106 protein-coding genes and 6 tRNA genes (1 of these 112 running past the window's edge) are annotated in these 114,303 nt (G+C 69.0%); 63 read left to right on the forward strand and 49 right to left on the reverse strand.

Annotated elements, in window-relative coordinates; translation table 11 throughout:
* The first annotated feature begins 198 nt into the window (after window positions 1-198).
* Window positions 199-468: a LysM peptidoglycan-binding domain-containing protein gene (locus tag C6Y44_RS10775; protein ID WP_120282336.1), complete on the forward strand. Its 270-nt coding sequence runs from the start codon at window positions 199-201 to the stop codon at window positions 466-468.
* Between the two features lie 193 nt (window positions 469-661).
* Entirely contained in the window at window positions 662-1,132 is a 471-nt protein-coding gene (gene nrdR, locus C6Y44_RS10780; protein WP_059381265.1) for a transcriptional regulator NrdR, read from the forward strand.
* 12 nt (window positions 1,133-1,144) lie between these two features.
* Here nrdR and hrpA read toward each other — a convergent pair whose 3' ends face one another.
* Together hrpA and C6Y44_RS10790 are read right to left on the reverse strand one after the other, a co-directional pair.
* Window positions 1,145-5,038, reverse strand: coding sequence for an ATP-dependent RNA helicase HrpA (hrpA, locus tag C6Y44_RS10785; protein WP_159418527.1), 3,894 nt, complete (start codon window positions 5,036-5,038; stop codon window positions 1,145-1,147).
* Between the two features lie 67 nt (window positions 5,039-5,105).
* A complete protein-coding gene (locus C6Y44_RS10790) occupies window positions 5,106-6,056 on the reverse strand; it encodes a TIGR03621 family F420-dependent LLM class oxidoreductase (RefSeq protein WP_159418526.1) in 951 nt (316 codons plus the stop codon).
* Window positions 6,057-6,180: 124 nt separating this feature from the next.
* Here C6Y44_RS10790 and C6Y44_RS10795 point away from each other — a divergent pair, with 124 nt between their 5' ends.
* Window positions 6,181-7,374 (forward strand): aminotransferase family protein, encoded by a 1,194-nt coding sequence (locus C6Y44_RS10795; protein WP_159419252.1) that lies wholly within the window; start codon window positions 6,181-6,183, stop codon window positions 7,372-7,374.
* On the opposite strand, the gene C6Y44_RS10800 is transcribed toward C6Y44_RS10795, so the two are convergent.
* Window positions 7,334-7,600, reverse strand: a complete 267-nt coding sequence (locus tag C6Y44_RS10800; RefSeq protein WP_088898209.1) for a hypothetical protein — start codon at window positions 7,598-7,600, stop codon at window positions 7,334-7,336. The two genes, C6Y44_RS10795 and C6Y44_RS10800, sit on opposite strands and share 41 nt — an antisense overlap.
* 132 nt (window positions 7,601-7,732) lie before the next feature.
* Between C6Y44_RS10800 and C6Y44_RS10805 the strand changes: the two genes are divergently transcribed.
* The gene (locus tag C6Y44_RS10805) at window positions 7,733-8,443 is read left to right on the forward strand and encodes a hypothetical protein (RefSeq protein WP_159418525.1); all 711 of its coding nucleotides are present in this window, start codon (window positions 7,733-7,735) and stop codon (window positions 8,441-8,443) included.
* A gap of 67 nt (window positions 8,444-8,510) precedes the next feature.
* The gene (locus C6Y44_RS10810) at window positions 8,511-9,443 is read left to right on the forward strand and encodes a hydrogen peroxide-inducible genes activator (protein WP_120282339.1); all 933 of its coding nucleotides are present in this window, start codon (window positions 8,511-8,513) and stop codon (window positions 9,441-9,443) included.
* A gap of 11 nt (window positions 9,444-9,454) precedes the next feature.
* Here the strand turns inward: C6Y44_RS10810 and C6Y44_RS10815 are convergent, their stop codons facing one another.
* The 4 genes from C6Y44_RS10815 to C6Y44_RS10830 all read right to left on the reverse strand — a co-directional run bounded on the left by C6Y44_RS10815 (window position 9,455) and on the right by C6Y44_RS10830 (window position 15,141).
* A complete protein-coding gene (locus tag C6Y44_RS10815; RefSeq protein WP_120282340.1) occupies window positions 9,455-10,222 on the reverse strand; it encodes a LysR family substrate-binding domain-containing protein in 768 nt (255 codons plus the stop codon).
* Window positions 10,223-10,263: 41 nt separating this feature from the next.
* Window positions 10,264-12,768 (reverse strand): DEAD/DEAH box helicase, encoded by a 2,505-nt coding sequence (locus C6Y44_RS10820; protein WP_159418524.1) that lies wholly within the window; start codon window positions 12,766-12,768, stop codon window positions 10,264-10,266.
* A gap of 139 nt (window positions 12,769-12,907) precedes the next feature.
* Complete coding sequence (locus tag C6Y44_RS10825; protein ID WP_159418523.1) at window positions 12,908-13,945, reverse strand: alpha/beta fold hydrolase; 1,038 nt, start codon at window positions 13,943-13,945, stop codon at window positions 12,908-12,910.
* Window positions 13,946-14,118: 173 nt separating this feature from the next.
* Complete coding sequence (locus tag C6Y44_RS10830; protein WP_120282342.1) at window positions 14,119-15,141, reverse strand: proteasome assembly chaperone family protein; 1,023 nt, start codon at window positions 15,139-15,141, stop codon at window positions 14,119-14,121.
* A gap of 219 nt (window positions 15,142-15,360) precedes the next feature.
* Here C6Y44_RS10830 and C6Y44_RS10835 point away from each other — a divergent pair, with 219 nt between their 5' ends.
* Both C6Y44_RS10835 and C6Y44_RS10840 read left to right on the forward strand, forming a co-directional pair.
* Entirely contained in the window at window positions 15,361-16,035 is a 675-nt protein-coding gene (locus C6Y44_RS10835; RefSeq protein WP_120284199.1) for a DUF5642 family protein, read from the forward strand.
* A 171-nt stretch (window positions 16,036-16,206) separates the two neighbouring features.
* The gene (locus C6Y44_RS10840) at window positions 16,207-17,343 is read left to right on the forward strand and encodes a DUF4192 domain-containing protein (protein WP_159418522.1); all 1,137 of its coding nucleotides are present in this window, start codon (window positions 16,207-16,209) and stop codon (window positions 17,341-17,343) included.
* Window positions 17,344-17,379: 36 nt separating this feature from the next.
* On the opposite strand, the gene galE is transcribed toward C6Y44_RS10840, so the two are convergent.
* Window positions 17,380-18,372: a UDP-glucose 4-epimerase GalE gene (galE, locus tag C6Y44_RS10845; protein WP_174247047.1), complete on the reverse strand. Its 993-nt coding sequence runs from the start codon at window positions 18,370-18,372 to the stop codon at window positions 17,380-17,382.
* A gap of 45 nt (window positions 18,373-18,417) precedes the next feature.
* Entirely contained in the window at window positions 18,418-19,104 is a 687-nt protein-coding gene (locus C6Y44_RS10850) for a metal-dependent transcriptional regulator (protein ID WP_016692727.1), read from the reverse strand.
* A gap of 104 nt (window positions 19,105-19,208) precedes the next feature.
* Here C6Y44_RS10850 and C6Y44_RS10855 point away from each other — a divergent pair, with 104 nt between their 5' ends.
* A complete protein-coding gene (locus C6Y44_RS10855; protein WP_159418520.1) occupies window positions 19,209-20,480 on the forward strand; it encodes an acetoin utilization protein AcuC in 1,272 nt (423 codons plus the stop codon).
* A gap of 106 nt (window positions 20,481-20,586) precedes the next feature.
* A complete protein-coding gene (locus C6Y44_RS10860) occupies window positions 20,587-23,241 on the forward strand; it encodes a bifunctional acetate--CoA ligase family protein/GNAT family N-acetyltransferase (RefSeq protein ID WP_159419251.1) in 2,655 nt (884 codons plus the stop codon).
* A gap of 102 nt (window positions 23,242-23,343) precedes the next feature.
* Here C6Y44_RS10860 and C6Y44_RS10865 read toward each other — a convergent pair whose 3' ends face one another.
* From C6Y44_RS10865 to C6Y44_RS10875, 3 genes are all read right to left on the reverse strand, one after another.
* Complete coding sequence (locus tag C6Y44_RS10865) at window positions 23,344-24,306, reverse strand: sigma-70 family RNA polymerase sigma factor (RefSeq protein ID WP_016692730.1); 963 nt, start codon at window positions 24,304-24,306, stop codon at window positions 23,344-23,346.
* Window positions 24,307-24,474: 168 nt separating this feature from the next.
* Entirely contained in the window at window positions 24,475-25,953 is a 1,479-nt protein-coding gene (locus C6Y44_RS10870; protein WP_085468052.1) for a DUF7782 domain-containing protein, read from the reverse strand.
* 37 nt (window positions 25,954-25,990) lie between these two features.
* Window positions 25,991-26,350, reverse strand: coding sequence for a DUF3099 domain-containing protein (locus tag C6Y44_RS10875; protein WP_006551334.1), 360 nt, complete (start codon window positions 26,348-26,350; stop codon window positions 25,991-25,993).
* Between the two features lie 73 nt (window positions 26,351-26,423).
* On the opposite strand from C6Y44_RS10875, the gene C6Y44_RS10880 reads away from it, so the two are divergent.
* Window positions 26,424-26,660: a DUF3039 domain-containing protein gene (locus tag C6Y44_RS10880; RefSeq protein WP_192378838.1), complete on the forward strand. Its 237-nt coding sequence runs from the start codon at window positions 26,424-26,426 to the stop codon at window positions 26,658-26,660.
* Here C6Y44_RS10880 and C6Y44_RS10885 read toward each other — a convergent pair.
* Complete coding sequence (locus tag C6Y44_RS10885; protein ID WP_159418519.1) at window positions 26,633-27,967, reverse strand: YihY/virulence factor BrkB family protein; 1,335 nt, start codon at window positions 27,965-27,967, stop codon at window positions 26,633-26,635. The genes C6Y44_RS10880 and C6Y44_RS10885 overlap by 28 nt on opposite strands.
* Before the next feature lie 211 nt (window positions 27,968-28,178).
* On the opposite strand from C6Y44_RS10885, the gene C6Y44_RS10890 reads away from it, so the two are divergent.
* A complete protein-coding gene (locus tag C6Y44_RS10890; RefSeq protein ID WP_225623776.1) occupies window positions 28,179-29,906 on the forward strand; it encodes a DEAD/DEAH box helicase in 1,728 nt (575 codons plus the stop codon).
* A 75-nt stretch (window positions 29,907-29,981) separates the two neighbouring features.
* Here the strand turns inward: C6Y44_RS10890 and C6Y44_RS10895 are convergent, their stop codons facing one another.
* Entirely contained in the window at window positions 29,982-30,176 is a 195-nt protein-coding gene (locus tag C6Y44_RS10895) for a DUF7455 domain-containing protein (protein ID WP_006551338.1), read from the reverse strand.
* Window positions 30,177-30,434: 258 nt separating this feature from the next.
* Between C6Y44_RS10895 and C6Y44_RS10900 the strand changes: the two genes are divergently transcribed.
* Genes C6Y44_RS10900 through C6Y44_RS10910 form a run of 3 tightly spaced genes read left to right on the forward strand, consistent with a single transcriptional unit; the run spans window position 30,435 to window position 32,532 of the window.
* Window positions 30,435-30,815: a DUF952 domain-containing protein gene (locus tag C6Y44_RS10900; RefSeq protein WP_159418518.1), complete on the forward strand. Its 381-nt coding sequence runs from the start codon at window positions 30,435-30,437 to the stop codon at window positions 30,813-30,815.
* Window positions 30,816-30,825: 10 nt separating this feature from the next.
* Window positions 30,826-31,308 carry a cation:proton antiporter regulatory subunit gene (locus tag C6Y44_RS10905; RefSeq protein ID WP_159418517.1) on the forward strand — a complete coding sequence of 161 codons (483 nt, stop codon included), beginning with the start codon at window positions 30,826-30,828 and terminating at the stop codon, window positions 31,306-31,308.
* A gap of 9 nt (window positions 31,309-31,317) precedes the next feature.
* Entirely contained in the window at window positions 31,318-32,532 is a 1,215-nt protein-coding gene (locus tag C6Y44_RS10910) for a cation:proton antiporter (RefSeq protein WP_159418516.1), read from the forward strand.
* Between the two features lie 98 nt (window positions 32,533-32,630).
* Here the strand turns inward: C6Y44_RS10910 and C6Y44_RS10915 are convergent, their stop codons facing one another.
* Window positions 32,631-34,004, reverse strand: coding sequence for an RNA polymerase sigma factor (locus tag C6Y44_RS10915; RefSeq protein ID WP_060650907.1), 1,374 nt, complete (start codon window positions 34,002-34,004; stop codon window positions 32,631-32,633).
* A gap of 134 nt (window positions 34,005-34,138) precedes the next feature.
* On the reverse strand, window positions 34,139-34,924 hold the full coding sequence (gene ppgK, locus C6Y44_RS10920) for a polyphosphate--glucose phosphotransferase (protein WP_060650906.1): 786 nt from the start codon (window positions 34,922-34,924) through the stop codon (window positions 34,139-34,141).
* A gap of 101 nt (window positions 34,925-35,025) precedes the next feature.
* Between ppgK and C6Y44_RS10925 the strand changes: the two genes are divergently transcribed.
* Window positions 35,026-35,919, forward strand: a complete 894-nt coding sequence (locus C6Y44_RS10925; RefSeq protein WP_159419249.1) for an inositol monophosphatase family protein — start codon at window positions 35,026-35,028, stop codon at window positions 35,917-35,919.
* 85 nt (window positions 35,920-36,004) lie between these two features.
* Here the strand turns inward: C6Y44_RS10925 and cei are convergent, their stop codons facing one another.
* On the reverse strand, window positions 36,005-36,688 hold the full coding sequence (cei, locus tag C6Y44_RS10930; protein ID WP_159418515.1) for an envelope integrity protein Cei: 684 nt from the start codon (window positions 36,686-36,688) through the stop codon (window positions 36,005-36,007).
* 361 nt (window positions 36,689-37,049) lie between these two features.
* On the opposite strand from cei, the gene C6Y44_RS10935 reads away from it, so the two are divergent.
* Window positions 37,050-37,352 carry a DUF4193 domain-containing protein gene (locus C6Y44_RS10935; protein WP_006551346.1) on the forward strand — a complete coding sequence of 101 codons (303 nt, stop codon included), beginning with the start codon at window positions 37,050-37,052 and terminating at the stop codon, window positions 37,350-37,352.
* A 184-nt stretch (window positions 37,353-37,536) separates the two neighbouring features.
* On the opposite strand, the gene C6Y44_RS10940 is transcribed toward C6Y44_RS10935, so the two are convergent.
* Window positions 37,537-37,989 (reverse strand): DUF3093 domain-containing protein, encoded by a 453-nt coding sequence (locus C6Y44_RS10940; protein ID WP_159419248.1) that lies wholly within the window; start codon window positions 37,987-37,989, stop codon window positions 37,537-37,539.
* Between the two features lie 126 nt (window positions 37,990-38,115).
* Here C6Y44_RS10940 and dut point away from each other — a divergent pair, with 126 nt between their 5' ends.
* Together dut and C6Y44_RS10950 are read left to right on the forward strand one after the other, a co-directional pair.
* Window positions 38,116-38,586, forward strand: coding sequence for a dUTP diphosphatase (dut, locus tag C6Y44_RS10945; RefSeq protein ID WP_159418514.1), 471 nt, complete (start codon window positions 38,116-38,118; stop codon window positions 38,584-38,586).
* A gap of 1 nt (window position 38,587) precedes the next feature.
* A complete protein-coding gene (locus tag C6Y44_RS10950; RefSeq protein ID WP_159418513.1) occupies window positions 38,588-39,460 on the forward strand; it encodes a DUF3710 domain-containing protein in 873 nt (290 codons plus the stop codon).
* A gap of 12 nt (window positions 39,461-39,472) precedes the next feature.
* Here C6Y44_RS10950 and C6Y44_RS10955 read toward each other — a convergent pair whose 3' ends face one another.
* Window positions 39,473-40,204: an alpha/beta fold hydrolase gene (locus C6Y44_RS10955; RefSeq protein WP_192378839.1), complete on the reverse strand. Its 732-nt coding sequence runs from the start codon at window positions 40,202-40,204 to the stop codon at window positions 39,473-39,475.
* Window positions 40,205-40,388: 184 nt separating this feature from the next.
* On the opposite strand from C6Y44_RS10955, the gene C6Y44_RS10960 reads away from it, so the two are divergent.
* The gene (locus tag C6Y44_RS10960; protein WP_016694463.1) at window positions 40,389-40,763 is read left to right on the forward strand and encodes an OB-fold nucleic acid binding domain-containing protein; all 375 of its coding nucleotides are present in this window, start codon (window positions 40,389-40,391) and stop codon (window positions 40,761-40,763) included.
* A 74-nt stretch (window positions 40,764-40,837) separates the two neighbouring features.
* Window positions 40,838-41,578, forward strand: a complete 741-nt coding sequence (locus C6Y44_RS10965) for a DUF3159 domain-containing protein (RefSeq protein WP_159418511.1) — start codon at window positions 40,838-40,840, stop codon at window positions 41,576-41,578.
* A gap of 40 nt (window positions 41,579-41,618) precedes the next feature.
* Here the strand turns inward: C6Y44_RS10965 and C6Y44_RS10970 are convergent, their stop codons facing one another.
* Window positions 41,619-42,272 (reverse strand): potassium channel family protein, encoded by a 654-nt coding sequence (locus tag C6Y44_RS10970; RefSeq protein WP_019289215.1) that lies wholly within the window; start codon window positions 42,270-42,272, stop codon window positions 41,619-41,621.
* A gap of 25 nt (window positions 42,273-42,297) precedes the next feature.
* Window positions 42,298-42,963 carry a potassium channel family protein gene (locus C6Y44_RS10975; protein WP_060650900.1) on the reverse strand — a complete coding sequence of 222 codons (666 nt, stop codon included), beginning with the start codon at window positions 42,961-42,963 and terminating at the stop codon, window positions 42,298-42,300.
* 141 nt (window positions 42,964-43,104) lie between these two features.
* Here C6Y44_RS10975 and C6Y44_RS10980 point away from each other — a divergent pair, with 141 nt between their 5' ends.
* From C6Y44_RS10980 to dxs, 5 genes are all read left to right on the forward strand, one after another.
* Window positions 43,105-45,102, forward strand: coding sequence for an APC family permease (locus C6Y44_RS10980; protein ID WP_159418510.1), 1,998 nt, complete (start codon window positions 43,105-43,107; stop codon window positions 45,100-45,102).
* Entirely contained in the window at window positions 45,099-46,382 is a 1,284-nt protein-coding gene (locus C6Y44_RS10985) for a class I SAM-dependent RNA methyltransferase (RefSeq protein WP_159418509.1), read from the forward strand. The genes C6Y44_RS10980 and C6Y44_RS10985 overlap by 4 nt, the downstream gene beginning before the upstream one ends.
* Before the next feature lie 174 nt (window positions 46,383-46,556).
* Entirely contained in the window at window positions 46,557-47,015 is a 459-nt protein-coding gene (locus C6Y44_RS10990; protein ID WP_159418508.1) for a MarR family winged helix-turn-helix transcriptional regulator, read from the forward strand.
* Window positions 47,012-48,607 (forward strand): MDR family MFS transporter, encoded by a 1,596-nt coding sequence (locus C6Y44_RS10995; protein ID WP_159418507.1) that lies wholly within the window; start codon window positions 47,012-47,014, stop codon window positions 48,605-48,607. Before C6Y44_RS10990 ends, C6Y44_RS10995 begins: the two co-directional genes overlap by 4 nt.
* A 159-nt stretch (window positions 48,608-48,766) precedes the next feature.
* The gene (gene dxs, locus C6Y44_RS11000) at window positions 48,767-50,710 is read left to right on the forward strand and encodes a 1-deoxy-D-xylulose-5-phosphate synthase (protein WP_159418506.1); all 1,944 of its coding nucleotides are present in this window, start codon (window positions 48,767-48,769) and stop codon (window positions 50,708-50,710) included.
* 76 nt (window positions 50,711-50,786) lie between these two features.
* Here the strand turns inward: dxs and C6Y44_RS11005 are convergent, their stop codons facing one another.
* Entirely contained in the window at window positions 50,787-52,184 is a 1,398-nt protein-coding gene (locus C6Y44_RS11005) for a sugar porter family MFS transporter (RefSeq protein WP_159418505.1), read from the reverse strand.
* Window positions 52,185-52,471: 287 nt separating this feature from the next.
* Here C6Y44_RS11005 and C6Y44_RS11010 point away from each other — a divergent pair, with 287 nt between their 5' ends.
* Window positions 52,472-53,272, forward strand: a complete 801-nt coding sequence (locus C6Y44_RS11010) for an oxygenase MpaB family protein (protein ID WP_159418504.1) — start codon at window positions 52,472-52,474, stop codon at window positions 53,270-53,272.
* A gap of 48 nt (window positions 53,273-53,320) precedes the next feature.
* Here C6Y44_RS11010 and C6Y44_RS11015 read toward each other — a convergent pair whose 3' ends face one another.
* The 3 genes from C6Y44_RS11015 to C6Y44_RS11025 form a co-directional block, all read right to left on the reverse strand.
* Window positions 53,321-54,574, reverse strand: coding sequence for an HRDC domain-containing protein (locus C6Y44_RS11015; RefSeq protein WP_159418503.1), 1,254 nt, complete (start codon window positions 54,572-54,574; stop codon window positions 53,321-53,323).
* 117 nt (window positions 54,575-54,691) lie between these two features.
* The gene (locus tag C6Y44_RS11020) at window positions 54,692-56,104 is read right to left on the reverse strand and encodes a WS/DGAT/MGAT family O-acyltransferase (protein ID WP_159418502.1); all 1,413 of its coding nucleotides are present in this window, start codon (window positions 56,102-56,104) and stop codon (window positions 54,692-54,694) included.
* 50 nt (window positions 56,105-56,154) lie between these two features.
* Window positions 56,155-56,730: a DUF3000 domain-containing protein gene (locus tag C6Y44_RS11025; RefSeq protein WP_159418501.1), complete on the reverse strand. Its 576-nt coding sequence runs from the start codon at window positions 56,728-56,730 to the stop codon at window positions 56,155-56,157.
* 168 nt (window positions 56,731-56,898) lie between these two features.
* Here C6Y44_RS11025 and hemE point away from each other — a divergent pair, with 168 nt between their 5' ends.
* From hemE to C6Y44_RS11045, 4 genes are read left to right on the forward strand one after another with little or no spacing between them, the layout of a single operon-like run.
* The gene (gene hemE / locus C6Y44_RS11030; RefSeq protein ID WP_039587069.1) at window positions 56,899-57,996 is read left to right on the forward strand and encodes a uroporphyrinogen decarboxylase; all 1,098 of its coding nucleotides are present in this window, start codon (window positions 56,899-56,901) and stop codon (window positions 57,994-57,996) included.
* Complete coding sequence (locus C6Y44_RS11035) at window positions 57,993-59,351, forward strand: protoporphyrinogen oxidase (protein ID WP_159418500.1); 1,359 nt, start codon at window positions 57,993-57,995, stop codon at window positions 59,349-59,351. The genes hemE and C6Y44_RS11035 overlap by 4 nt, the downstream gene beginning before the upstream one ends.
* A gap of 5 nt (window positions 59,352-59,356) precedes the next feature.
* Window positions 59,357-60,052: a hydrogen peroxide-dependent heme synthase gene (gene hemQ, locus C6Y44_RS11040; RefSeq protein WP_159418499.1), complete on the forward strand. Its 696-nt coding sequence runs from the start codon at window positions 59,357-59,359 to the stop codon at window positions 60,050-60,052.
* A 55-nt stretch (window positions 60,053-60,107) separates the two neighbouring features.
* Window positions 60,108-62,393: a molybdopterin-dependent oxidoreductase gene (locus C6Y44_RS11045; RefSeq protein ID WP_159419247.1), complete on the forward strand. Its 2,286-nt coding sequence runs from the start codon at window positions 60,108-60,110 to the stop codon at window positions 62,391-62,393.
* A 32-nt stretch (window positions 62,394-62,425) separates the two neighbouring features.
* Here the strand turns inward: C6Y44_RS11045 and C6Y44_RS11050 are convergent, their stop codons facing one another.
* On the reverse strand, window positions 62,426-63,394 hold the full coding sequence (locus C6Y44_RS11050) for an L-lactate dehydrogenase (RefSeq protein WP_120282366.1): 969 nt from the start codon (window positions 63,392-63,394) through the stop codon (window positions 62,426-62,428).
* A 172-nt stretch (window positions 63,395-63,566) separates the two neighbouring features.
* Between C6Y44_RS11050 and C6Y44_RS11055 the strand changes: the two genes are divergently transcribed.
* Window positions 63,567-64,292: an HAD family hydrolase gene (locus tag C6Y44_RS11055; protein WP_120282367.1), complete on the forward strand. Its 726-nt coding sequence runs from the start codon at window positions 63,567-63,569 to the stop codon at window positions 64,290-64,292.
* Here the strand turns inward: C6Y44_RS11055 and msrB are convergent.
* The 3 genes from msrB to C6Y44_RS11070 all read right to left on the reverse strand — a co-directional run bounded on the left by msrB (window position 64,255) and on the right by C6Y44_RS11070 (window position 67,584).
* Window positions 64,255-64,683 carry a peptide-methionine (R)-S-oxide reductase MsrB gene (gene msrB / locus C6Y44_RS11060; RefSeq protein WP_059381498.1) on the reverse strand — a complete coding sequence of 143 codons (429 nt, stop codon included), beginning with the start codon at window positions 64,681-64,683 and terminating at the stop codon, window positions 64,255-64,257. The two genes, C6Y44_RS11055 and msrB, sit on opposite strands and share 38 nt — an antisense overlap.
* Before the next feature lie 57 nt (window positions 64,684-64,740).
* The gene (locus C6Y44_RS11065; protein ID WP_159418498.1) at window positions 64,741-65,976 is read right to left on the reverse strand and encodes a glycosyltransferase family 87 protein; all 1,236 of its coding nucleotides are present in this window, start codon (window positions 65,974-65,976) and stop codon (window positions 64,741-64,743) included.
* A 63-nt stretch (window positions 65,977-66,039) separates the two neighbouring features.
* Window positions 66,040-67,584 (reverse strand): alpha/beta fold hydrolase, encoded by a 1,545-nt coding sequence (locus C6Y44_RS11070; protein ID WP_120284212.1) that lies wholly within the window; start codon window positions 67,582-67,584, stop codon window positions 66,040-66,042.
* A 180-nt stretch (window positions 67,585-67,764) separates the two neighbouring features.
* On the opposite strand from C6Y44_RS11070, the gene zapE reads away from it, so the two are divergent.
* A complete protein-coding gene (gene zapE / locus C6Y44_RS11075) occupies window positions 67,765-68,778 on the forward strand; it encodes a cell division protein ZapE (RefSeq protein ID WP_120282369.1) in 1,014 nt (337 codons plus the stop codon).
* Between the two features lie 54 nt (window positions 68,779-68,832).
* Here the strand turns inward: zapE and C6Y44_RS11080 are convergent, their stop codons facing one another.
* Window positions 68,833-69,402 carry a GNAT family N-acetyltransferase gene (locus C6Y44_RS11080; RefSeq protein WP_120282370.1) on the reverse strand — a complete coding sequence of 190 codons (570 nt, stop codon included), beginning with the start codon at window positions 69,400-69,402 and terminating at the stop codon, window positions 68,833-68,835.
* 400 nt (window positions 69,403-69,802) lie between these two features.
* Between C6Y44_RS11080 and C6Y44_RS11085 the strand changes: the two genes are divergently transcribed.
* The gene (locus C6Y44_RS11085; protein ID WP_159418497.1) at window positions 69,803-70,297 is read left to right on the forward strand and encodes a 2-isopropylmalate synthase; all 495 of its coding nucleotides are present in this window, start codon (window positions 69,803-69,805) and stop codon (window positions 70,295-70,297) included.
* A 139-nt stretch (window positions 70,298-70,436) separates the two neighbouring features.
* Here C6Y44_RS11085 and C6Y44_RS11090 read toward each other — a convergent pair.
* The 5 genes from C6Y44_RS11090 to C6Y44_RS11110 all read right to left on the reverse strand — a co-directional run bounded on the left by C6Y44_RS11090 (window position 70,437) and on the right by C6Y44_RS11110 (window position 70,899).
* Window positions 70,437-70,508, reverse strand: a tRNA-Val gene (locus tag C6Y44_RS11090).
* A 20-nt stretch (window positions 70,509-70,528) separates the two neighbouring features.
* Window positions 70,529-70,604: transfer RNA gene (locus tag C6Y44_RS11095), tRNA-Gly, on the reverse strand.
* 50 nt (window positions 70,605-70,654) lie between these two features.
* Window positions 70,655-70,729 (reverse strand) — tRNA-Val (locus C6Y44_RS11100).
* Between the two features lies 1 nt (window position 70,730).
* Window positions 70,731-70,801: transfer RNA gene (locus C6Y44_RS11105), tRNA-Cys, on the reverse strand.
* Window positions 70,802-70,826: 25 nt separating this feature from the next.
* Window positions 70,827-70,899, reverse strand: a tRNA-Gly gene (locus C6Y44_RS11110).
* Between the two features lie 432 nt (window positions 70,900-71,331).
* Here C6Y44_RS11110 and C6Y44_RS11115 point away from each other — a divergent pair.
* The 9 genes from C6Y44_RS11115 (at window position 71,332) to pdxS (ending at window position 80,179) form a co-directional block, all read left to right on the forward strand.
* Window positions 71,332-71,403 (forward strand) — tRNA-Val (locus tag C6Y44_RS11115).
* 239 nt (window positions 71,404-71,642) lie between these two features.
* Window positions 71,643-72,275 carry a DUF742 domain-containing protein gene (locus tag C6Y44_RS11120; RefSeq protein WP_159418496.1) on the forward strand — a complete coding sequence of 211 codons (633 nt, stop codon included), beginning with the start codon at window positions 71,643-71,645 and terminating at the stop codon, window positions 72,273-72,275.
* A 139-nt stretch (window positions 72,276-72,414) separates the two neighbouring features.
* On the forward strand, window positions 72,415-74,481 hold the full coding sequence (gene thrS, locus C6Y44_RS11125) for a threonine--tRNA ligase (protein WP_192378840.1): 2,067 nt from the start codon (window positions 72,415-72,417) through the stop codon (window positions 74,479-74,481).
* A 59-nt stretch (window positions 74,482-74,540) separates the two neighbouring features.
* Entirely contained in the window at window positions 74,541-75,062 is a 522-nt protein-coding gene (locus tag C6Y44_RS11130; RefSeq protein ID WP_060653306.1) for an HIT family protein, read from the forward strand.
* A gap of 151 nt (window positions 75,063-75,213) precedes the next feature.
* Complete coding sequence (gene pgsA / locus C6Y44_RS11135; RefSeq protein WP_159418494.1) at window positions 75,214-75,885, forward strand: phosphatidylinositol phosphate synthase; 672 nt, start codon at window positions 75,214-75,216, stop codon at window positions 75,883-75,885.
* Complete coding sequence (locus tag C6Y44_RS11140) at window positions 75,882-76,784, forward strand: phosphatidylinositol mannoside acyltransferase (RefSeq protein WP_120282375.1); 903 nt, start codon at window positions 75,882-75,884, stop codon at window positions 76,782-76,784. The genes pgsA and C6Y44_RS11140 overlap by 4 nt, the downstream gene beginning before the upstream one ends.
* A complete protein-coding gene (locus C6Y44_RS11145) occupies window positions 76,785-77,912 on the forward strand; it encodes a glycosyltransferase family 4 protein (protein WP_120282376.1) in 1,128 nt (375 codons plus the stop codon).
* Window positions 77,909-79,027, forward strand: coding sequence for an NUDIX hydrolase (locus C6Y44_RS11150; RefSeq protein ID WP_192378841.1), 1,119 nt, complete (start codon window positions 77,909-77,911; stop codon window positions 79,025-79,027). The genes C6Y44_RS11145 and C6Y44_RS11150 overlap by 4 nt, the downstream gene beginning before the upstream one ends.
* Window positions 79,028-79,276: 249 nt before the next feature.
* Window positions 79,277-80,179 carry a pyridoxal 5'-phosphate synthase lyase subunit PdxS gene (gene pdxS, locus C6Y44_RS11155; protein ID WP_059381317.1) on the forward strand — a complete coding sequence of 301 codons (903 nt, stop codon included), beginning with the start codon at window positions 79,277-79,279 and terminating at the stop codon, window positions 80,177-80,179.
* Window positions 80,180-80,184: 5 nt separating this feature from the next.
* On the opposite strand, the gene C6Y44_RS11160 is transcribed toward pdxS, so the two are convergent.
* Window positions 80,185-81,381, reverse strand: a complete 1,197-nt coding sequence (locus C6Y44_RS11160) for a SpoIIE family protein phosphatase (RefSeq protein WP_159418492.1) — start codon at window positions 81,379-81,381, stop codon at window positions 80,185-80,187.
* The gene (locus C6Y44_RS11165; RefSeq protein WP_120282381.1) at window positions 81,378-82,199 is read right to left on the reverse strand and encodes an alpha/beta fold hydrolase; all 822 of its coding nucleotides are present in this window, start codon (window positions 82,197-82,199) and stop codon (window positions 81,378-81,380) included. The genes C6Y44_RS11160 and C6Y44_RS11165 overlap by 4 nt, the downstream gene beginning before the upstream one ends.
* A gap of 142 nt (window positions 82,200-82,341) precedes the next feature.
* Here C6Y44_RS11165 and tesB point away from each other — a divergent pair, with 142 nt between their 5' ends.
* The 12 genes from tesB (at window position 82,342) to C6Y44_RS11225 (ending at window position 95,593) form a co-directional block, all read left to right on the forward strand.
* A complete protein-coding gene (gene tesB / locus C6Y44_RS11170; RefSeq protein ID WP_059381320.1) occupies window positions 82,342-83,166 on the forward strand; it encodes an acyl-CoA thioesterase II in 825 nt (274 codons plus the stop codon).
* 82 nt (window positions 83,167-83,248) lie between these two features.
* On the forward strand, window positions 83,249-83,887 hold the full coding sequence (pdxT, locus tag C6Y44_RS11175; RefSeq protein WP_106201536.1) for a pyridoxal 5'-phosphate synthase glutaminase subunit PdxT: 639 nt from the start codon (window positions 83,249-83,251) through the stop codon (window positions 83,885-83,887).
* Between the two features lie 105 nt (window positions 83,888-83,992).
* Window positions 83,993-84,745 (forward strand): YebC/PmpR family DNA-binding transcriptional regulator, encoded by a 753-nt coding sequence (locus C6Y44_RS11180; RefSeq protein ID WP_106199924.1) that lies wholly within the window; start codon window positions 83,993-83,995, stop codon window positions 84,743-84,745.
* A gap of 196 nt (window positions 84,746-84,941) precedes the next feature.
* Entirely contained in the window at window positions 84,942-85,520 is a 579-nt protein-coding gene (gene ruvC / locus C6Y44_RS11185) for a crossover junction endodeoxyribonuclease RuvC (protein ID WP_059381322.1), read from the forward strand.
* Complete coding sequence (gene ruvA, locus C6Y44_RS11190; protein WP_106199921.1) at window positions 85,517-86,113, forward strand: Holliday junction branch migration protein RuvA; 597 nt, start codon at window positions 85,517-85,519, stop codon at window positions 86,111-86,113. The genes ruvC and ruvA overlap by 4 nt, the downstream gene beginning before the upstream one ends.
* On the forward strand, window positions 86,110-87,279 hold the full coding sequence (gene ruvB / locus C6Y44_RS11195; protein WP_120282382.1) for a Holliday junction branch migration DNA helicase RuvB: 1,170 nt from the start codon (window positions 86,110-86,112) through the stop codon (window positions 87,277-87,279). The genes ruvA and ruvB overlap by 4 nt, the downstream gene beginning before the upstream one ends.
* A gap of 147 nt (window positions 87,280-87,426) precedes the next feature.
* A complete protein-coding gene (gene yajC, locus C6Y44_RS11200) occupies window positions 87,427-87,756 on the forward strand; it encodes a preprotein translocase subunit YajC (RefSeq protein ID WP_088898168.1) in 330 nt (109 codons plus the stop codon).
* A gap of 111 nt (window positions 87,757-87,867) precedes the next feature.
* Window positions 87,868-89,664 carry a protein translocase subunit SecD gene (gene secD / locus C6Y44_RS11205; RefSeq protein WP_159418491.1) on the forward strand — a complete coding sequence of 599 codons (1,797 nt, stop codon included), beginning with the start codon at window positions 87,868-87,870 and terminating at the stop codon, window positions 89,662-89,664.
* A gap of 2 nt (window positions 89,665-89,666) precedes the next feature.
* On the forward strand, window positions 89,667-90,869 hold the full coding sequence (gene secF, locus C6Y44_RS11210; protein WP_225623778.1) for a protein translocase subunit SecF: 1,203 nt from the start codon (window positions 89,667-89,669) through the stop codon (window positions 90,867-90,869).
* 1 nt (window position 90,870) lies between these two features.
* Window positions 90,871-92,622 (forward strand): ABC transporter substrate-binding protein, encoded by a 1,752-nt coding sequence (locus tag C6Y44_RS11215; protein ID WP_174247046.1) that lies wholly within the window; start codon window positions 90,871-90,873, stop codon window positions 92,620-92,622.
* Entirely contained in the window at window positions 92,619-93,176 is a 558-nt protein-coding gene (locus tag C6Y44_RS11220; RefSeq protein ID WP_159418489.1) for an adenine phosphoribosyltransferase, read from the forward strand. The genes C6Y44_RS11215 and C6Y44_RS11220 overlap by 4 nt, the downstream gene beginning before the upstream one ends.
* A gap of 104 nt (window positions 93,177-93,280) precedes the next feature.
* Window positions 93,281-95,593, forward strand: coding sequence for a RelA/SpoT family protein (locus C6Y44_RS11225; RefSeq protein WP_016694930.1), 2,313 nt, complete (start codon window positions 93,281-93,283; stop codon window positions 95,591-95,593).
* Window positions 95,594-95,626: 33 nt separating this feature from the next.
* Here the strand turns inward: C6Y44_RS11225 and C6Y44_RS11230 are convergent, their stop codons facing one another.
* From C6Y44_RS11230 to C6Y44_RS11240, 3 genes are all read right to left on the reverse strand, one after another.
* Window positions 95,627-96,424, reverse strand: coding sequence for a peptidylprolyl isomerase (locus C6Y44_RS11230; protein WP_159418488.1), 798 nt, complete (start codon window positions 96,422-96,424; stop codon window positions 95,627-95,629).
* A 210-nt stretch (window positions 96,425-96,634) separates the two neighbouring features.
* Window positions 96,635-97,417 (reverse strand): peptidylprolyl isomerase, encoded by a 783-nt coding sequence (locus tag C6Y44_RS11235; protein ID WP_159418487.1) that lies wholly within the window; start codon window positions 97,415-97,417, stop codon window positions 96,635-96,637.
* Window positions 97,417-98,292, reverse strand: coding sequence for a peptidylprolyl isomerase (locus C6Y44_RS11240; RefSeq protein ID WP_159418486.1), 876 nt, complete (start codon window positions 98,290-98,292; stop codon window positions 97,417-97,419). Before C6Y44_RS11240 ends, C6Y44_RS11235 begins: the two co-directional genes overlap by 1 nt.
* Before the next feature lie 149 nt (window positions 98,293-98,441).
* On the opposite strand from C6Y44_RS11240, the gene C6Y44_RS11245 reads away from it, so the two are divergent.
* The 3 genes from C6Y44_RS11245 (at window position 98,442) to C6Y44_RS11255 (ending at window position 101,136) form a co-directional block, all read left to right on the forward strand.
* Window positions 98,442-99,125 (forward strand): MBL fold metallo-hydrolase, encoded by a 684-nt coding sequence (locus C6Y44_RS11245; RefSeq protein WP_192378875.1) that lies wholly within the window; start codon window positions 98,442-98,444, stop codon window positions 99,123-99,125.
* A gap of 105 nt (window positions 99,126-99,230) precedes the next feature.
* Window positions 99,231-100,505, forward strand: a complete 1,275-nt coding sequence (gene hisS, locus C6Y44_RS11250; RefSeq protein ID WP_060653189.1) for a histidine--tRNA ligase — start codon at window positions 99,231-99,233, stop codon at window positions 100,503-100,505.
* Window positions 100,492-101,136, forward strand: a complete 645-nt coding sequence (locus tag C6Y44_RS11255) for a hypothetical protein (RefSeq protein WP_174247045.1) — start codon at window positions 100,492-100,494, stop codon at window positions 101,134-101,136. Before hisS ends, C6Y44_RS11255 begins: the two co-directional genes overlap by 14 nt.
* 25 nt (window positions 101,137-101,161) lie before the next feature.
* On the opposite strand, the gene C6Y44_RS11260 is transcribed toward C6Y44_RS11255, so the two are convergent.
* Entirely contained in the window at window positions 101,162-102,379 is a 1,218-nt protein-coding gene (locus C6Y44_RS11260; RefSeq protein WP_159418483.1) for a hypothetical protein, read from the reverse strand.
* Entirely contained in the window at window positions 102,379-102,714 is a 336-nt protein-coding gene (locus C6Y44_RS11265; protein WP_159418482.1) for a type VII secretion target, read from the reverse strand. Before C6Y44_RS11265 ends, C6Y44_RS11260 begins: the two co-directional genes overlap by 1 nt.
* A 198-nt stretch (window positions 102,715-102,912) precedes the next feature.
* On the opposite strand from C6Y44_RS11265, the gene C6Y44_RS11270 reads away from it, so the two are divergent.
* Window positions 102,913-103,941: an Rv2578c family radical SAM protein gene (locus C6Y44_RS11270; RefSeq protein ID WP_159418481.1), complete on the forward strand. Its 1,029-nt coding sequence runs from the start codon at window positions 102,913-102,915 to the stop codon at window positions 103,939-103,941.
* A 20-nt stretch (window positions 103,942-103,961) separates the two neighbouring features.
* Here the strand turns inward: C6Y44_RS11270 and C6Y44_RS11275 are convergent, their stop codons facing one another.
* Both C6Y44_RS11275 and C6Y44_RS11280 read right to left on the reverse strand, forming a co-directional pair.
* Window positions 103,962-104,405, reverse strand: a complete 444-nt coding sequence (locus C6Y44_RS11275; RefSeq protein ID WP_159418480.1) for an acyl-CoA thioesterase — start codon at window positions 104,403-104,405, stop codon at window positions 103,962-103,964.
* 108 nt (window positions 104,406-104,513) lie between these two features.
* Window positions 104,514-104,978 carry a MarR family winged helix-turn-helix transcriptional regulator gene (locus C6Y44_RS11280; RefSeq protein ID WP_159418479.1) on the reverse strand — a complete coding sequence of 155 codons (465 nt, stop codon included), beginning with the start codon at window positions 104,976-104,978 and terminating at the stop codon, window positions 104,514-104,516.
* 92 nt (window positions 104,979-105,070) lie between these two features.
* Between C6Y44_RS11280 and C6Y44_RS11285 the strand changes: the two genes are divergently transcribed.
* Entirely contained in the window at window positions 105,071-106,096 is a 1,026-nt protein-coding gene (locus C6Y44_RS11285) for a pirin family protein (RefSeq protein ID WP_159418478.1), read from the forward strand.
* A complete protein-coding gene (locus C6Y44_RS11290; protein ID WP_159418477.1) occupies window positions 106,093-106,872 on the forward strand; it encodes a pirin family protein in 780 nt (259 codons plus the stop codon). Before C6Y44_RS11285 ends, C6Y44_RS11290 begins: the two co-directional genes overlap by 4 nt.
* 87 nt (window positions 106,873-106,959) lie before the next feature.
* On the opposite strand, the gene C6Y44_RS11295 is transcribed toward C6Y44_RS11290, so the two are convergent.
* Window positions 106,960-107,973 (reverse strand): hemolysin family protein, encoded by a 1,014-nt coding sequence (locus C6Y44_RS11295; protein WP_174247044.1) that lies wholly within the window; start codon window positions 107,971-107,973, stop codon window positions 106,960-106,962.
* Window positions 107,966-109,333, reverse strand: coding sequence for a hemolysin family protein (locus C6Y44_RS11300; protein ID WP_159418476.1), 1,368 nt, complete (start codon window positions 109,331-109,333; stop codon window positions 107,966-107,968). Before C6Y44_RS11300 ends, C6Y44_RS11295 begins: the two co-directional genes overlap by 8 nt.
* Before the next feature lie 426 nt (window positions 109,334-109,759).
* Between C6Y44_RS11300 and C6Y44_RS28335 the strand changes: the two genes are divergently transcribed.
* Together C6Y44_RS28335 and C6Y44_RS11305 are read left to right on the forward strand one after the other, a co-directional pair.
* Window positions 109,760-109,882, forward strand: coding sequence for a hypothetical protein (locus tag C6Y44_RS28335; protein WP_016691628.1), 123 nt, complete (start codon window positions 109,760-109,762; stop codon window positions 109,880-109,882).
* A 268-nt stretch (window positions 109,883-110,150) separates the two neighbouring features.
* Window positions 110,151-110,585 (forward strand): DUF4383 domain-containing protein, encoded by a 435-nt coding sequence (locus C6Y44_RS11305; protein ID WP_174247043.1) that lies wholly within the window; start codon window positions 110,151-110,153, stop codon window positions 110,583-110,585.
* A 47-nt stretch (window positions 110,586-110,632) separates the two neighbouring features.
* Here the strand turns inward: C6Y44_RS11305 and C6Y44_RS11310 are convergent, their stop codons facing one another.
* A complete protein-coding gene (locus C6Y44_RS11310; protein WP_159418475.1) occupies window positions 110,633-112,378 on the reverse strand; it encodes a RecQ family ATP-dependent DNA helicase in 1,746 nt (581 codons plus the stop codon).
* A 181-nt stretch (window positions 112,379-112,559) separates the two neighbouring features.
* On the opposite strand from C6Y44_RS11310, the gene C6Y44_RS11315 reads away from it, so the two are divergent.
* The gene (locus tag C6Y44_RS11315) at window positions 112,560-113,351 is read left to right on the forward strand and encodes an SDR family NAD(P)-dependent oxidoreductase (protein ID WP_192378842.1); all 792 of its coding nucleotides are present in this window, start codon (window positions 112,560-112,562) and stop codon (window positions 113,349-113,351) included.
* 20 nt (window positions 113,352-113,371) lie between these two features.
* Here the strand turns inward: C6Y44_RS11315 and C6Y44_RS11320 are convergent, their stop codons facing one another.
* Complete coding sequence (locus C6Y44_RS11320; RefSeq protein WP_159418473.1) at window positions 113,372-114,019, reverse strand: nucleoside/nucleotide kinase family protein; 648 nt, start codon at window positions 114,017-114,019, stop codon at window positions 113,372-113,374.
* Window positions 114,020-114,052: 33 nt separating this feature from the next.
* Window positions 114,053-114,303: the final stretch of a hypothetical protein gene (locus tag C6Y44_RS11325; protein WP_120282400.1), read on the reverse strand. 253 nt of this gene lie beyond the right edge of the window; 251 of the gene's 504 nt are visible here — the last part of the coding sequence; the start codon falls outside the window, past its right edge; the stop codon is at window positions 114,053-114,055.

Genomic DNA, 114,303 nt, shown 5'->3' on the forward strand with positions numbered 1-114,303 from the left:
GGGGCGGCGGTATATCGCATCCGGCCGATCGCGACGTCGACGCTGCACCATCGCACCCGTGTCCCGGCGCGGACGAGACCGCGCGTCGCCGCGCCTTCGCGCGAATGTGGCGCCGCGCCCTCGCGCGAACCCCTGCACCGCCGTTCGGAGATCACACCGCGCAGTCGCCGGCCTGCGGAGGGGACGAGTTGGCGGCAGATGGCCGCGACGGTGCTCCTCACCGCGCTCGCGACCACGATGCTCCTCGTGCTGGCCCACGTGCGCACCGATGAGGTGATCTCGCAGAGCGCCGGCACCACGGTCACGGTCGTGCGAGAGGGGGAGAGCCTGGAGGCCTTGGCCGCTCGCGTGTGGCCCGACGCCCCGGTCGACGTCACGATGGCGAGGATCGCCGACCTCAACTCGCTCGACGGTACGGCCGTGCAGGCCGGAAGCCGCCTCCTCGTGCCGGATTCCACCCGGGGATGAGGGCGTCGTGGCCCTGCCCGACCCGCGATCCGCGCCCGAACCGGACAGGCGGGTATTGTCTAACACTGTCAGTCACACCACTCCGTGTGGTTGCGGCGGTGTCGGCCCACTCGCGGGTGGAGACGGTTCCGGTCGGGAGACATTGCTTCGGCGCCGACGTCGCGACCCGCACGGGCACGACGAAGGAACCGACATGTACTGCCCGTATTGCCGCCATCCCGATTCCCGGGTGGTCGATTCGCGCGAGGCAGACGAGGGTGCCGCGATCCGTCGCCGACGGGCGTGTCCCGAATGCGGGCGCCGCTTCACCACAGTCGAGACGGCCGTTCTGTCCGTCGTCAAGCGCAGCGGCGTGACCGAGCCGTTCAGCCGCGAGAAGGTCGTGCGCGGCGTGGCCCGCGCCTGCCAGGGACGCGATGTCGACAACGACGCACTCAACAAGCTCGCGCAGCAGGTCGAGGACGCGGTGCGGGCGAAGGGCTCACCCGAGGTCCCGAGCCACGAGGTCGGACTGGCGATCCTCGGACCCCTACGCGATCTCGACGAGGTCGCCTATCTGCGATTCGCGTCGGTCTATCGTTCCTTCAGCTCCGCAGAGGATTTCGAACGTGAGATCCAGGAACTGCGCGAGCACAAGAAGTCCCGCTCGGACGCGACCGACTGACCGTCCCGGTCGCTACCGGATCCCGTCGATCGCCTTCAGGACGCGCTTCTCCGACACCGGGATCCGCGTCCCGAGACCCTGCGCGAACAGGCTCACGCGCAGTTCCTCGATCATCCAGTAGATCTCGACCACCTCGGGCGCGGCGCGCCGCTCCTCCGGCAGTCGTGCGAGCAGCTTGTCGTAAGCGCCGTAGACGCGATCGAGCACATCCATTCCCGCCGCGTCGCGATGCGCACTCGCCGGCAACGCCTCCAGGCGCTGCGCAGCCGCGGTGAGATAGCGCGGCAGGTCGGCGATCCGCCGCGACCCCAGATCGGTGACGAAGCCGGGGAACAGCAACGACTGCAGCTGTTCGCGTACGTCGTCGGCAGCCTCGCCGTTCGACCGATCGAGGAGCACACCCACCTCGTGGGCACGGGACAGCACGGGCACAACCGCTTTCAACAGACGGGCCACGCGCCCCGGCAGGTGTGACCGCACCGTGGCCGCGAGCGCCTCGAACTCCTCGGGGGTGCGCACGGGAGCGCCGTGCGCGGCGATGAGTTCATCCACCGCGCAGGCACGACAGTCCTCGATCAGCGCCTCGAACGATCCGTCGGGGTTCCGCCCGAGCGCGAGCCGCTCCATGTTGGTCAGCCCCGAGGTCACGGCCTTCGCCTTCGTCGGTGCCGACGACAGCAACAGGGCGCGCAACCCCTGACGCGTTGCGTTCTGCTGGGCCTGCGGTGTGCTGAGCACGCGCACCGCGACGCCGTCCTTCTCTGCGACCAGGGCGGGGTAACCGGTGACCTTCCGGCCGCCGACCTCGCGGGTGACGGTCTCCGGCAGGTCCCCGAGGGTCTCGGCCGTCCACACCACCGCCGCGGGACGTTCGGTGCCCGCAGCGGCGCGCGAGACCTCCGCTTCGACCCGCGGAGCCAACTTCTTCCGCAGGGCCGCCAGGCTCTTGCTGCGACCGAGCACGGTGCCGCGCTCGTCGACCGCCGCGAAGGTCATCCGCAGATGGTCGGGCAACGCACCGGTATCGAAGTCGGAGGGCTCGATCGTGCACCGGCCGAGCCGCGACAGCTCGCGGGCCATCGCATTGACGAGCGGTTCGGAGCGCGGCGTCACCGAGGCGAGGGCGGCCGCCGCGAAGTCGGGAGCCGGGACGACCTGCCTCCGAAGGTGTTTCGGCAAAGTCTTGATGAGGGCCGTCACCAGCTCGGTCCGCATCCCGGGTACGAGCCAGTCGAAACCGACGGACTTGAGGTTCGCGAGCAGCGCGACGGGGACGCGGGCGGTGACGCCGTCCTCCTCCGTGCCCGGCTCGAACTGGTAGGTGAGGGGGAACTGGATCTCGCCCTGGCGCCACGCATCCGGGTAGTCGCCCTCGAGCACCGACGCGGCGTCCTGGTTCACCACGGTGTCCGGCGTGAACGTCAGCAGGTCGGGTTGCTGCCTGCGGGTCTTCTTCCACCACGTGTCGAAGTGCCGGGCCGAGATCGCCTCCGGGCCGACCCGCTGGTCGTAGAAGTCGAACAGGGTCTCGTCGTCGACGACGATGTCGCGCCGGCGCGCACGGTGTTCGAGTTCCTCGACGTCCTCGAGCAACGCCCGGTTGTCGTGGAAGAACTTGTGCTGTGTGCGCCATTCGCCCTGCACGAGGGCGTGACGGATGAACAGTTCGCGCGAGACCTCCGGATCGATCCGTCCGTACGGCACGGGACGCTGGGCGATCAACGGGATGCCGTAGAGCGTGACGCGTTCGTAGGCCATCGCCGACTCGCGGCGCGTCGACCAGTGCGGCTCCGAATAGGTGCGCTTGACCAGGTGCGGAGCGAGCTTCTCGACCCATTCGGGTTCGATGCGCGCGGCCGTCCGCGCCCACAGCCGGGAGGTCTCCACGAGTTCGGCGGCCATGACCCAGCGCGGAGGCTTCTTGAACAACGACGATCCCGGGAAGACCGCGAACCGTGCGCCGCGGGCACCGAGGAAGTCGCGCTTGTCGCCCTCGCGAAGACCGATGTGCGACAGCAGACCTGCAAGCAGCGACTTGTGGACGTCGTCGGGGTTCACGTCGCGGTGGTGCGTCTGCCAGCCCATGTCGACGGTGATCTGACGGAGCTGCCCCTGCAGGTCCTGCCACTCACGGATCCGCAACCAGTGCAGGAACTCGTCGCGGCACAACCTGCGGAACCTGCTCGACGACAGTTCCCGCCGTTGCTCCTTCAGGTAGTCCCACAGCCGCAGGAAGGCCAGGAAATCCGAGCCCTCGACCGCGAACCGGGCGTGCTTCTCATCGGCGGCCTGCTGGAACTCGGTCGGGCGCTCACGCACGTCCTGGATCGACAGGGCCGCGACGATGATGAGGACCTCGCGCAGGCATCCGTTGCGGTGGCCCTCGACGATCATTCGGGCCATGCGCGGATCGACGGGCAGCCGGGCGACCTCGCGACCCGTCGCGGTCAGGCGCGGCGTCTCGCCCTTCTTCGCGGGTTCGAGCGCGCCGAGCTCCTCGAGCAGAGCGATGCCGTCGCGGATCGCGCGGGGATCCGGTGCCTCCACGAACGGGAACGCCTCGATGTCGCCGAGACCGAGCGCCGTCATCTGCAGCACCACCGACGCGAGGTTGGTGCGCAGGATCTCGGGTTCGGTGAACTCCGGCCGGCCGTCGAAGTCGTCCTCCGAGTACAAGCGGATGCAGATGCCGTCGGCGACGCGACCGCAACGCCCGGCGCGCTGACGCGCCGAGGCCTGCGAGATCGGCTCGATCGGCAGTCGCTGCACCTTCGTCCGCACCGAGTACCGCGAGATACGGGCGGTGCCGGGGTCGACGACGTAGCGGATACCGGGAACCGTCAGGGACGTCTCGGCGACGTTGGTGGACAACACGACCCGTCGACCCGTGTGCGGTGCGAAGACCCGGTGCTGTTCGGCCGCCGACAGACGTCCGTAGAGCGGGAGGATCTCGGTGTTGCGCAGCTTGCGGTCGCGCAGCGCATCGGCGGTGTCGCGGATCTCACGCTCGCCGGAGAGGAAGACCAGGATGTCGCCGTCGCCTTCGCGCTGGAGTTCCTCGACGGCCTCGCACACCGCGTCGACGGGGTCGCGGTCGACGAGCGTGTCGCCCACCTCGACCGTCAGCGGCCGATAACGGACCTCGACGGGATAAGTGCGGCCGGAGACCTCCACGATGGGGGCGGGCGTGCCGTTCGCGTCGGCGAAGTGGCGTGCGAAACGTTCGGGGTCGATCGTCGCCGAGGTGATGATCACCTTCAGATCGGGGCGACGCGGAAGCAGCTGCGCGAGGTACCCGAGCAGGAAGTCGATGTTGAGGCTGCGCTCGTGCGCCTCGTCGATGATGAGCGTGTCGTACCGGCGCAGCAGACGGTCGCGCTGGATCTCGGCGAGGAGGATGCCGTCGGTCATCAGCTTGACGAGTGTCGACTCGGTGACCTGATCGTTGAAACGCACCGTGTATCCGACGGCGTCGCCGAGCTCGGTGTCCAGTTCCTCCGCGAGTCGTTCGGCGACGGCGCGCGCGGCGATACGGCGCGGCTGGGTGTGGCCGATCAGGCCGCGAACCCCGCGCCCGAGTTCGAGGCAGATCTTCGGGATCTGCGTCGTCTTGCCCGAACCGGTCTCGCCGGCGACCACCACGACCTGGTGGTCGCGGATCGCGGCGGCGATGTCGTCCTTGCGCTGCGAGACCGGCAGGTCCTCGGGATAACGGATCTCCGGGACCGACGACGCGCGGGACGCGAGCCGGGTGCGGGCGTTCTCGATCTCGGCGGCGACCTCGGTCAGCGCCTCGCCGCCCCACGCCCGGTCGAGCCTGCGACGGAGGCGGTTCTCGTCGCGGAGGGAGACCTCGGACAGGGCAGCGCGCAGTTCGCGACGATTCGGGGCGGGGGAGATGGACATGCTGATCACACAGCCTAGCGAAACGACCCGGTCGGGGCCGGTCGGGGAGGGCGGGCAGGCCCGGGGGTCAGCCCGCCAGGGCGCGCACCCGGCCGATCACTTCACTGAAGATCTCCCGGTACGGGGCGTGGACCGTGAAGTGGGTGAACCCGTAGCGCTCCCGGCTGCGCAGGATCTGCCCGGCCATCTCGTCGACCGTGCCGATCAGCACGAACGGCGAGTCGAGCAGATCGTCGGCGCCGACGGTGTGCTCGAACCGCTCGGCGAGCGCGGCGGCGGTGCCTGCCCGATCGTCGGTCTCGACGACCGCCTGGAGCAGGGTGTGCCACTCGATGTCCTCGACCCGGTCGCCGGCCCGTGCCCGCGCGAACGTGACACGGTCGTCGGCCTCGGCCGCGGTGGCGATGCGGAACGTCCCCGGTGGCTTCCCCGGCAGTTGGACGGCGCCGGCGACGCTCAGGATGTCGGCGTGGGCGGCGGCGACGGCGAGGATCCGGTCGCCGGTGCCTCCGACGATCAGGGGCGGACCGTAGCCGCCGAATCCGCGCCGTTGCACCGGACGGAGCACGGACAGATCGAACGCTTCGCGCAGCGCTGCCTGCTCGTCGAAACCGGACCCGGTGAACGATCGCTGCAGTTCCTGCACAGTGGCTTCGAGTCTCTCGGCTCGCTCGTCGAAGCGTTCCCACTCGATCCCGGCCGCCTCGAACTCCCATCTCATGTGGCCTGCGCCGAGACCGACCTCGAGCCGGCCGCCGGTGAGCAGATCGGTGGTCGCGATCTCGCGGGCGAGCAGTGCCGGATTCCAGAAACCGGCATTGAGCACCATCGTTCCGACCCGCAGACGCTCGGTGGCGCCGGCGGCGGCGACCAGGACGGGGAACGGCGCGGGGACACCGAGATGGTCGGCCGCGTACACGGCGTCGAAGCCCGCGTCCTCGACGGCCCGGCACCAGCGAGCGAACGCATCGGGGGACCCGACCTCGAAGATGTTGACGGAGAAGCGGAACTCGGTCATGGCACCAGGGTGGCGGGTGCGGGTCTTCGGCGCCAGAGTCGTTTCCTCCGCATACGATGGCGGGTGTCGTGATCGTCGTGGACGGGAGTTGGTCGTGGGTGCGTTGTGGCACGGATTCGCCGATATGGGCGCGATCGAACGGGACGGCGCATTCGTCGTGTCGCGCGGGGAAGGCGCGTACATCTGGGACGACGCCGGCAACCGTTACCTCGATGCCACCGCCGGACTGTGGTTCACCAACGTCGGTCACGGCCGCACCGAGATCGGCGAGGCGATCGCAGCGCAGATCGCCAAGCTCGCCCACTACTCGAACTTCGGCGACCTGACCTCCGAGCCCACGGTCGAACTCGCCGAGCGTCTCGCGGGGATCGCCCCGGTTCCGGGCAGCAAGATCTTCTTCACCTCCGGCGGATCCGACTCGGTCGATTCGGCGGCCAAGCTCGCGCGGCGGTACTGGCAGGAGGTCGGAAAGCCCGGCAAGCGGCTGCTGGTCTCGCGGGAGAAGGCGTACCACGGCATGCACGTCGGTGGTACCTCGCTCGCCGGTATCCCCGTCAACGGTGAGGGCTACGGCCGCCTGTGGGAGGACACCGCGCGGGTTGCGTGGGACGACGCCAAGGCTCTGCTCGAACTCATCGATTCGGTCGGTGCCGACTCCATCGCGGCCTTCTTCTGCGAACCCGTCATCGGTGCGGGCGGGGTGTACCTGCCGCCGGACGGCTATCTCGCCGAGATCCGCGACATCTGCCGCGACCACGACATCCTGTTCGTCGTCGACGAGGTGGTCACCGGTTTCGGTCGTATCGGTGGTTCGTGGTTCGCGTCGTCCCGATTCGATCTGAATCCCGACATGGTCACCACCGCAAAGGGACTCACCTCCGGCTACCTGCCGATGGGCGCTCTGTTCGTCGCTCCGCGGGTCGCCGAACCGTTCTTCGCCGGAGGCGTGTGGTGGCGCCACGGCTACACCTACGGCGGGCACGCTGCCGCCGCAGCGGCCGCTCTCGCCAACCTCGACATCATCGAGCGCGAGGATCTGCTCACCGAGTCGGCGCGTATCGAGCGGACGCTGCACGAGAAGCTCGCTCCGCTGGCGGATCATCCGCGGGTCGCCGAGGTCCGCAGCGGTCTCGGTGCGGTGGCGGCCGTGCAGCTCGCCGATCCGTCCGAGGCGCTCGGCTTCGTCAAGACCCTGCGACAGCACGGGATCTCGGGACGTGCGGCCGGTCAGGGAGCGATGCAGATCTCCCCGTCGTTCGTGATGACCGACGAGCAGATCACCGATCTCGCCGACGGAATCGCCGCAGCACTCGGCTGATCCGTTCCTTCGGCCCGACCGGTACCTCGGCGAGGGGGAGTTCGGCGCTGCCGTCGCGTGCGGCGAGCGAACGCGCGTAACGCTCGTGCAGCACCGACCGCACCTCGTCCGGGCTGTAGTTCCGTCGTTGCCGCTCGTTGCGGGCGGCGACGGCACCGGTCGCCGCGACTCCCACGATCCCGGCGAGTCCGACGAGCTTCCACCACTTGCCACCGCGTAGTGCCATGTGGACGACCCTAGCGGCCGTCGGGACCATGCGGACGACCCCAGCGGCCGTCGGGGCCATGCGGACGACCTCAGCGGCCGTCGGGGCCATGCGGACGACCCCAGCGGCGGTCGGGCATGGCAGGCTGACGGCATGGACACTTCGTCGGCTGATCGGTGTGCCGGTGCGCGTTCGCGTCTCACCCTCGACGAGGCCGTGGCGACGACCCGCACGGGGGACCTGTGGATGTTCCGCGGCGCAACCCCGGCCGACCGAGCGATCCAGACGCTGACCAACGCGCCGGTGAACCACGTGGGGATGACGGTCGCACTCGAGGACCTGCCGCCGCTCATGTGGCACGCCGAGCTGGGCCGCAGCCTCCCGGACATGTGGACGGGACGGCACCAGCGCGGCGTGCAGTTGCACGACCTGCGCAGTGCGGTGCAGGTGTGGGCCGCGCGTTACGGCCAGCGCGGCTGGTTGCGGCAGATCTCGGTGGCGGTCACCCCGGATCAGGAGGATCAGCTGCTGCGCACGATCGCGCGGCTCGACGGCACACCGTTCCCGTCGACGACGACACTCACGGGGCGATGGTTCGCGGGCCGACTCCCACGTCGTCGGCGGGCCGCCGTCCCGTCCGGTGGGCTCGAGAGCGCGTACTGCGCCGAGGTGGTCGGATTGACGCTGGAGGAGATGGGATTGCTGCAGCAACGGCACCGGGGAAGCAACTGGTACGACCCCGGCCGGTTCTGGAGCGGCGATCGGCTGCCGCTCGCTCCCGGGGTGGAGTTCGGCGGCGAGATCGAGGTCGTGCTCGATGAGGACGACCTCGCTGCCGGAAAGGCGGCCGGCTCGGCGTCGTAGAGCCCGGACCGGCGTAGTCCGATAGTTGTGAAAGGTAAAGACGATAGGTCGTTCTACACTGATAGGCGTGACCGATCAGAGCTACCAGCCCACCCTCTCGCAGCTGCGTGCCTTCGTCGCGGTGGCCACCTACCGCCACTTCGGCACGGCCGCAGCGCGACTCGAGGTCAGCCAGCCCACCCTGTCCCAGGGTCTGGCGGCTCTCGAGAACGGCCTCGGCGTCCAGCTCATCGAGCGCAGCACCCGCCGTGTGCTGGTGACACCGGTGGGTGCACGCCTGCTTCCCTACGCAGAGGTGGTGCTCGACGCAGCCGACGGCTTCGTCGACGCGGCGGCAGGAGTGTCCGACGGACTGTCGGGCCCGCTGCGGGTGGGGTTGATCCCCACCGTCGCGCCCTACGTCCTGCCCGAGATCCTGCCCGCACTCGACGAAGCGATGCCGGCCCTGTCGCTGCAGGTCGTCGAGGACCAGACTGCGCGGCTCCTCGACGCACTGCGCGCCGGAACCCTCGACGTCGCCGTCCTCGCACTGCCCGCCGACGTTTCGGGTGTGATCGAAGTTCCGCTGTACGACGAGGAATTCGTCCTCGTCCTGCCGACCGGACACGAACTCGCCGGGCGCACCGATCTCTCGGTCTCCGCACTCGACAATGCGCAACTGCTGCTGCTCGACGAAGGCCACTGCCTGCGCGACCAGACACTCGACCTGTGCCGGTCCGTCGACGCGCGACCGACATTCGGCGACACCCGTGCGACCTCCCTGTCCACCGTGGTGCGCTGCGTCGCAGGACGATTGGGCATCACGCTCGTCCCGGCCTCCGCGGTCGCCGTCGAAACCGCCCGGGGAGACCTCGAGGTCGCGCACTTCGCGGACCCGGCACCCGGCCGCCGGATCGGTCTGGTGTTCCGCTCGTCGTCCCCGCGCGGAGTCGACTACCGCATCCTCGCCGAGACCATCCGCGGCTGCGTCCCGCCGACCTGCCGCCCCGTCGTCTCCTGACGAAGACCCCCTCAGCGCCGACCGCGTCGGGGTTTTCCGGGGCGCTTGCGCGCGGAGGTCCCTGCTCGGCGCGACGTCTTGGGTTCCGGCGCGCGGCGCTTCGGGGCCGAGCCCTTGCGTTCACCACGACGCGAGGTGCCGCCCGACTCGGCTTCCGGTTCGGAGTCGCTGCGGCGGCCACGAGAACTGTTGGCCGTCCGTCCCCGGACGATGCCGACGAACTCGTCGACGAGATCGGTCGTCCGGTCGGTGATCCACACGAGACCCACCTGGGACGCCGGCGCGTCGACGACGGGACGGTAGGTCAGGTCGCGTCGGTGGTGCAGGCGGGCGAGCGACTGCGGCGTGACGAGCACACCCACTTCCGAGGCGACGTGCGAGATCGCGTCCTCGGTGGTCGCGGGCCGCTCGAAGGCCTCCTCGCCGGGAAGGGCGACCCAATCGAGCACGTCGTCGAGCGGATGCAGCACCGTCTCGTCGGCGAGGTCGGACACCGACACCTCGTCGACCGCCGCGAACACGTGCTCCTTGGGCACCACCACGACGGAGACCTCGGTGTAGAGGGGGATGACCGACAGGCCGTCCCGTTGCAGCGGCAGGCGCAGCAGTGCGATGTCGGCGGCGTCCTCGCGCAGCGGATCCGCGCCTGCCGTCGGTTCGACGGGGACCAGTTCGATCGGGACGTCCGGCATCCGCTCGTTCCACACCCGCACCCACTTCGCGGGGGTGACACCCGGGACGTAGGCCAAGCGGAAGGGTTGCACGGTCGGTTCGCTCACCGAGTCAGGCTACCGCTCCCGTGACCCGCCGCCTGCGACGATCAGCCCTCGACGATCTCGAACTCGTCGAACACCACTTCACCGGCCGCATCGGACTCGCCGAGATTCACCTCGCCGATCAACGCCCAGCCGTGATCGCCCTGCGGGTCGTGCAGGGTCTGACGCACCCGCCACAGTTCGGGACCCGTCTCGACGGTGAAGAGCAGCGGTCCACGCGCGTCGGGGCCGGTGCCGATCTCGTCGTACTCGTCGAAGTACAACTCGAGCAGGTCCTCCCAGTCCTCGGCGTCGAGACCGTCGCCGAGGGCCGCGAGTTTGTCCCAGCGCCGACGTGAGGCCAGCTCGACCCGCTTGAACATCGCGTTGCGGACCATGACCTTGAACGCACGGACGTTCGCGGACAACGGGCGAGGAGAGTCGACACCGAACGCGATCTGCTGGTCGTCGGATTCCACCCCGGGATGGGTGAGCGACTCCCACTCGTCGAGCAGGGACGAGTCGACCTGACGGATCAGTTCGCCGAGCCACTCGATGATGTCCTCGAGCTCCTCCGTGCGCGCGGCGTCCGGTACCGTCTGCCGCAGGGCGCGGTAGGCGTCGGCGAGATAGCGCAGGACCAACCCCTCGGAGCGGGCCAGACCGTAGTGCGAGACCAGCTCGGAGAAGGTCATGCTGCGCTCGATCATGTCGCGCACCACCGACTTCGGGGACAGCGGGAACTCCGACACCCAGGGATGGCCACCCCGGTACGTCTCGAAGGCAGGCTCGAGCAGCTCTACGAGCGGCTTGGGCCAGGTGATCTCCTCGAGCAGTTCCATTCGCTCGTCGTACTCGATGCCGTCGGCCTTCATCTGCGCGACGGCCTCACCGCGCGCAGCGTGCTGCTGTGCCATGAGCACCTGACGCGGATCGTCGAGCGTCGATTCGATGACCGACACGACATCGAGAGCGTAGGTGGGGGAGTCGACGTCGAGCAGTTCGATCGCTGCGAGGGCGAACGGCGACAGCGGCTGGTTGAGCGCGAAGTCGCGTTGCAGGTCGACGGTGAGACGGGCCCGGCGCCCGAACTCGTCCGGCTCGTCGAGCTGCTGGACCACGCCCGCCTGCAGCAGCCCCCGATACAGCGAGATCGCCTTGAGGATGTGCTTGCGCTGCGCCGGACGGGGTTCGTGGTTGTCCTCGAGCAGATGCCGCATCGCGTCGAAGCAATTGCCCGGTCGCGCAATGACGTTGAGCAACATCGAGTTGCTCACCGAGAACCGCGACTGCAGCGGTTCGGGCGACGCCGCGATCAGCTTGTCGAAGGTGCCCTCACCCCACGAGACGAAACCTTCGGGTGCCTTCTTGCGCTGCACCTTCCGGCGCTTCTTCGGATCGTCCCCGGCCTTGGCGAGAGCCCGGACGTTCTCGATCTCGTGCTCCGGGGCCTGCACGACGACGGTGCCCATCGTGTCGTATCCGGCGCGACCTGCACGACCGGCGATCTGGTGGAACTCGCGCGCCTTGAGCTGCCGGGTGCGGGTGCCGTCGAACTTCGTCAGGCCCGTGAGCAGCACGGTGCGGATCGGCACGTTGATGCCGACGCCGAGCGTGTCGGTACCGCAGATGACCTTCAGCAGCCCGTCCTGCGCGAGCTTCTCGATCAGGCGCCGGTATTTCGGCAGCATGCCCGCGTGGTGCACGCCGATACCGTGCCGGACGAGACGCGAAAGGGTCTTGCCGAAACCGGTGGAGAACCGGAAGTCGCCCAGAGCGGTGGCGATCGCCTCCTTCTCGGCCTTCGTGCACATGTTCACGCTGGTCAGAGCCTGAGCGCGCTCGAGGGCCGCGGCCTGGGTGAAGTGCACGACGTAGACGGGCGCCTGGTGCGTCGTGACGAGCTCCTCGATCGCTTCCCCGATGGGTGCCTGCGAGTACGAGAAGGTCAGCGGGACCGGACGTTCGGAGCCCGAGACCTCCGCCGTCGGCCGTCCCGTGCGGCGGGTCAGGTCCTTCTGCAGGAAAGTCACGTCGCCGAGCGTCGCGGACATGAGCAGGAACTGCGCGTGCGGCAATTCGATGAGCGGAACCTGCCACGCCCACCCGCGGTCGGGTTCGGAGTAGAAGTGGAACTCGTCCATCACGACCTGGCCGATGTCGGAGTCCGGTCCTTCGCGCAACGCGAGATTCGCGACGATCTCGGCGGTGGCGCAGATGATCGGTGCTCCGGCGTTGACCGACGCGTCGCCGGTCATCATGCCGACCTTGTCGGCACCGAAGACGTCGCACAGGGCGAAGAACTTCTCGCTCACGAGCGCCTTGATCGGGGCGGTGTAGAAGGTGCGCTTGCCCGCGGCGAGCGCGAAGAAGTGCGCACCGAGCGCCACCATCGATTTCCCCGAGCCCGTGGGTGTGGCGAGGATGACGTTGGAGCCGGCGACGAGCTCCATGAGCGCTTCCTCCTGCGCCGGATACAGCGAGATGCCCCGATCCGTCGTCCAGGTGGTGAACGCGTCGAACAACGCGTCGTCATCGACGGGGTCGGGTATCAGATCGGGAAGCAGCACTTCTCCAGGCTAGTCGGAAGGACCCGACCCACCCGAGCGGGTCGCGCGGCTCTGCGGGCAGCGCAGTCGGGTGCCCCTGCGGGCAGTGCAGTCGGTGCCCTGCGGGCAGTGCAGTCGGGTGCCCTGCGGGCAGTGCAGGTCAGGTGGCGCTGCGCTCGTCCGAACCCATCGCGCCGAGCACCGCCATGCGGGTCTCCGGGCCGCCGCTGATCTGCGACTCGCTCACGCCCGACACGAGCAGTCGACGCCAACGGTCGAGGTCGAACTCCAGGGGAGAGGTGGTCTCCAGAAAGTTCTCGACCACCCGCAGGAAGCGCAGCGGGTCGTCGCGGAACGGGAAGTGGCCGGAACCCCGGAAGATCTCGAGACGTGAACCGGGCATGGCCGAGTGCGCGAGATAGGCGTGGGCGACCGGGATGACGCTGTCGTGATCGCCCCAGATGAGCTGGACGGGGAGGTTCTCCGTCAGATAACAGCGATCGAGCATGGTCACGACCTGACCGCGCCAGTCGACCACCGCGCGCAGCGTGCGCAGATACGCCTCGTAGGCCGTGGGGTCGGGGAGGTTCCCCAGCACGCGCACCAGATCCGAGGTGTCGTGCAGCAGGGCACCGGGACGCAGCGGCGATCCGTTGACCCGATTCAGCACGGCACCGGCGGCGCGCAGGACCGGCATCGCCCCGGGCAGCCGCAGGACCCGCAGCGCTTCGCTGACGATCGGCACCGAGATCAGGCGCAGCGCAGGATGAACGTCCTTGGTGACTCCGCCGGACGCGACGAGCACCAGACGCTCGACCATGTGGGGGAACTGGTAGGCGAACTGCATCGCCACCCCGCCGCCGAGGGAATGGCCGATCACCGTGACCGACTCGATCCCCAGGACCGACAGCAGGTCGCGCATGCCGTTCGCGTAGGCGGCCACCGAGTAGTCGGCCCGCGGCTTGTCGGATCGACCGTGCCCGAGCAGGTCGGGGGCGATCACGGTGTACTTCTCCGCCAGGTGCGGGATCACGTCCTGCCAGGTCGAGGAGTCGTCACCGATGCCGTGCACGAGCAACAGAGCGGGACCGCTGCCGGCCATGCGGAACGCGCGTCGGTAACCGTGGATCGTGCGGAACACGATGCGGGGTTCGTTGTCCGGAACCGGGCGAAGCGTCCGGGCGCGCGGTGGAACCATGAGCGTCTCCTGCGACGTCGGTGATCGCGTGGTGGTAGCCGGGCTGCCCGGCCCGTCGCCGGGAACCGGACACAACTACCACTGTGGCATATCGCCGAAGCGTACCGCCTGTATGTGACGCCGACAACGACGATTGTGACGATCATGAAACATCCGGCGGACCCGTCTTGGCGTCAGCGCGGAGCGGAATCGTCCCCGTCGTCCGGGCCGAGCTCGCCGAACCCGCCGTCGCCGGCCCCGCCGTCGCCCGGACCTGGGAGATCGTCGCCGGGATCGGTGCCGCGCCGATCGTATTCGGCGAGGAACCGCTCGAATTCGGCGCCGATCTCCTCACCCGTCGGCAGACTCTCGTCGGTCGGCAGGGGAGAGGTCTGCTGTTCCTGGGCGGCGACGTAGCTGTCGTACTGCCGCTCGAGCGCGTGCACCACCCCGAGGACCTCGGCGTTGTCCTCGATGTGCTCGTCGATCTGCTCCCGCACCCGTGCCGCAGCCTCGCCGAGCGCCTGCAGCGGCAGCTCCAGGCCCCCGACCTCGGCGACGTTCGTCAGCAGCGTCTCGGCGGCAGCCGGATAGTCGGTCTGGGCGAGATAGTGCGGCACGTGCACGGAGAAGCCCACGGACTCGTGCCCGTGCTGCCCCATCCGGTATTCGAGCAGCGACGAGACCCCGGCGGGCACCTGCAGCTCGCCCGACCAGCGGTGGTGCCCCGCGATGAGGTCCTTGTTGGTCGAGTGCGCGGTGACCGCCAACGGCCGGGTGTGCGGGATCGCCATGGGGATCGCATTGAGCCCGATGGTCCGCCGCACCCCGAACTGCTCGGCGAGCAACCGCACCGCGGTGATGAAACGCTCCCACTTCAGATCCGGCTCGGCACCCGCGAGCAGCAGGAACGGGGTGCCGGCCTCGTCGATGAGCGCGTACAGGTTCAGTTCGGGCTCGGCGTAATCCGAGAAGTGGTCGGCCTTGAACGTCATGAGCGGCCGACGCGATCGGTAGTCGATCAGTTCGTCGACGGCGAACGACGCGACGAGTTCGGTCTCCAAGTTCTCGCGCAGGTGCGTGGTCGCCAGGCGCACCGCGTGTCCCGCGTCGGCGAACCCTTCGAGACCGTGCACGAGGACGGGCCCCTCACCGTCCGGGGAGGTGAGCTGCGGAGCCGGGAATTCCAGCTCGTACATGCGGGACTGCTCGTCCATCTGCGAACCACTCCGATCACACTCAGTCTCGGCATCTCCGCCGGGGTCACCCGACGTGGCATGGTGGTGTTCGAGTCTAATTGACGCCACGACGACCGATTCCGGGGCGCACACCCTGCCCGACGTCGACGACCGAGGGAGGTTCGGGTGACCCGACGCGATACTCGTCCGAGGCGCCGCGCATCGGCCGGCCGGAGCGTGGTGGCGGCCGCGTGCCTCATGCTCGCATCCGCCTGCTCCCAGACCGTCTCCGGCGACCCCCGGCCCGAACCGGCAGCCCTGACGGGAACCGCGTCCGCGCCTGCGCCTGCCCCCGCGATCGTCCGGGCACCGGGCGAACTGGTGCTTCCCCCCGAACGGTTTCCCGAACCGTACGTCGCGGTGGTTCTCCCACCTGAGGCCGTGGCGCAGGCGGCGCCCGACCTGACCGGGATCCAGCCCGGCTCGAGGGTCGATCCGGGCGGATGTCTGCCGCCCGCGCAGGATTACGGCCCCGAGAGCACCGCCATGGTGGTCGGTACCGACAACGCCAGTCGCGCGACGATCAGCGTCGAGGTCACCCGGCCTGCTCCGGACCTCGCCGAGTACCGCACCCATCTGACGGAATGCTCGCAGGTGGACGCCACCGTGCGGGGGATCACCTCGACCGTCTCGACCGTCCTCGACGACGATCCTGCTGCGCCCGTCGACGGAGCCGGGACGCTGGCCCTGACCCGGACGGTCGACTCCGGCCGGGGATCGGGCGGCCTGACGCAGTCGATGGCCACGCGCATCGCACAGATCGAGGACGTGCGCGTGACGGTCACGTACATGTCCTTCGACGCGGCATCTCCCGACACCGACAATCTCGACCGCGTGTTCCGGGAGGCCGTCGACTTCGCCGCCCGCCCCTGACGCGGGCCGGGCGCGGCACCCTAACAGCGCCCGCCGACGGGATCGTCCGCTCGGCACCCGATCACGGTGCCGGTCTCGAAGTTGTCCACAGCCGGCCGGTTCATCCCCAGAAGGCCCCGGAACGGCCCCGGGAGCCGCTTTCCGCTCGGACCGATGGGCCACGGTTCGAGCATGACAACTTCCACGCCTTCGTCGTCGCACCCACTCCGTCTCACCGATGTCGGTGACGTGATCGCCGCCCTGCCCGCGCTGATGGGCTTCCCGCCGACGCGTTCGATCGTCGTGATGTGCCTGACTCCGACCGGTGACGTTCCGACCCGCCCGAACGGCAGGGTGGCGAGCATCGGTGCGGTGATGCGACACGACCTCGTCCTGCCCCGGTCCGGGGAACCGGTCCCCGAGCTCATGCGCGCGGCGTTCCGGCGCTTCTGCGCCGTCTGTGCCCGCGAGGGCGCGGAATCGGTGGTGGCCGTGCTCGTGGACGACGATCTCGCCGACCGGCACGATCCGGTGATCGCCGACGTGTGCAGGCTCGTCGACGACTTCGCCGACCATCTCGACGCCGTCGGCATCGACCTGGCGGGGGTGTACGCGCTGCCGGAGATCACCGGTGGAGCGACCTGGTTCGTGCCCGGCCAGGACATCACCGGCAGCGTGGCCGATCCCGGGTCCTCGGTGGTCGCGGCGGCCCGGGTGTTCGAGGGCAGCCCGATCCGCGGCTCCCGCACCGAACTCGCCGCACTGCTCGCGCCGTATCCGCCGGCGGTGCGGCAGGAGGTTGCGCGGTGTATCGACGAGGTCGTCGAGACCCGCGACCGCGAGTACGAACGCTGTGCCCGCGAGGGCGGCGGCGAACGCGCCGACCGTCTCGAACTCGAAACCGTGCTCGCGCACATCGAGACGTACGCCGGCGGAACGGATCCCAGCGCGTCCGACATCGCCGAGCTGGCCGTTCTGCTCGCCAACCGCACGGTGCGCGACGCCGCCATGGGACTCGCGACCGGACCGCTCGCACGGCCGGCGGAGCGTCTGTGGACCGAGCTCGCCCGGGCCCTGCCCGATCCCGAACGGGCCGATGCCGCCGCGCTCGTCGGCTTCGGCGCCTACGTGCGCGGCGACGGTCCGCTCGCCGGGGTCGCGCTCGCAGCGGCCCTCGAATCCGATCCCCGCCACCGGCTTTCGGATCTGCTCGACCAGGCCCTGCAGGCGGGACTGCGTCCCGAGTCGATCCGTGGCCTCGCAGAGACCGGACACGAGATCGCGGCGCGGCTGGGACTCGAACTGCCGCGCGGCGACGAACCGTCCTGAACCGGAGCCGTCTGCTCGATCCGGCCCTGCGCTCGATCAGCGTCGAGCGGCGTGCAGACGGTCGCCGAGGGACCGGGTGAACTCCCACGCATCGGAGACGATCTCGTCGAGATCGGTGTGCTGGGGGTTCCATCCGAGCTCGGAGATCGCGCGGCTGCTCGAGGCGATGAGCACGGCCGGATCACCGGCGCGGCGCGGCGCGTCGACCGCAGCGATCGGCAGGCCCGTGACCCGCTCGCACGCCGAGATGACCTCGCGGACGGTGAAACCCTCTCCGCTGCCGAGGTTGTAGATGCCGTGGCGGCCGGGCTCGGACTTCGTCAGTGCCAGTACGTGGGCGTCGGCGAGATCCTTCACGTGGATGTAGTCGCGCACCGCGGTGCCGTCCTTGGTCGGCCAATCGGTGCCGAAGACCGAGATGTGATCGCGCACACCGAGAGCGACCTGCAGCACGAGTGGGATCAGATGCGTCTCGACGACGCGGTTCTCCCCGGCACCGCCGTAGGCGCCGGCGACGTTGAAGTACCGCAGGCTCGTCGCCGCGAGACCGTGGGCGTGCGCGTACGACGAGATCGCGTGATCGATGGCGAGCTTCGACGCACCGTACGGGTTGGTGGGGCGGGTGGGTGCGTCCTCGGTGATCGGCACGCTCTCGGGTTCGCCGTAGGTCGCGGCGGTGGAGGAGAACACCAACCGCGGGGTACCCGAGCGGCGGACGGCCTCGAGCAGGGCGAGGGTGGTCACCACGTTGCCCTGCCAGTACTTCTCGGGGAACTCCACCGACTCGCCGACCAGCGACTGTGCACCGAAGTGGAGGACGCCGTCGAAACGGGATCCGGAGAGCAGTTCGTCGGCGACGGCCGCGATGTCGCCCTCGACGAACTCGGCACCGGTGGGGACCGCCTCGGCGTTCCCGGTGGACAGGTCGTCGACGACCACGACGTCGTTGCCCTGTTCGAGCAACACGGTCGTGCACACGCTGCCCACATAGCCGGCGCCGCCGGTCACCAGAAGTCTCACGCTGGACATCCCCTTTTCGCACGCCCGTACCGGACATGCGAAAAGGGGTCTGGATCAGACCTGCTTCACCTGCACGGCGTGGGCCATCTCGTCGGAAAGCTCGAAGCTGTCGTGACCGGCCACGGTGATGGACACCGAGCCCGGTCGCGTCTCGACTGTAACCCGCGCGTCGGGGACCACACCGGCCTCACGCAGCCGCGCGATGACCTCGGGGTCGGACTGGACGTACTCCGCGAGCCGGCGCACCACGACCGCGGTCGGTTTGCCGTGCGGGATCTCCGTCAGCCGCACCAGCTTCTCGTCGAGGACCGCCGTGCGGTCGAGGCCGAGCTGAGCCAGTCCTGGAATGGGGTTGCCGTAGGGGGAGGTGGTCGGGTTGTTGAGCACCTCCACGAGACGGCGCTCGACCTCCTCGCTCATCACGTGTTCCCAGCGGCACGCCTCGGCGTGCACGTTCTCCCAGTCGAGACCGATCACGTCCACGAGAAGCCGTTCCGCGAGCCGGTGCTTGCGCATGACCGAGACCGCGAGATCGCGGCCCTTCTCGGTGAGCTGCAGGTGGCGGTCGCCGGCGACCCGGAGCAGGCCGTCGCGTTCCATGCGGGCCACGGTCTGGCTGACCGTCGGTCCGCTCTGTTCGAGGCGCTCGGCGATACGCGCGCGCAACGGCACCACGCCTTCCTCTTCCAAGTCGTAGATGGTCCGGAGATACATCTCCGTTGTATCGACCAGGTCCTTCACTCTCACACCCCTTCGTCTGGGCCGATTCTAACCGTGCGAACAGGACGGTGGGGGCGCCCTCCGAGGCTCGCATGTCCGTGGGTGGACCAGTAGCGTCTGTGTCCATGACCACGAGCTCCACCGCGGCGGGCGGTACGACACAGCTGAGCGGCGATCGGATAGTGGTGTGGAGCCCCGACTACCTCGATTACCGGTGGGGTCCGACACATCCGATGAATCCCACGCGTCTCGATCTCACGATGGCGCTGTCCCGCAGTCTCGGTCTCCTCGAAGGCGTCGAGACGGTCCGCCCGTCCCCTGCGGACGACACCGATCTGCTGCGCATCCACACCTCGTCCTACGTCGACGCGGTCAAGCGCGCGGGCTCCGCCCCCGAGGGAGCGGCACCCCCGGCCGACGCCCCCCACGGTCTCGGCACCGAGGACAACCCGATCTTCCCCCGCATGCACGAGGCCAGCGCGACGCTCGCCGGAGGAACCCTCGCCGCCGCACGCGAGATCGCGAGCGGCCGGGCCCGCCGCGCGGTGAGCATCGGGGGCGGCATGCATCACGCGATGGCCGACTGGGCCGCGGGATTCTGCGTCTACAACGACGCCGCCATCGCGATCTCGTGGCTGCTCGACCACGGCTACGACCGCATCGCCTACATCGACGTCGACGCCCACCACGGCGACGGCGTGCAGCACGCCTTCCTCGGCGATCCCCGCGTCCTGACCATCTCCCTGCACCAGCATCCCGCGACGCTGTGGCCCAACACCGGGTGGTCCAGCGAGGTCGGTTCGGGTCCGGCCGAGGGCACCGCGATCAATCTGCCGGTGCTGCCGGGCACCGTGGACGCGCTGTGGTTGCGCGCCTTCCACGCCGTCGTACCGGGCGCGGTCGCGGCGTTCCGCCCCCAGATCCTCATCAGTCAGTGCGGTGCCGACAGCCACCGTGAAGATCCCTTGGCCGACCTGTCCCTGACCGTCGACGGCCAGCGCGCGTCGTATCTCGCGATGCGCGATCTCGCCGATCGCTACTGTGAGGGCCGTTGGCTCGCCGTGGGCGGCGGCGGCTACGGTCTCGTGCGAGTGGTGCCGCGCGCGTGGACCCACCTGATCGCCGCAGCGCTGGACCGCGAGATCGACCTGAGCACCCCGATCCCGGCGGACTGGAGCGAGCGCGTCGGCGCTCTCGCGCCGAGCGTCGAATTGCCCACCGTCATGGGGGAGGGCTCCGACGTCTCCTACCTGCCGTGGGACGGTCCCGGCGGCACCCCGGAGACGGGAATCGCGTCCCTGGACCGTGCACTGACCCGCATCGATTCGGCGATCATCGCCACGAGGCGGGCGGCCTTCCCGCTGCTCGGCCTGGACCCGGAGGACCCCCGTGACTGACCGGCAGAATCCCGCGGCGGCACCGAACACCGCGTCTGCGGCGGGCGCCGCACCCGCACACGGCGTCGGGACGACGGGGGAGACCGACCCCGCGCGTGAGGCGGCGCTGGCGCGCGCCCGCGACTATCCGCGGCACTGGGTCGCCGACGTGCTGGCCTCGGACGGTGGTGTCGTGCACCTGCGGCCGATCGTCCCCGAGGACGCCGACGGGATCGTCGCCTTCCACGGCAAGCTGTCCGAACGCACCCGCTATCTGCGGTACTTCGGTCCGTACCCGACGATCTCGAAGAAGGACCTGTTCAACTTCACGGTCGTCGACCACAAGTCGCGAGTGGCGTTCGTCGCGGTGCTCGGCGACGAGATCATCGCCGTCGGGCGGTACGAGGGACTCTCGCACGAGGGCGACGGCCTCTCCGCCGAGGTGGCCTTCACCGTCGCCGACGCCCACCAGGGACGCGGTCTCGGTCCGATCCTGCTCGAACATCTCGCCGGCGCGGCCGCCGAGAACGGACTGCACACCTTCGTCGCCGAGGTCCTCGCCGAGAACCGGCACATGATCACGGTCTTCCGGGAGGCCGGCTACCAGGTCAGCCGCAGCTTCGAAGGGGGAGTCGTCCGGCTCGAGTTCGCGATCGACCCCACCGAGGCCCTCGTCTCGGTCCGCAACGCCCGCGAACGCGCCGCCGAGGCGCGCAGCGTGCGCAACATCCTCGGTCCCGGCAGTGTCGCCGTCATCGGTGCCTCCACCGACAGCCGCAAGGTGGGCAACGCCGTGCTGGTGAACATGCTGCGCAGCGGGTTCACCGGGCCGGTCTATCCGGTCAACGCCGAACACCGGTCCGTCCGGGGTGTCCGCGCCTACCCGACCGTCCGCGACATCCCCGACGAGATCGACCTCGCCGTCGCCGCCGTGCCCGCCGAATCGATCGACTCGGTGCTCGACGACTGCCTCGCCAAGGGCGTCAAGGCGCTGCTCGTCGTCTCGTCGGGTTTCGGCGAGACCGGACCGGAGGGCCGCGACGCCGAGCGGCGGCTCACACTGGCCGCTCGGTCGCACGGTATGCGGCTCATCGGGCCGAATGCTCTCGGTGTCGCCAACAACGATCCCGCCATCCGGCTCAACGCGACTCTCGCGCCCGTGCTCCCGGCGTCCGGCAACGTCGGCTTCTTCTGCCAGTCCGGCGCCCTCGGCATCGCGATCCTCGACGAGGCCGCCAAGACGGGTGTCGGACTGTCGTCCTTCGTCTCGGCCGGTAACCGCGCCGACCTGTCCGGCAACGACCTGCTCCAGTACTGGGACACCGATCCTGCCACCGAAGTGGTGCTGCTGTATCTGGAGAGCTTCGGCAACCCGCGCAAGTTCTCACGCATCGCGCGGCGGGTGGCGCGCAGCAAGCCGATCGTCGCCGTCAAGAGCGGCCGCCACGCGGTGCCCCCCGCGCTCGCCGCCCGGACGGGGGAGATGGACGACACCATCGTGCGATACCTGTTCGAGCAGGCCGGCGTCGTCCAGGTCGAGTCCATCGGCCAGCTCTTCGACTCCGCGCTGCTGTTCGGCTACCAGCCGCTGCCCGCCGGTCCCCGCGTCGCCGTGGTCGGCAACTCCACCGCCCTGGGCCTGCTCGCCGTCGACGCCGCCCGCGGACAGGGCCTGCAGGCACCGGACGCGGTGGACCTCGGCGCGCAGGCGTCGCCGGAGGAGTTCGCCGACGCCGTCGCCCGGGCGCTCGACTCACCCGACGTCGACTCGGTGATCGCGGTCTTCGTCCCGCCGGTCGCCGTCGACGTCCAGCCCTACGCCCAGGCCCTGCGCGACGCCGTCGCCGGGTCGGAGAAGCCCGTGGTCACCACCTTCCTGGCGACCGAGGGCATCCCCGACGTGCTGGCCGTACGCGGACCGGACGGCACTCCGATGCGCGGATCAGTGCCGTCCTATCCCGGGCCGGAACGAGCCGCGCTCGCCCTGGGGCGGGCGTGGCGGTACGCGAAGTGGCGCAGTCGTCCACCCTCGCAGGTCGTGCGACCGGCGGGCATCGATCCCGAGCGCGCCCGCGCGCTCGTGGACGGCTGGCTCGAGACGACTCCCGAGGGTCGCTACCTGTCGGACACCGAGGCGGCCCTGCTGCTGTCCTGCTACGGAGTCGAGGTCGCGGACTTCCGCGCCGTCACCACCGAGGAGGAGGCGGTCGCGGCGGCGGACGAGATCGGCTTCCCCGTGGCGGTCAAGGCCACCGGAGCGCAGTGGCGGCACCGGCCCGATCTGAGCGGGGTCCGGCTCGATCTCGTCGACGCCGATTCGGTGCGGATCGCCTATCGCGACCTGGCCGCGGTGTCGGGGGAACCGTTGATGCACGTGCAGCGGATGGCCCACAAGGGCATCGGTTGCGCGATCCGGGTGCAGGACGACCCGTCGTTCGGTTCGCTCATCTCGTTCGGTCTCGCCGGTGTGATCTCCGACCTGCTCGGTGATCGGGCCTACCGTGTTCTTCCGCTCACGGAGGACGAGGCGGTCGAGCTGATCGACGCGCCGAAGGCGGCGCCGCTGCTGTCGGGCTACCGCAACGCCGCGCCGGTGAACAAGCCGGCACTCGTCGACTTCGTCCAGCGGATCTCGGCGCTCGCCGACGACCTGCCCGAGGTGCGCGAACTGGTGTGCGAACCGGTGCTGGCCTCGGTGGTGGGGGCCGAACTCACCGACGCACACGTGCGGATCGGGCCCGAACCGCACCCGCTCGACCTCGGGCCGCGTCGTCTGCGCTGACGGCAGCCCCGGCCGACCGCCCGCCGGAAAAGACCCCGAACGGCAACGATCCCCGAGAACCCAGCCCGGTTCTCGGGGATCGGATACCGCTGACGCGCCCGGTCAGCTGGCGTAGGCGCGAAGGCGCTCGGCGCGGTCTCCTTCGCGGAGCTTGGCCATCACTTCGCGTTCGATCTGGCGGACACGCTCACGGGACAGCCCGAAGAGCTTGCCGATCTGATCGAGTGTGCGGGGCTGGCCGTCGTCGAGTCCGTAGCGCAGACGGATGACCTGCTGTTCGCGCTCGTCGAGCGTCGCGAGGACGCTGCGGACGTCGCTGTGCAGGAGGCCGGCGATGACGGCGGTCTCGGCGGACGTCGCCTCGGCGTCCTCGATGAAGTCGCCCAGCGGGGCCTCCTCGTCGTTGCCGACGGGCATGTCGAGGCTCACCGGGTCGCGGCTGTGGTCGAGCAGGTCGGCGATCTTCTCGACGGGGATACCCGACTCGTTGGCGAGTTCCTCGTCGGTCGCCTCGCGGCCGAGCTGCTGGTGCAGCTCACGCTTGATGCGGGCGAGCTTGTTGACCTGTTCGACGAGGTGGACGGGGAGCCGGATCGTGCGGCTCTGGTCGGCCATGCCGCGGGTGATGGCTTGACGGATCCACCACGTCGCGTAGGTCGAGAACTTGAAGCCCTTCGCGTAGTCGAACTTCTCCATCGCACGGATCAGGCCGAGGTTGCCCTCCTGGATGAGGTCCAGCAGGGGCATACCGCGTCCGGTGTAACGCTTCGCCAGCGAGACGACGAGGCGCAGGTTCGCCTCGAGCAGGTGGCTGCGAGCGGCCTGTCCTTCGCGGACGATGATCGCGAGGTCGCGCTTCTTCGCCGCCGACAGACGCTTCTTCGTCTCGAGCAGGTGCTTGGCATACAGGCCGGCCTCGATCCGCTTGGCCAATTCCACCTCGTCGGCTGCGGTGAGCAGAGCAGTCCGTCCGATACCGTTCAGGTAGACGCGAACGAGATCGGCTGCGGGGCTCTGACCGTCCAGGTCGGAATCGAAGCGAGCGGTGGTTTCGGGGCGTGCCATGACGTGCCTCCTCATCGGTGGTGTCTCACAGGGTTCAACGACCGGCGAAGCGGTGGAGTTCCCGTCCGTCTCCGAGTACCACCGCGCTGACCTGCACTAACCCGATGAGCTCCTGAGAAGTTGCTGAGAGAACCGAATCGTGGAACCTCAGTAACGCCCCGAAGGGGGTCAGACGGGCTCGATCAACCCGTGCCGGACCAAGCCGTGCACGAGGCCCACCGATTGCGTGAGGAGGTCGTCCTCGTCCTCGCCGTGCGCGGCCGCGAGCAGCGACACGAGATCCCCGAGCGGAAGACCGTCGGCGCGCATGCCGCCGAGCAGGGCGGCCGCGAGATCGTCCACCTCGTGCTGCCAGGCCGGACCGCCACCGCGGTGCACCCGCACGACCACCTGGTCCCACCCGTCCTCGCCGGGCAGGTGCACCCGCTCGAGGGCCGTATCGGGCCGCACCGCGAAACGGGCGTCGAGCACCTCGTGCGTACGCAGCCAGTCGAGGCGACGGAAGTAGTCGACCGCCTCGTCACCCAGCGCATCGGTGAACGCGTGCCGCAGATCCTCGGCCATCACGTCGGACGGCAGGTCGGTGCGGCGCAGGTAGACGAACCCGAACCCGACGCCCTCGACGCCGTGCTCCTCGAAGTGGTCGAGCCACTGCTCGGCGCGCACCGCGACCTCCGGCTCCCGCTGATCGGCGTCGCCGTCGCGCAGCCACGTCCCGACGTACAGGGCGGGATCGGCCACATCACGCTGCACGATCCAGGCGTCGACGCCGTGTGACGGCAACCACGATGCGACCCGCGCCCGCCAGTCCTCACCCTCGACGTGCACCCAGGACGCGAGCATCGCGGCGGTGCCGCCGGGATTCAGGTGCTCGGCGGCCTGCGAGATCATGAGCCGGCTGGCGCCGTCGAGGTCGAGACCGGAGTCGCGGTAGCTGTGCTCGACGCGTCCCGCGCTCACCACGAACGGCGGGTTCGCGACGATGCGGTCGAAGGTCCGGCCGGCGACCGGCTCGAACCACGACCCTTCGAGAAGATCGATGTCGATCTCGTTCAGCGCGGCGCTCGCGGCGGCCAGGGTCAGGCAACGGGGATTGATGTCGGTCGCGGTGACCTCGTCCGCGTGGTCCGCGGCGCGGATGGCCTGCACCCCGCAACCGGTGCCGAGGTCGAGCACCGAACCCACCCGATCGGTGGGGGTGGCCTGCAGCAGCGACAGGGAGGCCTGACCGACGCCGAGGACGTGATCTGGCCGGGTCGGGACGGGCCGGATCGAGCCGTCGAGATCGGACAGCACCCAGCGGCTACCGGTCCCGGCGTCGAGGGGTCGCAGGTCGAGAGCGGCCCGCACGCCGTCGCCGTCGCGTTCGACGAGCCCCGCCTGCACGGCCTGCTCCGTCGTCACCGGAGCGAGAGCCTGCGCGACCTCGTCCTCGGGGCAGGTGTCCTGGAGGAGGAACAGTCGCACGAGCACGCCGAGATCGCCCGCACCACGCGCGATGCGCCGGGCGGGGACGGGTTCACTGCGTCCGAGGGCGGCGTGCGCCTCGGGTCCGAGCAGTTCCCGCACGGTGTCGAGGTCGTAGCGGCACCGGATCAGTGCGGTGCGCAGAGCCGGGCAGAGAGACAGGAGAAGGTCGCGGTCCACCACGACATTCTCGCAAGCGCCCCGTCGGGGGTCCCTCTCAGCCGTCGATCACATGGTGTCGGGACGACTCGATCGCCGGGGCGTCGTCGAAGCGGCCGTCCCAGCGGCTCGGTTCGTCCTTGCGGCGCGGCGGCCGGTCGTTGGCGATGAGGACGGCGATCCACGGCAGCGGGATCGACACCCCGATGATCGCCATCGAGATCCAGGGATTGGCCCATACGCCGTACGCGATCGCCGCCAGCAGCAGGGCGGGGATGCGGACCGACATGATGGTGAGGTACTTGCGAACCCGTGCTCGGTGCTGATCCTCGAGCGACGCCTCCGCCGCGGTGATCAGAACCGGGTTGTCGGGCGATCCGTTCTCGGGGGATCCGCCGAAACCGTGAGTTCTCGCCATGTCTTCCACCTTCCCACGCCGGGCCGTCGCACGCACATACACATCCGGCCCTTCCGTGCGGCATCATGGACACGTGAGCACGGATATCAAGGAACGGTCGGATACCACCACCGACGAAACGACCGACGACGACACCCCGAAGTTCTTCCACTACGTGAAGAAGAACAAGATCGCCGAGAGTGCGGTCATGGGTACCCATGTGGTCGCGCTGTGCGGTGAGGTCTTTCCGGTGACCCGGTCGCCGAAGCCCGGCTCGCCGGTGTGCCCCGAATGCAAGAAAGTCTACGACGGTTTGCGCAAGGGCGACTGAGACACCTGGTGGAACACCTCGTCGTCCGCCGCGGCGTCGGGTGATTCCGGCGACGGTCTTGCTGCCGGCGAAGACGGTGATACTGCCTCCACCGGCGGGAGTTCGGTCTGGGCCGGGGGAACTTCGGATCCCCCGGCCTTGTCGTCGTGCGAGGCAGGGTCGTGGGGGGCAGTGTCGTCGTGGGGTGCAGGCCGGTCGTCCGGCGCCGCATCCGACTCGGCGGGTTTCCCGTCGATCGGCCACGACTCGGGTTGGCGATCCCCGGGCCGGATCAGGTCCGACAGTCGGATGGTCGTGGAGCTCGTCAACCGGCGGGTGAGGTTCGTCACCGGCCCGCTGTCGGGCGACGGATCACGGGCCGACTGCTCCGCGAGCCAGATCCGCCACTGCTCCAGACGCGTGGCGCGCGCCGGCCAGAACTGTTGCACCGTGGCGTTGAACTCCGCTCCGAGGACCACGGCGAAACCCAGGAAGAACGTGAACAGCAGGAACGCGATCGGGGCGGCGAGCGCGCCGTAGGTGTAGCCCGTGGCCGCGACCCACGTCAGGTACCACCGCAGGATCACGCTCGACGCGAGGAAGAACACCCCGGCCAGCACTGCGCCACCGAGCAGTCGGTGCCACGGCAGTGACTTCGGCAGCGCCACCTTGTACAGGGTCGTCAGACCGATGAGCAGGAGCAGGCCCACTGCGGGGAAGTAGAAGGTGTCGATGATCCGTGAGCCGACATCGAACCAGGCGTCGGGCAGCAACCGGCCGATCAGGGTGGGTCCGAGCGCGACGAGCGGCATCGTGAACACCGCCAGGATCAGGAAGACCACGTAGAGGAGCAGCCCGAAGATCCGCTGCCACACGGGGTGGCGATGGTCCTGCTGGTGGTGCGCTTCGACGATCGAATCCACGAACGTCGAGATCGCCGACGATCCCGCCCACAGCGACAACACGAAGCCCAACGACATCACGTCGGCGCGACCCCGACGGAGGACGTCCTCGACGGTGGGCTCGATGATCTGGTCGACCACGCTGTCGCTGAAGACCGAGCGGAGGAAGGTGACGGTCTTCGACGTGATGATCTCCACCGTGTCGGGACCGAACCAGCCACCGACGTAACCGAGACTGCCGAGCAGACCGAGCACCAGGGGCGGCAGCGAGAGGGTCTGCCAGAAGGCCGCGGTCGCCGCCTTGCTGAAGATCGAGTGGTCCCAGGCCGACGACAGGGTGTGCGTCACGACTTCCCAGCCCTTTCCGACCGCGCGGCGAACGCGGCCGGAGGGTGCCTGGGCGGGGGATCGTGGTGTGTCGTTCATCTACTTCCAGAATTCCTGAAGACACGCTCGCGTGCGCGCACAGGCAGGTGAGGGCCTCTCGAATTCTGCCACGCAGTCCTCGGAGAACCCGCCGACGCCGCGGCTTCGGCGGGTTCGCGGGCTCCGAGACGATAGGCTGCATGACGGTCGGCGCCCGGACGAGTGCGGTGGCACCGACCCGAGCGAAGCGGACAAGGAGCACGAGAAACCGGTGAGCACCGAAACCGTCGGACAAGCTACGACCTCCGCCCCTGTGGCCCAGCTGCGTGCCTGGCAGCGCCGCGCCCTCACCAAGTACCTCGCGACGAAGCCGCGCGACTTCCTCGCCGTCGCGACCCCCGGTGCCGGTAAGACGACCTTCGCCCTCCGGGTGGCGTCGGAGTTGCTGCGCGACCGGACTGTCGACCAGATCACGGTGGTCGCCCCCACCGAGCACCTCAAGCACCAGTGGGCGGGTGCCGCGGCCCGCATCGGCATCGCGCTCGACTCGAACTTCACGAACTCCACCGGGCAGACGTCGAGCGACTACCAGGGCGTCGTGGTCACCTACGCGCAGGTCGCCTCGCACCCGTTCAAGCACCGTGTGCGCACGGAGGCGCGTCGCACCCTGGTGATCCTCGACGAGATCCACCACGGTGGCGACGCGAAGAGCTGGGGTGAGGGCATTCTCGAGGCGTTCGGGGACGCGACCCGCCGTCTGGCGCTGACCGGTACGCCCTTCCGCAGTGACGACAGTGCGATCCCGTTCGTGAGCTACGAGCCGAACGAGGACGGTCTGCTGCAGTCCAAGGCCGACCACGCCTACGGCTACGCCGACGCACTCGCCGACGGCGTCGTGCGCCCCGTCGTGTTCCTCGCGTACTCGGGCGAGGCGCGCTGGCGCACGAGTGCGGGAGAGGAGTTCACCGCTCGACTGGGAGAGCCCCTCAGCGCCGAGCAGACGGCCCGGGCGTGGCGGACGGCCCTCGACCCCCAGGGCGACTGGATTCCTGCGGTGCTGGGGGCGGCGAACACCCGTCTGCAGCAGCTGCGTGCCGGCGGCATGCCGGACGCCGGTGGGCTCGTCATCGCCACCGACCAGACCACCGCGCGTGCGTACGCGAAGATCCTCGAGACGATCACCGGCGAGATGCCGACCGTCGTGCTCTCGGACGATCCCACCGCGTCCGACCGCATCTCGCAGTTCAGCGAGGGCAACCAGAGGTGGATGGTCGCCGTCCGAATGGTGTCCGAAGGCGTCGACGTCCCGCGACTCGCGGTGGGTGTGTACGCGACCAGCGCCTCGACCCCGTTGTTCTTCGCGCAGGCGATCGGCCGCTTCGTGCGGTCGCGGCGCAAGGGGGAGACCGCCAGCGTCTTCCTGCCGTCCGTGCCGGTGCTGCTCGAACTCGCCAGCCAGCTCGAGGCGCAGCGCGACCACATCCTCGGCAAGCCGCACCGGGTCAAGGAGGGCTTCGACGACGAGCTGCTCGCCGACGCGAACCGGCGCAAGGACGAGCCCGGCGAGGACGAGAAGGCCTACCACTCGCTCGGGGCGGACGCGGAACTCGATCAGGTCATCTACGACGGATCCTCGTTCGGCACCGCGACATTCGCCGGCTCCGACGAGGAGGCCGACTATCTGGGGCTCCCTGGTCTGCTCGACGCGGAACAGATGCGGGCGCTGCTGCGTCAGCGTCAGGAACAGCAGCTGAACAAGCCCAAGGCCGCACCGGCACCCACGCCGCCGCCCCAGGTGACCGAGCGGGTCGAGACCGCCGACACCCTCGCCCAGCTCCGTCGCGAACTCAACTCGCTCGTCGCGGTCGTCCACCACCGGACCAGGAAGCCGCACGGGGTGATCCACGGCGAACTGCGTCGCCAGTGCGGTGGTCCGCCGACGGCGATGGCGACCGCCGAGCAACTGCGCGACCGGATCGCGATCCTGCGCAGCTGGTGAGGACGAGAACGGGCGACCACCTCGAGGTGGTCGCCCGTTCGGTCGGGTCGCGGAACCGTGGTTCCGGACGGCGGATCACACGGTGGCGTCGGACTCGCTCACGATCGTCGCTCCGAGTTCACGGAGGCGGTCGGTGTGCTCGTTCGCGTGGTGCCCGCAGAACAACAGTTCTCCGCCGGTCGGAAGGACGGCGCGGACACGAGCGGCGGCATTGCACCGATCGCAGCGATCTGCAGCGGTCAACTTCGGGCTGGTCAACGTACCGGGCATGACTCCTCCAAACTGGCCACCGCTCATATCGGGTGCCGGGGTCTGGTCCGCCGCACCGGCCGGCGCGGTGGATCTACTCTGACAGACGATTCGTATTCATGTGTTGTTCCCCTGGATGCCCAATGGTGGCGTGTTTCACGCATCGAACAGCGAAAACGCTTCGACATGGCCGTTTTCCGCACGGTGTGTTCGCTCACAGCGCAGAGCTCGAGGGGGCCGGGAACGCCCCGGACGGGCTGTCCGACGCACAATGACGCCATGACCGAGACCCTGCTGCACATCATCTCCCGCGACGATTGGGACCGCTTCCGACCCCTCGGGGCGGTCGTGCCGGACTCCCTCGGGACCCAGGGTTTCGTCCACCTGTCGACCCCGCACCAGGTGCACCTGCCCGCCGACCGGTTGTACGTCGGCCGCACGGACCTCCTCCTGCTGCGCGTCGACCCGACGCGCCTCGTCGACCCGCTCCGTTTCGAACCCGGCGTACCGGAGGACCCGGAGTCGATGCGCTTTCCTCACCTCTACGGGCCCCTGCCCGTCGACGCCGTCGTGGAGGTGACGCCCTACCTGCCGGGACCGGACGGTCGGTTCCCGCCCCTGGACCGGGAGCGAGCGGACGCCGTCGGTCCGGAGGACTAGTCTTTCGACCATGATCGTCGACGTGACGCCGCTTCCCGGGATCGGTGTACGCAAGGACTTCGAACTGGCCTCCGGGCGCCGCATCGGGGTGATCACCCATCGGGACGGTCACAGCGACCTCATCATCTCGAAGGCGGGCGACCCCGACGCGTGTGCGGCTTCCCTGCCTCTCACCGTCGAGGAGGCGGCGACGCTCAGCAATCTGCTCGGTGCCCCACAGCTCGTCGCACAGTTGCGTGAAGACCACCGCGAACTGCCCGGAATCCTCACCCGACAGCTCCATGTCAACGAGGATTCCCGGTTCGACGGAGCGGTACTGGGCGACACCGCGTTGCGCACCCGCACCGGTGTGTCCGTCGTGGCCGTGATGCGTGCCGGTCAGGTCATGCCGTCTCCGACACCCGACTTCGTTCTCACGGGTGGGGACATCCTGGTGGCGGTCGGCACGGCCGACGGTCTCGACGCGGTCGCCAGGATCCTGCGCAACGGCTGATCCCGCAGAATGGACACGACGACACTCGCACTCATCGAACTGGGTGCGGTGTTCTTCGGACTCGGCGTCCTCGGACGGCTCGCGGCGCGGATCGGCATGTCGCCGTTCCCGTTCTATCTGATCGGCGGCCTGTGCTTCGGCAACGGTGGCTTCATCCAGCTCGGCGACATCGGGGCGTTCAGTCACATCGCCAGCGAGATCGGCGTGGTCCTGCTGCTGTTGCTGCTCGGTCTCGAGTACACCGCGAACGAGTTGATCAGCGGCCTGCGACGCTCCCGGATGGCAGGTCTGCTCGACCTCGCCCTGAACGCGGTGCCGGGAGCCGCCGTCGCGCTGATCCTGGGTCTCGGACCCATCGGCGCCTTCGTGCTCGCGGGTGTCACCTACATCTCGTCGTCCGGGATCGTGGCGAAGGTCCTCGCCGATCTGGGGCGCCTCGGCAACCGCGAGACCCCGGTCGTCCTGTCGATCCTCGTCTTCGAGGATCTCGCGATGGCCGTCTACCTCCCGATCCTCACTGCGATCCTGGCGGGCGTGAGTCTGCTCGGCGGCCTCGAAGCCGTCGCGATCTCACTCGGTCTCGTCACCGTGGTGTTGGTGCTGGTGGTGCGATACGGGCGCTACGTCTCGGTCGTGCTCGACAGCCCCGATCGGGAAACGCTGTTGCTCAAGCTGCTCGGCGCGGCATTGTTGGTGGCGGGAATGGCGTCGGCCCTACAGGTGTCCGCGGCCGTGGGTGCCTTCCTGCTGGGCATCGCCATCTCCGGTTCGACGGCACACAACGCGGTCCGGGTCCTCGAACCGCTCCGCGACCTGTTCGCCGCCATCTTCTTCGTCTTCTTCGGACTCAACACCGATCCGACGGCGATACCGCCGGTGCTCGGCTGGGCGATCCTGCTGGCCGTGCTAACCGCGCTGACGAAGCTCGTCACCGGATGGATCGCGGCGGCCCGTCACGGTATCGCTGTGATGGGCCGGGCGCGCGCCGGCGCGGCACTCATCGCCCGGGGAGAGTTCTCCATCGTGATCGCCGGACTGGCCGTGGCCTCCGGTCACGTCGACAGTCGCCTCGCGGCGATCGCCTCGGCATACGTGATGATCACCGCGGTGCTCGGTCCCGTGGCCGCGCGGATCGTCGAACCGGTGATGCGGTTCGCATCCACACGACTCCCCGGAGGCGACGAGCGACAGCGCCTTCCCGGAGACGAACCGGAGCTTCTCTAGCGGCCCCTTCTCTCGCGGCCTTCTTCTGCGGACCCCGGGGTCCGGAACGAAGAACGAGGGCCACCCGATCGGATGGCCCTCGTTCTTCGGGACGGATGTCAGTCGAGGTAGTCGCGCAGCACCTGCGACCGCGACGGGTGGCGCAGCTTCGACATGGTCTTCGACTCGATCTGGCGGATGCGCTCGCGCGTCACGCCGTAGACCTGACCGATCTCGTCGAGGGTGCGCGGCTGGCCGTCGGTGAGGCCGAAGCGCAGACGCACGACGCCCGCTTCGCGCTCGGACAGGGTCTCGAGCACCGACTGCAGCTGATCCTGCAGCAGGGTGAAGGAGACGGCGTCGACGGCCACGACGGCCTCGGAGTCCTCGATGAAGTCGCCGAGCTGGCTGTCGCCCTCGTCGCCGATCGTCTGGTCGAGGGAGATGGGCTCACGCGCGTACTGCTGGATCTCCAGCACCTTCTCCGGCGTGATGTCCATTTCCTTGGCGAGCTCCTCGGGCGTGGGCTCGCGGCCCAGATCCTGGAGCAGCTCGCGCTGGATACGACCGAGCTTGTTGATGACCTCGACCATGTGCACCGGGATACGGATGGTGCGGGCCTGGTCGGCCATGGCACGGGTGATGGCCTGACGGATCCACCAGGTCGCGTAGGTGGAGAACTTGTAACCCTTGGTGTAGTCGAACTTCTCGACCGCGCGGATCAGACCGAGGTTGCCTTCCTGGATCAGGTCCAGGAACGCCATGCCGCGGCCGGTGTAGCGCTTGGCGAGCGAGACGACGAGACGGAGGTTCGCCTCGAGCAGGTGGTTCTTGGCCCGGTTGCCGTCGCGGCAGATCCAGTTCAGGTCGCGGCGCTGGGCGACGGGGAGCTTCTCGCCCTTCTCCGCCAGCTGCTGCAGCATGTGGGTCGCGTACAGACCGGCCTCGATGCGCTTGGCGAGCTCCACCTCCTCCTCGGCGTTGAGGAGGGCGACCTTGCCGATCTGCTTGAGGTAGGCGCGCACGGAGTCGGCCGAGGCGGTGAGCTCGGCGTCCTTGCGTGCCTGACGCAGCGCCTCGGACTCCTCCTCGTCCCAGACGAAGTCGCCCGAGGCCTTGTCCTTCTCGCTGGGCTCGTCGTCCTCGACCACCACATCCTCGGCGCCGGCGAGATCACCCTCCGAGACCTCGAGGTCTGCGAGGTCCGCTTCCTCGGTGGCGTCGAAGTCCTCGTCGCCCGAACCTGCAGCCTTCGTGGCCTTCTTTGCTGCCTTCTTCGCGGTGGTCTTCTTGGCGGCTGCCTTCTTCGCAGGAGCCTTCTTGGCGGCTGCCTTCTTCGCGGGGGCCTTCTTCGCAGCGGTCTTCTTCGCCGGCGGCTTGGCACCGGGAGCGGTACCCTCCGCGGAGTCCGCAGCGCCTGCGACGCTCGAAGCGTCCGCAACGGGTGCCGATTCGTTGGCGGAATCAGCGGTGTGGATGTCGGTGGCTGCCACGTACGCCCTTTCGTGACGAGGTAGTGCGGCGTCGCGCCAGAGTGATTCCGGCGGAGAGGTCTGTCGGGATGAGGGCCGGTTCCGGCCTGCTGGGGACCATTGTAACGATCCCTCGGGCGGCCGATGCGCCGGACTCAGGGAGTGACACCTGTTTTCGCAGCGTAAGCAGCCCCTACGATTCCCGCCGCGTTGCGCAGTTCGGCGGGGACCACCGGGGTGCGGTTGGTCAGGAGCGGGATCCACTTCTCGTGCTTGCGGCTGATGCCGCCGCCCGCGATGAACAGGTCGGGCCAGAGCAGATCCTCGAAGCGGGTGAGGACGCGGGAGACCTCCTTGGCCCACTGCTTGTACGACAGGTCGTTGCGCTCCTTGACCGACGAGGCGGCGCGGTGCTCGGCCTCCTTGCCGTCGACCTCCATGTGCCCGAACTCGGTGTTGGGCAGCAGTACACCGTTGTGCAGCACGGCCGAACCGATCCCGGTGCCGAAGGTCAGGAGGATCACCACGCCGTCGGTGTCCTTGGCGGCACCGAAGCGGTCCTCGGCGATTCCCGCGGCGTCCGCGTCGTTGAGCACCGAGACGTCCCGGCCGCCGAGCACCCGCGAGAAGAGGGATCCGGCGTCGGTGCCGATCCACGACTTGTCGATGTTGGCGGCGGTGCGGGCGACGCCTCCGGTGACCACGCTCGGCAGGGTCACGCCGACGGGACCCGTCCAGCCGGCCTGTTCGACGATCTGCGCCACCGTCTTCGCCACGGCCTCGGGAGTGGACGGTTGCGGAGTGAGGATCTTGATGCGGTCGCCGACCAGGCGGCCCGTGTCGAGATCCACCACGGCACCCTTGACGCCACTTCCCCCGATGTCGACTCCGAATCCGTGGTTGACGGGAGTCGCTCGGTCCGTGGGGACGTCCTGTGCCATTGCGTACTTCCTCTCGCTGGGTGGGGCCGGCTGCTCCGCTCGTGTGGAAACGATAATGCCCGGTGTCACCGGGTGCGGGGTCGGTGGCGAAACCGTCGGCACTGTGTTCGGATCGGTTCGTGCACGCACAGAGAACACTCCCCGAATCCGAGTTGTCCGCGCTGAGGGATGTGGCGGTGACCGTCGCACGTGAGGCCGCGTCCTACGTCCGTTTACGCCGGGTCGAGCTGTTCGGTCCTCCGGGCTCGGGGGAGGCCGTCCGTGTGGGGACGAAATCGACAGTGACCGATCCCGTCACCGCCGCCGACACCGAGAGTGAGGAACTCATCCGGCGCCGGCTCACGGAACTGCGGCCGGGCGACGCCTTCCTCGGCGAGGAGACCGGGGCCGACGGCGGGACGGCGACTGCCGCGAGCGGAGTCGTCTGGGTGGTCGATCCCATCGACGGCACCGTCAACTTCGTCTACGGCCTCCCCGCCTCGGCGGTCTCGGTGGCCGCGCGGGTCGACGGACGCTCGGTGGCCGGTGCCGTCGTCGACATCGCCTCGGGGGAGACGTTCTCGGCGGCAGAGGGTCTCGGTGCCCATCTGGACGTCGACGGCACGCGGGTGCCGTTGCGATGCAATCCCGTGACGGATCCGCGACTGGCGCTCGTGGCGACCGGCTTCTCGTACTCGCCGGCACGACGCGCACGTCAGGGTGAGCTGGTGGCGGCGCTGCTACCGAGGGTGCGCGACATCCGGCGTGTCGGAGCGGCCGCCCTGGACCTGTGCATGGTCGCGGCCGGCAGGGTCGACGCCCACTACGAACACGGACTCGGTCCCTGGGACTGGGCGGCGGGGGCGCTCGTCGCTGCGGAAGCCGGTGCGGTGGTGCGTGTCCCGAGCGGCACCGGGGACGACGGGGAACTCACGGTCGCGGCCGCGCCGGGGATCGCGGCCGATTTCGAAACTCTGCTCGGCGAAATCGGAGCGCTCGACGCAATTCCGAATTGACCGTTTCGTCACATCATGAATTGCGTTCGTCACCTTTTACCGCAACAGTGACGAAAAACAGGATGCACGGTCTGTGAAAAGAGATTCAGCACCGGGCATTGCGTGCGGCCGTGAGCAGATCGAGGTCGAGCGGAGCCGTCTCCTCGCCCACCGGGACCTCGCGTAGTGCCCGCAGGACCTCTTCGGCATCCGCCCCGGGGGAGATGTCCCGGAAGTAGGTTCCCAGCGCGAGGTCGACGGTGTCGTCCTCGCGTGTGTCCTGCACCAACTCGGCGCACGGGGCGAGCAACCACACCGAGGACGCAGCAGCGCGCCCGGCCTCGCCGAAGCGGATCTGCCCCTGGCACTGCATGTTCTGGTCGACGTAGACCGGATCGTTGCCGGCCTGCACGTCGGGCGGGCTCGAGAAACCGTAATCGCTCAGCTGAGCGGCCACGTGCGTGGCCTGGCCGCGTTCGCCGTTGGCGTTGTAGACGCGCACCCGGGTGGCCGTCAGGGGAGCGGGTTCGATCTCGAGCAGCGTCGACCGGTCCACGACCTCGCCGAGCGGAGCCGGTTGCGGGCCTTCGGGGTCGGTGGCCTCGGTCGGGGGAGCGTTGCACGCCACGGTGGTCGTGACGGGCTCGGACGAGGTGAACACGGAGGACCACACGACGATGGTGCCTGCGGCGAGGACGGCACCCGCCACGGCGGCCGGGACCACCCGGCGCCGACGGAACGGGCGGCCGCGGTCATCGGTTGCGCTTCCTTCGGTGATCAGGGAAACCACGCGGCCCTGCCTCTCGTGTCATGCCGTGTTCGTCGCACTCACTGTAGAGGTCGCGGACGTGGTCGGTGGAACCGCCGACCCGAGGAAATGTCACGAGTCGTTGTGTTGTTGATGACGATTGCCAGACAATTCCCGGCGTTTCCACGCATCGATTGCATATTCGTGCGTGAGGTCGGCTATTGTTCGGCGGCCGAACCGTCCAAGAAGGGGCGGTGCGGCGCGAAAACAGAGTGAATTCGGGTATGCCACAGCAATGGCACACCCGTCGGGAACTCCAACGGACGGCCGTGCGTTGCCCTGGCCGGGAGCACCGTCCGTGTCCCGGCCGGCTACCGGTACGAGTACTAGAAGGTAAGAGGAAATGGCGACTGACTACGACGCACCCCGGCGGACCGACAGCGACGATGTGTCGGAGGATTCACTCGAGGAACTGAAGGCCCGGCGCAACGAGGCCCAGTCCGCTGTGGTGGACGTCGACGAATCGGACACCGCCGAGTCCTTCGAGCTGCCCGGGGCGGATCTGTCCGGCGAAGAGCTGTCGGTGCGTGTCGTCCCGAAGCAGGCCGACGAGTTCACCTGCTCGAGCTGTTTCCTGGTGCATCACCGGAGCAGACTCGCGAGCGAGGAGAACGGTGTCATGATCTGCCGGGACTGCGCAGCGTGAGGACATAGGGCAGAGTGAGGACATAGGTGCGGAACGAGGCCGGGTGACGACGGTGCGCCGTGGTCACCCGCGTCTCCCTCCTGCGTGCCCCGGCGCCGCGGCAGCCTCTGCTGTTCCCGGCATCCGGGGCCCTGTCGTATACGGGCCCTGTCGTATACGGGGACCGATGCCCGTTCGAACAGCCCTACTTGTGGGTCGGATCGTCCTTGCGGCCCGACTCGTCGCAGCCCAGCGCCGCGAGCAGTTCGGCAGGCCGCCGCGTGCTCACCAGCCAGTAGGGCGTCGGATCCTCCGGGTCGTCGAGCACGACGAGCGCCATGGTCCGCACCCAGGGACGGTGCTGGACGAACGCCGCCGGATCGAGCTGGCGACCCATCGCGGCACTCTTGGCCGACGCCGGAACCACCACACCCCGCGAGATCACGTCGACGGGCAGATGCGCGCGACCGACGACGAGTTCGCCGCCGACCACCTCGACCCGGCTGCGTGAGAGCCAGGTCAGGACCCAGATCGGGACCGGGAGCAGAAGGACGTAGGGAAGCCACGCGTACATCCCCGGGGCGCCCATGTGCAGCTCGGCCGCGAGCAGGGCGGCCACACCGAGCCCGATCGGCCACCACCACCACGGCACCCACATCCGCTCCGAGAAGGTCGGAGCGTCGGCCGTCGGAGGGGTAGTCGGTGAGGTGCGCGAGGAACGGGACACACCGTAAGGATAGTCGCCTCGGTGGAGCGACCCGGCACGCGAGTAGTCTCGGACGACGTGACCGATCTTCCCTCGATACCGCTGCGCCGGCTCGATCCGGACCTTCCCGTGCCCACTCGTGCCCACCCCGGTGACGCCGGTGTGGACCTGTGCACGTCGGTCGACGTGACCCTCGGCCCGGGGGAGCGGGCGCTCGTCGGCACCGGCATCGCCGTCGCGCTGCCCGTGGGCACCGTCGGCCTGATCCACCCGCGTTCGGGCCTCGCCGCCAAGTTCGGCCTGTCCGTCGTGAACACTCCCGGGACGGTCGACGCGGGCTACCGTGGAGAGATCAAGGTGTGTCTGATCAACCACGACACCGAGCGCGCCGTCGAACTCCGCCGAGGCGACCGCATCGCGCAGCTGCTCGTCCAGCGTGTCGAACTCGTCGATTTCGTCGAAGTGGACGAGCTCGACGACACGGCGCGGGGCAGCGGCGGATACGGATCGAGCGGCGGGCACGCCGGCCTCGTGAAGGAGGGTTCCTGACATGTTCGGACGACGCCGCAAGGACCGCGGGTCGAACGTCGAGGCGACCGACGCCGCATCCGCCGGCGACCTCGGCGCGTACGACGAGCCCGCCGACGAGGAGTACGACGAGTACGCCACCGGAAGTGCGGCCGATTCCGGCCCGTACGACATCGACGAGGTCGACGAGGAGACGGTGACCGCCTCCCGTCTCGACCTCGGATCCGTGCTCGTACCGCTCCCGGCCGGTGGTCAGATCCAGGTCGAGATGGCTCCGAACGGGACGCCGCAGAACGTCCACCTCGTGACCCAGTTCGGGCGCATCACGGTCTCCGCGTACGCCGCACCGAAGTCGCCGGGACAGTGGCGTGAGGTCGCCGCCGAGCTCGCGGAGACGCTGCGCAACGACAAGGCCGAGGTCAGCATCGAATCGGGGCCGTGGGGTCGCGAACTGCACGGCAGGACCGCGAACGCGGATCTCCGGTTCATCGGTGTCGACGGCTTCCGCTGGATGATCCGCTGCGTCGTCGCGGCGCCCTCGGGGAACGCCGGAGCCGACTCCGAACTCGTTCGGATCGCACGGTCGGTGATCTCCGGCACCGTCGTCCGCCGCGGATCCGAGCCCCATCCGGTCCGTACACCGCTGCCGATCGTGCTTCCCGAGGCGCTCACCCGCCAGCTCGTCGCGGCGCAGCAGCAGCAACAGCAGGCGGCCGCGCAGCAGCAACAGCAGGGCACGGCGCAGCAACAACAGGGCGCGGCCCCGGCGCAACCCGCTCCGCGGACGGCCCCGGCGGCACAGCCCACCCAGCAGACGCAGCAGGTCCCGCCCACCCGGCAGACGCCGCCGCGCCGCGGCGAATCCGGTTCGGCGATGCAGCAACTCGGCTTCTGAGGCCGATACCGATCATCGGTTCGGGACGGGGACGATCCTGTCGAGCGCGGCGAGGCACAACCTCCCGAGCACGGAGGGGTCGTCCCCGACCTGTTCGAGTGTCACCGTCGCGAGTTCCGCGTGAGGGATCTCCCGCGCCCATTGCCGCCCCACTGCGAGCGGATGGACCGCGTCGTCCACCGCGGCGGAAATACCGACCGGCACGGCCACGGACCGTAGTTCGTCGACGTCGAGTGCCCGGTAGTGCGCGGCCTCGTCCAGCGCGGACGGGAGATCGGGCCACTGGGCGCTCCAGGAGCGCGTCAACTCCCGGGCGAGCCAGGGCGGACTCGACGCCGCCATCGCAGCGGTGACCGTATCGAGGCCGTGAGCGCGCAGTTCGGAGGCCGTCCACCGCGCGCTCGCGGCGGCCGGCGCCTCCCGCGGATCGCCGGTCCACGCAGGTAGGGCAGCGAGGACGCCGACGACCCGGCCCGGATTGTCGAATGCCCATCTCAACGCGACGGCCGCACCGATCGACACCCCACCGACGAGGATCTGCCCGTTCCCGGCCGCCTCGTCGAGCGCGGCGAGATAGCTCGCCACCACACCGCGCGGATCCGGATCGACGGCGATCGGGGTGATACCCCGCCGTCGGAGTTCGGCGCCGAACGCCTTCTCGGCGAAACATGCATCCGAACCCGTACCGGGAAGCACGACCGCGGTGCCGGCGGTCGGGGGGACCGGGGATTCGCTGTGGGACATGCGGACGATCCTGCACCATCGACCTCCGGAGACCACGCTCACCTGCCCGCACAGCAGGACGAACGACGGCTGCACGCGTGTGTGCACCGTGCAACTTGTATCCGGCGAGAATGGGTCTACAGTGGCGGGCGAAGAAGAGTCCGGTGGCACGAAGATCCGTGCCCCTTCCGTACAGGAGCGTGTTATGGCTTCCCCGGCCGGCTACCTGCGTCGGCTCACACGGCGGCTCACCGAGGACATCGAAGAACTCGATGCCGAGGAGATGGCCGAATCCTCGCACTCCACGGGCGCCCTACCCGTCGTCGAATGCGCCCGCGGTCAGGAAGTGACCATGTACGGACGTCTTCGCAGTGTCGAGTCGTGTTCGCGTGCCGCTGCCGCCGTCGTCGAGGCAGAGTTCTTCGACGGGACCGACTCGATCCAGCTCGTGTGGATCGGTCGTCGGCGCATCCCGGGAATCGAGCCCGGGCGTACGTTGACGGTCCGTGGTCGTGTCGGCGAACGCGACGGACGCAAGGTGATCTACAACCCCTACTACGAGCTGCGCGAGCCCGCCTGAACTGTGTGCGCCGGGGGTGCAACCCCGGTCACGCGGGGTCGTAGCCCTGTCCTGGATGTGGCAGGCTCGTAGGAGTGAGCGACACCAACCAGCAGACGATGCTCGAACAACTCGGTGGGATCAGCGGGTTGATCTATTCGACGCTGCCGGTGCTGGTGTTCGTCCCCGTCAACAGCCTGTGGGGCCTCACCGTCGCCATCTGGTCCGCGCTGGGCGTCGCCCTCGCGGTGCTCGTGTGGCGCCTGATCCAGCGCACCCCGATCCAGCCCGCGATCTCGGGCTTCTTCGGAGTCGCCCTGTGTGCCTTCATCGCTCATCGCACCGGCGACGCGAAGGGATACTTCCTCTTCGGGATCTACGCCAGCCTGGTCTACGGGGGCGCATTCCTGTTATCCGTGCTCGTCCGCAGACCGCTCGTGGGCGTGATCTGGGGGATGCTCAACGGCCAGGGATCGCGGTGGCGTTCGCATCCCACCGCGGTGCGCGCCTACGACGTCGCGACCCTCGCGTGGACCCTGGTCTTCCTCGGTCGTTATCTCGTGCAGAACCACCTCTACGACGAGGACCGCACCGGCTGGCTCGCGGTGGCCCGGATCGGCATGGGCTGGCCGCTGACCGCACTGGCCCTGCTCGTGACCCTCTGGGCGGTCCGGCGTGCCGACCGCATCGTCGAACCCGCGCCCGCGGAGACGGCCGACGACGCGCCGGCCGACGATCCGGCGGCGGACGACGGGCTGTCGAACAAGCCCCGCGACGAGCAAGGGGCGCACGACGGGCAGCCTCAACTCCCCGGTCAGCACCGGCTCCGCGACTAGTCGGCACCGGCTCTGCGACCAGTCAACACAGACTCCGCGACTAGCGGTTCACCGCCTGCCGGAGATCGTCCTCGACGTCCTCCGCCGTGACGAACAGCAGTTCGTCCCCGCCTTCGAGCGGATCGTCCGGCTGCGGGACGATCGCCCGCCCGCCGCGCAGGATCGCCACGAGTGCCGTATCGCGCGGCAGTTCCAGTTTCCGGACCGGTTTCCCGGCGAGGGCGGTGGTGTCGCGCAGGGTGACCTCCACCAGGTTCGCGCCCTTGCGCAGCGTCATCAGCCGCACCAGATCGCCCACGGTGACGGCCTCCTCGACCAGCGCCGCGAGCATGCGCGGTGTGGACACCGCGACGTCCACACCCCACGATTCGTCGAACAGCCACTCGTTGCGCGGATCGTTGACGCGGGCCACGACCCGTGGAACACCGAACTCGGTGGTCGCGAGCAGGCTGAGGACCAGGTTGGCCTTGTCGTCGCCCGTCGCCGCGATCACGACGTCGTACTGCTCGAGTCCGGTGGATTCGAGCGAGCTGAGTTCGCAGGCGTCGGCGTGGACCCACGTCGCGTCCGGCACGGACTCGGGTTCGACGTGGTCGAGCTTGCGTTCGATGAGCATCACCTCGTGGGCGTTGCGCAGCAGTTCCCGCGCTATCGAGCGCCCCACCGCTCCGGCGCCGGCGATCGCCACCTTCATGTGGGCTTCCTCTCGGGTGGACGGGTCAGTTCTCGTCGACCGGCGGGTTCTCGGCGTGTGTGATCGCCTCCGAGACCGAACCCGACACGGCCGCGATGTAGACGGAGTCGTCGGCCTGCAGCACCGTCCTGCGGTCGGGCAGCAACCCGGTGCCGAACCGGATCAGGAACGCGACGCGCGAACCCGTGGCCTCCTCGAGGTCGGTGACGCGTCGTCCGACCCACCCCTCGTGCACGTTCACCTCGGCGATGGCGACGGATCCGGTGGGATCGCGCCAGCGGGCGGTCTCGCTGTCGTGCGTGAGCGCATGCAGGAAACGGTCGGTGGTCCACGGCACGGTCGCCACGGTGGGGATGCCGAGTCGCTCGTACGCTGCGGCCCGCTTGGCGTCGTAAATCCTCGCGACGACGCGTTCGACGCCGAAGGTCTCGCGGGCCACGCGCGTCGAGATGATGTTCGAGTTGTCGCCGGACGAGACCGCTGCGAAGGCGTCGGCACGTTCGATGCCGGCGGAGATCAGGACGTCGCGGTCGAAGCCCATGCCGAGCACGGTGTGCCCGGGGAAGTCCGGGCCGAGTCGTCCGAACGCGCTCGCGTCGCGGTCGATGACCGCGACTTCGTGACCGAGCCGGACGAGTGCGGTGGCCACCGCCGAACCGACCCGACCGCACCCCATCACCACCACGTACACCCGAGTGGACTCCGTTCCGGTCGGTCTTTCCGAGACGGACCGCTGCGGACCGCCGATCCGAACGGTACCGCGTGACGATCTTCGAGAGGTCGTGACCCGGCCGAGGGGTACTTCGGGGCCGGAACCGCATAGGCTTTGCGCGTGTCCAAGCTTTCCACCGCGGCGAAGCGGCTCGTGCTGGGTCGCCCCTTCCGCAGCGACACTCTCGGGCACGAGTTGCTGCCCAAGCGCACCGCACTGCCGGTCTTCGCCTCCGACGCGCTGTCGTCGGTCGCCTACGCACCCGAGGAGATCTTCCTCGTCCTCTCCGTCGCGGGGTTGTCTGCCTACGCCTTCTCGCCGTGGATCGGGCTCGCTGTCGCCTTCGTGCTCGTGATCGTGGTCGCCGGTTACCGCCAGACCGTGCGTGCCTACCCGTCCGGCGGTGGCGACTACGAGGTCGCCACGAAGAATCTCGGCCCCACGGCAGGGCTGACCGTCGGCAGTGCGCTGCTCGTCGACTACGTCCTGACGGTCGCGGTGTCGCTGTCGTCCGCGGCGGCGACGGTCGGATCGGCCGTCCCGTTCGTCGCCCGGCACAAGGTGCTCTTCGTCGTCGTCGCGATCGTGCTGCTGACCGCGGTGAACCTGCGAGGACTCCGGCGCGCCGGCCGGGCGTTCGCCGTCCTCACCTACACCTTCGTGGGCTGCATGCTGGTGATGCTCGGGGCCGGGTTGTTCCGGATCTTCGTCCTGGGCGACGACCTGCGGGCGGAGTCGGCGGACTTCGAACTCGTCGCCGAGCAGACGGACCTGACCGCGCTCGCCTTCGTCCTCCTGCTCGCGCGGGCCTTCTCGTCCGGCTGCGCGGCGCTGACGGGTGTCGAGGCGATCAGCACGGGTGTGCCGGCCTTCGAGAAGCCGAAGGCACGCAACGCCGCGACGACCCTGCTGGTGCTCGGTGGAATCGCCGTCACGCTGTTCCTCGGGGTGGTCTTCCTCGCCGAGCGGCTCGGTGTGGTGGTGGCCGAGCATCCCGACACCCAGCTGCGCGGTGCACCCGAGGGTTACGAGCAGAAGACGTTGCTCTCCCAGCTGGCGCACACCGTCTTCGAGGGGGTGCCGGCCGCGTTCGTCCTGATCACGATCGTCACCGCCGTGATCCTCGTGCTCGCCGCCAATACGGCCTTCAACGGATTCCCGGTGCTCGGTTCGGTTCTCGCGCAGAACCGTTACCTGCCGCGCCAGTTCCACACCCGCGGCGACCGGCTCGCCTTCAGCAACGGCATCCTGTTCCTCGCCGGGATCGCCGTCGTCTTCGTGTGGGTCTTCGAGGCCGAGGTCACCCGGCTCATCCAGCTGTACATCGTGGGTGTGTTCGTCGCGTTCAGCCTGGGGCAGGCCGGCATGGTGCGCCACTGGACGCGGGAACTGAGCACCGAGACGGATCCGTCGGCGCGGGGCCGCATGGCGCGGTCGCGGTTGATCAACGGTGTCGGATGCGTCTCCACGTCGGTGGTGCTGCTGGTCGTGCTGACGGGCAAGTTCGCCGCCGGGGCGTGGATCGCGGTGGTGACCATGGTCGTCGCGTTCGGGCTCATGAAGGCGATCCGGCACCACTACGACACGGTCGCCGCGGAACTCGAGAGGGCGGATTGGGACGGTGTGCTGCCCAGCCGCACCCATTCGATCGTGCTCGTCTCGACCCTGCACCTGCCCACGATGCGCGCTCTCGCCTACGCGCGGGCGACTCACCCCGACACCCTCGAGGCGATCACCGTGAACGTCGACGACGAGAGCACCCGGCGTCTCGTACTCGAATGGGAGAAGAGCGATCTCACCGTGCCGTTGAAGGTCGTCGAGTCGCCCTACCGGGAGATCACGCGGCCCGTCCTCGACTACGTCCGCCGGGTGCGGCGCGATTCTCCCCGCGACGTCGTGACCGTCTTCATCCCCGAGTACGTGGTGGGGCACTGGTGGGAGCAACTGCTTCACAACCAGAGCGCCCTGCGGCTCAAGAGCCGGCTCCTCTTCCAGCCGGGGGTGATGGTGACGAGTGTGCCCTGGCAGCTGCGCTCGTCCGCGGACGCCGGTGCGGTGGGGCGGGCCGCCCCGAACGGGCAGGATCGACAGTTGGACAACGAGGAGGAACCGCGGTGAATCGTCAGGCACACCCGCGCACGGATTGGTCCGGCCGGAGGATCGAGGTGATCCTCGGCAATCCCGCCCACGGTGGTGCGTGTGTCGCGCGGTTCGAGGGGCGCGTCGTGTTCGTGCGGCACGGACTGCCGGGGGAGCGGGTCTTCGCTCGGGTCACCGAGGATCGGGGCGGGTCGTTCTGCTTCGCCGACGTGGAGGACGTGCTCGAGGCGTCCGAGGACCGCGTCGATCGAGTCTGCCCGATCTCCGGTCCGGGAGGGGCGGGTTGCTGCGACCTCGCGCACATGACCGTCGAGGCGCAACGCCGTTTCACGGGCGCGGTGGTGGCCGAGCAGCTGCGCCGGCTCGGTGGGGTGGACCGCGAGGTGACCGTCGAGGAGGTGCCCGGCGGTGCGTCCAACGGCACCCTGTGGCGCACCCGGGTCCGGCTCGCGGTGGACGTGGTGGGGAACCCGGGGTACCGCCGGTACCGCAGCAACGAGGTCGTCCCCGAACTGGCGTGCCCGCAGATCGATCCGCACGCCTACGTCGGCCTCACCGATCGTGTGTGGCAGCCGGGAGCGGAGCTGCAGGTCGTGCTCGACGCGGACGGCCGGCGGCACGTGGTGGAGATCGCACCTCCGGTCCTCTCGGGTGGTGCGCGACGGCAGGGCCGGCGCGGCGCGGCGTCGCGGCGGGCGGCGGTGAACGCGCCCCGTCCGGAGAAGGTGATCGAAGGCTCGGGACGGGTGGTCGAGCGGGTCGGCGAGCGCGAGTGGCGGTTGGCGCCGACCGGTTTCTGGCAGGCTCATCGCGGCGCCGCGTCGACCTATTCGGCTGCGGTGGCCGACTGGGCGCAGGCCTCGGAGGGGGCGACGGCGTGGGATCTGTACGGCGGAGTGGGCGTCTTCGCGGCCGTGCTCGCCGAGCAGGTCGGTCCGTCCGGTCGGGTGGTGTCGGTCGAGTCGTCGAAGACCGCCGTGGACGACGGGGTCGAGGCGCTCGGCGACCTCGGGCAGGTGTCCTTCCGTCACGGGCGCGTGGAGCGGATGATCCCCGATCTGCCGGCCCCAGAGGTGGTCGTCCTCGACCCGCCGCGCGCGGGGGCGGGCAAGGACGTGGTGGCCGCCGTGGCCGCGGCGGGACCGCGCCGGATCGTCCACGTGGGCTGCGATCCCGCGTCCTTCGGTCGGGACGTGGGTCTGTACCGGGACAACGGATTCGAGTTGGCGGACGTCCGGGCCTTCGCGGCGTTCCCCTCCACTCATCACGTGGAGTGCATCGGTCTGTTCACCCGTTGAACCGGGTTCCCGTCGCACCCGCCCGGGGTCCGTGCTGTGTGTGGTGTGGCGAGGTGTGACGGGGACCGCATCCGGGTAGTCGGTGTGACATGAAAAAGAGATTGCTTGTAGTACGCAACTAATCTGTATAGTTGCATGACGTAATCAATTAGTTCATTCCGACGGAGGTTCGCTGTGCCGGAAAAGGCTCAGGCCCACGAACTCGCCGACGCCATCTTCATGTTCGGTCGCACGCTGCGTGGTGCACTCGTGCACCACGACACCGATGTGCTTCCTTCCGCGCTCGTCGCGGTGCTGTTCGTGCTCGCACGGATGGGGGAGTGCCGGCCCAGCGAGCTCGCCGTCGAAATGTGCGTCAGCCAGTCGTCGTTGAGCAGACAGATCGCCGAACTCGTCGAGCGAGGCCTCGTGGATCGACATCCCGATCCCGACGATCGTCGTGCTCACCGGGTGAGTTGTTCGGTCGCGGGTATCGAGATCCTCGACCTCGTGAAGAAGCGCCGGACCGAACGGCTCTCCGCAGAACTCTCGGACTGGCACGAGGACGAGATCGCAGGCGCCATCACGACGCTCGAACGTCTCACCTCGTCCCTGGCTCCGCTCGTCATCGATACTCGAAGGACCAATTCATGACCACAGTCTCCGGACAGGGAGCGCAGCCGGATGCTCCGGCAGCCGAGGAGCAGATGACGCACCGCGAGATCCTCGTCGTGCTGTCGGGCCTCCTCGCCGCTCTCTTCACGGCGTTGCTGAGCAGCACCATCGTCTCGACCGCTCTGCCGACGATCATCGCGGATCTGAACGGTACCCAGACCCAGTACGCCTGGGTCATCACCACGGCGCTGCTCGCGAACGCCGCGTCGACGCCCATCTGGGGCAAGTTCGCCGACCTGTTCAACAAGAAGCTGCTCGTCCAGCTCGGGATCCTGGTCTTCGTGATCGGCTCGGTCCTGGCCGGCATCGCGCACAACGTGCCGGTCCTGCTCGCCGCCCGCGTGATCCAGGGCATCGGCATGGGTGGTCTGACCGCTCTCGTCGTCGCGATCATCGGCAGCATCATCCCGCCCCGCCAGCGCGGCCGGTACTCCGGCTACATGGGCGCCGTCATGGCCGTCGCCATGTCGGGTGGACCCGTGCTCGGTGGTGTCATCGTCGACCTCCTCGGCTGGCGCTGGTGCTTCTACGTCTGCGTGCCGATCGCCGTCGTCGCGCTGATCCTGCTGCAGCGCACGCTGCACGTCACGACCGTCCGCAAGGAGAACGTGAGCATCGACTGGTTCGGCGCCACGCTCATCACCGCCGCCGTGAGTGTCCTGCTCGTCTGGGTGTCCTTCGCCGGTAAGGCCGACTACTACGAGTGGTTCTCGGCCGAGTCCGCCCTCTACGTCGGTGCCGGCATCGTCCTGCTCGTCGCGACGCTGATCGTCGAGTCGAAGGTCGCCGATCCGATCATCCCGCTGAAGATCGTCACCGAACGCACCACCGGTCTCGCGATCATCGCGTCCGTGGCAGTCGGTATCGGCCTGTTCGGCGCCACCACCTTCCTCGGCCAGTACTTCCAGACCTCGCGGGCCTACAGCCCGACGGTCGCCGGTCTGCTCACTATCCCGATGGTCGCCGGCACACTCGTCTCGTCGATGCTTTCCGGTCAGCTCATCACGCGCTTCGGCAAGTGGAAGGGCTTCCTGGTCGGCGGCGCGATTCTGCAGATGGTCGGTTTCGGACTTCTCGGCACGGTCGACCACCTCACCTCGCTCACGCTCATCAGCGTGTACATCGCGATCGTGGGTCTGGGCACCGGCATGCTGATGCAGAACCTCGTCCTCGCCGTGCAGAACACCGTGAGCGTGCGCAACATCGGCGCCGCGAGCAGTTCCGTCGCCTTCTTCCGCACCTTCGGTGGCGCGATCGGTGTGTCGGTGCTCGGTTCGATCCTCGCGTCCCGTGTCGCGACGATCTCCGCCGACGGCCTCGCGAAGCTCGGTGTGGACACCTCCGGTGGCGGATCGGGTGGAACTCTCGACTTCTCCCAGTTGCCCGAGCCGGTGGCCGAAGTCATCCGTGCCGCCTACGGCGACGCGACGGCGACCCTCTTCCTCGTGGCGGCGGCGTTCGCGGTCGTTACCCTGGTGGCAGTGGTGCTGATCCCGAACCAGGCGTTGCGCACCACCATCGACCTCGTCGAGGAGAAGTCGCCGGCCGATCGCGCCGACATCTCCTCGTGAGGGTGACCTCGCTCACCGGCGGACGATCCGCCCGCCGGTGACCAGGAGATCACGCGGAAGCGAGGCGGTGGCGGGAGACGCTCCGTTCCCGCGCTCCGTAGACTGAGGAAATCACTCGCGCGACGAGCGTGAGGCACGAGCCGGAGGGAGCTGTTCCAGTTGGGTGTTCTGTCCCGCATCCAGTCGCCCGACGATCTACGTCGACTCTCCCCTGTGGAGCTCACCGAGCTTGCGGGGGAGATCCGGGAATTCCTGGTCGAGAAGGTCGCGGCGACCGGCGGTCACCTCGGGCCCAATCTCGGCGTCGTCGAGCTGACCATCGCTCTGCACCGGGTGTTCGATTCGCCACGCGATCCGATCCTCTTCGACACCGGTCATCAGGCCTACGTCCACAAGATCCTCACCGGTCGTCGCGACGAGTTCGACAGTCTCCGGCAGAAGGGTGGGTTGTCCGGCTACCCGTGCCGCGCGGAGAGCGAACACGACTGGATCGAGTCGTCGCACGCCTCGGCCGCCCTGTCGTACGCCGACGGACTCGCCAAGGCCTATTCGCTGTCCGGACAGTCCGATCGGACCGTGGTGGCCGTCGTGGGCGACGGCGCGCTGACCGGCGGTATGTGCTGGGAAGCGCTCAACAACATCGCCGCCGGGCAGAACCGCTCGATGGTGATCGTCGTCAACGACAACGGCCGCTCATACGCACCCACGATCGGCGGTCTCGCCGAGCACCTCGCGGCGCTGCGCCTCAAGCCCGGCTACGAGAAGGTGCTCGACAACAGTCGGCGCATCGTCAAGCGGATCCCCTGGATCGGCTCGGCGGCCTACTCGGTGCTGCACGGCATGAAGGCCGGTGTGAAGGACGCGGTCAGCCCGCAGGTGCTCTTCACCGATCTGGGCATCAAGTACCTCGGCCCGGTCGACGGGCACGACGAGCAGGCCATGGAATCGGCGCTGCGTCGCGCGAAGGCGTACGGCGGCCCGGTCCTCGTCCACGCCGTCACCCGCAAGGGAGCCGGCTACGCGCCCGCCGAGAACCACCTCGCCGATCAGATGCATGCCACGGGCGTGATGGATCCGCGCACGGGTCGGGCGAAGTCCACCTCCGCCCCCGACTGGACGTCGGTCTTCTCCGACGAACTCATCGCGCTGGGGGAGAAGCGGGAGGACGTCGTGGCGATCACCGCTGCGATGCCCGGACCGACCGGACTCGCCAAGTTCGGCGAACGGTTCCCCGAGCGCACCTTCGACGTCGGCATCGCCGAACAGCACGCGGTGACGTCGGCGGCGGGGCTCGCGCTCGGTGGGATGCATCCCGTCGTCGCCGTCTACTCGACCTTCCTCAACCGCGCGTTCGACCAGCTGCTCATGGACGTCGCACTGCTTCGGCAGCCGGTCACCGTGGTGCTCGACCGGGCGGGTGTCACGGGTTCCGACGGGGCCAGTCACAACGGCATGTGGGATCTGTCCCTGCTGGGCATCGTTCCCGGCATCCGGGTCGCCGCTCCGCGCGACGGGGCGACGCTGCGCGAGGAACTCGGTGAGGCGCTCGACGTCTCCGACGGCCCGACCGTCCTCCGGTTCCCCAAAGGCTCGGTGGGAGAAGACATTCCGGCGCTTGAGCGTCTCGACGGCACGGTCGACGTGCTGCGGATGCCGCCGTCGCGGCGCGGCGACGCACTGATCGTCGCGGTCGGCGCCTTCGCCGGTCTCGCGCTCGACGTCGCCGATCGTCTCTCCAAGCAGGGCATCGACGCCGCGGTCGTCGACCCGCGGTGGGTCTTCCCCGTGCCCGACGCGGTGGTCGACCTCGCACGCGGCTTCCGGATCGTCGTCACGATCGAGGACAGCGGCCTCCACGGTGGTGTCGGCTCGGCGGTCTCCGCCGCGCTGCGCCGCAACGACGTCGATGTGCCCACGCGCGATCTCGGGGTGCCGCAGCAGTTCCTCGATCACGCCTCCCGCAACGAGATCCACGCCGAACTCGGTCTGACGGCCCAGGATGTGGCGCGTCAGGTCACCGGCTGGGTCGCCGGTCTGGACAGCGAACCCGAGGAGCGATCGCGACCCTCGGCGGTCGAGCAGTCCGACCGCGAAGCGGGCTGAGTCCGACCGACGCAGGTGCACAGACGCGAGGGGCGGTATCCGGTGATCCGGATACCGCCCCTGGCGTCTGTATCGACTAGCTCTGCATCTCCTCGAGTTCCATGCCCTTGGTCTCGGGGATCTTCGTCTTGACGAAGAAGAACGACAGCAGGGCGAAGAACGCGAACAGTCCGTACAGGAACCACAGCCCGACCGCGGAGGTCAGCGGCGGGAACGCCAGTGTCACCGTGAAATTCGCGATCCAGTTCGCCGCGGTGCTGATACCGAGGGCGACTGCGCGCATGCGGTTCGGGAACATCTCGCCGAGCATCACCCACATGATCGGGCCCCAGGTGGCGGCGAAGAAGATCACGAAGGCGTTCGCGCCGACGAGGGCGAGCGCACCCCACGGTGCCGGAAGTTCGACGTCCTCACCGCTGCCGACCGCCTGCGAGAAGGCGATCGCGGCGAGCAGCAGGCTGACGAACATGCCGATCGAACCGGTCATCAACAGCGGACGGCGACCGATCTTGTCGACGAACAGGATCGCGACGAACGTCATGAGCACGTTGATCACGGCGGTGATCACCGAGGTGGTGAACGACTGGTTCTCGGTGAAGCCCACCGACTTCCACAATGTCGTCGAGTAGTAGAAGATCGCGTTGATACCGACGAACTGCTGGAAGACGGCCATCGTGATGCCGACCCACACCAGCGGCTGCAGACCGAAGACCGGGCCGCGGATGTCGCCGAAGGACGCCTTCGACTCGCGGCGCAGCGTCAGCCGGATCTCGCGGACACGCTCGTCGGGCCGAAGCTCGCCCGTGACGTTGGCCAGGACGGCCGCAGCCTCTTCGTCCATGTCCTTGCCGACGAGATAGCGGGGGGACTCCGGGATCGTCAGCGCCAGTACACCGTAGAGGACGGCGGGCGCGACGCCGACGAGGAACATCCACCGCCAGGCCTCGAGATTCCACCACAGCTCGTTCGACGCTCCACCGGCGGCGTTCTGCAGCACCGCGTCGGACAGCAGGGCCGCGAAGATGCCGAGAGTGATGGCGAGCTGCTGCAGTGATGCGAGGGCGCCGCGGTAGCGAGCGGGTGCGATCTCGGAGATGTAGGTCGGTGCGATGACCGACGCGATACCGATGCCGAGGCCGCCGAGCACACGCCACAGCATGAGATCGGGAACGCTGAAGGCCAGACCGGACCCGATCGACGAGATGACGAACAGGGCGGAGCCGAGGAGCATCACCCGCTTGCGGCCCCAACTGTCGGCGAGGCGTCCGGCGAACCATGCCCCGACGGCACAGCCGAGCAGGGCGATGGCGACGGCGAAACCGGTCACGAACGAACTGAGTGCGAAGTTGTCCTGGATGGAGTCGACGGCACCGTTGATGACCGAGCTGTCGAAGCCGAACAGGAAACCGCCCACGGCCGCCGCGACGGTCACGGCGATGACTTTCGCGGCGTGTGCGGTCGATGGTTGGGTCACCGAGGAACTCCTGGATCGGACTGGCCGCGAGGGCGGGAAAAGGGCTGGACACAGTGTGTTTTCTTCAGGGGAACATTACGCCGGGGTGAACGGCCGACTCGACGTTTCCGGCGAGAACTCGCCCGCAGGGCGGACTGCGAACGGGACATCCACGGAGTGTGGCGACGTCTCCGAGCGGGCAAGAAGTTAAGGTGTATTCTCTCCGCTTCGTTGCTCTGCCTGCGACCTTCCCATCCGGTGAGGACCTCCGCTTGACACTGTGTGATCTGGGAATACAGTCTCGTTCCATGACTCGGCGACGACCGGATGCGACGGTACAGGGTGTGGTGGGTGAAGCGGCGTTCCTGCTGACCTCACCTCGGAGGTTCCTCATGGAGATCGCTCTGCCTCCGGTGGGGCACGGGGTGGTGGAACACAGCAAGGCGCTCATCGATCCCGTCACACGCTTCCGGAACACGAGTGCGTACATCTTCCTCGTGGCGTTCGGCGACGACGAGGAACGGCGCAGGGTGGTGCGTTTCGTCAACCGCGCCCACGCACCGGTTCGCTCCGACGGATACAACGCCTTCGATCCGAAGCTCCAGTTGTGGATCGCCGCGGTGATGTTCCACGGCGGCCGCGACGTGTACGAGCGGTTCTTCGGCCGCCTCGACCGGGCCGAGGCCGAACGGCTGTACCGCGAGTTCGCGGTCTACGGCACGTCGTTGCAGGTACCTGAGGAGATGTGGCCCGCGGACCTCGACGCGTTCGATGCCTACTGGCACAGTGTCGTCGACGATCTCGAGATCGACGAGACCATTCGTTCCTACGCACGCGCCCTGCTCTCCGGTGGCGACCTGCCGATCGTCGTCCGGCCGGCGATGGCGCTCAACAGGTTCTTCACCCTGGGCATGCTCGATCCCCGTATCCGTGAGGCCTACCGCTTCACGTGGACCGAGGCCCACCAGCGATGGTTCGACCGCCTCATGCGGATCGCGGTGCCCGCCTACCGGGCGCTGCCCGCGGCGGCGCGCCACCTGCCCAAGAGGCTGGTCCTGCGCGACGCGCGTAAGAGGTTCGCCGCGGTGCCCGCGCACGTCGCTGCCTAGGACGCGGCAGCGCCGGAAAGAGACAGCATGCGGCAGAGGCGGCGGAGATCAGTTCTCCGCCGTCAGGGCCTTCGCGAGTCGCGGCACGGTCAACGCGCGCTGCCACGGACGTGCCCCGCCCTCGGCGAAGCGGCCGTCGATGTACTCCTCGACGTCGCCCCCGTCGGAGACGTCCCAGTCCCAGCACAGGCGCCGAACGAGTTCGGGACTGATCAGGTTCTCGACCGGAACGGCGACTTCCTCGCTCAGAGCGGCGAGTTCGCCGCGCGCGAGGGCGAGACGTGCGGCCTCCTCGGGGTGGTGGCGCGACCACCGGCCGGCCGGCGGAGGCCCGGTCAGCGGCGGCGTGAGGGGTGGGAGCCGGTCCTCCGGCAGTGCACGGGCCCGCTCGATCGCGTTGAGCCACGCCCGGGAGGAACGCCGCTGCCGCGGACCGCCGAAGACCGGAAGCTTCTGCAACTGTTCGACGGTCGTGGGATTCGCCTCCGCGGCGGCGATGATCGCGGAGTCGGGAAGGATGCGCCCCGGCGCGATGTCGCGCCGGGCGGCGATCTCGTCGCGAGTGGTCCACAGTTCCCGGACGATCGCCAGGCGGCGTCGGTCCTTGATCGCGTGGATCTTGGACGTGCGGCGCCATCGATCGGGCTTCGGAGCGGGCGGTCCCGCGAGCCGGATGTGCTCGAATTCCTGGGCGGCCCACTCGGTCTTGTTCTGCCGCTCGAGTTCACTCGCCATCGCGTCGCGGAGTTCCACGAGCGGTTCGACGTCGAGCGCTGCGTAATTGAGCCACGACTCGGGAAGCGGCCGCGTCGACCAGTCCGCCGCACCGTGGCCCTTGCGCAGCTCGAGGCCGAGGGTCTCGGCCACGATCGCGGCGAGCCCGACGCGGGGAAATCCGGCGAGGCGACCGGCGAGTTCGGTGTCGTACAACTTCGCCGGGCGGAGTCCGAGTTCGGCCAGGCCGGGGAGATCCTGATCGGCGGAGTGCAGGACCCATTCGAGGTCGTTGATCACCTCGGCCAGGGGAGCGAGGTCGTCCCGTGTCGGAATGGGGTCGAGCAGCACCGTGCCGGCGCCCTCACGGCGGAGCTGGACGAGATAGGCGCGCGCGGAGTAGCGGTAGCCCGACGCGCGTTCGGCGTCGACGGCGAGCGGACCGTGTCCCTGTGCGAGCATCGCTGCGGCCTCGGCCACCCCGCGCGCCGTGGTGACGACCTCGGGGACGCCGTCGCGCGGTTCGAGGAGCGGCACCGTCGTCACGCTCGTGCTCTTCTGCTCGTCCTCGTCGTTCTGTGCCGGCATGGGCGTGACTCTAGCGGTGTCGCTCCCGTGCGCAATTCCGTTCCTGTCCGGAACGTCCGGTCGGCGGGTGCGCACGAACCCGCTCGACGCCGCGCGAACCCCCTTCGGGCGGCCGCGTCAGCCCTCCTGCGAGACGACGTCGTCGCTTTCCGCACCGGCCGCGAGGATGAGGTCCTCGAGGGCGGGGGAGAAGTCGTCGACGAGTTCCCACAGGTCGGGGACGAGATCGGGACACGAGATCAGGCCGATGTCGAGCCTGCCGTCGAGGGAGAGCACCGTCACGTTGAGCGCCGCGCCGTGGAAGATCGGCCCGAAGGGGTACATCGCCGTCATGCGCGCACCCAGGAAGTACAGCGGGACGGGCGGTCCGGGCACGTTGGAGATCACGAGGTTGTGGATCACCGGATGCCGGTCGGCGAGTCGGAGCCCGGCGTAGGCACGCATCGCGGGGGCGAAGACCGCCGCGCCGAGGAACTGCGACCAGTCCTGCAGCAGGTTCGCGCCGAGGTCGGCGTTGTGCTCCTTGGACACCGCGTTCGCTTCCGCAAGGGCTCGCAGCCGCTCGGCGGGGTCGGCGATGTGGGTGTGGAGGTCGGCGAACATCGCCGAGACCTGGTTGCGTCCCGGCCGATCCGACCTGCCGTGGACCGAGACCGGGATCATCCCGATGAGCGGGGAGTCGGGCAGCTCGCCGCGCCGCTCCAGATATCGGCGCAGCGCACCGGAGCACACCGCCATCACCACGTCGTTGACGGTGACGCCGAAGACGTTCTTCACCAGTTTCACGTCGTCGAGGTTCAACTCGGCGAAGCCGACGTTGCGGTGTCCGGTGATGGTGGAGTTGAACGGGGTGCGCGGCGCCGTGAACGGCGCGGGCATGGCGTCGCCGCGTCGTGCGCGGGCGATCCACGAGGTCAGCGATGTGACCGCGCCCGGGAGGATCCGCAGCAGGTGCAGGGGCCGGCGCGCCACGTTGAGGGCTCCGGCGATCGCGATGGCGAGGTCGTTCGCGTCGCCGGCACCCCACTGCACCGGTTCGGGCCGGGGATCGGCGGGGTCGAGGCTGCACAGCTGCGCGATGAGCGCGGCACCGGAGACCCCGTCCACCCCGGCGTGGTGCATCTTCGCGATGACCGCGATCCTGCCGTCGTCGAGACCGTCGACGAACCACATCTCCCACAGCGGCCGGGAGCGATCCAGCGGTTGCGCGGCGATGTGACCGCACAGCTCCGCGAGCTCGGTCCGGCTGCCCGGGGCGGGCACGCCGACGTGGTGGACGTGCCGGTCGAGGTCGAAGTCGTGGTCGTCGACCCAGACCGGATGGTCGAGGTTGAACCTGCTGTCGGCGAGCTTCATCCGGAACTGGGGTACGGCGGTGAGGCGCGCTTCGAGTTCGTTGCGCAGGCTCACGTAGTCGTAGCCGCCCGGGACGGTGGACGGGTCCAGCACGATCAGCCCGCAGATGTGGAGGAGCTGACTGGGGGTCTCGAGATAGAGGAAACCGGCATCGAGCCCGCTGAGACGCTGCATGGATCAAGAGTAGAACAGGTTCTAGAAATCCGGTCGGATTGCGCAGGTTTTCACCGCTGGAGTCGCGCGACCCCCGCCGGAGGCAGACCCGCGGCATATGCGAGGACGTCGCAGAACGCCTCCACGTGCGGGGTCAGTATGTCGGACTGCGGAGTCCACGACGCGCGCAGTTCCAGTTGGTGGGCGCGTCCCGGGCCCGCGATGTCCCCGAACCGTACGGAGGTCGTCGCGGTCACCGTGCCGCCGAGCGCCGTGAGCGGTTCACCGTGCGCGGCGAGGGCGTCGACGAGCCAACTCCACGCGACCTCCGGCAGCAGCGAGTCCGCTGCCAGGCTCTCGTCGACGTCGGCCTGGATGTACGAGACGAGCCGGGTGGTCCCGTGCCACGCCTCGTCGCCGTCGGGGTCGTAGAGAAGGATGAGGCGGCCGAACGCGTCGCCCTCGGACTGCTCGGGCACCCGGTCCGTCTCGTCGTGCAGGACCTCGGCGCCCAGTGCGTAGCTGTAGGGCGCGAGCCGTTGCGGGGGTCGGATCGGCCCGACCTCGATCTCCGGGCGCACGGTGGCCGCGTTCATCGCATCGACTGCGGAACGGAAGCGGGCCGGCTCGGCGGGCGAGGTGGTCACCGGGCGGAGGTTAGTGCCGGTGACGCACCGCACGCGGGAGGCGCGCCGATTCCGGCGAACGGCACGGGTGTGGCAGCATGGGCAGCGGGTCCGGACCACACGTCCTGTGTGCGACCCGGCAGACGCTGCCCTGCGCGACGGCGCGCAGTGCCCGAAGAACGAGGATCGATGACCGGCTTGGAGAACACGAACGTCGGATCTGCGGTGCCCGCGGAGTACCCCGCGCGGAGGATCCTGCCCCATGCGCCCCTGCTGGCGGCCGCGCGCGGTGAGAAGCCGGCCCACCGGCCCGTGTGGTTCATGCGCCAGGCCGGCCGCTCCCTGCCCGAGTACCGGGAGATCCGGGCCGGCATCGGCATGCTCGAATCGTGCTTCGACCCCGAACTGGTCTGCGAGATCACGATGCAGCCGGTGCGGCGGCACAAGGTCGACGCCGCCATCCTCTTCTCCGACATCGTCGTCCCGCTCAAGGCCGCCGGGATCGACCTCGACATCGTCGCCGGCACGGGCCCGGTCGTCGCGAACCCCGTCCGCACCGCCGCCGACGTCACCGCGCTGCCGACCCTCGAGGCCGAAGAGGTCGGAGCGGTCGCCCGCGCGGTCGGTCTGCTGACCCGCGAACTCGGCGACACCCCGCTCATCGGGTTCGCGGGCGCGCCCTTCACCTTGGCCTCATATCTCGTCGAAGGCGGCCCGAGCCGCAACCACGAGCGCACCAAGGCGCTCATGCACGCCGACCCGAAGACCTGGCACGCCCTCCTCGGCAAGCTCACCGACGTCGCCATCGCCTTCCTGCGCGCGCAGATCGGTGCCGGTGTCGACGCCGTCCAGCTCTTCGACTCGTGGGCCGGTGCCCTCTCGCTCGCCGACTACCGCGAGTACGTCCTGCCGCACTCCGAACGTGTCTTCGCCGAGATCGCCGGTGCGGGGGTGCCGCGCATCCACTTCGGTGTCGGCACCGGTGAGCTCCTCGGCGCCATGGGTGAGGCGGGCGCCGACGTGGTCGGCGTCGACTGGCGCATCCCGCTCGACGTCGCCGCGACCCGCGTCGGCCCGGGCAAGGCCCTGCAGGGCAATCTCGACCCCGCGATCCTGTTCGCGGGCCGGGAGGTCGTCGAACGCGAGGTGCGCCGCATCGTCGCCGAGGCCGACCGCGCTCTCGAGGCCGGCGCCATCGGCCACATCTTCAATCTCGGTCACGGCGTCCTGCCCGACACCGATCCCGACGCCATCACCCGAGTGGTCGAGCTGGTGCATTCGCTGTGACCCCGCCGACGGTCGCGGTCGTCGGCGGTGGGATCAGCGGGCTCGTCGCCGCGTATCGACTGCGTCGTTCGCTCGGCGCCGCCGCGCGCATCGTCGTGCTCGAGCGATCGTCGCGGCTCGGCGGCAAGCTCCGCACGGTCCCGCTCGCGGGCGACCCCGTCGACGTCGGTGCCGAGGCGTTCATCGCACGCCGACCCGAGGTGCTCGCGCTCGTCGAGGAACTCGGCCTGAGCGACCACATCGTCCACCCCTCGGCTGCCCGTCCGCTCCTGTACGCCGACGCGCGACTGCACCCGTTGCCGGCGGGCACGCTCATGGGCATCCCCGCCTCGGCGCAATCCGTCGAAGGACTCGTCGACGACGAGACCCTGGCGCGCATCGCCGCCGAGCCCACTGTGCCGTTCCACTGGGACCGGGACTCCGACGTCTCCGTCGCGGATCTCGTCCGATCACGCTTCGGTGAGCAGGTGGTGCGGCGCAGCGTCGACCCGCTGCTCGGTGGGGTGTACTCGGGGCTGTCCGACACCGCAGGTGTCCGTGCCACCCTCCCGACGCTCGCAGCGGCCCTCGACGCCGGCGCGACGAGCCTGAGCGACGCCGTCGCCCGCGCCCTGCCCCCGAAGTCGGACGCCCCGGTCTTCGGGACGCTGCGCGAGGGCTACGGCGTGCTGATCGAAGCCCTCGTCCGCGAGGCCGACGCCGAGTTCCTCTACGGCACGGCCGCATCCGGACTGAAGCGCAGCGGTGGCCGGTGGTCGGTCGACCCGCTCGGCGAGGTCGACGGTGTGGTGCTCGCCGTGCCCGCCCCGGACGCCGCCCGGCTGCTCGTCGACAGTGTCAGATCCGCCGCGCAGTGCGCCGCGCAGATCCCGCTCGCCTCGTCGGTGGTGGTCGCGCTCGCGTTGCCGCACGACGCCGGCCTGCCGCAGAACTCCGGGATCCTCGTCGCGACCGGGGAGGAACTGTCGGCGAAGGCCTTCACGCTGTCGAGCCGCAAGTGGCCGCACCTCGCCGAACGACCCGTCGCACTCGCCCGCGCGTCGTTCGGACGGTTCGGCGACGACGCGCTCGTCGACGCGTCCGAGGCCGACCTGATCGCGCTGGCCCGCGCGGATCTCGCGACCGTCACCGGAGTCGACGCCGAACCGGTGGCCGCCTTCGTGCAGCGGTGGCACGGCGGGCTGCCGCAGTACCGCGAACACCACGGCGAGATCGTCGCCGCCTTCGAGGCCGAGATCGCAGGGATCGACGGACTCGAGGTCGCCGGCGCGATGCTGCACGGCGTGGGTGTACCCGCATGTGTCGCAACAGGCACGGCCGCGGCCGCACGCCTGGCTGCACGAATGGAAGGATGAACGTCATGGCACGTCTCGACTACGACAAGCTCAATTCCACCCTCCGTTACGCGATGTGGTCGGTCTTCCAGGTCCGGCCCGGCGTCCTCGGCGACGACCGCACCGCGGCGATCGAGGACGCGAAGGCGTTCTTCGCCCGCTTCGACGACACCGACGTGATCGTCCGCGGTATCTACGACGTCGCCGGCACCCGCGCCGACGCCGATTTCATGATCTGGACCCACGCCGAGCACATCGAGGATCTGCAGAAGCTGTACGCCGACTTCCGGCGCACCACGATCCTCGGGCGCGCGAGCACCCCGGTCTGGTCGAACACCGCACTGCACAGACCCGCGGAGTTCAACAAGAGCCACCTGCCCGCCTTCATCGCGGGGGAGGACCCGGGCAACTACGTCTGCGTGTACCCCTTCGTGCGGTCCTACGAGTGGTACCTGCTGCCCGACGAGCAGCGTCGCAAGATGCTCGCCGACCACGGCATGGCGGCACGCGGCTACCCCGATGTCCGCGCCAACACCGTTCCGGCCTTCGCGCTCGGCGACTACGAGTGGATCCTCGCCTTCGAGGCGCCGGAGCTGCACCGCATCGTCGATCTCATGCGCGACCTGCGTGCCACCGACGCGCGCCTGCACGTGCGGGAGGAGACCCCCTTCTTCACCGGGCCGCGGGTCGACGTCGAAGCCCTCGTCGCGTCGCTGCCCTGACGTGACCTCGACGAGCGCGGTGCCACCGGAGGGAGACGGTCGTCTGTTCTCCCAGATGGCGCACTGGGGCATGTTCTCGGCGCAGGCGCGCGACGGCGAGGTCGTCGCCGTGCAGCCCTACGCCGGGGACCGCGACCCCTCACCGATCCTGGGGAACATCCCCGGATCGGTGCGGCACCGTGCTCGCATCGCCGGCCCGGCCGTCCGCCGCGGCTGGCTCGAGAACGGACCGGGACCGAGCACACGACGCGGCGACGACGAGTACGTCGCCGTCTCGTGGGACGAACTCACCGAGATCCTCGCAGGCGAACTGCAGCGTGTGAAGGACCGGCACGGCAACCGGGCGATCTTCGGCGGCTCCTACGGCTGGTCCGCCCCGGGCCGGTTCCACCACGCACAGAGCCAGGTGCACCGCTTCCTGAAGATGTTCGGCGGCTACACCCGCTCGGTGCACTCCTACTCGCTCGGCGCGACCGGCGTGATCATGCCGCACGTCGTGGGCACCCACTGGAAACTGTTCGCGCGCTCGACCTCCTGGGAGGTCATCGCCCGCGACACCGATCTGATGGTGTGTTTCGGCGGGATCCCGCTCAAGAACACCGCTGTCAACGACGGCGGCACGAGCGATCACCCCACCCGCGACGCCCTCGACCGGATGCGAGCCCGCGGCGGACGGATCGTCTCGTTCAGCCCGATCCGCAGCGACGTGCACGGTGAGCACGAGTGGCTCGCGCCGCGGCCGGGCACCGACGTCGCGATCATGCTCGCCCTCGGCTACGTCCTGGCCACCGAAGGTCTGGCCGACCGCGAGTTCCTCGACCGCTACTGCACCGGTTACGACCGCTTCGAGGAGTATCTGCTCGGCCGCACCGACGGCGTCCCGAAGACCCCCGAGTGGGCCGCCGGACTGTCGGGCATCCCGGCCGGCACCCTCGTCGACCTCGCGCGACGCATGGCCCGCGGCCGCACCCTGGTGTCGGTCACATGGTCGCTGCAACGCGTGCGGCACGGCGAGCAGGCGCCCTGGGCGGGCGTGACCCTCGCCGCGATGCTCGGTCAACTCGGCGTTCCCGGAGGCGGTTTCGGCCACGGCTACGGGTCGATGAACGAACCCGGTCTCGCGCCCGTCCCGTATCCGCTGCCCACCCTGTTCCAGGGCAACAACGACGTCGAGGACTTCATCCCCGTCGCCGCGATCTCCGACCTGCTGTTGCGGCCCGGGGAGCAGTTCGACTACGACGGCCGTCGCCTGACCTTCCCGGACATCCGGCTCGTGTACTGGGCGGGTGGCAATCCCTTCCACCACCACCAGGACATCGGGCGGCTCCGCCGGGCCCTGCAGCGACCCGACACGATCGTCGTCCACGACCCGTACTGGACGCCGATGGCCAAGCACGCCGACATCGTCGTGCCGTCGACCACGGCGCTCGAGCGCGACGACCTGACGTGCACGCGCAACGATCCGCTGCTCGTCGCGATGCAGGCCGCCGTCCCGCGCTTCGCCGACGCCCGCGACGACTACGACACCTTCACCGCTCTCGCCCACCGCCTCGGCTTCGGCGAGCAGTTCACCGAGGGCCGGACGTCCCGGCAGTGGCTCGAACACCTCTACGAGCAGTGGCGCGGTTTCGTCCTCGCCGACGACCGGCGCGTCGAGGACCCGCCGCCCTTCGACGACTTCTGGTACGGCGGACCGGTCCGGATGCGGACCGAGGACGATCTGACGCTGTTCGAGGATTTCCGGTCCGACCCCGAGGCGAACCCGCTGCGGACTCCCAGCGGACGGCTCGAGATCTTCTCCGCCGACATCGACTCGTTCGGCTACGACGACTGTGCCGGGCACCCCACCTGGTACGAACCCGACGAATGGCTCGGCTCCTCGCGGGTCGAACGGTTCCCACTGCACCTGATCGCCAACCAGCCGGCCACGCGCCTGCACGGGCAGCTCGATCACGGCTCGGTGAGCCAGGCGTCGAAGATCCGTGGCCGCGAACCGATCCGGATGCGTCCCGACGACGCGGCCGCGCGAGGTCTGGAGGCCGGCGACATCGTCCGCGTCTTCAACGATCGTGGTTCGTGCCTCGCCGGGGTCGTCCTCGACGACGGTCTGCTGCCGAACGTCGTCCAGCTCGCGACGGGAGCCTGGTACGACCCGCTGGATCCGTCCGATCCCGGATCGATGTGCGTGCACGGGAACGCGAACGTGCTCACCCCCGACGTCGGCACATCGTCGCTGTCCCACGGCTGCACCGGGCAGCACGTGCTCGTCGACGTCGAGCGGTTCGACGGCGAGCTACCGCCCATCCGGGCCTACGATCCGCCGGTAGTCCGGCAGCGCTGAGTCCTCGCGGCCGAGCACATACGGCCGGATCGTCACAGACCGAGGGACGACTGGACCTCGCGCAGGGTGGCCGCGGAGGCGGCCAGACCTGCCTCCTCCTCCGGCGACAACGGCACCTCGAGCACGGTGTGCGCGCCGCGCGCGTCGACGACGGTGGGAAGCGAGAGGCAGACGTCCTGCAGGCCGTGCCGCCCGGTCTGCAGCGTCGACACCGCAAGCACCCGGCGCTGGTTCCGCAGCACGGCCTCCACGATGCGGGCACTCGACAGTCCGATCGCGAGATTCGTGGCGCCCTTGCCGCGGATGATCTCGTAGGCGCTGCGCACGACCTCCTCGAAGAGTGCAGCGCGGGTCTCCGGACCGAAGACGGGTCGTCCGTCGACGGTGAAGGACTCCACCGGCACACCCCCGATCGCCGCGCCCGACCACAGCGCGACCTCCGAATCGCCGTGCTCGCCGACGACGAACACGTGGACGTTCTCGATCGCGACGTCGGCACGGTGGGCGAGCAGATACCGCAGCCGGCCGGAATCGAGCACCGTGCCCGACCCGAAGATCCGGCCGTCCGAGATGCCGGTCGCCGCGATCGCGGCGCGGGTGACGATGTCGACCGGATTGCTGACGAAGACGATCACCGCCTCGGGGGAGACGGACAGCAGGCCGGGAGTCAGGTCCCGTGCCAGGGCGACGTTCGCCGCCGCGAGATCCAGACGCGACTGGCCGGGATGCTGCTTGGCCCCCGCGGTCACGACGATCAGATCGGAACCGGCGGTGACCGCGATGTCGTCGCTGCCCTCGATCCGGCACGACGGCGCGAACTGGGTGCCGTGGTTCAGGTCCAGGACCTCCGCGCGCACCTTCGCGGAATTCGTGTCGAACAGCGCGATGGCGTCTGCCGAACCCCTGAGCAGACACGCATACGCCACCGCGGTACCGACGCTCCCGGCGCCGACGACGGACAGCTTCGTGTGTCGCCGGATTCTCGTACCCGTCTCACCCATGCGAGAAATTGTGGCGTATACCGGCCGCTCGGTCGGTAACCTCGGGCCACATGATTTCGGTCCGCATCGGGACATTCCCTGCGAGCGGCCGGCCCGACGCGATGGCAGCGACTGCTCGAGGAGATCTACCCGAGCCGACCTGCCGCTGTCGCGTAGCCGTTAGCCTCGGGACATGGCCGAGACTCCCTTCGATGCCGTCCTGTTCGACTTCTCCGGCACCCTGTTCCGGCTCGAGGAGGACGAGAGCTGGCTCGCGGACGTCACCGACCACGAGGGCAGACCCTTCGACGTGCACCGGCAGGCCGAACTCATGCGGCGGCTGACGCAACCCGTCGGGCAGCCCGTCGAGATGGACGCCGACGAGCACCACGCGTGGACCAACCGCGACCGCGAACCGCGCTGGCACCGCGAGGCCTACCTGACGGTGCTGCGCAGGTCGGGCGTGGCCGATCCCGAGCAGGCACAGGCGCTCTACGAGAAGGTGACCGACCCCGACTGCTGGACCGTCTATCCCGACACCGTTCCCGTCATCGAGGCGCTCGCCGGAGACGGGATCGCCGTCGGCGTGGTGAGCAACATCGCCTTCGACCTGCGGCCGGCCTTCGCGCGGCTCGGTATCGACGACCTCGTGTCGGTGTTCGCGCTGTCCTTCGAGGTGGGCGCCGTCAAGCCCGAACCGGAGATCTTCCGCTACGCCGTCGACAGACTCGGTGTCGACCCGCGACGGACGCTGATGATCGGCGACAGCGAGAAGGCGGACGGTGCCGCCCGGTCGATCGGATGTGCGTTCGAACTCGTCGAACCGGCACCGACCACCGAGCGGCACGACGCACTGTGGACCGCGCTGGCCGCGGCCGGGATCACTCCGATGGAACCAGGCGCAGGGAGATCGAGTTGATGCAGTACCGCTGGTCGGTGGGCGTCGGGTAACCCTCGCCCTCGAAGACATGCCCGAGATGGCTGTGGCACGTCGCGCACACCACCTCGATGCGCCGCATGCCCAGCGAGTTGTCCTCGCGCAGGATCACGGCGTCGGAGTCGGCGGGGTCGAAGAACGACGGCCACCCGCAGTGGGAGTGGAACTTCTCGGTGCTGCGGAACAGTTCGGCACCGCACGCGCGGCATTCGTAGATGCCCTCGGTCTCGGTGTCGGTGTACTCGCCGACGAAGGGGCGCTCGGTGCCTGCCTGACGCAACACGGCGAATTCGGCGGGTGTGAGCTTCGCGCGCCATTCCTCGTCGGTGTGGACGACCTTGGGTGCGGGTTCGGATCGAGGAGCAGACGTCATGATCTCCACGCTAACCGCGCTCGGCGCGCGCGTCACGTCTGCACCGGCACGGACGGATCACGTCCGTGCCAGCTGCTTCTCCTCGAGCAGGTGCGACGGCTCGATGCCGTCCGCCAGGCGCCCTTCGCGCTTCGCGACGAGGTAGCGGTCGAGCAGGACGGCGAAGACGACGATGAGCAGCAGCGACCAGCCGAAGGTGGTCTTCATGTACTCCGCCGCGCGCCCGGCCTCCACCCACCGGCTCGACAGCCACGAGTCGTAGCTCAGGAAGCCGTAGACGGCGAGCCAGGCGGGCCAGTTCCGCATCACGGAGTTCGGCAGCAGCACCGTCATCAGCAGCGGGAACAGCATCATCGAGTAGTACATCTGGCCGAGCGATCCGAGCAGGAACGAAGCGGCGAGCAACACACCACCGGCGGTGCACACGAAGAACACCTCGTCGTGGCGGCAGTAGCGGTAGAGCAACCACACCGACACCGCGACCATCACCGCGAGCGCCGCCCGCAGACCGAAGATCAGCCAGGCCGGGAGCCCGTAGTACATGCCGTTGCCGACGATCGCGCTGTTGAAGTAGTCGCGGGACTCGAGCAGGTACGGCACGGTGTGCTCGACGAACTGCCACGCGTCGACCGACAGGGGCCACGCGATGATCGTCAGCGCGATCGGGACACCCGCGGCGGTGATGAAGACCTTCCACTGTCCGCGCACGAGCGGGAGCAACAGCAGGGGAGCGAGGATCGGTTTGACGGCGAAGGTCAGGCCGAGCGCAGCCCCCGCCCACAGATCACGTCGTTTGAGCAGCAGCGTCAGGAACGCGATCTCGCCGAGCAGGACGAGACCGTTGATGTTCGTGAAGACGAGCGTGTTCGTCACCGTCTCGGACGCGAACGCGGCGAAGACCAGCACCGGCGCGATCGGCGAATCGAGTCGCAGACCGAACATGCGCAGCAACAGATAGAGCGCGACGAGGATCGCGATCGCATTGGCGAGGATGAACAACCACCGCGACCGCTCGGGGTCGATCACCGCGATCGGGGCGATCAACAACGTGCCGGAAGGCGGATAGAGGTAGTGGGGATCGACCCACTGGAACTCGGCGGTGTACACCGGCCGGCGGTTGAGGAAGGCCAGCGCCGCGTTGTAGACCGGGGTGAAGTCGTCCGTCCGGAACCCGTTGACCGCTTTGATCACGACCCGGTGCAGAACCGTCAGTACGGCAAGGGGCCACATCACAGCCTTGACCACCTCGGCGGTCGTGCGTGCGGTCCGGGGTTCGAGACTTCTGAGGAACACTACGGCACGGTACACCGCGGGCCTGCGGACCCGTGCACACGCCCTGACCCCGGTCGGGGAACGTCACGCGGGGCACAGGCTCCCGTTGGGCGGAAGTTCCCCGCCGGACAGATAGGCCTCCACCCGGGCCTGCACACAACCCGAGTGCAGGACCGCCGAGTAACCGGCACCCTGCCACGACAGCGACGCCCAGGCGATACCGCCTGCGGTGAGCACACCGGTCACCGACTCCACGCCGGCATTGCCCACGACGGGGTCCGCGGCCCCCGAGGAGACGAGCACGGGCACGTCGAGCGCCGCCGGCAGCGGCGGGGGAGGCAGGCTCGGCCACGCCGCACACGCCGTCAGGCCCGTCGCCAGGTCCGCGCCGTACAGCGGATACAGGGTGGACCAGCTCCGGGCGAGATCGCCCGCGTGGGTCGGGGTCGGCCACCGCTGTCCGTCGCTGCACCGGGCGACGAACTGACCGTCCGTCGAGAGCCTCTCCTCGGCCGCACCGACCAGTTCGATGAGCGGCATGACATCGCCGTCCCGCGCGGCTGCGAGGACGTCCGCCACCTCACGGACGCGGGCCTGCAGATCGGCGCGCGGCGTGCCGAGGACACCCGTCAGCGCCGTGAGGAACGAATTGGCCGAGACCGGCGCGAGATCACCCCCGGTGGCCTGCTCGTGCAGATCCTCGATCGCCGCGCGGGGATCGTCGCCCAGGGCGCAGTCGAGGGCGGTGCACTGCCGGGCGAAGGCATCGACGGCGGCCTCCGCGCCGCGGGCCTGCGACTCGGCCATGAGTTCGGCGTCGGCGGTGGCCGCGGCGGGGGAATCGAGGACGAGACGGCCGACCGCGCCCGGATAGGCGGCGGCGTAGGCGAGCGCGACCGTCGCACCGTTCCCCACCCCGAGGAGACCGATCCGGTCCACGCCCCATGCCTGGCGGAGGCGTTCGATGTCGTCGGCGGCGTGTGATGCGCCGAACATCAGCTGCTGCGGCTGCAGGTAGTCGGTGCACGAGATGGTCGCCTGACGGCCCAGATCGGCGACACGTTCGGGTGCATCGCCGGTGCGGCCGAATTGTCCGAGATCGCCGAGACCGCGACGATCCGCGGGAAAGATGCAGTCGATTGCGAGCGAGTTGCCGATTCCGCGCCGATCCACCGCGATGATCGGGCGCATCGTCAGTGCACCGGACATCGGGCCGGTCGCCATGCCGGTCAGTGCGCGCGTCGACGCGATGTCGGCGCCGGTCGTGAGAACCAGCGGCGCCACGTCGGTGGGGGTGTCGGGCAACCGTGCGCGCATGACTGCCAGCGGGAAGGTGCCCGCCACGTTGCCGGCCGCATCGATCGGGGCGACGACCTCCGCGCACTCGAGGACGAGACCCTGGGGACCGGGCGGTGCGTCGAACGAGGAGAGCGTCTCGTCCGTGCAGTTCCGCCATGCCGGTTCGGCCGACGGCACCGGAAGTTCGGGTACCTCGGTCTCGTCCTGCGGGGTCCTGTCGACGGCGATACCGGGATCGTCGCGCACCACGGCGACGTCGGGACGTATCGACGGTCCTGCTCCGCACGCGGTCGACGCCGCGGCAACCGTGATCAACATCGCGGCGATCACTCCCGATCTGCGCATGCGCACAGCCTGCCAGGTTCACCGGCGGGCGCGTGCAACCGGTGGTGGAGCGGCCGATCCGAAGTGTCCTCCCGGTGCGTGACGTCGAGGTGAACGCCGTGTGAAGTAGGTCGCATTCCGGATTCGAGTGAGGATCCGAGCATGATGCGGTCGTACCCTGGGCTAATGCACGAACGTCTCGTCGACCGCAATCCGGTGGTGCCTGCAGACCAGTTGGTGGCGCAGATGGTGCCCCCCGCGATGTTCGACGAGGTGAGCTTCGAGTCGTACATTCCGGATCCGAACGAGCCGAGCCAGGCGGCTGCGGTGAAGACCGCGGCGGAGTTCGTCGGCAAGATCGGGAAGATCCGCGGCGGCAAGCGCGGCCTGTTCGGCCGTCGCTCCCAGCCGCAGGGTGCCGGCCTCTACCTCGACGGCGGCTTCGGCGTGGGCAAGACCCACCTGCTCGCCTCGATCTTCCACAGCGCACCCGCGCCCAAGGCCTTCGGCACGTTCGTCGAGCTCACCCACGTCGTCGGCGCCCTCGGGTTCAACAAGGCCGTCGAGGAGCTGTCGAACCACAGCGTGCTGTGCATCGACGAGTTCGAACTCGACGATCCGGGCGACACCATGCTCGTCTCGCGTCTGCTGACCGAACTGTCGGCCCGCGGCGTCTCGATCGTCGCGACCTCCAACACGCTTCCCGGCCAGTTGGGTGAGGGACGGTTCGCGGCACAGGACTTCCTGCGCGAGATCAAGAAGCTCGCGTCGATCTTCGAGACCATCCGCGTCGACGGCCCCGACTACCGTCACCGCGACCTGCCGCCCGCACCCGATCCGGTCGACTCGGCCGAGCTCTCCGAGCGCGCCGATGCGATCCCGGGTGCCACGCTCGACGACTTCGACGAGCTGTGCGCGCACCTGAGCACGCTGCACCCGTCGCGTTACGGCAAGCTCGTCGAGGGTGTCCCCGCTGTCTTCCTCGAAGGTGTGCACCCGGCGAAGGACCAGTCGGTGGCCCTGCGTCTGGTGGTCCTCGCCGACCGCATGTACGACGCGAGCATCCCTGTGACGGTCTCCGGCGCCAAGCTCGACGAGATCTTCACGTCCGAGATGCTCGCGGGCGGCTACCGCAAGAAGTACCTGCGCGCGACGTCCCGCCTGCTGGCGCTGTCCCGTTTCGAGGTCGCCGCGGGCTGATCGGATACCCGGCGCGCGCATGCCCGCCGGGTCGACCTTCACCGCATCATCGGCTCACCGGCCGACATCCGTTCGGAGGGTGCGCTGCATGACGAAATCGTCGTGCGTCTGCGCGCCCACGACGAACGTGCGCGTGCCCACCACCTCGAAGCCCTGCTTCTCGTAGAAGCGTCGGGCGCGGGTGTTCTTCTGGTTGACGCCGAGCCACAGGCCGGCACGCCCGAGCGTGTGGGCCCGCGCGACGATCGCATCCATGAGCGCCGCAGAGATTCCGGAACCATGATGGCCCGGTATCACGTACAGCTTGCTGATCTCGATCGCCGGCCGCGCCGTGATCATCGTGTCGATCGCCGGATCCTCCGGAGCGGCGTCCACTGCCATCAGGTATCCGACGATCTCCTCACCCGCGCGCGCCTCGAGAACGATGCGTTCGGGGGAGGACAGGTACTCGGCGAACTTCTCCGCGCTGAGGGTGCGCTCGATGAAGTCGGCGATGTCGTCCTCGGCGGCGTCCGGAGGGCAGGCGAGCGGGAAGGTCGCGGCAGCGACCTGAGCGATCGCCTCGGCATCCCAGATGCCCGCCTCGTCGACGGAGATCGCTTCTTCGAGTGGTGGCATGGACATGCACACCAGTGAAGCACTCGGACGGGACGATCCGGCAGATGCCCCGCGTGTCGATGCGAGACGGAGACACGAGCCCGGACGCGAGACGGAGAAGGGTCCGAATATGGCTGAACCCCAGCCTTGGATGGGGGGTCATGGCTGGGGTTCGACACCATCGGGGGGATGGCAACATCCACGCTACATGAGGGATCCCTCAGGTTCCAGCGACCGTGGTCACGGTTGCGTCACACGGTCCCGTGCATGCGACTTGCACGAAATGTCGGGGCGTTGTACCGTCGCGGCTATGAAGCGCGTACTCGTAGTTCACCGCCGTAGCGGGGTCTGATTCGGACCGACCCCTCGCTGCGGGTCGTTGAGCTACGCGTCGGTCCTTCCTTCTCGTGGAAGACCACTACGAACGATGAACGCCTTCACCTCCTTCTCGGATTTCGCCCCGATGTTCCCCTTCGGCACCCCTGATGCCGATCCGTTCTTCGCCCGTTACGGACGTGCCCTTCCTCGGGGATTGCGCGAGGAAGCCTCCGGCATGAGCTGGACGGAGTTCGAATCCACCTACGGTGCGCAGCACGGCCCGGTCCGCCTCGGTGGCTGGACCGCGACGGCCCTGGGTGCGGGACGCAGCGCCTTCGAGGCAACGATCGCGATCGGCGACACGATCCACACGGCATCCGCCACGACCTGCGGACCGATCGCCGCGATGACCGCGATGCTGTACGACCTCGGGCTGAACATCGAGATCCTGTCGTTCCACCGCCACGACCTCGGTGAGATGTCCGCGACCTTCCTGCTGTGCCGCTCCGGCGAGCGCACGGTCTGGGTGATGGGCACGGGCGAGACCGGCAGCGAGTCGTCGCTGCGGGCCATGATCGCGGGGATCAACAAGCTCGGCGCGTGACGCGCCGGTCCGGTGCGGGGGAGTGCTTCCGCATCGGACTGCCCGCTGTCGGATCCTCACCGGGTGACCCGGACGATCGGCCGGCCCTACGAACGGATGAGGGCCCCCTCCGAAATTCGAAGGGGGCCTTCATCTTCTGTGCGCGATACTGGGATTGAACCAGTGACCTCTTCCGTGTCAGGGAAGCGCTCTCCCGCTGAGCTAATCGCGCCGGCATGGTGATCGCCGGAGTGGAGCGGATGACGGGATTCGAACCCGCGACCCTCACCTTGGCAAGGTGATGCGCTACCAGCTGCGCTACATCCGCATGTGCACGTTGTTTCGGTGAACCGGCTCGACCCACGTGCTGGTCGAACCTGGTGCGCGATACTGGGATTGAACCAGTGACCTCTTCCGTGTCAGGGAAGCGCTCTCCCGCTGAGCTAATCGCGCGAGGTGGAGACGGGAATCGAACCCGTGTGCACGGCTTTGCAGGCCGTTGCCTCACCACTCGGCCACTCCACCGTAAAAGGTCGAGTCCAACCTCTCGAGCGGATGACGGGATTCGAACCCGCGACCCTCACCTTGGCAAGGTGATGCGCTACCAGCTGCGCTACATCCGCATTCGCACCGTTCGGCGTCTTGCTCTCCGTGGTGCGGTTCAAAACAGTAGCCGAGCATCTACGAAACACACAAATCCGCAGGTCAACGGAAGAAAACCGGCAGATTTCGCGAAGGTGACGGGTCGATGACCCCCGCGGGAGGCGACGAATCGGGCTTCGGAAGTCCAGCCCGCGTCCACCGCTCGTGTCGCTCCGGCCGGCAAATGCGCCCTCCGGTCCTCCCGAGCGGAGGGCCGTCGACGTCCCGGGGCTCCGGGTGCGTCCTCCTGCCTCCTCGGGCACGGTCTCTTGCCCGCCCGCGTACGCGCGCGCGAGGAGCCGCGCGGACGCGCTACCCGGAACATCACGTCGAAACGCTGCGACCAGGCGATTCGTCTTCGTGGCGGGAGCGTGTTAGTGTTCCATCTCGTTCGAGCCGCTGCGAAGCGGCCCGGTCCCGTGGCTCAGTGGAAGAGCGTCCCGTTCACACCGGGGAGGTCGCTGGTTCGATCCCAGCCGGGACCACCGAGATCGACAGTGACGAAAGGCACCCCCGCAGGGGTGCCTTTTTTCGTACCTTGATGAAATCGTTGAGCGTGCGTGGCACCCGGTCGGGCGGGTCGCCCGCGAGCGCGTATTTCCTTCGAACCGCAACGGCCCCATCGGGCTCGACCACGCGTGTCGTGTGGGCACAGCTGTGGTGCTTGTGGCCGAAGTGCGCATAGTGATGGCAGGATCGTGGTCGTCGAGGAGGACACGTCCGGATGAGCGTTGCGGACAGCGAATGGCCGGTCGTGGGGGCGACCGGAGCGAGATTCGGATCCGGTCGGTCCCGTCGACGTCGACGGCCGGCGGATCACGCCGTGCCGGTACGGAATCACCGCGAGCCGGGCCCCGTCGTGGACGAGGTCACGGCAGCCGAGATGTACCGGCCCGCAGCGCAGCCGGTCGACACAGCGCAGGCGGTCGGCGCAACAGAGCCGGTCGACACAGCGCAGGCGGCCGGCCGGAATGCGGGCACCGGGACCAGTGTGGGAATCGAGGACATGAACCAGCCAGAGACGTCGTCGTTCGTGCGCCCGTTCGTGCGGAGCGGGGGACGCACCCGAGCCGAGGTGGAGCTGCCTCTCGAAGTGCTCGTGTCGGCCGTCCCCTCCGCGATGGGCAGCGAGTCCGGTCCGGCGATGGACGAGCATCGCCTCGTGCTGGCGTTGTGCGCCCAGCCGAGATCGATCATGGAGATCGCTGCCCTCGCGCAGATCCCACTCGGTGTCGCGCGCGTGCTCGTCGGGGATCTCGCGGCGACCGGCGAGATCACCGTGCACCGCACGGCCGACAAGGTGGGGCCGAACGTCGAACTGCTCGAACGGGTACTGACGGGTCTCAACCACCTCTGAGGACTTCGCGGCTCCCTGTGTCCGCGGTCCGCGCGGATGTCGATAGCATGATGAAGTTGCCGTGTGCTCGCGGTCGTCGACCGCAGCACGTGCCCGGCGACGACCACGTATCAGGCATCGAGCCGAGGAGTCCGTCACAGTGACCACGCCCGCATCCGCGAAACCAGCCACGATCGTCCGGGTGCCCGCGGGGACCACTGCGGGCGCGGCGGTCCGTGACGCGGGTCTGCCCACCAAGGGACCCGAGACGATCGTGGTCGTCCGCGACTCCGAAGGCGCACTGCGCGATCTGTCCTGGACGCCCGAAGCGGACGTCGAGGTCGAGGCCGTCGGCGCCGACACCGAGGAAGGCCGCAGCGTCATCCGTCACTCGGCCGCCCACGTGCTCGCGCAGGCCGTGCAGCAGGAGTTCCCGGAGGCCAAGCTCGGCATCGGCCCGCCCATCCGCGACGGCTTCTACTACGACTTCCAGGTCGAACGTCCCTTCACTCCCGAGGATCTCGCGAAGCTCGAGAAGCGGATGAAGAAGATCGTCAAGGACGCCCAGCGCTTCGCGCGCCGCGTCGTCGACAGCCTCGAGGACGCCCGCGAGGAACTGAAGGACGAGCCGTTCAAGCTCGAACTCATCGACGACAAGTCCGGCATAGACGACCCCGAGGTGATGGAGGTCGGCGGCAAGGAACTGACCATCTACGACAACCTCAACCCGCGCACGGGTGAGCTCGTCTGGAAGGACCTGTGCCGCGGCCCGCACGTGCCCACCACCAAGTTCATCCCGGCCTTCAAGCTCACGCGCAGCTCCGCGGCCTACTGGCGCGGCGACCAGGACAACGCCGGCCTGCAGCGCATCTACGGCACGGCCTGGGAGTCCACCGAGGCCCTCGACGCGCACCTCGAACTCCTCGCCGAGGCCGAACGCCGCGACCACCGCAAGCTCGGCAACGAGCTCGACCTGTTCTCGTTCCCCGACGAGCTCGGTTCGGGTCTGCCCGTCTTCCATCCCAAGGGCGGCATCATCCGCCAGGAGATGGAGAACTACTCGCGCCAGCGGCACGTCGAGGCAGGCTACGAGTTCGTGTACTCGCCGCACATCACCAAGGGCCAGCTGTACGAGGTCTCCGGTCACCTCGACTGGTACCGCGACGGCATGTTCCCGGCGATGCACATCGACGAGGAGCTCAACGAGGACGGCACCGTCCGCAAGCCGGGCCAGGACTACTACCTCAAGCCCATGAACTGCCCGATGCACGACCTGATCTTCCGGTCGCGCGGGCGTTCCTACCGCGAACTGCCGCTGCGCATGTTCGAGTTCGGTTCGGTCTACCGCTACGAGAAGTCCGGTGTCGTCCACGGTCTGACCCGCGTGCGCGGCATGACGCAGGACGACGCGCACATCTTCTGCACTCCCGAGCAGATGCGCGACGAGCTCACCAGCGTCCTGAACTTCATCCTCGACCTGCTCAAGGACTACGGGCTCGACGACTACTACCTCGAACTGTCGACGAAGAACCCCAAGAAGTTCGTCGGCAGCGAGGAGCTGTGGGACGTCGCGACCGAGACGCTGCGGGAGGTCGGTGAGGCCTCCGGCCTGAACCTCGTGCCCGACCCGGGCGGAGCCGCCTTCTACGGCCCGAAGATCTCGGTGCAGGTCAAGGACGCGCTCGGTCGCAGCTGGCAGATGTCGACGATCCAGCTCGACTTCAACCTGCCCGAGCGGTTCGAGCTCGAGTACACCGGCGCCGACGGTGCCAAGCACCGCCCCGTCATGATCCACCGCGCCCTGTTCGGTTCCATCGAACGGTTCTTCGGTGTGCTCACCGAGCACTACGCCGGTGCTTTCCCCGCGTGGCTCTCGCCCGTGCAGGTCGTGGGCATTCCCGTGGCCGCCGACTTCGAGGGCCACCTGTTCGATGTCGTCGGCAAGCTGAAGGCGCAGGGGATCCGCGCCGAGGTCGACGTCTCCGACGACCGCATGCAGAAGAAGATCCGCACCCACACCACGCAGAAGGTGCCGTTCATGCTGCTCGCCGGCGAGCGCGACGTCGCGGCCGGCGCGGTGAGCTTCCGCTTCCGCGACGGCACGCAGGTCAACGGCGTGCCCGTCGACGAGGCCGTGCGGATCGTCACCGAGTGGGTCCGCCGCCGCGAGAACGCCTCGCCCACCGCCGAACTCGTCGGTTCCGGCGGGGAAGGCAGCCCGTCGTGACGGGCGACCGTACCCCGGGGCCCGCCGACATCCCGGCGACCGACGACAGTCCCGCCTCGATGGTCGACCGCGGCGTGGGGGAGTCCGATCACCTGCAGCGCCTGTGGTCGCCCCATCGCATGTCGTACATCACCGAGTCCCCGCGGGGTCGCGACGAGCCGTACGAGCCCTTCACCGACATCCCCAAGATGTCCGACGAGGAGGGCCTCGTCGTCGCACGCGGCGAACTGGTGTACGCGGTGCTCAACCTGTACCCGTACAACCCGGGTCATCTGATGGTCGTACCGTATCGCCGGGTGGCCAACCTCGAAGATCTGACGCCCGAGGAGAGCGCCGAGCTCATGCAGTTCGCGCAGCGGGCGCTCCGCGTCATCAAGCGCGTCTCGCGTCCGCACGGCTTCAACGTCGGCCTCAACCTCGGCGCCGCAGCGGGAGGCTCGCTGGCCGAGCATCTCCACCTGCACGTCGTGCCGCGCTGGGGTGGGGACGCCAACTTCATCACCGTCCTCGGTGGGTCGAAGGTGATGGTGCAGCTGCTGCGCGACACCCGTGCACTGCTCGCCTCGGCATGGGACGAGTGACAGCCCTCCCAGAGTCGTCGCGATCGCAGCGCACGGCCGTGGTGCCGTTCGCATGCCGATCCGCCGCGGGCCGACTGCGCATTTCCGGCTCCACTCGTGGCAGGATCGGATTCCGGACACAACGGTCGGACAGGAAGACAGGGGTCGCGGGATGCTGAGCTTCTTCGGGCGTGCGTCGGTGTCGAAGGTCACCGCGCCGCTCGGTAAGGCGCTGATCCGTACCGGCCTGACTCCGGACGCCGTCACGCTCATCGGTACCGTCGCCACGATCGCCGCCGCCGTGACCCTGTTCCCCATGGGACACCTGTTCTGGGGTGCGATGGTCATCTGGCTGTTCGTCATGTTCGACATGCTCGACGGCGCCATGGCCCGGGCTCGCGGTGGCGGAACGCGCTTCGGAGCGGTCCTCGACGCGACCTGCGACCGGGTCGCCGACGGCGCGATCTTCGGTGGTCTGGCATGGTGGGCCGTCTACCACGAGCAGAGCCGCCCGTTGTTCGTCGCCACCCTGATCTGTCTCGCGACGTCGCAGGTCATCTCGTACGCGAAGGCGCGGGCCGAGGCGAGCGGACTGTCCGCCGACGGTGGTCTGATCGAGCGGCCCGACCGGCTCGTGGTCGTGCTCGTGGGCGCCGGTCTCACCGGCCTCGGGCTCGACTGGGCGATCCACATCGCGATGTGGCTGCTCGTCGTCGGATCGGTGATCACCGTCTTCCAGCGGGTTCTCGCCGTCCGCAACTCCACGGGTGCGCGCGAACTGCTTCCCATCACACCCCCGGCCGGCGGGACGACGGAGACCCGGGACGACGGGGGAGCGCAGTGAGTGTCGGCGAGAAGGCGTCCGATCTCGCGTACGCGGGGGGCTGGCGTCTGGTCCGGGCACTGCCCGACGGCGTCGCGCGACGGTTGTTCGACGCCGGCGCCGACTACGCGGCGCGGCGTGACGGCGGACCCCAGCAACTGCGACGCAACCTCGCGCGGGTGCTCGGGGTGCAGCCGCACGAGGTGCCCGACGATCTGATCCGCCGGTCGGTCCGGTCCTACGCGCGTTACTGGCGCGAGGCGTTCCGCCTGCCGGCGATGGATCTCGACGCGACCGCGAAGTCGATCGATTCGTCCATCGAGGGCCGCGAGCACATCGAGGCGGCGCTCGCCGCCGGTCGCGGCGCGATCCTGGCCCTGCCGCACAGTGGGAACTGGGATCTCGCCGGCGTGTGGTGCGTCCGCTACTTCGGCGGGCTGACCACGGTCGCCGAGCGCCTGCGACCCGAATCGCTCTACCGCCGTTTCCTCGACTACCGCGAGGGGCTCGGCTTCGAGATCTTCCCCTCGAGCGGCGGGGAGACGCCGCCGTTCGGGGAACTGGCCGCGCGGCTGCGCGGCAACCGGATCGTGTGCCTGCTCGGCGAACGCGACCTCGCCCGCAAGGGAGTGCCGGTCACCTTCTTCGGCGAACCCACCCGCATGCCCGCCGGACCGGCGAAACTGGCCATCGACACCGGTGCGGCACTGTTGCCGGTGCACTGCTGGTTCACCGAGGACGGCTGGGGGTTCCGCGTGGATCCGGAGCTCGACGTGAGCGCCGGGATCGACGCTGCCACACAGGCCCTCGCCGACCGGTTCGCCGCCAACATCGCCGCCCACCCCGAGGACTGGCACATGCTGCAACCGTTGTGGCTCGACGACCTGTCGGAGGCTCGCCGTGCCCGGATGGAGGCGTAGGTGAGGATCGGGATGGTCTGCCCGTACTCCTTCGACGTTCCCGGTGGAGTACAGGCGCACGTCGTAGATCTCGCGGAGGTCCTCATCGGCCGCGGGCACGAGGTGAGCGTGCTGGCACCGGCGTCGGAGACGACGCCCCTGCCCGACTTCGTGGTCTCCGCCGGTCGCGCCGTCGCGATCCCGTACAACGGGTCCGTCGCGCGCCTGAGCTTCGGTCCGGTCTCCTACGCCCGGGTCCGTCGCTGGATCAACGACAACGATTTCGACGTCCTCCACATCCACGAACCGAACGCGCCGAGCCTGTCGATGCTCGCCCTCAAGGTGGCGGAAGGCCCGATCGTGGCGACCTTCCACACATCGACGACGAAATCGCTGGTGCTCAGCACCTTCCAGGGCGTCCTACAGCCCTATCTCGAGAAGATCAGCGGCCGGATCGCGGTGTCCGAGCTGGCCCGGCGCTGGCAGGTCACCTCTCTCGGCGCCGACGCGGTCGAGATCCCCAACGGTGTCGACGTGCCGTTCTTCCGGCACGCCCCGCTGCTGCCCGACTATCCGCGACCGGGCCGTACGGTGCTCTTCCTCGGCCGGTACGACGAATCCCGCAAGGGCATGGATGTCCTGCTGGGCGCGCTGCCCGCACTCGTCGCGCGTCACCCCGACATCGAGATCCTCGTGGTCGGGCGCGGCGACGAGGACAGGTTGCGGAAGGAAGCGGGACGCTACTTCCGGCACCTGCGCCTGCTCGGGCAGGTCGACGACGACGACAAGGCGTCCGCGATGCGCAGCGCGGATGTGTACTGCGCGCCGAACCTCGGTGGTGAGAGCTTCGGCATCGTGCTCGTCGAGGCCATGGCTGCAGGGACGGCGGTCGTCGCCTCCCAGCTCGACGCCTTCCGCCGGGTGCTGCGCGACGGGCAGGCCGGTGTCCTCGTCCCGGTCGGCGACGCAGACGCGCTCGCGCGCGGCATCCTCGAGGTCCTCGACGACGACGACCGCCGGCAGGCACTGGTCGACTTCGGATCCACGGTGGTCGAGGCGTACGACTGGCCGGTGGTCGCGGATCAGATCCTGCGGGTCTACGAGACCGTCACCGTCGGCGCCGGCCCGGTGCGGGAGGTCCGGTCGTGACCCTCAGTGCAGTGACGATCCTCGTCCTGTCGCTGATCGCCGCGGTGGTCGTGGCGATCGGTGTGTGGGCCTATTCCACCGCCAACCGACTCGACCGCCTCCACGTGCGCTCGGATCTGTCCTGGCAGGCACTCGATGCGGCCCTGGCGCGTCGCGCGGTGGTCGTGCGGAGCATCGCCGCGTCGATCCCCGTCCCGGAGGGACGCGCACTCGCGCTGCTCGCCGACACCGCGGAGCGGGCCGACCGCGACCGGCGCGAGGAGGCCGAGAACGCGTTGTCGGCCGCACTGGCACGGATCGAGACCGGCCGGCTGCGCCCCCAGCTCGTGGCCGAACTCGCCGACGCCGAGGCGCGGGTGCTCATCGCCCGCCGCTTCCACAACGACGCGGTACGCGACACCCTGGCGCTGCGCACCCGGCGATCGGTCCGCTGGTTGCACCTCGGGGGAACCGCGCCGCTGCCCACCTATTTCGAGATCGCCGAGCGGGCGGGTGCGGTCGCCACCGCGCCTCCCGCCGTTTCCGGCACGTCCCCTTCCTCGGACGCCGCCCCTACCTCCGGCACTGCCCTTGCCTCCGGCACTGCCACTGCTCCCGCTGCGCGGACCACCCCGGTGCCGGATCGGGCACGCACGTCGGCCCGCGTCGTGGTGCTCGACGAGGACGGCCGGGTCCTGCTCCTGCGCGGACATGACCCCGCGGTGCCCGAGCGGCACTTCTGGTTCACGATCGGCGGCGCCGTCGAACCCGGCGAGGACCTGGCGACGGCCGCGCTCCGGGAGCTCGTCGAAGAGACCGGCCTGCGGGTCGAGCGCGACCTGCTGTGCGGGCCGATGTGGCGGCGCGTGGCCGTCTTCCCGTTCAACGGTGAGGTCCTGCACTCGGAGGAGCTGTTCTTCGCGGTGCGAGTGCCGTCCTTCGAACCCGCTGCGGACGGCTTCACCGATCTCGAGCGGAGCATGCGGCTCGAACATCGCTGGTTCGACGACGACGAACTGCAGACGCTGGTGCGGTCCGGGAACCCGGTCTACCCGAACGATCTGCCCGAGCTCCTCGATGAGGCGCGGCAGGTCGCGACGCGGCGGCTCGAGCCGGAGATCCGCGCGATCCACTGAACTTTTGAACCCTTCCGGTCCGGCCGCGGGCGCCTTACGTGGAGGTCCAGTTCGCGGAACTGGACGGTTCCTCTCGGGAACGCGCAGGATCTCCAGTACCCGTTCGGAGAGTGGACCGATGTGATGCAGTCCAGTTGTTCTGAACTGGCTATGGGACCGGCTCGGCTGCGCCCCTAGGCTGGGATCCGCTGTCCGTCGCCCGTGCGCCGGAAGTATTCGCCGATCCGTCCACCGAGGAGGACCCCCATCGTGACCAGCCCCGATACCGCCCCCGTCACCGGCACCGCCCGCGTCAAGCGCGGCATGGCCGAGATGCTCAAGGGCGGGGTGATCATGGACGTGGTGACCCCCGAGCAGGCGAAGATCGCCGAGGACGCCGGCGCGGTGGCGGTCATGGCCCTCGAACGCGTGCCCGCCGACATCCGCGCGCAGGGCGGCGTGTCGCGCATGAGCGATCCCGACATGATCGACGGCATCATCGAGGCCGTCTCGATCCCCGTCATGGCCAAGGCGCGCATCGGCCACTTCGTGGAGGCGCAGATCCTGCAGGCCCTCGGGGTCGACTACATCGACGAGTCGGAGGTGCTCACCCCTGCCGACTACGAGAACCACATCGACAAGTTCGCGTTCACCGTGCCGTTCGTGTGCGGCGCCACGAATCTCGGTGAGGCACTGCGCCGTATCAACGAGGGCGCGGCGATGATCCGCTCCAAGGGCGAGGCCGGCACCGGCGACGTCTCGAACGCCACGACCCACATGCGCCGGATCCGCCAGGAGATCCGCCGCCTGACCTCGCTTCCCGAGGACGAGCTCTACGTCGCCGCCAAGGAACTGCAGGCCCCCTACGACCTCGTCGTCGAGGTCGCCCGGGCCGGCAAGCTGCCCGTCACCCTCTTCACCGCCGGTGGCATCGCCACCCCCGCCGACGCGGCGATGATGATGCAGCTCGGCGCCGAGGGCGTGTTCGTCGGCTCCGGAATCTTCAAGTCGGGCAACCCCGCCCAGCGTGCGGCCGCAATCGTCAAGGCCACTACCTTCCACGACGATCCGGATGTGCTCGCGAAGGTCTCGCGGGGCCTCGGCGAGGCGATGGTCGGTATCAACGTCGACGAGATCCCGCAGCCGCACCGGCTCGCCGAACGCGGCTGGTGATCGTTCTACCGGGGTGCGTGCAGGGCGAGCAGGGCGACGTCGTCCTGCACGCCCGCCCCGAGCGTCGCGAGCGCCTCGCGGACGGCTCCGACCGCTTCGGCCGCGCTCGTCGGCTTCGATGCGCGGACGTGGTCGAGGAGCCGGTCCTCCCCGAAGCGTTCGCGGGTCTCACCGGAGACGAGGGCCTCGGTCACCCCGTCGGTGTACAGCAGCAGCGTGTCGCCTGGTCGCAGCGCGAAGGTGTGCTCGACGAGCCGCGGCGTGGGCAGCATTCCGATCAGCTGTCCGCCGATCGTGGGGAGATAGTCGACGTTGCCGTTCGCGCGCACGAGGAGCGGCGGCGGATGCCCACCCGAGGCGAGACGGATGTCGACCCGTCCCGTGTCCGGATCGGGCGCGACCGTGCCGAAGGTGAGCGTGCAGAAGGGAGCTCGCGTCTCGCTGTCGCGTTCGTCGAGCAGGGTGGTGTTGAGCGTCCTGAGCGCCGCGGACGGGAACGTCTCGTAGACCGCCGCTGCACGCAGCGTGTAGCGGACGATCGACGTGACCGCCGCTGCGCGAGCACCCTTTCCGCACACATCGCCGAGGAACAGCCCCCACGTGCCGGCGCGCGCGGGGAACAGGTCGTAGAAGTCGCCGCCGACCTCGTCGGGGGACGCGATGTGGTAGTACGCGTCGACCTCGAGTCCCGGTACCGCCGGCAGGCTCGGTGGAAGCAGGGTCGCCTGGAGCGTGGCGTTGATCGTGCGGAGCCGCTCACGCTCGAGTTCCGCCTCGCGACGGGCACGGAGCAGTTCCGTCTCGTAGGCGCGGCGCTCGCGGGCATCGAACAGCATCGTGCGGATCAGCGCGGGCCTGCCCTCGGCGTCCGGCTCGACCACCGAGGCGGCCAGGACCGGCAGCCGGGTCCGGTCGGCACGGACGAGTTCGAGGGCGATCCCGTTGATCTGGCCGTGCATGAGGAGGAGCGGCGCGTAGTGGGTCTCGTGGTAGATGCGGCCGCCCACGCTGAGCAGGTCCGAGAAGTACCGCTTGCCGACCAGTTCGTCGCTCGGGAACCCGAGCCAGTCCGTCAACGTCCGGTTCACCTCCGTGATCCGGCCGTCCGGGAGCGTCGTCAGGAATCCGCACGGCGCGTTGTCGTACAGCGCATCACCGTGTCGGATACGGGGATCGAGGGTCCGATCGGTCGTCGCCGTCACCCCGATCGGCGCGCGAACGCCGCGATCGCGGCTGCTGTCTCTTCGGGTGCGCTGAGCTGCGGGCAGTGGCCGGTCGCGTTCAGGGTCACGAGTTCGCTCCCGGGGATCTGCTCGTGAACGAAGGCACCGACCTCGCGCGGAGCGATCGCATCGTGGGCGCACTGGGCGACGAGCGTGGGCACCGACACCGCGGACAGATCGGAGCGGTTGTCGGCCAGGAAGGTCACCCGGGCGAAGACACGCGCCACCTCGGGATCCGTGCGGCAGAAGATCTCGGCGAGTTCGTCGCCGAGCTCCGGCCGATCGGGATTGCCCATGATGACCGGCGCCATCGACTCGGTCCAGCCCAGATAGTTCGCCTCGAGGGATTCGAGCAGCTCGTCGATGTCGTCGGCGCTGAACCCACCTCGGTAACCGGTGGCCGGATCGTCGATGAAGCACGGGGACGGTGCGAGCAGCACGAGACCGGAGAAGACCTCCGGGGCAGCCGCCGCCGCGAGGGCACCGATCGACGCGCTCACCGAGTGGCCGACGAAAAGCACCGGACCGAGATCCAGGCTCCGGCACAGGTCCACGACGTCCTCGGCGTAGGTCTCCATACGCGAATAGCGCTGGGAGTGCCAGGCGGTCGCATCGGAACGCCCGGAGCCCACGTGATCGAACCGCACCACCGTGAAGTCGGGTTCGAGCAGCGGGATCACCAGGCGCCACAGGTGCTGGTCGCAGCCGAAACCGTGCGCGAGGACGACCACCGGGCCCTCTCGGTTGCCCGTGATCGTCACGCTGTTCCTGCGCACCACATCGGTGACTTGTCGCATTGCACCCCCTCCGTTCTCCCGAGGGTGCCATATGCGCTACGCGATAGCGATCCCGGTTTCCCCACCGCTTCCCGGGGACACGGCATTCGGTTCTCGTCCGTGCAGTTAGCCTTCTTGCGTACGGTGCACAGAAGGAGTTCCCATGGCGAAGATCGAGCAGATCCTGGCGCTCGAACAGATCGAGAACGACATCTTCCGGGGGATAGCCACGGAGACGTTGCTGCCGCGGACGTTCGGTGGTCAGGTCGCAGGTCAGGCGCTCGTGTCGGCGGTCCGCACCGTCGATCCCGCATTCGGGGTCCACTCGCTGCACGGTTACTTCCTCCGCCCGGGGAACCCGACGATGCAGATCGTCTACCTCGTCGACCGGATCCGCGACGGCCGCTCCTTCTGCACCCGGCGCGTGACGGCCGTCCAGGACGGCAAGGCGATCTTCACCATGTCGGCGTCGTTCCACGTGCGCGACGAGGGGATCGAGCACCAGGACACGATGCCGCGGGTGCCGGCTCCGGAGGAACTGCCCGACCCGGAGACCGTGGTCGACGACGCGACCCTGCTGTGGGCGAAGAAGGAATGGGCCGAATGGGACTTCCGGTTCGTTCCCCGCGACCGGATGGACTCGTCGAGCAGGATGGCTGCGCAGCAGCAGCTGTGGTTCAAGTCCCGCGAGATCCTCCCCGACGATCCGGTCTTCCACGTGTGCACGCTCGCGTACATGAGCGACATGACGTTGCTCGGCTCGGCGAGCGTCGGCCACGACGACGAGCGGACGCAGGGCGCATCCCTGGACCACGCGATGTGGTTCCTGCGCCCGTTCCGCGCCGACGACTGGCTGCTCTACGACCAGACGTCACCCTCCGCCGGGCTGGGGCGCGCACTCACCCAGGGGCGGATCTTCGATCGCAACGGCAACATGGTCGCGGCGGTGGTGCAGGAAGGACTCACGCGGTACCTGCGCGAGTCCTGAACGAGGACGTCCCCGACGAGGGCGTCCCCACAGAGTGCCTGCGCACCGGCGACCCCGAACGGACAGGCAGGCAACGGTGACCATTTCTTCCCCCACGATCGGCGTCCTGGCATTGCAGGGCGACGTTCGCGAACACCGCAGCGCCCTCGAGGCGGCGGGCGCGCGGACGATCGCGGTGCGGCGCGAGCGCGAACTCGACGAGGTCGACGGCATCGTCCTCCCCGGTGGGGAGTCCACGACGGTCAGCCGCCTGTTGCGCGTGTTCGACCTGCTCGAGCCGTTGCGGACCCGATTGAAGGCGGGCCTGCCCGCCTACGGTTCGTGCGCCGGCATGATCCTGCTCGCCTCCCGGGTGCTCGATACCACCGAGGACGCCGAACACCTCGACGCCCTCGACATCGTGGTGCGCCGCAACGCCTTCGGCAGACAGGTCGACTCGTTCGAGACCGACCTGCCGATGACGGGTCTCGACGACGGGCCGGTGCGCGCGGTGTTCATCCGAGCCCCGTGGGTGGAGGAGGTCGGGCCCGACGTGGAGGTCCTGGCCACGGTTCCGGACGGGCCGGCAGCGGGCCGGGTGGTCGCGGTGCGTCAGGGCGGCGTGATCGCGACCTCCTTCCATCCCGAGATCACCGGCGACCACCGCGTGCACCGGCTGTTCGTGGAGACCGTGCGCTCGGCGACCCGACCTCGGGTGCGTCCGACGGCCTCGGCGACATGACGACACGGCCACCGTGCCGGTGGCTCATACCGGGAGCGAGTAGAATCGACGCTCCGACCTGTCGGTTGACGCCGACCACACTTCGCCGGAAGGGGCTCGAAGCGAATGAGCGGCCACTCCAAATGGGCCACCACCAAGCACAAGAAGGCGGTCATCGACGCCAAGCGCGGCAAGATGTTCGCGAAGCTCATCAAGAACATCGAGGTGGCGGCTCGGACCGGCGGTGGCGACCCGGCGGGTAACCCGACCCTGTTCGACGCCATCCAGAAGGCGAAGAAGAGCTCGGTCCCGAACGACAACATCGAGCGTGCCCGCAAGCGCGGCGGCGGTGAGGAAGCCGGCGGTGCCGACTGGCAGACCATCACCTACGAGGGCTACGGCCCCAACGGTGTCGCGCTGCTCATCGAGTGTCTGACCGACAACCGCAACCGCGCCGCCGGCGAGGTCCGCACGGCGATGACCCGCAACGGCGGCAACATGGCCGATCCGGGTTCGGTGGCCTACCTGTTCACCCGCAAGGGTGTCGTCGTGCTCGAGAAGAACGGCCGCTCCGAGGACGAGATCCTCGAGGTCGTCCTCGAAGCGGGTGCCGAGGAGATCAACGATCTCGGCGACTCCTTCGAGATCGTCTCCGAGGCGTCCGACCTGATCGCCGTGCGTACGGCTCTCGTCGACGCCGGCATCGACTACGACTCGGCCGACCCCGATTTCCGGGCGTCCGTCGAGGTGCCCGTCGACGCCGAGGGTGCACGCAAGGTCATGAAGCTGGTCGACGCGCTCGAGGACTGCGACGACGTGCAGAACGTCTACACGAACGTCGACATCCCCGACGACGTACTCGCCGAACTCGACGCCTGAGCGACGCTCTCGTCGTACTCGTCCACGAGCGACGCTCGTCGTACTCGTCACAGTGGTCGGGGTCGCGTGTCGGTCTCCCGGCACCCGACCCCGGCCGCTATGCTCTCGAACAGGCGTTCGCAATCGTGCGAAGCGAGGTCGGGTCCGTCGGATGCATCGGAAACCGGCCGTATTCGGGTGTCGAGAGGTGAGTCGGGTGCGCGTGATGGGTGTCGACCCCGGTCTGACCCGCTGTGGTCTGGGGATGGTCGACACGGGACGCGGACGCGACGTGATCCCCGTCGCCGTCGGCGTCATCCGCACCTCGCCCGAACTCGACCTCGAGCACCGGCTCCTCAAGGTCTCCGACTCGGTCGAGGAGTGGATGGACCGCTACAAGCCCGACGTCGTCGCGATCGAGCGCGTGTTCTCCCAGCACAACGTGCGCACCGCGATGGGCACCGCGCAGGCCGGCGGCGTCGTCGCCCTGGCAGCGGCGCGTCGCTCGATCCCGGTCATGTTCCACACGCCGAGCGAGGTGAAGGCCGCGGTCACCGGCAGTGGCACGGCCGACAAGAAGCAGGTGACCACGATGATCACCCGCATCCTCAAGCTCGACGCCGCGCCGAAGCCCGCCGACGCCGCCGACGCGCTCGCGCTGGCCGTCGCACACTGTTGGCGGGCCCCGCTGCTCGCCAGACTCGCGGCCGCCGAAGCTGCGGCCGCCCAGCAGAAGAAACGCTACGAGGAGCGGCTGCGCGAACAGTCGGCCGCACGGAAGGCAGGTAGCCGGTGATCGCCTCGGTACACGGCGAGGTACTCGACATAGCCCTCGACCACGTGGTGATCGAGGCGGGTGGGATCGGCTATCGGATCAACACCACACCCGCGACCCTCGCCGGTCTCCGGCGCGGTGAGCAGGCCAGGCTCGCCACCGCGATGATCGTCCGCGAGGACTCCATGACGCTGTACGGCTTCGTCGACGCGGAGGCGCGCGAGCTGTTCGGCCTGCTGCAGACGGTCAGCGGCGTCGGTCCTCGGCTCGCCATGGCCACGCTCGCCGTCCTCGAACCCGATGCTCTGCGTGCGGCTCTCGCCGACGGCAACACCGCGGCGCTGACGCGGGTGCCCGGGATCGGCAAGCGCGGTGCCGAACGCATGATCGTCGAACTGCGCGACAAGGTCGCGGCCTTCGGCGCCACGGGGTCGTCGCCCGTCGCGGCCGGTGCCTCGCCGCTGCGCGACCAGATCGTCGAGGCGCTGGTCGGTCTCGGATTCACGCCGCGTCAGGCCGAGCCGGCCGCCGACAAGGTCCTCACCGAGGACCCGGGCGCCGACGTCTCGACGGCTCTGCGCTCGGCGCTCAAGCTGCTGGGCAGGTCGCGGTGACCGACGAGTACCGCGAATTCGATGCTGCATCGGCCGACCGCGAGCAGTCGCCGGTCACGGCGGAGCATCTGCCCTCCGACAGCGACATCGAGACGAGCCTGCGTCCGACCAGCCTCGACGACTTCATCGGTCAACCGCGGGTCCGCGAGCAGTTGCAGCTCGTCCTGCGAGGAGCGAAACTCCGCGGCGGCACTCCCGACCACATCCTCCTGTCCGGCCCGCCCGGTCTCGGCAAGACGTCGATGGCGATGATCATCGCCGCCGAACTCGGCACGTCGCTGAGACTGACCTCCGGTCCCGCGCTCGAACGCGCCGGCGATCTCGCCGCGATGCTGTCGAATCTCGCCGAGGGCGACGTGCTGTTCATCGACGAGATCCACCGCATCGCCCGACCGGCCGAGGAGATGCTGTACCTCGCGATGGAGGACTTCCGCGTCGACGTCGTGGTAGGAAAGGGGCCCGGCGCGACATCGATCCCGCTCGAGGTCGCACCGTTCACCCTCGTCGGCGCGACCACCCGTTCCGGTGCCCTCACCGGCCCGCTCCGCGACCGGTTCGGTTTCACCGCGCACATGGACTTCTACGAGCCTCCCGAACTGCAGCGGATCCTGCACCGCTCCGCGTCGATCCTCGGTATCGATCTGCGCGACGACGCCGCAGCGGAGATCGCCGGTCGCTCCCGCGGCACGCCGCGTATCGCCAACCGGTTGCTCCGCCGTGTCCGCGACTACGCCGACGTGCGCGCCGACGGTGTCGTCACCCGGGCCGTCGCCCAGGCCGCGCTCGAGGTGTACGACGTCGACCCGATCGGTCTCGACCGTCTCGACCGCGCCGTCCTCGGCGCACTCGTCCGCAGTTTCGGTGGCGGCCCGGTCGGCGTGTCGACACTCGCCGTGGCCGTGGGGGAGGAGCCCGCAACCGTCGAGGAGGTGTGCGAGCCGTTCCTGGTCCGCGCCGGCATGGTCGCCCGCACCCCGCGCGGACGTGTCGCGACGCAGGCCGCCTGGTTGCAGCTCGGCCTCACCCCGCCGCCGGAGGCCGCCACCGGTGGCATCGAGGTGCGTGCACGCGAACCCCAGCTCGAGCTGTTCGAGGACGACCCCGCCGGCACCCTCGACGACGGCATCGATCCGTCCGACCCGGACGATCCGGACGTACGGCGGTAGGACGCTCGCCCGGGGAATGGCACACTGGTCTACTGCGTCGGTCCGTGGAGGCCGATCCCGATGTCGTGGTGCCGCATGCGCCACCACGACCCGCTGGTGTCGCTCGCGTCACCACCCACCGACAACGACCGAGGACTGACTTCAACGATGGAACTGCTCTTCCCTCTCCTGATCCTGGCACTGCTCGTCCCGACCTTCCTGGGCGTGCGGCGTCAGAAGAAGGAGATGCAGAAGGTGACGGCGCTGCAGGACTCCCTGCGCATCGGCGACCGCGTGATGACCACCGCGGGTCTGCACGCCACGGTGGCCGCGCTCGCCGACGACACCGTCGCTCTCGAGATCGCGCCGGGTGTCGTGACGACCTGGTCGCGTCTGGTCATCCGGGAGCGCGTCGAGACTGCGACCCCGCAGGATCCGGATCTGCTCCGCAAGGACGACGATGCGAACCCGCCGGAGGGACGTCCGACCGAGTACTGACAGTCGATCCGCGACGCACGGTTTCGGCACCGGAGTCCTCCGGTGCCGGTGCCGAGCGCCGCGCGACTGCACCCGACCACCACTCACTCGCATCGAGGAGACTGACAGACCGTGGCACCTTCCAACGGATCGGTGCATCCCGTGCGCGCTCTCGCCCTGTTCGGGGTGATTCTCGCCGCGTTGTATGCACTGGTCTTCTTCACCGGGGACAAGTCGCCCACCCCGAAGCTGGGCATCGACCTGCAGGGTGGCACCCGTGTCACCCTCACCGCGCGAACCCCCGACGGGAGCAGCCCGAGTCCGGACAGCCTCCGCCAGGCCCAGCAGATCATCGAGACCCGCGTCAACGGGCTCGGTGTGTCGGGTTCGGAAGTGATCGTCGAGGGCGACAACCTCGTGATCACCGTCCCGGGTGAGGACAGCGCCCAGGCCAGGACGCTGGGCCAGACCGCCCGTCTGTACATCAGGCCGGTGATCGGGGGACCGATCGACGCGAACATGACCGCCGAGGATCTCGCCGAGCAGCCCGGCGCCGGTACGCCCGAGGGCGAGCTGCCCGCAGAACCTGCCCCCGCAGAACCGGCTCCCGGCGAACCCGCCCCGGCCGACGAGGCTCCGCCCGCCGACGCACCCGAACCGCAGGGACGTCCGTTCCCGGCGCAGGATCCCACCGCGCCCACCGATGCCCCGGCACCGGCCGAGACGCCCGAGGCCCCCGCCGAGGCGCCCCAGGCTCCGGCCGAGCCCACCGGAGCCCCCGAGGCTCCCGAGAACGACGGCTCGCTCACGCCGCAGGAACAGGCGGCCGCCGACATCGCGGCGGCCAAGGCCACCCGTCAGAGCGAGGACCCCGCGGTGCAGCAGGCCGCGGCTCTCGCGCTCGACTGCTCCGCCGCCGACCCGCTCGCGGGCAACGACGATCCGGCGCTTCCGCTCGTCGCGTGCTCCACGGACGGTACCGCGATCTACCTGCTCGGCCCGAGCATCATCGACGGCCAGCAGATCGACGACGCGACCTCCGGCTTCAACCAGCAGCAGTCGCGCTACGAGGTCAGCCTGACCTTCGACAGCGAGGGCAGCAACACCTGGGCGCAGTTCACGGCCGCGAACATCGGTCAGCAGGCCGCCTTCGTGCTCGACTCGAAGGTCGTCAGTGCCCCCGTGATCCAGGGGGCGACGCCCGCCGGCAGTGCAACCTCGATCACCGGCCAATTCACGAACACGCAGGCCGCCGAGCTCGCGAACACCCTCAAGTACGGCTCGCTGCCGCTGTCGTTCGTGGCGTCCGAAGCCGAGACCGTCTCCGCGACACTGGGTCTGGCCTCGCTCGAAGCCGGCCTGATCGCCGGTGCGGTGGGCCTGGCCCTCGTGCTGCTCTTCTGCCTCGCCTACTACCGGATGCTCGGACTGCTCACCGCACTGTCGCTCGTCCTGTCGGGCCTGGCGGTCTACGCGGTCATGGTGCTGCTCGGCAGATACATCGGGTTCACGCTCGACCTCGCCGGCGTCGCCGGTCTCATCATCGGTATCGGCATGACCGCCGACTCGTTCGTCGTGTTCTTCGAACGGATCAAGGACGAGATCCGTGAGGGGCGGAGTTTCCGTTCCGCGGTGCCGCGCGGTTGGGCCCGTGCCCGCCGGACGATCCTGTCCGGTAACGCGGTCAGCTTCATCGCCGCCGCCGTGCTCTACGTCCTGGCCGTCGGTCAGGTCCGCGGCTTCGCGTTCACCCTCGGCCTCACCACGATCCTCGACGTCGTCGTCGTGTTCCTGGTGACCTGGCCGCTGGTGTTCCTGGCCTCGAAGTCGAAGTTCTGGTCCAAGCCGAGCGTGAACGGTCTGGGCGCGATCCAGCAGGTGGCCGACGAGCGTCGTCTCGTCGCCGCGACCGCTGCGAAGGAGGCGTGACGATGACCGACACGACCACGACGACGGCCGCGCCGCAGCACAGCCGCCTGTCCCGTCTGTACACCGGCACGGGCGCCTTCGAGATCGTCGGACGCCGCAAGCGGTGGTACATCGTCACCGCGGTGATCGTGCTGATCGCCCTGCTCAGCATGCTGCTGCGCGGATTCAGCTGGGGTATCGACTTCGAGGGCGGCACCCGCATCCAGATGCCGGCCGTGCCGGGCGTCTCCGTCGAGGACGTCGAGACCGTCTTCAGCGACACCATCGGCTTCGAACCCGAAGCGGTGCAGACCGTCGGCGCCGGCGACGGAGCGACCGTCCAGATCCGGTCGGAGACCCTCGACGGCGATCAGGTCGCGGAGCTGCAGACCGCGCTGTTCGAGGAGTTCCGGCCCGCCGGGCCGGACGGAGAGCCGTCCCGCAACTCGATCAGCGTCGCCGACGTCAGCGAGACGTGGGGAAGCCAGATCACCAACAAGGCGCTCATCGCGCTGGTGGTCTTCCTCGTCATCGTCAGCATCTACATCACGATCCGATACCAGCGGAACATGGCGATCGCAGCGATCGCCGCCCTGTTCTTCGACATCATCGTGACAGCAGGTGTCTACGCCCTCGTCGGATTCGAAGTCAGCCCTGCGACCGTCATCGGTCTGCTCACGATCCTCGGTTTCTCGCTCTACGACACGGTCGTCGTCTTCGACAAGGTCGAGGAGAACACCCGCGGCATCCTGCACCTGCATCGTCGCACCTACGCCGAGCAGGCCAACCTCGCCGTCAACCAGACGCTCATGCGCTCGATCAACACCACGATCATCTCGGTGTTGCCGGTGCTGGCGCTGATGGTCATCGCGGTGTGGCTCCTCGGTGTGGGCACGCTCAAGGACCTCGCCCTCGTCCAGTTGGTCGGCATCGTCGTCGGTACCTTCTCGTCGATCTTCTTCGCGACCCCGTTGCTGGTTACGCTCGAGGAATGGCGTGGTCCGGTCGCGAAGCACACCCGCAAGGTGCTCGCCAAGCGGGAGGAGGCCGCCGCCCGCGCGGCGAAGACCGGGACGACGGCCGGATCGCAGTCGGCCGACGCGGTCGACGCGAAGGTGGTGCCGACGGTGCAGGACGCCGGATCCCTGCCCGACCGGGCGACGGTCCGTCGCGGCCCCGCCCCAGGGGCACGACCCACCGGAAAGCGCGGCAAGAGAAGGTCCTGACATGGCGGTGAGCGAGCGGAACGACCCGACGACGACGCGGTCGCCGAGGCGCCGCGGCACGCTCCTCGCGTGCGCGGCGGTGGCCTCGACACTCGCGTTCTCCACCGTCGCGTGCGGCACGGACGAGGAACCGGTGCACTCGATCGGGTACGCGATCGACAACACGGTGACGACCTACAACGCCAACACCGTCGACGGTGCGGCCTCGGGCGCGCGCCAGGCGTTCGCCCGGGTGCTGCCGGGCTTCGGCTACGTCGGTCCGTCGGGCCGGGTGATCGCGGACACCGACATCGGCACCGCCTCGGTCGTGCCCGGTGAGGGGCTCACCGTGCAGTACCGCCTGTCGCCGAATGCGGTCTACTCCGACGGTGTGCCCATGTCCTGCGACGACCTCGTCCTGGCCTGGGCCGCGTCGAGCGGACGCTTCACCGCTCCCGACGAGTCCGGCGAGCAGGTCCCGTTGTTCGACGCCGCCCATCGCGGTGGTTACGCCGACATCGACCGGGTCGACTGTCGGCCCGGCTCGAAGGAGGCCACCGTCGTCTTCCGGCCCGGTCGCGAGGACACGAACTGGAAGGCGCTGTTCGGGGCCACCGAGCTGATGCCGGCCCACGTGGCGGCAGGACGGTCGGGTGTGTCCGACCTGGTCGGAGCGATCACGGCGAACGACACCGACGCCGTCCGGCGCATCGCGGAGTTCTGGAACACCGGCTGGAGCCTCACCCCGGGTGAGATCGATCCGGCGCTGTTCCCGTCCGCGGGCCCGTACCGCATCGAGTCGTACACCGCCGAGGACGGTCTGACGCTCGTCGCGAACGAGCGGTGGTGGGGGAACGCCCCGGGCACCGACCGCATCGTCGTCTGGCCGCGCGGCACCGACACGTCCGCGGCCGCGGAGGACGGCCGCATCCACGTCGTCGACGTGGCCGAGGGATCCGTCGGTCACAGCAACCTCGGCGACGGTGCCGACGTCTCCACCGTCGTCTCACGCAACCTCGAACAACTGGTGTTCGCCACGAGCGGTGTCTTCCAGGACCCGGCGGCGCGCCGCGCCGTCGCCCTGTGCACGCCTCGCACACAGCTGTTCGACGAGCTCGGCGCATCCGACGAGTCGAACGGTGTCACGGGCCCGATCACCTCGCGGCTCCTGGCTCCCGACTCACCGCTGTACCCGCAGACCGTGCCGACCGCCGAACGCTACGCCGAGGTCGACATCGACGCCGCGCGTTCCGAACGTGAGGCCTCCGGTCAGGACCGCATGCAGGTCCGCATCGGCTATCTCGGACCGGACGAGCGCCGCGCGCGCACCGTCGAGCTGATCGGCGAGTCCTGCCGCGAGGCGGGCATCGAGATCGTCGACGCCGGCTCCGACAGCTTCACGCCGTCGCAACTGACGGCGGGGGAGGTCGACGCGATCCTCGTCGGGACGGCCACGGCGGCCGGTGCCGGTGGCGCCGCCGACATGGAGCACGCCCGCGACGCACTGCACTCCGGCGCCGGCAGCAATGTCGGCGGCTATTCGATCGGCCGCGTCGACGAACTGCTCGACGGTCTGCTCGTGGCGAAGGACAACGCGGCCATCGCGGGACTCGCGACCGAGGCCGAACGCATCCTGTGGGGCGACGTCCCCACCCTGCCCCTGTTCGCGCAGCCCCGCACGATCGGGTTCGCGGCGGGAATGCATGCCGGGGTGCCCAACCCGACGACCGCGGGTGCGGGCTGGAACATGGACCGGTGGATACTCAGAGGATGAACGCTCAACGGATCGGCGACCCGCGGCTCGTCGAGGAAGCTGCCGGGGCCGTCGCCGAACACACCCGATGGGTCGACGACTTCCCGACCGCGGGTGTCCGTTTCGCCGACCTGACGCCCGTCTTCGCCGACGGACCGTCCTTCTCGGCCGTGATCGCGGCGTTGGCTTCCGCGGCTCCCGACGCCGAACTCGTCGCCGGTATCGATGCGCGCGGCTTCCTCCTCGGCGGCGGCATCGCCCGCACCCTCGGGGTGGGCGTGCTCGCCGTCCGCAAGGCGGGCAAACTCCCGCCGCCCGTCCAGACCTGTGAATACAGCCTCGAATACGGCACCGCTGCGATCGAGATCCCGGGCGACTGGATGGCCCTCCAGGGCCGCAAGGTGCTCGTCGTCGACGACGTCCTCGCGACCGGCGGAACTCTCGCCGCGACCGTCGAACTGCTCGAACGCGTCGGCGCCGAGGTCGTCGGGATCACCGTCGTCACCGAGATCGAAGCCCTCGGCGGCCGGGTGCGACTGCAGAAGTACCCGCTCACGTCTCTCGTGCGGATCTGAGAGATAGAGTTGCCACAGGTGCCGGTGAACCCGCCGGACCCGTACGGTCCGGACATGCGCATCGGTGACGAACCGGGTTCGCAGCCGCGACGGGAGGTGGAGGCATGACCCAGAATCTCGATCGGTCCCACAATTCCGGTCAGAACCCGACCCCCACACCGGCATCGACCTCCGCGTCGAGGCGGGTACGCGCCCGCCTGGCTCGACGCATCACCGGTCAGCGGGGCACGAGCCTCAAGCCGGTCCTCGAGCCGCTGGTCACCATCCACCGTGAGCTGTATCCCAAGGCCGACCTCTCGCAGCTGCAGCGCGCGTACGACGTCGCCGAGGAACGGCACGCCAGCCAGAAGCGCAAGTCCGGCGATCCGTACATCACCCACCCGCTGGCGGTCGCGACGATCCTCGCCGAACTCGGCATGGATACCACGACCCTCGTCGCGGCACTGCTCCACGACACCGTCGAGGACACCGGGTACACGCTCGAGCAGCTCACCGCCGAGTTCGGTGAAGAGGTCGCGCACCTCGTCGACGGCGTCACCAAACTCGACAAGGTCGTGCTCGGCTCGGCCGCCGAGGGCGAGACCATCCGCAAGATGATCATCGCGATGGCGCGCGACCCCCGGGTGCTCGTCATCAAGGTCGCCGACCGCCTGCACAACATGCGGACCATGCGCTTCCTGCCTCCCGAGAAGCAGGCCCGCAAGGCACGCGAAACCCTCGAGGTCATCGCCCCGCTGGCCCATCGCCTCGGGATGGCGACGGTCAAGTGGGAGCTCGAGGACCTCGCCTTCGCGATCCTCCATCCGAAGAAGTACGAGGAGATCGTCCGGCTCGTCGCGACCCGCGCGCCGTCGCGCGACACCTATCTGGCCACCGTCCGCGACGAGATCGGGCGGACACTCGCGGCGTCGCGGATCGACGCGGTCGTCGAGGGCCGGCCCAAGCACTACTGGTCGATCTACCAGAAGATGATCGTCAAGGGCCGCGACTTCGACGACATCCACGACCTGGTCGGCGTCCGCATCCTGTGCAACGAGATCCGCGACTGCTACGCGGCCGTCGGTGTCGTGCACTCGCTGTGGCAGCCCATGGCGGGACGGTTCAAGGACTACATCGCGCAGCCCCGCTACGGCGTCTACCAGTCGCTGCACACCACCGTCATCGGTCCCGAGGGCAAGCCGCTCGAGGTGCAGATCCGCACGCACGAGATGCACCGCACCGCCGAGTTCGGCATCGCCGCGCACTGGCGGTACAAGGAGACCAAGGGACGCCACTCGGGTGATGTCGCCGAGCTCGACGACATGGCCTGGATGCGGCAGCTCCTCGACTGGCAGCGGGAAGCGGCCGACCCGGGGGAGTTCCTCGAATCGCTCCGCTACGACCTGGCGGTCAAGGAGATCTTCGTCTTCACGCCCAAGGGCGACGTGATCACCCTGCCCTCCGGCTCGACGCCCGTGGACTTCGCGTACGCCGTGCACACCGAGGTCGGGCACCGCTGCATCGGAGCCCGCGTCAACGGCCGACTCGTCGCCCTCGAACGCAAGCTCGAGAACGGCGAGGTCGTGGAGGTCTTCACCTCCAAGGACCCGAACGCCGGCCCGAGCCGCGACTGGCAGTCGTTCGTCGTCTCACCCCGCGCCAAGGCGAAGATCCGGCAGTGGTTCGCCAAGGAACGTCGCGAGGAGGCCCTCGAATCCGGCAAGGACGCCATCGCGAAGGAGGTCCGTCGCGTCGGTCTGCCGCTGCAGCGCCTGATGAACGCCGACCTGATGGTCGCGGTCGCCAAGGAACTGCGCTACGCCGACGTCTCGGCGCTGTACACCGCCGTCGGTGAGCACCACGTCTCGGCGCACCACGTCGTGCAACGGCTGGTCGCGCTGCTCGGCGGGGTCGGTGGTGTCGAGGAGGAGCTGGCCGAGCGGTCGACCCCGTCGACCATCCCCACTCGCTCGCGGCACAGCGGCGACTCCGGTGTCCTCGTGCCGGGCGCACCGGGTACGGTCTCGAAGCTCGCCAAGTGCTGCACGCCCGTCCCCGGCGACGAGATCATGGGCTTCGTGACCCGCACCGGAGCGGTGAGCGTGCACCGCACGGACTGCACCAACGCCGGGTCGCTGCGGGAGCAATCGGAGCGCATCATCGAGGTGCAGTGGGCGCCCTCGCCGTCGTCGGTCTTCCTCGTCGCAATCCAGATCGAGGCCCTCGATCGGCACCGCCTGCTGTCGGACGTCACGAAGGCGCTCGCCGACGAGAAGGTCAACATCCTGTCGGCCTCGGTGACGACCACGGGCGACCGGGTCGCGGTGAGCCGGTTCACCTTCGAGATGGGCGATCCGAAGCATCTCGGACACGTGCTCAACGTCGTCCGCAACGTCGAGGGCGTCTACGACGTCTACCGGGTGACCTCGGCTGCCTGATCGCCCCCGATCGGCCCCGTTCACGTCGCTCCGTCACCGTACGGCTCCGATCACGACGGGCGTCGTGGGTACGCCACCCCCGAGCGGGCTGGAACCGTCGTGTCCGTTCGCGGCGGCCGCGTCGAGCACCGGCATCCCGGCATCGGCGATGCGGCCGAAGGCCGTGAAGTCCGGTCGCAACAGCGAATCTCCGAGCAGCAGGAAGAACTGGCTGCCGTTGCTGTTCTCCACCCCGGCATTGGCCATCGCGATCGTGCCGCGCGGATACAGCACCGCCGGCGGGAGATAGGACGTCGCCGCCTCCGCATCGAACTGGGGCACCGGATACTCGTCCGCGAAGGTGTAGCCGGGACCGCCGGATCCCGTGCCGGTCGGGTCGCCGCACTGGTAGAGCTCACCGCCCGGATCGGTTGCGAGACGGTGGCAGGACGTGCCGTCGTAGAATCCGCGACGCGCGAGATCGACGAAGCTGTTGACCGTGCACGGCGCCTGGGCCCGGTCGAGCACGAGCGGGATCGCCCCGATCGACGTCTCGAGGGTGAGGTCGACGATGCCCACGGTCGATGCGGTCGACGGGGGACGAGCACCACCCTTGTCGACGTACTCGCACGTCACGGTCGGTGCCGGTGGGGCCGGGACCTCGGGGAGTCCGCGATAGATGGACAGATCGCGCGGGGGAGCCGACCGTGGCTGTGCGGCCTCGGTGACCTTCGTGGTCGCGGAACCGGCGTCCTGCGCACAACCGGCGAGCAACGCTGCGACGGCGACGAGACAGAGTGGAACAACGGTGCGGAGCCGGGACGCGAACCGCCGCTCGGTGGTGTGGATCACAGAATCGGGACGCTATCGGAACCCTGCACGAACCGATAGGTGCCGAGTGCGGATCGGTGAACAATCACCCCCGAGATCACCCCGTGAGGTGATGGGGCCGGCGGATTTCGCACCGGACGGCAGCATCCACGCCTTCGGAGCTCTGAAAATGCGACGTCCCGCCCCGAAATCCGGGGCGGGACGTCCGTGCGTTGTGCGCGCAGGCGTGTGTCAGGACCCGACGGTCACCGACTCGATCTGCACCGCGCGGTTGGGGGCACCGCCGCCGGCCGCCATCGATCCGTCGTCGCCCTCTGCTGCGACCTCCTCGATCACGGCGAGTCCGGCTTCGTCGACCGTCCCGAAGGCCGTGTAGGTGGGGGGAAGCTGCGAATCCTCGTAGACCAGGAAGAACTGGCTGCCGTTGCTGCCGGGCCGGCCGGTGTTGGCCATCGCGACCGTGCCGCGCGGGTAGATCACCGGCTGGCGCAGCTGGGCGTCGCCGGGGGCGTACACGTTCTCCGGGTACTCGGTGTCGAAGCCGTAGCCCGGCCCGCCCGTGCCGGTGCCCGTCGGGTCGCCGCACTGCAGCACCTGCAGACCCGGCGAGGTCACCAGCCGGTGGCAGGGCGTGTCGTCGAAGTAGCCCTGCTCGGCGAGGGACACGAAGCTGTTGACCGTGCACGGGGCCGCGGCCCGGTCGAGCTCCACGCCGATCACGCCGACGCTGGTGGTGATCTGCGCGGCGGTGGTGCCGGTGGCGGAGACGTCGTCCGCGGACGGGGCGGTCACGTCGCGCGCGGCGTCACCCGAGGCGTTGTAGGTGCACGAGACGGGATCGCCACCGGCGGGGCGCTCCGGCAGTTCGCCCGTGTAGGCGGGGGACTCCCGGTCGGCGACGGACGCGGGTGCCGAGGAGGTCGCGGCGCTGTCGGTGGACGTGTCGTCGGAGCATCCCGTGAGCAGGAGTGCCAGCCCGGCGCCGGCGGCGAGGGTGGTGCGCAATCGGATCATCAGTCCATCCTGACCGACGTGAGGGTGGTCTCCAGCGCGGGGGCACCGTCGGCGGCTCCGCCTGAGACCCCGGCCGCGGCGATCTTGTCGAGGGTCGCGAGACCGGTCTCGTCGATCGTGCCGAAGACGGTGTACTGCGGCGGCAGCACCGAATCGCCGTACACCAGGAAGAACTGGCTGCCGTTGGTGTCCGGGCCGGCGTTGGCCATCGCGAGCGTGCCGCGCGGATAGGTCATCGGTTCCTGTGCCGCGGGATCGTCGGCGGCGAACTGGTCGGTCGGGAACTCGTTCGCGAACTGGTATCCCGGACCGCCCGACCCGCTACCCGACGGGTCGCCGCACTGCAGGACCTGCAGGGACGGCGAGGTGGTCAGCCGATGGCAGACCGTCTCGTCGAAGAAGTTCTGCGAGGCCAGCGACAGGAAGCTGTTGACGGTGCACGGCGAATCGTCGTTGTGCAGGATCAGGCCGATGTTCCCCTGGCTCGTCTCCACGCTGACGCTGATGTCCGTGTTGCCCTCGCCGGTGGTGCGGATGCCTTCGGTGCGCGGCGGCTCTGCCGGCTTCGACGGTTCGCGGCCGTCCGCGGGGTAGGAGCAGCTCACCGTCTCGGGCAACGGCTCGGACCGGCCCTCGGGGAGCGCGGCATACTCCATTTCCGAACCGGAGGTGTCGTTCGACGCCGCCTCGGTGGCCGTGTCGTCGCCCCGGTTGACCGCCCACAGAGCAACACCGGCGCCGACGACCACGATCACTCCGAGCGCGGACAGCGCGATCGTCATGCGGCGCCGCTTGCGCTCGCGTTCGGCTCGACGCTCGAGCTGCCGTTCGAGTTTGCGTTTCGCGGCCTGGCGCCGTTGTGCGTTGCTCGGCACTGCAGTAGTCCTCCCGTGAACGATCGATGTGGTCCAACCGACTTCGAAGCAGACCCGAGTCTGCCACCCGGGACCGGCAACCCGCGGGCAGGGCGCAACGCATAGTCTGTAGGAGACCTCGAAGGCTTCCACCCGTAGGAGCGATGCTCGTGCTCGTGACCGGATTCCCTGCCGGGATGTTCCAGACCAACTGCTACATCCTCGCGCAGGACAACGCGAAGGAGTGCGTCGTCGTCGATCCCGGCCAGGACGCCGCCGAGCCGCTCGTGGAGTTCCTCACCGGATCCGATCTCACGCCCCGCGCGGTGCTGCTCACGCACGGTCACCTCGACCACATGTGGTCGGCGCAGCCGGTGGCCGACCGGTACGGGATCCCCGTCTACATCCATCCGGACGACCGGATGATGCTCACCGATCCGCTGCAGGGCATGGGGTCGAGCCTTGCGCCCTTCCTCGACGGCGTCGAGTTCGTCGAACCGCAGCAGGTCGTGGAGTTCGCCGACGGGGACGAGATCGAACACGCCGGAATCGAGTTCGTCGTCGACCACACGCCCGGGCACACCCGCGGCTCGGTCGTCCTGCGCACCCGCACCACCACGCCCGACGGGGCCGTCCTGAACGTCGCGCTGACCGGCGACACCCTGTTCCAGGGATCGATCGGCCGCACCGACCTGCCCGGCGGCGACCACGCGCAACTGCTCGACTCGATCGCGCGCAAGCTGCTCGTGCTCGACGACGGCACCAACATCCTCCCCGGACACGGCGGGGCGAGCACAATCGGGCAGGAACGGGTGTCGAATCCCTTCCTCTCCGGCCTGGCAGAATCCCGCTGACGGCACGAACACCGACGCACGAACGCCGGCGCATCGATACCGACGCACGAACACCGCGATCCGTCCGGTGACCAACCGAGAGAATCCCGAGAGAAGGCAGTACCAGTGAGCAAGGCCTCCACGTTTTCGGCGCCGAAGGGTGTGCCCGATTACGTTCCCCCGCAGTCGGCGGAGTTCGTGGCGGTACGGGACGGTCTGACCCGTGCCGCACGCCTGGCGGGGTACGGGCACGTCGAGCTGCCCATCTTCGAGGACACCGGCCTGTTCGCTCGCGGCGTCGGCGAGTCCACCGACGTCGTCACGAAGGAGATGTACACCTTCGCCGATCGCGGTGAGCGCTCGGTCACGCTGCGTCCCGAGGGCACCGCGGGCGTGATGCGCGCAGTGATCGAGCACGGCCTCGACCGCGGTCAGCTCCCCGTGAAGCTGTCCTATTCCGGGCCGTTCTTCCGCTACGAGCGCCCCCAGGCGGGTCGCTACCGTCAGCTCCAGCAGGTCGGCGTGGAGGCGATCGGCATCGACGATCCCGCGCTCGACGCCGAGGTCATCGCGGTCGCCGACGCAGGATTCCGGTCGCTCGGACTCGACGGATTCCGCCTCGAGATCACGTCCCTCGGCGACGAGACCTGCCGTCCGCAGTACCGGGAGAAGCTGCAGCAGTTCCTGTTCGCGCTCCCGCTCGACGAGGAGACGCGCCGCCGCGCCGAGATCAACCCGCTGCGCGTGCTCGACGACAAGCGCCCCGAGGTCCGCGAGATGACCGCCGACGCACCGCTGATGCTCGACCATCTCTCGGACACCGCTCGCGCGCACTTCGACGAGGTGCTCGCGCACCTCGATGCGATCGGCGTCCCGTACGTCGTCAATCCGCGCATGGTGCGCGGCCTCGACTACTACACGAAGACCACCTTCGAGTTCGTCCACGACGGGCTCGGCGCCCAGTCCGGCATCGGTGGCGGTGGCCGCTACGACGGGCTCATGGAACAGCTCGGCGGCCAGCCGCTCTCGGGCATCGGATTCGGGATCGGCGTCGACCGCACGGTTCTCGCGCTCGCCGCCGAGGGCAAGACCGCCGGCAGTCCCGCGCGGTGCGAGGTCTACGGGGTACCGATGGGCGACGCGGCCAAGGCCGCGCTCGTGCCCATCGCGCACAAACTGCGCGCCGCGGGTGTCCGCGTCGACCTCGCCTACGGTGGCCGCGGCCTCAAAGGCGCCATGAAGGCGGCCGACAAGTCCGGTGCCGTCGTCGCCCTCGTGCTCGGCGACCGCGAACTCGAGGCGGGCGAGATCGTCGTCAAGGATCTACGCAACGGCGAGCAGCACAGCGTTGCACTCACGGACGTCGTCGCCCGTGTGGGTGAGGTCGTTGCCGGCGCATGACGACCGGGACGGTGCCGCCGTCCCGCTCGATCTGATCCCGTCCCGGCTGCTCCGGCCACGCGCCCGCAGGATCGCGCTGCTCGCACTCGCCGTCGGCGTCGTCCTCGGCGTTCTCGTCTGGATCGTCGCGCCCGGCTGGGTCGCGCTGCTCGTCGGGGCCGTCTTCGCGGTGCCGGCGGCCGTCGGTGCGTTCCTGGCGACGCGTCGGCACCTACTGCTGCGCGGCACCGTCGTCACGCTGTCGGGGGCGTTCCGGTCGCGCAGTGTCGATCTCGCGCGACTCGCAGGGGTCGAACTGATCGTCCGGGTGGGTGGCGTGTCGCAGGCCGTCGTGCGCGTCAACGACGGCGAGCACAATCTCGTCTCGGTCCCGCTCGCCCTGTACACCGACGGCGGCGGTCGCGAACTCGACGTCCTGGCCCTGCGAAAGCTCGCCGATGCGCTCGCCACCAGCGAGATCGCACCGGCGGCGGCCATCTCGTCGGTGCTCGTCGAACAGTTGCGGGCCGAGGCCCGCGACGCCGCGCTCGGTGAACGCCCGCTCTACCGGGCGATCGAACTCGCGCGCGGCGCCGGCCGGGTGCCGCAGACGACGCTGACCGACCACGAGGTCGCCTCGCTCGTGGACTGACGGCCCGTCGATCGTCGGCCGGCGCTCACCGTTCGTCGTGCGAACCGATCACCGCGGGAACGACCAACGGCAGTTCGCCGACGACCTCGGTGCCCTCCGCGGCGGCACTCAGCAGACGGGTGGGGGAGCGGTGCTCCTCGTCGTCGGATCCGCGGGCCGAGCCGGCGGGGACCATCCCACCGGTCGAGGGTGCCCTTCCCATCGCGCTCGCGCCGGTCGTGACCGGCGCACCGCCGCCCGTGCCGGGCGCGGTCGGGATCGGTGCGGCGGCAGGCACACCCGCAGTTCCGAGCGCGGCCCCCGCGGTGCCGTGACCGGTGACCACTCCGGCCGACACCGTTCCGGCCGATCCCGCGACCGCCGCGCCGACGGTCGGAACCGCCGCGTGTGCGGTGGGCACGGTCGCCGCGTAGGCGGTGGGAGTGGTCGCGGCGTGCGCGGCGGCCGTGAACGGCGCTGCGACACTCGACGCGACATCGGTCGCGGCCGTGGCGACCGTGCGCAGCTCCTGCACCCCGGCCACGGCGACCGGCGCGGGCACGGGAATCGGCGTGGTCAGCGCTGTCATCGCGGCGGTGTGGACCGTCAGCTCGCCCCGGGTGCGCGCGACGACGGCCAGTGCCGCCTGGAGATGCTGCGCGGCGGACGCCAACAGAGCGGCCTGGCCCGGCGGCGTCGCGAGAGCGGGCGCGGCCGCCATCGCCGTGGCCACGAACGACTGTGCGATGCCGGTCAATTCGATGTTGCCGCGTTCGACGGTCGCCGTGGCGGCGCGGGTGACGTCGCCGATCCGGTCGCCGCGGTCGGCCAGTTCGAGAGCGGACTGCTGCGCGCGCACACCGTGACCTGCGGCCTCGTCGGCCGTCACCCCCTCCCACGACTCCGGAAGTGCGTGCAGCGCACTGCGTCCGAGCATCGTAGCGGTCTCCAGCAGACGCGACCCCTGCTGCAGGATCGCCGACGGATCGAGCGAGTCGAGGATGCCGGTGCCGAACATCGAGCAGAGTTCGGTGAGCGGCCGCACGATCGTCTCGAGATCGGGCAGCACCGGTACCGGGATCGACTCGAGCAGCTCGACGATCGAATTCGCCTCGAGGACGGGCAGACCCGGCTCGGGAAGAACGGATTCCGGCAGTACCGGAAGCGGTGCGTCGAGGACCGGTCCGATCGGAGACGCGCGGAGAGCGTCGAGAACGGTCGGTGACGCGGCGGGTGTTGCGATGTCGATGACCGATCCCTGCATCACAGTCCTCCCGCAGCGTCGGCCAGCGCCGACGCCGTTCCGGTGTCGGTCGTTTCGTAACCGGTGGCCGCCTCGTGTGCTGCGATGCCGTTGGACGCGTAGGCCCACGACAGTTGCGTGACGGCACGGGTGTGCTCGGACTGGGCCGCGGCGAACACCGCGAGGAACTCTCCGCCGATGAGTCCCAGAGCCGGGCTCAACGCGGAGATGTTGGCCTGCAGATCGAACGTCCCCGCCTGCGCCACTTGCTCGGCCGCACGAAGATTTGTGGCCCCGAACGCTCGAATACCGTCGGGCACCACCCGGATTCCGGCACCGGGAAACAGACCGCTCATCGAACCCCCCATCGAAGATCAGTGTGGCGAGCACTGTAACTCGAGCGCACCGGGCGAGCCACCGGGCCCTCGGCCACCTGTGGATGAACCGGTGGGAACGCCGATGTATTCGTTGCACAGCGAGTGCGCTCCATCCGATCGGCCACGTTGTCGAGTGATCTGTTGACAGCGAATCGCACACATGTTCGACTGGAGGGCATGCGGTGGGCGGGTCAGACTGTGGATGCGGACGACGGAGCTCTGCCGGGTCTCGAACGGGCCGGCCTCGTCCGTAGTGTCCGCACACCGGAGTTCGAGGGCGTCACCTTCCACGAGGTGCTGTGCAAGAGCGCGCTGAACAGGACGCCGGAGGCCTCCCGGTTGCCGTTCCGGTACACCGTCAACACCTTCCGGGGCTGCACCCATGCCTGCCGGTACTGCTTCGCCCGACCCACGCACGAGTACCTCGATCTCGACGCCGGGCACGACTTCGACTCGCAACTGGTCGTCAAGACCAACGTCGCCGCCGTCCTGCGCCGCGAACTCGCGCGACGATCCTGGACCCGGGAACACGTGGCGCTCGGTACCAACACCGATCCCTACCAACGGGCAGAGGGGCGCTACCGGCTGATGCCCGGAGTCATCCGGGCGTTCGCCGAATCCGGCACCCCCTTCTCCATTCTCACGAAGGGCACGCTGCTGCGCCGCGATCTCCCGCTGCTGTCGCTGGCGGCCGGTCAGGTCGACGTCTCGGTCGCGGTGTCGCTCCCGATCGGCGATCCCGAACTGGCCGCGCACATCGAACCGGGCACGCCGTCGCCGAAGGCCCGTCTCGATCTCGTGAAGGCGATCGTCGACGCCGGATTGTCGTGCCACGTCATGGTCGCTCCGGTGCTGCCCTTCCTCACCGACTCGCGACAGCACCTCGACACGCTGTTCGGCTCCCTCGCCGCCGCCGGCGCGTCGGGGGTCACCGCGATACCGCTGCACCTGCGCGGCTCGACCCGCGGGTGGTTCCTGTCGTGGCTCGCGCAGGAGCATCCTGCCCTCATGCGACGCTATCGCCGCCTCTACGGACGGGGCGCCTACGTTGCTCCGGAGTACTCGCAGTGGTTGGACGAGCGGGTCGCGCCCCTGCTCGAACGTCACCGCCTCGGGGTCCGGGCGTCCGCTCGGCGCGAGGAGAAGGGTGCGCTGCGCACCGACGAACACACCCCCGAACCCGAGGCGGCGCTCACCTTGTTCTGAGGCGGTTCGTGGGCGGCGTGTCAGTCGCCGTAGGCGAGCCGGAACTTCTCGAACGCCACGCGCGATGCTTCGGGAACCGGTCGTGATCCGCCTTCGGCGGCGGTGCCGACATCCACCGAGTCGGCGAGTGCGACGCACCGGCCGTGCTGGAACAGGGCCGAGCCGATCACCACCGACGACGTCCCGATGCGGTGGACACCGGTGGCGATGACGATGTCGTGCGGATAGAACACCTCGGCCAGGAAGTTGATCTCGATCTTCGCGAGTACCGCACGCTCGAAGGGGTGGTTACCGCCCAGGGTCGACGACACGGCCTCCATGACGAGGACGCGGGCCTGCTCGAAGTAGCGGGCGATCGAGACGTTGTTGATGTGCCCGAGCGCGTCGGTGTCGCCGAACAGGGGCGTGATCGTGCGCTGCAGCGGATACAGGTCGAGCGAGGTGCGTCGCGGGTCGTACCGCATGGGAGGTACCGCCTTCGGAGGTCGTGACTGTGACCCGGTCAACATATCCGTGATCCACCGGCGTCCCCGCTCCGGAGGTGCGGACGGAGTTCGCCTCGGGGCGAAGGCCTACCGTCTGCCGTCGATCATGCGATCGCGCATGCGAGCGAAGGCCTCGGTCATGGGGGCGATGTCGGCGGGAGAGAGCAGGTCGAACATGTTCGCGCGGACCGCCCCGACGTGGCCGGGGCCCGCCTCGGCGAGTCTCGCGTAGCCGACGTCCGTGAGTTCGGCCCACGCGCCGCGTCGGTCGGATTCGCACTCCACGCGCCGCACCCATCCCGCATTCTCCATGCGGGAGACGGCGCGGGTGATGCCACTGCGGGTCGTGGTGCTCGCGTCCGCGAGGTCGCGCATGCGCATCCGGCGGTCGGGTGCCTCGGACAGCAGGACCAGGATTTCGAAGTCGGTGAAGGAGATGTCGGAGTCCCGCAGCAGCTGCTTGTCGAGATTCTGGAACAGCAGGCGCGTCGCATCCAGATACGCGCGCCACAGGCGCTGTTCGTCGTCGCTGAGCCACTTCGCTTCTCCCATGATCTCCAGTGTACCCGCGTTAGTTGACTACGCAATCAAATGTGACACACTGGACGGGTCGACCGACGGACCACCGAGAGGAGTCGAGCGACATGAGCAACACCGACACCCGTCCCGAGGAAATCCACTGCCGGACGGAGGACCTCCCGATCCGCGACCCGCTCCGCCCCCGCGTGGAGATCATCACCTCGCGTGAGGTCCCGCTCGGCGGCCCCCGGGCGATGCCCGTGCGCCGCACGCTTCCGCAACGGCAGCGTTCGCTGATCGGCGCGTGGTGCTTCGTCGACCACTACGGCCCCGACGACGTCTCCCGTACCGGTGGCATGGACGTCGCACCGCACCCCCACACCGGACTGCAGACGGTGTCGTGGCTGTTCACCGGCGAGATCGAACACCGCGACAGTCACGGCGTGCACGCGATGGTCCGGCCGGGGGAGTTGAACCTCATGACCGGAGGCCACGGAATCTGTCACTCCGAGGTCTCCACCTCTGCGACCACGACACTGCACGGCGTGCAGTTGTGGGTGGCCCTGCCCGACGCACATCGCGATGCGCCCCGCGACTTCCAGCACCACGTACCGCCGATCGTCCGGGTGCCCGGTGCCGACGTCAAGGTCTTCCTCGGTTCGCTCGCCGGCCAGGAGTCGCCCGTGACGACGTACACCCCGCTGCTCGGCGCGGAGATCGTCCTGGACCCCGCGGCGAGCATCACCCTCGACGTCGACCCGTCGTTCGAGCACGGGGTGCTCGTCGACACCGGTACGGTCGCGCTGTTCGGCACCGTGCTCACACGTGCCGCGCTCGGCTACACCGGAACCGGCGTGCCGGCCCTCGAACTGACCAACACCACCGACGAACCCGCACGTATCGTCCTCCTCGGCGGAACACCCCTCGGTGAGGAGATCGTGATGTGGTGGAACTTCGTCGGCCGCGACCACGACGAGATCGTCGCCTACCGGGACGCCTGGGAACGCGGGTCCGATCGGTTCGGCAGCGTCTCCGGCTACACCGGCAAAATCGAGCGTCTCCCGGCACCGCCCCTGCCCCAGGCGCGTATCCGCCCCCGCCGCAATCCACCCACCGCAGATCCGAACTGCCCGACACAGGACCCCGCATGAGCACCGCACCGATTCTCGACGTCCGCCGCGCGAACGACCGCCTCCACACGAAGATCGACTGGCTCGACTCGAGGCACTCCTTCTCGTTCGGCCACCACTACGATCCCGACAACACGCATTTCGGGATGCTGATGGTCAACAACGACGACATCGTCCGTCCGGGAAGCGGTTTCGACACCCACCCGCACCGCGACATGGAGATCGTCACCTGGGTGCTCCGCGGATCGCTCGTGCACCAGGACTCGACGGGGCATTCCGGGGTGATCTACCCGGGTCTCGCGCAGCGCATGAGCGCGGGCTCCGGGATCCTCCACTCCGAGAAGAACGACTCGTGGCGTTATCCCGGTGCCACCGCGTCGTATTCCGCCGAGCACGACGAACCGGTGCGGTTCGTGCAGATGTGGGTGCTGCCGGACGAAGCCGGGATCGAGCCGGGATACGAACAACTCGAGATCGACGACGAACTGCTCTCCGGCGGACTCGTGCCGGTCGCATCCGGAATGGATGCCTACGCCGACCATTCCGCCATCCGCATCCGCAACAGATATGCCGCCATGCACGTCGCGCGGATGCGTCCGGATCGCCCCGTGACGCTGCCGGACGCACCCTTCGTGCACCTCTTCGTCGCCCGGGGCGAAGCCGCACTCGAGGGAGCCGGACCTCTCGCCGAAGGAGACGCGGTGCGGATCGCCGGAGGTGGTGGCCGACAGCTCACCACAACCACCGGTGCCGAGGTCATCGTCTGGGAGATGCACGCCACACTCGGACATTCCTGAACACCGACACTCCCGACCGGTCCGGCGGACCGGAAGCGGCGACAGGCCCGCCCCGAGGATCCGGGACGGGCCTGTCGCCGTCGTGGGTCAGCTCGCGGCGCCGCTCATCGGCAGCAGCCGGGCCAGGACGTCCGAGAGGGTGATCAACCCGACGATCCGTCCGTTCTCGGTGACGGTGACCAGGTGGTTCCTGGTCTCCCGCATCGTCGTCAGCGCCTCGTAGACCGGCGTCGCGGCATCGATCGTCAGCGCGGGGCGCATCAGTTCGGTCGCCGTGGTTCCGGGTGCGGCCTGGAGACTGTCGCGCACGTGCACGACACCGTCCACGTGTCCGTTGGCGCGCACGAGCAACCGGAGGTGTCCGGTGCGATGAGCTGTCTCACGGATCTCGAGGGCCGTCGAGGTCGGCTTCACACTGCTCGGCTCGGCCTGCGGCGTGACGATCTCGCCGAGCGTGAGCGTCTCGAGCTCCAGCGCGCTGCTCAGGTGCCCGTGATAACGCTCGTCGAGCGTGCCGACGGTGGCCGAGTGCTCGACCAGATGCCGCAGCGCATCGGGATCCTGACCTTCGGCGACCTGATCCACGGGATCCACACCGACCTTCCGCAGGCACCAGTTCGCCATGTGGTTCAACCGGACGAGCAGCGGCCGGGTCACCCACATGAACGCCCGCATGGGCAGCGCCAGCATCGTGGCCGACTTCTCCGGGTGAGCGATCGCCCACGACTTCGGTGCCATCTCGCCGACGACGAGGTGCAGGAACGTCACGATGATCAGCGCAAGGACGAAGCCGGCCACGTCCGCGAGCCACAGCGGCGCGCCCCAGTTCTCGAACAACGGCGTGAGCCAGTGGTGCACTGCGGGTTTGGTCGTCGCACCGAGTGCGAGCGTGCACACCGTGATACCGAGCTGGGATCCCGCGAGGAGCACCGACAGTTCGGACGCGCTGCGCAGGGCGGCCCGCGCGGAGCGGCTCGACGTCGCTGCGTCCTCCAGTCGGTGTCGTCGTGCCGCGATGAGCGCGAACTCGACCGCGACGAAGAACGCGCTGGCAGCGATCAGGCCGATCGTCACGACCGCGACAACCACAGGATTACTCATTGCCGGTCACCTCGTCCGTCAGAACGGTCACGCGCACGGACGACGGCACGTGCTTGTCGATGTCGCGTACCTCGGCCACCAGGATCCTGTGGATCGGGCCGTCCTCGTTCAGCAGTTCGGCGGGATCCGGATCCAGCGTGATCCGGACGGTGTCACCCACCTCGGGGAGGCCGCCGAACTCGGTGATGACCAAGCCGGCGAGCGTCTCGTAGTCGCCCTCGGGCAGTTCGTGGTCGAGGGTGCGGGCCACCTCGTCGATATGTGCGTCGCCGCGGACGATCCAGCCGTCGCCCTCGGGGCGGATGACCTCGACGGCCATCGCGGAATCGTGCTCGTCGGCGATCTCGCCGACCAGTTCCTCCGCGATGTCCTCGAGGGTGACGACGCCGGCGAAACCGCCGTACTCGTCGATCACCAGTGCCATCTCGTCCTCGGCCCGGGCCAGTTCGGCGAGCACCTCCGGCAGTGCCAGCGTGGCCGGCACGATCACGGGCGGGCGGCAGACCCCCGCGGCCGTGCCCGTCGGGGTGTCGAGGCCGAGGAGGTCGTGCAGGTGCACGACACCGCGCAGATCGTCGGACGAGGTGCCCACCACCGGGTATCGGGTGTGCCCCTCGCTCATCTTGTCGAGGATGGTGGCGACCGGCTCGTCCAGTTCGACGACGTCGACCCGCGACCGCGGGATCATCGCGTGTTCGGCGGTCCGGGTCGGGAACTCGAGGATCCGGTCGAGGAGGGTGGACAATTCCGGCGGAAGTTCGCCGGTCTCGCGGGACGCAGCGACGATGTGTTCGAGGTCGCGCGGTGTCGCGGAGTGCTCGACGTCGTGTACCGGCTCGATGCGCAGTGCGCGCAGCAGGAGATTCGACGACGCGTCGAACAGTTTGATCAGCCATCCGAAGACTGCGAGATAAGCGTTCGTCGACAGGGCGAGACCGCGGGCGACCGGTTCGGGACGGGCGATGGCGAGATTCTTCGGTACCAGCTCACCGAAGACCATCTGGACCACCGTCGAGAAGAGCACGGCCAGCACGGTGCCGACGGCGACACCCACGGCGGTGGGGATGCCGACACCGCCCAACAGTTCGCCGAGACCGCTACCGATCAGCGGTTCCGCGACGTAACCGACGAGCAGACCGGTGACGGTGATGCCGAGCTGGGCGCCCGAAAGCATGAAGGAGGTGCGGCGGGTGACCGCCAGTGCGCGGGCCGCAGCCGAGTCACCGCCTTCGGCGCGAGCCTTCAGGCGGGAGCGGTCGACGGCCATGTACGCGAATTCCTGCGCGACGAAGTAGCCGGTCAGAGCAGTGATGGCGAGAACGACAAGAATGCCGGCCGCGATTCCGAGGGCGGTCAGCACTTCGGGGACCGGGCTCGGGTGACGAGCAGAGCGTCACGTCTGGGCGGGACGGGTCTTCGAGGTTTTCGCTTGGGGGGTTTCATGACTCCCTTGGGTCGGGTCGGGACGGGTGCATTCACAGGATAGGACGAACGGACAGCGGTGGAAGTTCCACACCCGGGGTGGAGGTATGGTCACAAGGCGATCTTGTAATGTCCCGGATTATCATCCGAATGGACCGAATTGCCCGTCACGGGTATTTCCGAGCGATTACGACATTTCTGACCGATTTTCTCAAATGTTTCACTGTTTCCTCTGGTAGAGAGTTTTTGTGGCCTGGATAACAAATCTATGTGCTGCGCTGGCGTGGAATGCAGGTAACAATTGGATCGCGTGTCGACGCGCGTCGTCACAACTTCGTTGTCGTTCCATTGATGGGAGAAGCCCGTGCCTGCACTCGAGTTCCTTGTCGACCTCTTCGGTAACCTCGCCGACCTGTTCGACGTGCTGAACTTCTTCACCGGTTCCGCTGATGCGGCCGGCGATGCGTTCGGCAGCAGCCAGGCCTGAGCCTCGCAGACTCGAAGGCCCGCGGGTTGATCCCGCGGGCCTTCGTCGTGTCCGGACACGGTCGTGTCCGTCCGGCCAGGGGGTGAAGTACCGCACCCGCCCTCGCTCGCCGTTCTCGACCTCCGTCCTCGAACACGGAAACCGACGTTTGGGTTCGTTCGGTCACGGCTAACCGGGGGGTGTAATTCGGACCACTCAACCCAAACGGACGTTCGGTGAGAGGACGCGAAACATGACATCTCGAACCCCAAGCCCCGGCCGTGGCTCGATGACGGCAACGCCGGTGCAGACTGCGGCGCTCGTGGTGGGCGCTGTCTTCCTCCTGGTGGGCATCCTCGGCTTCATCCCGGGGGTCACGTCGGACTACGACCAGCTCTCGGGCGCAGGCCATCATTCCGAGGCCATGCTCCTGGGGATCTTCCAGGTCTCCATCCTGCACAACATCGTGCACCTGTTGTTCGGTGTCCTGGGGCTCGCTGCGGCCCGGGCCGTGACAACCGCCCGCAGTTTCCTCCTCATCGGCGGTGCGATCTACCTGGTGCTCTGGATCTACGGCCTGATCATCGACAAGGACAGTGGCGCCAACTTCGTGCCGGTGAACTCCGCGGACGACTGGCTGCACTTCGTCCTGGGCGTGGGCATGATCGCGCTCGGTGTGCTCCTCACACGCACACGGACCACCCCCGGCACGGTTCGCTCCTGACCCGTACCCACCCGTCGTGATGACGGGATCCGAGAACCCGTGGCCCCTCACGCCACGGGTTCTTCGGCATGCGCAGGTACAGGCTCTGCCGGTGCGGGGTCGTCGGCCTTCAGCACCCCCGACTCGGCGACCGCGTCGAGCGACAGTGTCCGATAACCCTCGCTGTCGAACAGGACGGTGACGCGATCGTGCTCGCAGGTCATCACCACTCCCGGTCCCCACTCGGTATGAACGACATGCGTGTTCGGGGCGAACACCGACGTCTCGCAGTCCACCTGGGCAGTATCGGCGCCCGGAAGCACGGACACCGTCGCGACCTCGTCGGACGCGCCGTCCCGGCAGGTGTCGCACCGGCCGCAGGGGTCGGACAGCGTCTCGCCGAAGTAGCCGAGCAGGAACCGGCGGCGGCAACCGCGAGTCTCGGCGTAGCCGCGCATCATCTCGACCCGCGATCGGTCCAGTCGTTCGCCCGACGCGGCCGTCTCGCGTGCGCGCTCGACCGCCTTCCGCCGGGGGATGTCGGCGGCGGAGAGTCCACGCCGGCCGGAGACGAGAGCTCCGCACCGTTCGAGCAGGTTCACCGCGTTGGCCAGTCTCCGCCCCCGCACGTCGAGCTCGGTACGCAGCCGTCCGAGTCTCATCGGCGACGAGGAGCGGACCGCCGAGAACACCCGGCCGATCAACTCCTCGTCGGGGTTGTGGGTGGTGAAGAAGGTCGCGAGCGACAGATCCTCGGGGCGGTAGAACATCAGGACGGTGGCCGGTTCGCCGTCGCGTCCGGCGCGCCCGATCTGCTGGTAGTAGGAATCGACCGAGTCCGGTACCGAGGCGTGCACGACGAAACGCACGTCCGGCTTGTCGATGCCCATGCCGAAGGCGGAGGTCGCCACCACGACATCACAGCGGCCGTCGAGGAATCCGAGGTGGACGTCCTCGCGCTCGGCCGCGCGCATCCCGGCGTGATACGGGCACGCGTCGATACCACGTTCACGCAGGGCCTCGGAGTACCGCTCGGTGTCCTTGCGGGTCGCGGCGTACAGGATGCCGGGACCGGGCAGGGACGCCACGGCCTCGACGACGGCGTGTCGCTTCTCGCCGTCGTCGGTGTGCCTGCGCACCTCGATGTCGAGATTGGGGCGGTCGAAACCACCGGCGACGACGAGCGGGTCCCGCATGCGCAACGCCTCGACGATGTCCTCGCGGACCGGGGGTGAGGCGGTGGCGGTGAGCGCGACGACGGGTGGCCGGCCCAGGGCCTCGGCCACGTCTCCCAGGCGTAGATATTCCGGCCTGAAGTCGTGGCCCCACATGGCGACACAGTGCGCTTCGTCGACGACGAGGAGCGAGACCTCCACGCTCTTCAGGCGCTCCAGGACCTCGTCCTTGGCGAGCTGCTCGGGGGCGAGGAAGACGTAGTCGGCATCGTGTTCGAGCACGGCCCGCCAGTTCGCCTCGTTCTCCGACTCGCGCTGGCGCGAATTGATCGCGACCGCCTCGGGTGCCTCCGAGTGGTCCAGACCGGCGATCTGATCGTTCTGCAACGCGATCAAGGGGGAGACGACGACCGTCACCCCCGGTAGCAGCAGCGAGGGCACCTGATAGATCGCGGACTTCCCGGAGCCGGTGGCCATCACGGCGAGGACGTCGCGTCCGCCCAGCAGCGGAACCATCGCGTCCAGCTGTTCGGGACGCAGCGTGTCCCAGCCGAACACCTTCTGCGCGGCGGCGCAGAGTTCCTCGCGTGCATCCTCCGATGCTTTGTCGGGCGACGACCGATACGTCTTGTGCTGCAAGTGGACTCCAGAATTCGGAAGGGACTGCGTGAAGGTGCGAGCGCAGGGTGCCCTCCGCATACCCGAGGACGTGCCCGCCCCAAACGGCTGCGCCCTCGGAACCGGAACAGGTGAGATCCCGGTGCCGTGTCGACCCGGAGCGGTGTGGGTACCCGCCTGCCATACGTGCCGAGGAGGAGATATGAACGACGCTCGACCTCTCGCTCTGGTGACCGGAGCATCGCGAGGCATAGGCCGGGAACTGGCGGCCCTGTTCGCGGCCGACGGATACGACCTCGTGCTCGCGGCGAGATCGGACGCTCTGGACGAGGTCGCCGCCGACCTGCGGACCTCCGGTGTCGAGGTGGTGTCGGTCCACGCGGATCTGAGGACTCCGGAAGGGGCCCGGGCGGTGCACGAGGCCGCGACGGCCGGAGGTCGCGTCCCGGCGGCAGCTGTGCTCAACGCCGGTGTCGGGGTCGGCGGAGCGTTCGTCGACGCGGAGCTCGAGGACGTCCTCTCGATCGTCGACGTCAACGTGCGCTCGACGGTGCATCTGGCGCACCTGCTGCTGAACGACATGCTGCGGGTGGGCTCGGGCCGGATGCTCGTCACCTCGTCGGTGGTGTCGAAGATGCCCGGCCCCTACCAGGCCGTCTACAACGCGTCCAAGGCCTTCGTGCAGTCCTTCACCGACGGCGTCCGCAAGGAACTGGACGGCAGCGGGATCACGCTCACGGCCATGCTGCCCGGGGCCACAGACACCCACTTCTTCGCACGTGCCGGGATGCTCGACACGATCCTCGGGAAGGCACCCAAGGACGATCCCGCTCACGTCGCGCGCGACGGTTATGCCGCTCTGATGCGCGGCGAGGCGAACGTGGTGCCCGGTTCCGTGCTCGCGAAATCGATGGCGGTCTTCGGCACGGTGGCGCCCGACGCGGTGACCTCGGCGGTTCACCGGGTCCTGGCCAAGCCTCGATCGGGGCGATGATCCGCGACGGCGGGAGCCGCTCAGTCGGATCGCGTCCGCACTGCCGGGCGGGTGGGGTGGTCGTAGCGCACCAGGACGTCCGCGTCCGCCCCTGAATGGTCGAGCACCGCATGGTCGAGCACCGCGTCATGTTCATGTTCGAGCACCGCGTCGATCGTCCAGTGATCCTCGGGGCGCGTGCGCCTTTCGAGCGCGCCCCGGGACATCGTCAGGACGACGGTGACATCGAAGTCGAGACCACGGCCGAGGAGCATGGGGCCGGCGACGACGAGGATCTGGTCCTCCGCCGCTCGCCGCGGGCGCTCGCGCGCCGAACGGTCGGTGCGTTCGTCCCACAGCCGCGGAAGCCATCGTTGATGTTCGCGTACTGCGCGCAGCACCTCCCGGTCGACCGCGGCGTAGTCGAACCAGTCGTGGCGGTAGCTGTACGGATCGGTCCGTCCGTGCTCGAGCCGGAGCGATGCGGGCCGGACGAAATCGTGGAGATCGACGACGTCCGCTGCGCGGCCCCGCGTTCTCAGTTCCGTCGCGACACGCTGTGCGAATTCCACCGGATCTGCCGCGTCCGGTGCGCTCACGGCGATGCACACACTTCCGGTGAGTGCCTCGGCGCGATCGGCGACGGAGGCCGCGAGTATCTCGGGGGTCAGGGGAGTGAAGGCAGGCATCGCTCGCCGTTCACGCCCTTGGGTCTGTGGGGGTCACCAGGGCGGTGTGTCGTTCCCGTCCGGTACCGGTGTGTCGAGAAGCCGGTCGAGCCAGAGCACCGCCTCGACCAACGCTTCCATCTGCGACGCCCAGTCCATCGCGAAGACCACTTCGTCGAGGTCGCTGCGCGCCGCGACCGAGTCGCCGGCAAGCGCGTCGACGACCGCTTTCATCACCGTGCTCTCCGGCTGCGGGAGTTCCTCCGGCCGGACGTGACGGCCGCTCTCGGTCCGGATGGTCAGTT

Source organism: Rhodococcus rhodochrous (assembly GCF_014854695.1).
In the GTDB taxonomy this organism is placed as follows: Bacteria; Actinomycetota; Actinomycetes; order Mycobacteriales; family Mycobacteriaceae; genus Rhodococcus.

Coding starts and splice junctions, on each gene's coding strand:
- C6Y44_RS10955 (WP_192378839.1), bottom strand. CDS start 40,204: ATGTCCCACAGCGAATCCCCGGTCCCCCCGACCGCCGGCACCGCGGTC.
- C6Y44_RS10950 (WP_159418513.1), top strand. CDS start 38,588: ATGTTCGGACGACGCCGCAAGGACCGCGGGTCGAACGTCGAGGCGACC.
- C6Y44_RS11130 (WP_060653306.1), top strand. CDS start 74,541: ATGGTCGACCGCGGCGTGGGGGAGTCCGATCACCTGCAGCGCCTGTGG.
- C6Y44_RS11085 (WP_159418497.1), top strand. CDS start 69,803: ATGAACGCCTTCACCTCCTTCTCGGATTTCGCCCCGATGTTCCCCTTC.
- msrB (WP_059381498.1), bottom strand. CDS start 64,683: ATGACGTCTGCTCCTCGATCCGAACCCGCACCCAAGGTCGTCCACACC.
- C6Y44_RS10935 (WP_006551346.1), top strand. CDS start 37,050: ATGGCGACTGACTACGACGCACCCCGGCGGACCGACAGCGACGATGTG.
- C6Y44_RS10905 (WP_159418517.1), top strand. CDS start 30,826: ATGATCGTCGACGTGACGCCGCTTCCCGGGATCGGTGTACGCAAGGAC.
- C6Y44_RS11225 (WP_016694930.1), top strand. CDS start 93,281: ATGACCCAGAATCTCGATCGGTCCCACAATTCCGGTCAGAACCCGACC.
- C6Y44_RS10835 (WP_120284199.1), top strand. CDS start 15,361: ATGCTCGCATCCGCCTGCTCCCAGACCGTCTCCGGCGACCCCCGGCCC.
- C6Y44_RS11315 (WP_192378842.1), top strand. CDS start 112,560: ATGAACGACGCTCGACCTCTCGCTCTGGTGACCGGAGCATCGCGAGGC.
- C6Y44_RS11285 (WP_159418478.1), top strand. CDS start 105,071: ATGAGCAACACCGACACCCGTCCCGAGGAAATCCACTGCCGGACGGAG.
- C6Y44_RS11295 (WP_174247044.1), bottom strand. CDS start 107,973: ATGAGTAATCCTGTGGTTGTCGCGGTCGTGACGATCGGCCTGATCGCT.
- C6Y44_RS10795 (WP_159419252.1), top strand. CDS start 6,181: ATGGGCGCGATCGAACGGGACGGCGCATTCGTCGTGTCGCGCGGGGAA.
- galE (WP_174247047.1), bottom strand. CDS start 18,372: ATGTCCAGCGTGAGACTTCTGGTGACCGGCGGCGCCGGCTATGTGGGC.
- C6Y44_RS11265 (WP_159418482.1), bottom strand. CDS start 102,714: ATGAGCGGTCTGTTTCCCGGTGCCGGAATCCGGGTGGTGCCCGACGGT.
- ppgK (WP_060650906.1), bottom strand. CDS start 34,924: ATGGCACAGGACGTCCCCACGGACCGAGCGACTCCCGTCAACCACGGA.
- C6Y44_RS10960 (WP_016694463.1), top strand. CDS start 40,389: ATGGCTTCCCCGGCCGGCTACCTGCGTCGGCTCACACGGCGGCTCACC.
- C6Y44_RS11270 (WP_159418481.1), top strand. CDS start 102,913: ATGCGGTGGGCGGGTCAGACTGTGGATGCGGACGACGGAGCTCTGCCG.
- C6Y44_RS10910 (WP_159418516.1), top strand. CDS start 31,318: ATGGACACGACGACACTCGCACTCATCGAACTGGGTGCGGTGTTCTTC.
- C6Y44_RS11120 (WP_159418496.1), top strand. CDS start 71,643: ATGAGCGTTGCGGACAGCGAATGGCCGGTCGTGGGGGCGACCGGAGCG.
- C6Y44_RS10970 (WP_019289215.1), bottom strand. CDS start 42,272: ATGAAGGTGGCGATCGCCGGCGCCGGAGCGGTGGGGCGCTCGATAGCG.
- C6Y44_RS10875 (WP_006551334.1), bottom strand. CDS start 26,350: ATGGCGAGAACTCACGGTTTCGGCGGATCCCCCGAGAACGGATCGCCC.
- hemE (WP_039587069.1), top strand. CDS start 56,899: ATGACCGGCTTGGAGAACACGAACGTCGGATCTGCGGTGCCCGCGGAG.
- zapE (WP_120282369.1), top strand. CDS start 67,765: ATGCACGAACGTCTCGTCGACCGCAATCCGGTGGTGCCTGCAGACCAG.
- C6Y44_RS10840 (WP_159418522.1), top strand. CDS start 16,207: ATGACAACTTCCACGCCTTCGTCGTCGCACCCACTCCGTCTCACCGAT.
- C6Y44_RS11020 (WP_159418502.1), bottom strand. CDS start 56,104: ATGCAGCGTCTCAGCGGGCTCGATGCCGGTTTCCTCTATCTCGAGACC.
- C6Y44_RS11305 (WP_174247043.1), top strand. CDS start 110,151: ATGACGGCAACGCCGGTGCAGACTGCGGCGCTCGTGGTGGGCGCTGTC.
- C6Y44_RS11080 (WP_120282370.1), bottom strand. CDS start 69,402: ATGTCCATGCCACCACTCGAAGAAGCGATCTCCGTCGACGAGGCGGGC.
- nrdR (WP_059381265.1), top strand. CDS start 662: ATGTACTGCCCGTATTGCCGCCATCCCGATTCCCGGGTGGTCGATTCG.
- C6Y44_RS10855 (WP_159418520.1), top strand. CDS start 19,209: ATGACCACGAGCTCCACCGCGGCGGGCGGTACGACACAGCTGAGCGGC.
- hemQ (WP_159418499.1), top strand. CDS start 59,357: ATGGCACGTCTCGACTACGACAAGCTCAATTCCACCCTCCGTTACGCG.
- C6Y44_RS10940 (WP_159419248.1), bottom strand. CDS start 37,989: ATGTGGGTGCCGTGGTGGTGGTGGCCGATCGGGCTCGGTGTGGCCGCC.
- C6Y44_RS11290 (WP_159418477.1), top strand. CDS start 106,093: ATGAGCACCGCACCGATTCTCGACGTCCGCCGCGCGAACGACCGCCTC.
- C6Y44_RS11165 (WP_120282381.1), bottom strand. CDS start 82,199: ATGCGACAAGTCACCGATGTGGTGCGCAGGAACAGCGTGACGATCACG.
- secF (WP_225623778.1), top strand. CDS start 89,667: ATGACCGACACGACCACGACGACGGCCGCGCCGCAGCACAGCCGCCTG.
- yajC (WP_088898168.1), top strand. CDS start 87,427: ATGGAACTGCTCTTCCCTCTCCTGATCCTGGCACTGCTCGTCCCGACC.
- C6Y44_RS11220 (WP_159418489.1), top strand. CDS start 92,619: ATGAACGCTCAACGGATCGGCGACCCGCGGCTCGTCGAGGAAGCTGCC.
- C6Y44_RS10995 (WP_159418507.1), top strand. CDS start 47,012: ATGACCACAGTCTCCGGACAGGGAGCGCAGCCGGATGCTCCGGCAGCC.
- C6Y44_RS11180 (WP_106199924.1), top strand. CDS start 83,993: ATGAGCGGCCACTCCAAATGGGCCACCACCAAGCACAAGAAGGCGGTC.
- C6Y44_RS11280 (WP_159418479.1), bottom strand. CDS start 104,978: ATGGGAGAAGCGAAGTGGCTCAGCGACGACGAACAGCGCCTGTGGCGC.
- C6Y44_RS11215 (WP_174247046.1), top strand. CDS start 90,871: ATGGCGGTGAGCGAGCGGAACGACCCGACGACGACGCGGTCGCCGAGG.
- C6Y44_RS11260 (WP_159418483.1), bottom strand. CDS start 102,379: ATGCAGGGATCGGTCATCGACATCGCAACACCCGCCGCGTCACCGACC.
- C6Y44_RS10825 (WP_159418523.1), bottom strand. CDS start 13,945: ATGGTTCCACCGCGCGCCCGGACGCTTCGCCCGGTTCCGGACAACGAA.
- C6Y44_RS10800 (WP_088898209.1), bottom strand. CDS start 7,600: ATGGCACTACGCGGTGGCAAGTGGTGGAAGCTCGTCGGACTCGCCGGG.
- C6Y44_RS10895 (WP_006551338.1), bottom strand. CDS start 30,176: ATGCCCGGTACGTTGACCAGCCCGAAGTTGACCGCTGCAGATCGCTGC.
- C6Y44_RS10775 (WP_120282336.1), top strand. CDS start 199: ATGGCCGCGACGGTGCTCCTCACCGCGCTCGCGACCACGATGCTCCTC.
- C6Y44_RS11050 (WP_120282366.1), bottom strand. CDS start 63,394: ATGGGTGAGACGGGTACGAGAATCCGGCGACACACGAAGCTGTCCGTC.
- C6Y44_RS10865 (WP_016692730.1), bottom strand. CDS start 24,306: ATGGCACGCCCCGAAACCACCGCTCGCTTCGATTCCGACCTGGACGGT.
- hrpA (WP_159418527.1), bottom strand. CDS start 5,038: ATGTCCATCTCCCCCGCCCCGAATCGTCGCGAACTGCGCGCTGCCCTG.
- C6Y44_RS10790 (WP_159418526.1), bottom strand. CDS start 6,056: ATGACCGAGTTCCGCTTCTCCGTCAACATCTTCGAGGTCGGGTCCCCC.
- C6Y44_RS10830 (WP_120282342.1), bottom strand. CDS start 15,141: ATGGACGAGCAGTCCCGCATGTACGAGCTGGAATTCCCGGCTCCGCAG.
- pgsA (WP_159418494.1), top strand. CDS start 75,214: ATGCTGAGCTTCTTCGGGCGTGCGTCGGTGTCGAAGGTCACCGCGCCG.
- C6Y44_RS11010 (WP_159418504.1), top strand. CDS start 52,472: ATGACTCGGCGACGACCGGATGCGACGGTACAGGGTGTGGTGGGTGAA.
- C6Y44_RS11320 (WP_159418473.1), bottom strand. CDS start 114,019: ATGCCTGCCTTCACTCCCCTGACCCCCGAGATACTCGCGGCCTCCGTC.
- C6Y44_RS10805 (WP_159418525.1), top strand. CDS start 7,733: ATGGACACTTCGTCGGCTGATCGGTGTGCCGGTGCGCGTTCGCGTCTC.
- C6Y44_RS11055 (WP_120282367.1), top strand. CDS start 63,567: ATGGCCGAGACTCCCTTCGATGCCGTCCTGTTCGACTTCTCCGGCACC.
- C6Y44_RS11015 (WP_159418503.1), bottom strand. CDS start 54,574: ATGCCGGCACAGAACGACGAGGACGAGCAGAAGAGCACGAGCGTGACG.
- C6Y44_RS10900 (WP_159418518.1), top strand. CDS start 30,435: ATGACCGAGACCCTGCTGCACATCATCTCCCGCGACGATTGGGACCGC.
- C6Y44_RS11045 (WP_159419247.1), top strand. CDS start 60,108: ATGGCGCACTGGGGCATGTTCTCGGCGCAGGCGCGCGACGGCGAGGTC.
- C6Y44_RS11275 (WP_159418480.1), bottom strand. CDS start 104,405: ATGCGGTACGACCCGCGACGCACCTCGCTCGACCTGTATCCGCTGCAG.
- tesB (WP_059381320.1), top strand. CDS start 82,342: ATGGCGAAGATCGAGCAGATCCTGGCGCTCGAACAGATCGAGAACGAC.
- C6Y44_RS11235 (WP_159418487.1), bottom strand. CDS start 97,417: ATGATCCGATTGCGCACCACCCTCGCCGCCGGCGCCGGGCTGGCACTC.
- C6Y44_RS10885 (WP_159418519.1), bottom strand. CDS start 27,967: ATGAACGACACACCACGATCCCCCGCCCAGGCACCCTCCGGCCGCGTT.